Source organism: uncultured Porphyromonas sp., assembly GCF_900541275.1.
In the GTDB taxonomy this organism is placed as follows: Bacteria; Bacteroidota; Bacteroidia; order Bacteroidales; family Porphyromonadaceae; genus Porphyromonas_A.
The window spans coordinates 1-115,343 of sequence record NZ_UQJH01000001.1 but is presented as its reverse complement, the minus strand read 5'-3'; the positions used below and the strand labels follow the sequence as shown (position 1 = coordinate 115,343).

The window sequence follows — 115,343 nt, the reverse complement described above, 5'->3', positions numbered from 1 at the left end:
AGAGCGGCAACTCCACCGTGCTGAGAGGAGCCGCCATCCCGATGTCGACAGATATCGCCTTCTCCCTTGCTGCTCTCGGTCTACTCGGTAGCCGTGTCCCCACGACGCTGAAGGTATTCCTGATGGCTCTTGCCGTCGTGGACGATATCGGAGGGATCCTTGTCATTGCGATCTTCTACTCAGGGGGACTGGCTGTCTTCCCGCTGCTGATCGCTGCAGTACTGCTGATCTTCACCCGTTTCTGTGGTCAGAAAGGGGTGTATAGGCAGTGGTTTTACTACCTTATGTTCTTCCTCGTGTGGCTCTGCTTCCTCCATGGTGGGATACACACGACGATCGCCGGTGTCCTGCTTGCCTTCTGCGTGCCCTACGTCCCGATGGGTGTACCGAAGGATCTGATGGATCAGATCAATGTGGCAAGGCAACACTTCGACACCTACCCTGTGTCGCATAGCAAGAATAGGGTCTATATGTCTGCTCCTCAGCTCGACATACTCACTCAGATCCGCGACACCTCATCTAAGGTGGTGAGTCCGGTGCAGCGGATGAATGTCAATATCAGCCCCTTCGTGAATTATGTCGTGCTACCACTCTTCGCCTTCTCCAATGCCGGGATCGCCCTTGGCGATGTGCCTCTGAGCGACTTTGCAGGCGGTGTCCCCTTCGCAGTGATGCTGGGTCTCGTGGTCGGCAAGCCACTCGGTATTTTCCTCTTTACTTGGCTCTTCACAAAGCTTGGTGTGGTCAGCTTCCCTCCCGGTATGACTAAGCGAAACCTGCTGGGCGTGGGTATGTTTGCCGGGATCGGCTTTACCGTATCACTCTTTGTAGCGACTCTTGCATACCCCGCATCGCTCGGCGATATCGGTGTTGAGTACCTCAATGACGCCAAGCTCGGCATCCTGCTCGGTAGCTTGATCTCCGGGTTCATCGCTTACTACTACATGCGTACTATCCTGAATAGGGAGGTAAAGGAGGGACGTGGTGCCGCCAGCCCAGAGTATCAGGCTTACCTCAGGGGCCAATCCAGTCATACCCTAGAAGAGAAGTGACTTATAGATGAGTAGAGGAGACCATCAGATACTCAAGTCCGTACTTCTCCTCCTCGCAGCTTCCGGACTTGCCTTTGGGGTAACACTTACCCTCAGAGAGCTCTTTCCCTCCATTGGGGTCAAGGTGTTCAACCCTCTGAGCGACCTCTTCCCCACACCGGGAGGAGAGGTGGCTCAGGGGGCTGATACACCCCTAGAGGACCCACTGCTGGCAGAGGCGATGAGGCGTGACAGCCTCGAGCGTGAGGAGGCCGAGGTGACAGCCGACACTCTGCAAGTGGACAGCGTTATGGAGCCGATCTCTGCCGGACTGCTCCCCGCGGGACTGATCGACTACTCGGATGGATCAGCACTCACTCGACTGAGAGAGACCCTCACGCAAGCGGGAGATCACCAGGTCAATGTAGCTTTCCTCGGGGACTCCTTCATCGAGGGAGATATATTAGTCGAGCACTTCCGCGAGGCTCTACAGGCACGCTATGGCGGTGGAGGAGTCGGCTACGTGCCGCTCACATCCGTCACGGCACGCTTTAGACAGACGATCAAGCACCGCTTCTCAGGATCGTGGGAGGATGACAATGCCCTTAAGCACCCGCGTGGCAACCACTTCCTGATCACAGGATCTTACCAGCAGGCTGTCGGCGAGGCAGAGGTGATCTACGAGAATAGGCAACCGGTCGACCAAGCGACTCTCCTCTACACATCGGAGGATAGCCTGCTGATAAGCTCCACAGTGAATGGTGATGCACCCACGCAGATACTTCTTCCCTCAACGGGAGGCAGGCTGCATAGTGTGAAAGTGGGACGACAGGTATCGTCGCTTCGTCTCGACTTTTCCAAGGCTGAGAGCAGCAGACTCTATGGTATCTGTATGGACGGAGACAGAGGCGTACGAGTGGATAATATGAGCCTGAGAGGCTCCTCTGGTCTACAGCTGGGGGCAGTCTCCCTAAGTCTCTCAGAGGACCTCCATCGCATCCGACCTTACCACTTGATCGTCCTCTCCTATGGACTCAACGTGGTAAGTCCCAAGGACGTCCATAATGACTATGGTTATTACTACAAGGGGATGGATCGGGTGCTCTCATGTCTCCATGATATCTATCCTGAGGCGATCTTCCTGATTATCTCTATCTCCGACCGAGGTCAGAAGTATGACGGCGAAGTCTACACACTTCCCGGCGTGCCACGAATGGTAGAGATACAGGAGCGATTAGCAAAGAAGTACCACGCCCTTTTCTTCAATACCTATGGCACCATACGATCGATGGGCGGGATACGGAGCTTTGTGTCGAAGGGCTGGGCGGCAAAGGACTATACGCACCTCAGCTCTGCAGGTGGTCGAGAGATCTCCAAGCGACTGGTACAAGACCTGGTGGAGAGTCCCATTGGTCAAGTGACTCGTCAGGTAGCTGAGGCTCCCCTAGAGGAATCACTCCTCCCGACAAAAAGCAAGGGAGCAAAGTGCGCAGAAGCCAAGAGTGACACCCTGAAGCAGCAGAGTAGCTCTCCGACCACATTTCCTCAAGAAGGCACAGCAAAGAAGGACTCCATCTGAAGTTTATGCGGTCTCACTACTCTATCCGCCTTTTCCTACTACTCCAGGCAATCGTTCCGTTGTTGCTCGGCTCAGGGGCATTGCTGAAGGCTCAGCAGGAGTCTCAGCATGACCTCTACAGACAAGAGCGTGCAGTACGGGTGATAGCACCTCGTGGCTACCTTGATCCCATATGGCAGAGATGCTCGACACCTGGCGGAGATGATCATACCATCGTCCTGCACTTAGGCGACTCGCATGTACAGGCGGGTTTCTTCACGATGCCGATCAGGGAATACTTCGGCCGACAGTTTGGGCTCTCCGGACCGGGACTGATCGCCCCCTACCGGATACTGGGTACTAATGAGCCACGCCATATGAGGCTACAAGGACGACGGGGCACATATACCACCGATCAGATCACCCGCAGATCCTATGCAGGCGAAGGTCCCACAGGGATTGAGATGCGGTCTATCGTCTCCAGACCTCAGGAGGTGACTCTCTCCACGAGCGATGGGATCCGTTTTGACCGGGTAATCGTATTCCATAGTCCCAATGACAGAGCCTTCTCCCTCTCCGGAGACTGGTCCAACTCGCCTCGACGCCCATTCTCCCTCCTTACCGCAGGCTTCTGCGAGACGGATACCCTCGACCTTAAGCGCAGCGTCACATCTACTAAGCTGGTGATCCCGGCAGGAGCGACCTTTTATGGTGCGAGCCTAGAGAGTCGGGCTCCGGGCGTGACCGTGCATACTCTGGGACACAATGGGGCTACCTACCAGACCTACCTGAAGGATCACTTTACCAGCTCCTTGTCTAAGCTGAAGCCGGACCTGATCATCCTCTCCCTCGGTACCAACGATGCTATGGGGCGTGTCAACTCATCAGCGGTAAGGGCGTCTGTGAGAAGCCTTGTCGACCAATTGAGAAAAAGCTGTCCGGAGGCTAAAATCGTCCTATCCACTCCGGTCATGTGCTATGTCTCCCGCCGTCGAGGTCTGACCGCTTCTAATCCCAATGTCAAGCTGGTCTCACGCTCCATAGTAGAGGAGGCAAAGGCTCTGGGCGTTGGATACATCGATACATTCGAAATATTCGGCGGGGAGAGAGGAGCAGACAGATTAGTCTCCGAGGGGCTACTCCAGGGTGACCGGATCCACCTCACCACCGAGGGCTATAAATCCCTCGGAAACTCCATAGCCGATGCTCTCGCTAAGGACTATAAGCGCTACCTCGGCTCCCGCGTAATGATCAACTAACACATCCCATGTGGCAAAAAATCATAGGGTTACTGAGCTACGACCCGACCTCCCCACTTCTCTTCAATAGCGGTCTTTTCCTGGTCCTCTTCCTCCTTTTTGTCCCGGTATTCTATCTGCTCCGCAAGCGCCATCTCCCGAGGACGATCTGGGTGGTGCTCTTCTCCCTCTACTTCTACTATCTCTCCAGCGGAGTCTACTTTGTCCTCCTAATCCTCTTAGCGACGACAGACTTCATCATTGGTCGGCAGATAGCACGGAGCGAAAGCTGGTCGGGAAAGAAGTGCTGGCTGATCCTCAGCCTGCTCCTCGACCTCGGACTGCTCTGCTACTTCAAGTACACGAATTTCCTCTACGACTCCTTTGCTCCACTCTTCGGAGCGACACCGGAGGGGCGTCACTTTGACATCTTCCTGCCTGTGGGCATCTCTTTCTTTACCTTTCAGTCCCTAAGCTATGTGATCGACATATATCGGGGAAAGATAGAGCCGCTCAGGCGATGGATTGACTACCTATTCTACATATCCTTCTTCCCGCAGCTGGTAGCCGGCCCGATTGTCCGAGCGGTCGACTTCATCCCGCAGATCTACAGGATCCCTAGGGTGAGTCGGGATGACTTCGGTCGAGGACTGTTTCTGATCCTCTGTGGACTGCTTAAGAAAGGGGTGATCTCAGACTATATATCGCTAAACTTTGTCGACCGTGTCTTTGATCAGCCGTTGCTCTACAGCGGGTTTGAGAACTTAATGGGTGTCTACGGCTATGCGCTGCAGATCTACTGCGACTTCTCCGGCTACTCCGACATCGCCATCGGACTGGCACTCTGGATGGGGTACCACTTCAATACCAACTTTGACTTCCCCTACAAGTCGGCCACGATCACAGAGTTTTGGCGACGCTGGCACATCTCTCTCTCCTCTTGGCTGAGGGACTACGTCTACATCTCGCTGGGAGGGAATAGGAAAGGGAAGATCCGTACCTACATCAACCTCCTCATCACCATGCTCCTTGGAGGGCTGTGGCACGGAGCTAATATCCGCTTCGTCCTCTGGGGCGCTATGCACGGAGTGGCGCTGGCGGTACATAAGTTTTTCATAGGACTCTTCCCCAGACTGGGTCGCACAGGAGAGGAGATGAGCCCGGTATGGCGGATCGTCTCCGTGATCATCACCTTTCACTTCGTCTGCTTCACGTGGATCTTCTTCCGTATGGGGTCGATCAATGGTGTGTGGGATATGCTGACGATGATCACGCAGGAGTTCCACCCTGAGGTGATACCACAATTCTTTGCGGGATATCGGATGGTGACAGCTCTCATCGTCACTGGCTTCTTGCTTCACTTTTGCCCAGACAGGTGGCGGGCGTCGCTCCAGGGCAGCGTAGCTAGAGCTCCCCTCTGGGCTCAGACACTACTCTTTGCAGCAGTATTAGTGATCCTCACGCAGTTCAGGAGCGCTGGCGTACAGCCCTTTATCTACTTCCAGTTCTGACACTTCTGTAGCTGCAAAATTGCAGGTAAGAGCTAGCGGATTACATCAAGGGAAAAAGCTTCATACCTCACTCCTCGGGAAACGATCGCACAGGGATAAAACCCTTCTGTAATGAACAGAGAAGGCGAGTATGAAGAAAAATACCTACAAATCCGTGTTAACTTCAAAAATAATACATATCTTTGGACCATAAGAGTAACAAGAACAACATTCAATCACTTTTCAAAGCAACTTTACAATCGTCATGAAAAAGCACAATTTCACTGCAGGACCATGTATCCTGGATGAGGGTGTTATCAAGGAGGCCGCTCGTGCGGTACTCAATTACAACGGCACAGATCTCTCCCTGATCGAGATCTCCCACCGTAGCAAGACCTTCCAAGACACGCTCGCTGAGACCACAGCACTCTTCAAGGAGGTGCTTGAGATCCCTGATACACACACGGTCTTCTTCCTCGGCGGAGGTGCCAGCCTGCAGTTTTATGCTCACGCGGTCAATTTCCTGAAGAAAAAGGCTGCCTATGTCGATACCGGCAACTGGGCCCACAAGGCTATCGAGGAGGCTCAGGTAGTCGGCGATGCTGAGGTTGTCGCCAGCAGCCGTGATGCCAACTACACCTTCTACCCCGAGCTCCCTAAGCTCTCACCGGACGAGTACGACTACCTCCACTTCACCTCCAACAACACCATCTATGGTACGGAGCTGCGTGAGGATCCTGAGGTTGGTGTGCCACTGATCGCTGATATGTCCTCTGACATCTTCACCCGTCACATCGACTTCTCCAAGTACATCTGCATCTATGGTGGTGCACAGAAGAATATCGCCCCCGCCGGTGTCACCTTTGTGATCGTACGTAAGGACGCCCTCGGCAAGACCGGTCGCGCTATCCCGAAGATCCTCGACTACCAGACCCACGTTGATCACGCCGACTCCTACAACACGCCCCCTGTATTCCAGATCTACGTGATGCAGCAGACGCTCAAGTGGTTCAAGGAGATCGGTGGTCTCGATGAGCTTGAGAGAAGAGCTAAGGAGAGAGCAAAGGTGCTCTATGACGAGATCGACCGCTCTAAGGTCTTCCGTGGCGTAGCTAGGAAGGAGGATCGCTCTCTGATGAATGTAGACTTTGTCCTCGCCGACGAGTACAAGGACAAGGAGGCTGCATTCTTTGACTTCGCCAAGAAGAGAGGTATGGAGGGCATCAAGGGTCACCGCTCTATCGGTGGATGCCGCTGCTCTCTCTACAACGCACTACCCCTCTACAGCGTGGAGGCACTCGTTAAGTGCATGCAGGACTTTGAGAAGGAGATCCTCTAACTCACGATAGCCTGATATCACAATGACTAAGAAAGTATTAGTAGCTACAGAGAAGCCCTTCAACTCCGCTGCAGTACCACAAATCCGCAAGATCGTGGAGGATGCCGGCTACAAGCTCGAGGTGCTAGAGAAGTACCAAAGCCAAGACGAGCTGCTGAAGGCAGTCACTGACGCCAATGCCCTCATCGTCCGCAGTGACAAGATCACCAAGGAGGTGATCGACGCCGCCAAGGAGCTGGAGGTGATCGTCCGCGCCGGTGCTGGATACGACTCCATCGACACCCAGTATGCCAAGGAGAAGGGCGTGATCGTGGAGAACACTCCTGGACAGAACTCGAATGCTGTCGGAGAGCTCGTCTTCGGTCTGCTTGTATTCGCAGCACGCAATCGCTTCAATGGCAAGTCCGGGAGCGAGCTGATGGGCAAGAAGATCGGCTTCCACGCCTTTGGTCACACCGCCCGCTGCGCTGCTCGTATTGCACGCGGCTTCGGTATGGAGATATACTGCTTCGAGCCCTTCTTCGAGCAGGGCAAGGAGCGCTCCCCCAAAGAGTACGAGGATGTCACCAACTTCACCAACGTGAAGGATCTCTACAAGACCTGTGACATCGTCTCCCTGCACCTCCCCGCCACACCGGAGACCAAGGGATCCATCAACTATGATCTCGTGAAGAATATGCCCAAGGGCGGTGTCCTCCTCAACGCTGCGCGCAAGGAGATCATCGACGAGGCAGGACTTCTCGCGCTCCTGCAGGAGCGCGAGGACCTCAAGTATCTCACCGATATCATGCCCGACATGGATGCAGAGTATCGCGAGAAGCTGGGAGATCGATACTTCTCCACCCCCAAGAAGATGGGTGCTCAGACTGTCGAGGCCAATATCAATGCCGGCCTTGCTGCTGCCCATCAGATCGTTGCCCTCTTCAGCGAAGGTGAGGTAAAGTTCCAAGTCAATAAGTAACCACTACTATCCCCATAATAATGGCTACAGTAAAACCATTTAAGGGCTGGCGCCCTCCCAAGGACCTGGTCACCAAGGTCAGCTCACGTCCCTACGACGTCCTCGACACGGAGGAGGCTCGCAAGGAGTCTGAGGGCAATCCGATGTCCCTCTACCACATCATCCGCCCGGAGATCAATTTCCCCGCTGGTAAGGATGAGCACGACCCCGAGGTCTATACCGCGGCTCGTGAGCAGAAGGACAAGTTTGTCAAGGAAGGCTGGCTGGTACAGGATGAAAAGCCATGCTACTACCTCTACGCTCAGACTATGGGCGACCGTACCCAGTACGGCTTTGTGGTAGGTGCCTACGTACACGACTACTTCAATAACGTCATCCGCAAGCATGAGCTCACGCTCAGGGCCAAGGAGGATGATCGTATGAAGCACGTCAATGTCCTCAATGCGAATATGGAGCCTGTCTTCCTCGCATTCCCAGACAATGCAGACCTGCAAGCGATCATCGACAAGTACCGCAAGACTGAGCCGGAGTACGACTTCGTCGCTCCTCCGGAGGACTTCCGCCACACCTTCTGGGTCATCAGCGATGACAGAGACATTGAGACCATCACGAGAGAGTTTGGTAAAATGCCTGCGCTCTATATTGCTGATGGCCACCACCGCTCTGCCGCTGCTGCTCGTGTGGGTAAGGAGAGGTCTGAGGCTAACCCCAATCACACCGGCAAGGAGGAGTACAATTACTTCATGGCAGTTGTCTTCCCCGCCAGCCACCTGCACGTCATGGACTACAATCGTGTAGTCAAGGACCTGAATGGACTGACGAAGGAGCAATTCATCAAGAAGCTGGAGGAGAACTTCGATGTAGAGTGTAAGGGAAAGGAGATCTACCACCCCAATAAGCTCCACAACTTCAGTATGTACCTTGATGGTCAGTGGTACTCCCTCACCGCCAAGCCCGACACCTACGATGACAACGACCCTGTCGGCATCCTGGATGTGACGGTATCGAGTAACCTGATCCTCGAGGACATCCTCAAAATTGGTGACCTCCGGACCAGTAACCGCATCGACTTCGTCGGTGGGCTTCGCGGTCTCGAGGAGCTTCAGCGCCGTGTCGATAGTGGTGAGATGATCATGGCCCTGGCACTCTATCCTGTGACTATGGGACAGATCATGAAGATCGCTGACACCGGCAATATCATGCCCCCCAAGGCGACTTGGTTTGAGCCGAAGCTTCGCTCCGGTCTCATTGTCCACACCCTTGAGGACGAAAAGTAAGGGATGAGATAAGAGACCCTTATCTCTCCCTATAAAGAAGAAGAAGAGTGCCTGTGGTTGTATGACCGCAGGCACTCTTTTTTCTGTCCCATAGGGACCTCTAACCATAGGTCAAATGTCGCGCCAATCTAATACCGGTAAAAGAGACATCTAATACCGATATTAGTGGCGACTAATATCGGTATTAGAAATAACCATAGTCAAAGTCGACCATGGCAACCCTCGTCAGTAGCTTCTCTACCATCCTGCCCATTGAAAAAACGGATCATCACAGTGTCACTATAGTCAACAATAATCTGTACATTTGTAGCATAATCAAATCACAACTAATCAATCCATAACAGCACAACTATTATTATGGGAAATCCCAAGATGCGTACAGAGAAAGACTTACTCGGTAGTATGCAGATCCCTATGGATCACCTATATGGTATTCAGACTCAGAGAGCGGCAGACAACTTCCAGTTCTCTCCATACAAGCTCTCCACCTATCCTCGCTTCATCGAGGCTATGGCGATCACAAAGAAGGCAGCCGCGATGGCCAATCACGAGCTCAACGAGCTTCCTGAGGATGTCTTCAAGGCTATTTGTCGGGCATGTGATGAGATCCGCGAGGGCGAGCTGAGAGATCAGTTCTGCATCGATATGTTCCAGGGAGGAGCAGGGACCTCGGCTAATATGAATGCCAATGAGGTGATCGCCAATCGGGCACTTGAGATCCTTGGTTACGAGCACGGAGACTACAAGCACTGTGATCCCCACGACCACGTCAACCTCTCTCAGTCCACCAATGATGCTTACCCAACCTTCGCACACATCGGACTTTACCTCACATTCCTCGACCTTACACCCCACCTCGATGAGCTGATCAAGTCTCTGAGGAAGAAGGCAAAAGAATTCCGTGGGATGCTTAAGATCGGTCGTACCCAGCTCCAGGATGCCGTCCCGATGACCCATGAGCAGACCTTCAATGGCTTCGCCTCAATCCTTGAGGAAGAGATCCCCAATCTTGAGCACGCCGCCAAGCAATTCCTCGTACTCAATATGGGCTCCACAGCCATCGGCACCGGTATCTGCTCTCAGCCCGGCTATCGTGAGGCAGTGATCAAGGCCTTCCGCAAGATCACCGAGTGGGACATCAAGCCGACCAAGGATTACGTAGGCGCCACCTCCGACACCTCCCATATGGTAGGCTACTCCGCAGCCCTTAAGCGCCTAGCCGTCAAGCTCAGCAAGATCTCCAATGACCTGCGCCTCCTATCCAGTGGTCCCTTTGCCGGACTCGGGGATATCAGCCTTCCCGCTCGTCAGCCCGGCTCGTCCATCATGCCCGGTAAGGTCAATCCTGTCATCCCCGAGGTGATCACTCAGATCGCTATGAAGGTGATCGGAAACGACGTCTGCGTGACTATGGCAGGCGAGGCCGCACAGCTGGAGCTCAATGCTATGGAGCCTATTATGGTCCAGTGCTGCTTCGAGAGCTCTGATCTCCTGATGCGTGCTATGGACACCCTGCGGGAGCTCTGTATCGACGGCATCAAGGCCAATGCTGAGCACACCCGCAAGCAGGTATACGACAGCCTCTCCATCGTGACGGCTCTCAATCCCTACATCGGCTACGACAACTCGACCCTCCTCACACAGGAGGCTCAGGCATCCGGACGGAGTATTGTAGACCTCGTGCTCGAGAAGGGCATCCTCTCCAAGGAGCAGCTCGACGAGATCCTCGATCCTGACAATCTGACCCAGCCGGTAAGACTTGACATCAAGCCCCTCAAGAGTGTAGAGTAAGCCGCCCCTACTGCCTTTTTGGCACAAAACAAACTCAAGCGACGCATCAGAGCATTCTCTGCTCTGGTGCGTCGCTCTCGTCCCCCCCCCTCTCCTACCGATGCTTGGCGAGGCAGTGAAGAGTATTCGATCATCCGACAGGGAGCCAACCTACGACCGGAACCTTACTGAGAAAGGACACAAGGAACCCCTGAGGACTGACAACCCTCCACCTGCAGTCTCTGCGATGGGGAGACTTATGCTAAAATAGGTATATTTGGGAAGAAATAAATAGACCCATGTATAACCACTGGAAAATTAATGAGCTAACTGACGAAGAGAAAAAGATCGCTTCCCTGCTGGCTCAGGAATATAAACTCCTCACCTCCATCACCTCACTTATGGTGCAGCGGGGAGTGAGGAGTGACGATGAGGCGTCACACTTCCTTGAGCCAAGGATGAGCGAGCTGCATGACCCCTTCTTGATGAAGGATATGGATGCCGCTGTCCAGCGGATCAATCAGGCCATCGGCGATAAGGAGCGGATCCTTATCTATGGAGACTATGACGTCGATGGTACGACAGCTGTCGCCCTTGTCTATAAGTACCTGCGACAGATCACTCCATCGCTGGAGTTCTACATCCCGGATCGCTACTCCGAGGGGAGTGGCATCTCGGATATGGGGCTTGACTTTGCGAGGGAGAGGGGCTGTACGCTCCTCATCACGCTCGACTGCGGGACCAAGGAGGTGGAGATGATCGATAAGGCCGCTGAGCTCGGTATAGACGTGATCGTCTGCGATCACCACCTACCCGGTCCGGTGCGACCTAATTGCATCGCTATGCTTAATCCTAAAGCTCCCGACTCCGGCTACCCCTTCAAGGAGCTGTCCGGATGTGGCGTGGGCTTCAAGCTAATGCAGGCCTTTGCTATGAGCAATAGGTCCGACAAGCGAGGACTGCATGACTTGGTGGACCTCGTGGCAGTCAGCTGCGCTGCCGACCTGGTGGAGCTGAAGGATGAGAATCGCATACTCGCTTACTATGGGCTCAAGAAGCTCAATAGACATCCCACTGTGGGACTAAAAGGGCTCATCAACGTGAGTGGTATCAGCAATCAGACGCTCGACATCTCCGACATCATCTTCAAGATCGGTCCGCGCATCAATGCCTCAGGACGCATCCAAAATGGTCGTGAGGCGGTAGAGCTTTTGCTCTCAAAGAACCCCAAGGATGCCCTTAAGCGTAGCGTGAACTTAGATAAGTACAATACGCAGCGTCGCGAGATCGATCAGTCGATCACTCAGGAGGCAAATGAGATCGTGGAGGGTTTTAAGGACATGGATCAGCACAAGGTGATCGTGGTCTACGACCCCTCCTGGCACAGTGGCGTGATAGGCATCGTCGCGAGCCGTCTCAGCGAAAAGTACAATCGGCCCACCATCGTCCTCTCAGACTCGGACAGCCAGACCATCTCCGGATCGGCTCGGAGTGTACGAGGCTTCAATATCTACTCTCTCATCGAGCGGTGCGCTGATCTGCTGGACAACTTCGGGGGACACCCGTTTGCATCCGGCCTGACAATCAAGAAGAAAAATCTCCACCGCTTCATCAAGGAGGTGACCGAGATCGCTGACCGAGAGATCTCACTGGATGACCTGACACCCGTGCTAACCATCGAGGAGGAGCTGAAGCTAAGAGAGATTACTCCAAAATTTAGGCGTCAGCTGCTGAAGCTGGCCCCCTTTGGGCACGGCAATGAGCCACCTATCTTTGTCACCTATGGAGTGGTATGTGTCACCCCCCCCCGTATCACCGGCTACCAGGGATCGCACCTAAAGCTCGTCCTCAGTATGCCCGATCAAATGCCTATCATGCAAGCGATGGCATACAATCAGGCGGATAAGCTGACGATGCTGCAGCAGGACACCACCTTTGACGTCGCCTACACCATTGACGAATATACCAGGCAGGGTCATCACAATATCCAGCTCAATATTAAGGACATCCGTCTCCACGCTGCAGATCTGTAGTCACTCGGACGACATATGCGCAGAGATTACAGCCAAGCCACCCCTCTCGAAGTACTAAGGGAGATATGGGGGTACTCCTCCTTTCGCCCAATGCAGGAAGAGGTGATCCGGTCCGTCCTTAGGGGAGACGATACCCTCGCCCTTATGCCCACGGGGGGAGGTAAGTCGATTACCTTCCAGGTGCCTGCCCTGATACTCGAGGGGATCACACTTGTGATCACCCCTCTCGTGGCACTGATGCGAGATCAGGTCGAGAAGCTGAAGTCCCTTGGGATCAATGCCCAGGCACTCTACAGTGGGATGACTCGGGGAGAGACACTCGCCGTACTGGACAATATCGTCTACGCTGCTGACTACAAGATCCTCTATATTGCTCCCGAGCGATTGCAAAATGAGCTTTTCCTACGCCGGCTAGGAGCGATGGACATATCTCTGATGGTGGTGGATGAGTGCCACTGCATCAGTCAGTGGGGCTATGACTTTCGCCCGGACTATATGACTATCGCCTCAGCAAGGAGCATCATCGGAGAGGATGTCCCGATGCTAGCTCTCACGGCGACAGCGCCTCCACGTGTAGTCGAGGATGTGATCCGAAGCTTGGAGTTTAGGCAGGGGTATAAGGTCTTCAGGAGGAGCTTCTACCGGGACAATCTCTCCTACGTCGTCCGCAGGACCTATGATAAGCCCCGCGAGCTGATCCATATCCTCTCGAGCGTAGAGGGATGTAGTCTTGTCTACGTGCGGACGAGGCGACAGGCGGAGCGCTTTGCACAGCTGCTGCAGGATGCGGGATTTAGCGCTGACTTTTTCCATGCGGGACTGGACCCCTCGATCAAGCAACAGAGGCAGCAAGCGTGGCAGAGTGAGGAGCTGAGGATAATGGTCTGCACGACCGCTTTCGGGATGGGCATCGACAAGGAAAATGTGCGCCTGGTGATCCACCCCATTTCACCATTTAGTCCTGAGAGCTACTACCAGGAGGCCGGGCGCGCCGGCCGAGATGGGAAACGCTCCTATGCGGTACTCCTCTACACCCCACTGGAGGACGAGGAGTATCTCTCTAAGCTCATCAAGTCCCACTACCCACCTCCGGAGACAGTCGTGCAGATATACAATTGGCTGGGAGACTACTTCGGGGTGGCAGTCGAGTCGGGGACTGGATCCTACCATGAGCTACTGCCGTATGACTTTATCAAGAGGTACCACTGTCCACTATTTGTCCTCAGGGCGGCACTCAAGATCCTGACCCTCTCCGGCTACATTGAGCACCGGGAGGATTACCATATGGCAAGCCGTCTGATCTTCACGATCAATCGCAATGACCTCTACACATTCTTCTCCGATGATGAGGCGAAGTACGATGACCTGGTGGAGCTACTGCTGAGGAGTTACGAGGGGATCTTCACAGAGTATGCCTTCATCGATGAGTCAATGATCCAAACTAAGCTGGGACTGAGCCCGGAGCAACTCTACCGGATGCTGATCCAGATGCGGCGCTGGGGCGTGATCGAGTATATCCCCGGCAAGCGGTCTGACTATGTCGTCTACACGCAGCAGAGGCTTCCGTCGCGGGAAGTTAAGATACCAGCTTACATCTATGACCAGCAGCTGGGAGGGGAGGTAGATCGGCTCACCAAGATGATCGACTACATCAGGTGTGACGACTCCTGCAGGGTGAGGATATTGATGGAGTACTTCGGAGAGAAGGCTCCCCTACCCTGCGGCTACTGCGACTACTGCCTCTCTCACAAGACCAAGACCCTGACCTATCGCCTGATCCACGAGATCTCAGATACAATGCTGGATCACCCCGATGGCATCATGAGACAAGAGTTGCGTGAGAGCTTCCCCACAGTCACCGCCAAGCAGTGGGACTACACGCTCGACTTTCTCTCCTCTCAGGGCTACACGATCGATCAGACCGAGGGGAAAGTACGTCTCCACCTAACTACAGAATGACCACTCGCAATTACTTATATCATAACTAATGAAAGGACTAAAGAGTACCATCCTTGCATCACTGGCAGTGATGACATTGGCATGCAACCCAAGGCAGGAGATCAACGACCTCGACCTTGTCACATCTGGCAAGGGGGCAATTACCTTTGACCTCAGTCTCGCCTCCTACAACCATCCCCGGACCATATTCCGGGCTGACGAGGAGATACTGAAGGACAAGGCGAAGCTAAATACGATAAATGGTCTAAGAATAGTTCTCTATAAGGACAATGACAAAGGAGAGCCGGGGGAGGTAGCTTACGCTTTTGACAAAGACGTCAACGCCTTCCGGGGCGAGCGGAAGGGGGCCGACCTCCTTAATCCTGACGATACGGCGGGGATATTCTCCATCACCGGCATCGATGGGATCGAGCCGGCCAATTACACCCTCTACTTCTTTGCCACCCCATCTAGGGCCCTGATACAAGCAACCCAGCCTGGCAAAGACTTCGCTGAGATCAAGCGTCCTCTGAAGATTGACTTTACCGACAAATTCGTCAAAGGAGCGGATATGGGCTTCCACACGGCACTATACAGCTCCGCATCCAACATCGACAGTCCGGTCAAGGTATCGGAGGAGGAGTTATTCAAGAGTGTTGCCTCCAGCCCTATTAAGCTCGGTAGCATCACGCTGAGGGCATTGGATGGCATAGCCATCGCCAAGCTTGACATCAACCAAGCGAAGCAAGCCTCTTCAGGGATAATCATTGGAAAGGAACACTTCTTCTTTCCTGATGTACTCAATAAGTCCGTGATTCTCTTCCCCGAGCTCGACAAGGATGCGGAAAAGAATCTATCCATTCCGAAGGATGACAATTACGATGGGATGGAAGGCTGGACCGAGACACAGCTAGCAGAGGCTTTTCAGTACAATCCCATTAAAGGTGATGCACAAACAAGCACTTGGCTAAAAAATAAGGACGACATCACCGATCCGATCATCCTTCCGGAGAATACCACTGCACCAGACCAGCTTAGCAATCGTGTAGTGACCAGGCTTGTGGCGAGGCTCAACGTCATGCCCACAAGCCAGGAGGAGGGCTTTGCCATCGAAGACAATAACAGCTGGTTCTCATACAAGGGGAAGAATTATTCGTGGACGAAGTTCGCGGAAAAGTACGCAACTGCCGCAACGAAAAACAACAATGAGACAACGATCACTAAGGAGGAAAAGACCCTACTGGAGATAGGGCTGGCCATCAATAAGGCACTTAACAAGGGGAGCATAGAGCCCAAGTATGGCGATGAGCTACCTTCAGTACCTGCAAATGGCTACAACTCCAAGGATCTCAAGATCTACAAGTTTGGCTTTTCCTACTTCAGCATTCCGATCAGGCACTACAGCGATGAGGTCACCCAGTCACTAAAGACCATTGGCCGATATGGCGTAGTCAGGAATACCCTTTATCTCATCTCCTTCACCTCAATTACCCGCATTGGTGCACCTACTTATGATAGTCTTCCCAAGGAGACAAACTATACAGCGGCAGTCACCTCGGACCTCTCCATAGACTTTGAGGATCGCAAGCTGATAAAGAACGAGGTAGACCTGTAAGTACGAGAGACTTGCCTATGGACTAAGGTCAGAAACTGGCGAGCCGGACCGACCTTGATCCTGCCGTAAAATGGAAGAAAATGGCTATATTGCGGTATCAAGTTCAATCATTTGTTCAATCATAAGGATTTCTCAAAGCAACCTATGAAAAAACTATTGCAGTGGGGTATGACTCTGAGTGCGGTGATAGCATCAGCGCTCCTACTTCCTCAGAGCTCCCAAGCATGTACTAATCTCATCGTCGGCAAGAATGCCTCTGTCGATGGGAGCGTCATCGTCAGCTACGCAGCTGACAGCCACACCCTCTACGGCGAGCTCTATCACTGGGCTGCCCGTGACTGGGAGCCGGGGCATATGATGGATGTCTACGTGTGGGACTCTGGCGAGTACAAGGGACAGATCCCTCAGGTCGCTCATACGTACAACGTCGTGGGCAATATGAACGAGCACCAAGTCTGCATCACCGAGACTACTTGGGGCGGGCTGGAACAGCTCGAGGGTACCGAGGGTCTCATCGACTACGGGAGCCTGATCTACATTGCCCTCCAGCGCTCCAAGAGCGCCCGCGAGGCTATCGATGTGATGACCGGTCTCGTACGCGACCATGGGTACTGCAGTACCGGTGAGACCTTCACCATTGCAGACAAGAATGAGGTGTGGCTCATGGAGATGATCGGCAAGGGCAAGGGCGAGAAGGGCGCTGTATGGGTAGCCACCCGCATCCCTGATAACGCCATCACTGCGCATGCCAATCAGGCTAGGATCCAGAAGATCAACTTCAAGGACAAGGAGAATTGGCTTTACTCCAAGGACGTCATCTCCTTTGCCCGCCAGAAGGGGCTCTTCAAGGGTAAGGATGCAGACTTCTCCTTCCAGAAGGTCTACAATCCCTACACCTTTAGCGGACTTCGCGGCTGCGAGGCGAGAGTATGGTCATACTTCAATCGCTTCCACAAGGGGATGGAGCAGTACACCGACCTCGTGATGGGCTACAAGGCTGACGCTGAGCCTATGCCCCTCTACGTCGTGCCCGATCGCAAGCTCTCTGTCGCTGACGTGCAGAATATGATGCGCGATCACTACGAGGGTACGCCTATGGATATGACTAAGGATGCAGGCGCCACCTATGGCGTACCGTACCGCTGGAGACCGATGAACTTCAAGGTGGATGGTAAGGAGTACCTCAATGAGCGCGCCATCGCTACCCAGCAGACCGGCTTTGTCCTCGTGGCACAGCTGCGTAGCAACAAGCCTGATCTCGTTGGACCGGTTCTCTGGTTTGGCTGCGACGATGCCAATACCACCGTTTTCTCACCTATGTACGGCTGCATCACAGAGTCGCCTCTCGCTTTCCGCGTTGGCAATGGCAGCATGACTGAGTTCTCATGGACCAGTGCCTTCTGGATCAATAACTGGGTCGCCAACATGTGCTACGGCAAGTATGACTACATGATCCGCGACATCCGTCCTGTACAGCAGGAGCTGGAGAAGGGATTCCTCGACAACCAGTCTGCTGTGGAGGCTCGAGCTCTTGAGATCGAGAAGAGCCAAGGCCGTGAGGCTGCTGTCGCCTACCTGACTCAGTACTCAGCCAAGTGTGCCAATGGTGCCACAGATCGCTACCGCGAGCTAGCTCAGTACCTCATCGTTAAATATATCGATGGTAACGTCAAGAAGGAGAAGAATGGTCACTTCGAGACCGAGAATGGTATGATCGTCTTCCCCGACCAGCCCGGCTATAGCGAGAGCTACTACAAGGCTATCGCTGAGGATAATCCGAAGCAGCTGATAGTCCCTGAGGGCTGCAAGTAACCCTATATCGTATAAACTACGTAGGGAGCGGTACTATATACAGTACCGCTCCCTACTCTTTTTGCAAGGACCGATCTGCTTAGGTCTTTTCCTCAAGACTATAACAACTAAGGGGGCTGTACCGCGGATATGCGATACAGCCCCCTTTAGCTACGCGAAAGAGACTACTCCGACATACGGAGAATGCCTCCTACTGGACGAAGCAATTAGTCCTTATTCAGATTGACGCGCTTAAAGTCAACAACAGTGAGCTCCTTATTCTCAGACTTGAGGATCTGCTCCACAGTCTTCTTACTATCGAGGATAGACTCCTGCATAAGGAGGCAATTCTCCTTGAAGTACTTATTGAGAGAGCCCTCAGCGATACGATCGAGGAGGTTCTCGGGCTTGCCCTGCTCACGAGCCTTGTCACGAGCGATCTCGAGCTCACGCTGTCTGATCTCCTCGGTCACCCCCTCCGGCATGATAGCGACAGGATTCATCGAGGCGATCTGCATACAGATCTCATTCGCCATCTTCTCAGAGGGCTCAATGTTAAATCCTGCAATGGCAGCCAGCATGTTTCCGGGGTGGATATAGCCATAGGTGTGAGGAGCCTCGATGAACTCGTAGTGACCGAGCTCTACCTTCTCTCCCGTCACACCAGACTGCTGAGTCACCTCAGCCTCTACCGTATGACCATTATCCATCGTCAGAGTGAGGAGCTCCTCAAGAGACTTCGGCTTATTCTTCATAGCGACATCAAGGATACCCTCAGTAACGCCACGGAAGCCATCGGTCGCAGAGACGAAGTCAGTCTCACACTTCAGAGCTACGATGGCAGCAAAGCCATCCTCGTACTTGGCGAGCACACACCCCTGCTCTGCGGTGCGCTCAGAGCGCTTAGCAGCGATAGCCTGACCGCGCTTGCGGAGGATCTCGACAGCCTTGTCGTGATCACCCTCAGCCTCCTGGAGTGCCTTCTTGATATCAGCAAGACCTGCATTGGTAAGATCACGCAGTGCCTTGATGTCCTTCATCGATACAGCCATAGTTGTATATATAGTTTAGTTGTTATGATTATTAGCTTGTCTGAAACAAAAAAAGTAAGGTCCTCTTGCGTCCCCCTCTTATGTGATGGAAGCAAGAGGGCCTTAGTGTCATAAAGACCGATAGCAGTCTGCCATCGGTGGGCGTACCCTCACGGAGATTGGGTAGGTGATAGATGCTTTACTCCTCAGTCGAAGTCTCGCTCTCGTTATCACCCTCTATCTCATCGGGAGTAGCTTCAGTCTCCTGATCGCCACTCTCATCGCCCTCTTCCTTTGCACGGCGTACACCTGAGAAGCGACGACGACGACGGCCACGGCCCTCGCCATTCTCATCCTCAGAGTCTCCATCCCTATCGGCATTATCCGTATTCTGGATCTTGCGCTCCTGAGAGCCCTCCTTGATAGCCTCACAGGCGGCAGCCACGATCAGCTCGATGCCATCGTGAGAGTCGTCATTGGCGGGGATCAGGAAGTCGATATCACGCGGGTTCGCATTGGTATCAGCGATAGCAAAGACAGGGATACCGAGCAGGTGAGCCTCCTTCACAGCAATATGCTCGCGCACAGAGTCAATGACAAAGATAGCGCTCGGAAGAGTCTTCATGGAGGCGATAGAGCCAAAGTTCTTCTCCAGCTTCTCGCGCTGACGATCGATCTGTAGCTTCTCACGCTTGGAGAGGTTGTCAAAGACACCATCCCCCTTCATCCTGTCGATACGATCCATCTTGGAGACCGTCTTACGGATGGTGGGGAAGTTGGTCAGCATACCACCCAGCCAACGCTCGGTGACGTAGGGGACGCCTGCCTCTCCGCAAAGCCTCGCTACCGACTCCTGAGCCGATCTCTTGGTAGCGACAAAGAGGACAGTCTTACCCTCCTGGGCAAACTTCTTGAGTGCCTCGCATGCCTCGTCGATCTTTGCTACAGTCTTGTGCAGATCGATGATATGGATGCCATTCTGCTCCATAAAGATGTATGGAGCCATTGCAGGATTCCACTTACGGGTAAGGTGACCGAAGTGTGCGCCTGCATCGAGCAATTGGTCAAATGTTATTTGTGACATATATCGTTTACTTTCTTCTTGATTATCTTAAGAGATCAGCCTGCGCAGTAGGGGGCCATACAGCCCCATCCCACAGGCTTGGATGCTAAACGTAGTCTTACAGCGAACTGCTCGATTAGGTTAACGCTTAGAGAACTGGAACTTACGACGAGCTCCGGGCTGACCGGGCTTCTTACGCTCAACGACACGATCGTCGCGAGTCATAAAGCCTGCGGCACGCAGAGCAGCCTTATCATCAGGATTGACCTTGACGAGAGCACGGGCGATACCGAGACGCGAAGCCTCGCTCTGACCGGTCGTACCACCGCCATTGACATTGATATTGATGTCGTAGCGATCCTCCACACCTAGGAGAGCCAGAGGCTGTCTCACGATGCGGATGAGGAAGGGATTGGGGAAAAAGTCCTCAAGAGCCTTCTTATTGATCATAATTTTCCCGCTGCCCTCCTTGAGATAGACACGGGCGACAGATGCTTTTCTTCTGCCGAGTGCATTGATTACTTCCATGCTATGCTATTTCTCTTACTTAAGGTTGGGGAATTCGATCTTGCGGGGCTTCTGAGCAGCCTTGTCGTGCTCCTCACCTCCATAGATGTAGAGGTGATCGATCAGCGTCTTGCCGAGGCGGTTCTTAGGCAGCATACCTGCGACCATACGACGGACGAGACGATCAGCACCGCCCTTCTCAAACTCTCTCTTAGGAGTAGAGAAACGCTGTCCACCCGGATAGCGGGTGTAGCGTACATAGACGCGGTCAGTCCACTTTTTACCGGTCATAATGGCCTTGTCAGCATTGATGACAACGACATTATCACCGCAATCAACGTGCGGAGTGAAGGAAGGCTTATGCTTCCCTCTGAGCAACTTAGCGATCTCGCTGCAGAGACGTCCGATAGGCAGTCCCGTGGCGTCTACAAGGAGCCACTCAGCCTCGACAGTTGCCTTATTTGCAGAAATGGTCTTATAACTTAAAGTATCCATTTACCAGTAACTTATTAGTATTGAGTTATATCCAGCGGTAGATGTCTCACGAGTCCTCGCCTGTGAAAAATCATCTCTTTGCTAATCATGGTAGGCGTGCAGCCCCCCTCGAGGATAAGCAAGAGCTCTCGACATCCGTCCTCTTGATAATAATCGGCGTGCAAAGATAGCACTTTTCCACATCTCTTCCAATCAAAGTTGTATCTAATTATTAGGGATGAGAAAGGCCGAGCGGGGGTGGCAACAGTGGTATTACCTCCAAAGACAAAATTTCCTACCTTTGTCCAAAGAATAAAATCACTCAACAAATAACTACATTGTATGAAAAAAGGTATTGTACCGTCCGCTGTGGCGATGGCCCTTCTGGCTGTCAGCGCCATCGGCTGTGACGGAAACAAGAAGACCGAAGACACCGCGGCAGCCGACCAGGTGCCGGCTATCGACACGCTCGCCATGGACCGCACGGTCTCTCCGCGAGAGAATTTCTTCCTCTATGCCAATGGTGGCTGGATGAAGGCTCATCCGCTCACTCCCGAGTACTCTCGCTTTGGCGCTTTCGATGAGCTGTCTCTCAAGTCTGAGGTGGCTGCACACGAGATCATCGAGAGCCTGAAGGACGCCACAGAGGGCACGGATGAGGCCAAGGCGTACCTCCTCTACGCACTCAGCACCGACTCCGCTAAGCTGGAGTCCGATGGAGCCAAGCCGATCCTCGATGACCTCGCAGAGATCGATGCTCTTGCCGACAAGGATGCGCTCGTAGACTACATGGCGAAGTCTGACAACCAGGGCGGTGGATCCTTCTTCAACACCTTTGTCGCTGCGGACGAGAAGTGCAGCGACGTCAATATCCTCAATCTCTATCAGGCGGGACTCGTGATGGGCGTCCCGGACTACTACTCTGATGAGGCCGCCTATAAGGGCAATCAGGAGGCCTACCGCACCTACTTTACCCGCGTCTTTGACCTCGTGGGGATGAAGGAGGCTTCGACACAGGCTGATCGACTCTTTGGCTTAGAGAAAGGTCTCTCCAAGATCCTCTACACGATGGTGGAGCTGAGAGACAGCCAGCGGAATTACAATAAAATGTCTCTCGAGGACTTCTATGCTCAGCACACTTTCCCCTGGAAGCGCTACATCGATGGTCGCGAGGGTTACGAGTCGGTCAAGGAGCTGAATGTCGCACAGAAGGACTACTTCGACCGCTTCGACAAGTGGTTTGCTGCCACCTCACTGGAGGATCTGAAGCTTTTCCTCAAGGGACAGCTCATTGATGGTGCCAGCGATCTCCTCAGCAACGACTTCCGCGAGGCAGCCTTTGCGCTCCACGGCAAGTCGATCGCCGGTAAGGAGGAGATGAAGCCCCTCTGGAAGCTGGGCGTCAACCGCGTAGACAACTGCCTCGGCGATGTGATCGGCAAGCAGTATGTCGCCAAGTACTTCCCCCCGGAGGCGAAGGAGCGTATGACAGAGCTGGTAAATAATCTGGTCTCGGCTCTCAGCTCTCGCATCGACAACCTCTCTTGGATGACCGCCGCAACTAAGGAAAAGGCGCAGGAGAAGCTGGGTGCCTTCACCGTCAAGATCGGCTACCCCGACAAGTGGCTCACCTTTGAGAAACTGAATACCAACAATGAGTCGCTCTATGCCTACAGCAAGGAAGTAGGCACCTTCCTCACCCGTCGCAACACCGCCGACCTCGAGAAGCCTGTCGATCGCGATCGTTGGCTGATGAATGCTCATCAGGTGAATGCCTACTACAATCCGACAACCAACGAGATCTGCTTCCCCGCAGGGATCCTGCAGCCACCTTTCTTCAATCTCAATGCAGACGATGCGGTCAATTATGGCGCCATCGGCGTCGTGATCGGTCACGAGATGACCCACGGATTTGACGACCAAGGCTGCAACTACGACGCTAAGGGCAATATGGAGAATTGGTGGACGGAAGAGGATCGGAAGACCTTCGACGCTGCCACGCAGAAGCTCGCCGCTCAGTTTGATCGCGTAGAGGTAGCGCCCGGGCTGATGGCCAATGGTCAGATGACTCTCGGAGAGAACATTGCCGACCAGGGCGGACTCCTTGTCGCCTACGATGCTATGGTCAAGGCCACCGATGGCAAGGAGTACCCGGAGATCGATGGGCTCAGCCGTGACCAGAGATTCTACCTCGGCTATGCCCGCGTATGGGGACAGAATATCCGTCCTGAGGAGATCATCCGTCGCACGAAGACAGACGTCCACAGCCTCGGTAAATTCCGTGTCAATCAGACTCTGAAGAACATCGACACCTTCTACACCGCATTCGGTATCCAGGAGGGAGACTCTATGTACATTGCTCCAGAGGAGCGTGTGGAGATCTGGTAAGTCGTCCCCCTATATTAATCAAAAGGAGCGAGAGGGTGTCACGCCGATAAGCGTGGCACCCTCTCGCTCCTAATGCCTGACACCATCACCATCCCATGTACCCACATCCGGGCAAATGAGATCATGTGAATAAAGCAGATAGAACCTGCAAATGAAATATGAGTAAGAAAATCCTTGCACGCATCAAAAATAGTGGTAGATTTATCAAGTGACCTTTAATATGCTATAGATGGAAATACATTTAGCTCATATCCGGGAAGAGGGAAAAGGATGCTTTGTAGAGCAAAGCATTGAGGAGCATTGCCTTAACGTGGCAAGGCTGGCACGAGAGCTGATCTACGAGGATGAGGACTCTTGTGGGCTGAAAGACTTAGCTTACAACGCCGGTCTACTTCACGACTTCGGAAAGTACCGACCGGACTTCCAGAGATACATCCTCGCTGCCTCCGGAGCTAACCAATCCGGCAAGGTACCCCCCAAGGCACCGCACGCCATAGTGGGTGCCATTGAGGCAAGGCGACTATTTGACGACCCTATGATTGCAGAGACTCTTGCCTACTGCATCAGCGGGCATCATCGTGGACTCTACGATCATAATGAAATGGAGAGACGGCTGCGCCACGGAGAGCACAAGAGGTGGTGCGATGCGTGTGAGAAGCTAACAAGCGTTGAGGATCTCGAGACGGCCGATTGTGACGATGTGGACGAGCCCGACGATCTCCAGATGGCGATCCGCATACTCTTCTCCGCACTTGTGGACGCCGACCGACTGGACACCGAGCGATTTATGACTCCGGATCTCAGTGCGGAGAGATTACGGATAAAGGGCAACTACGCTTCACTAAGTACCCTCCGAGAGCGACTGAGAGCGAAGACAGAGAGCTTTAGGTCTGCCCCCAACACGCCTGTCAATCGTGCGCGAGCATACTTCTTAGAGAGCTGTCGGACCCATGGTGCAGAGAGTGATCCGGGCATCTACACCCTCTCGCTCCCCACCGGGGCGGGTAAGACCATCTCCTCCATGGCGTGGGCGCTTGAGATGGCGATCCGTAACCATCACGACCGGATCATCTACGTCATCCCATACACCTCTATCATCACTCAGACAGCAATGGTCTTCAGAGAAATCTTTGGCGAAGAGAATATCCTGGAGCACCACTCCGAGGTCGTGGTGGAGCAGCAGGGCGAGGATGATAAAAGCGATGAGCAGATGTCCCGTCTGAGTTTCCTCACGGAGAATTGGGATGCCCCGATCATCCTGACGACGAATGTCCAGTTCTTCGAGAGCCTCTTTGCCTCCAAGCCGGCCAAGTGTCGAAAGGTGCACAGCATCGCCAACTCAGTCATCGTTATGGATGAAGTGCAGGCTCTTCCGGAGGGCTTCCTGAGTCCCATACTCTCAGCCATAAGTACGCTCTCCGGGGCATTTCACTGCTCCATACTCTGCTGCAGTGCCACTCAGCCGGTATACGACGAGGACTTGTGTTCGCCCAATGATGGGGAAGACTACTACATCCCCCTTGACACCAAGGGCGATCTGGTGACAAGAGATGCGAGGTACTTCGCCCCATTTGACCGTGTCGACTACCACTTGGAGCCACAGATGTTGACCTCGCAGGAGCTGGCCGAGAGACTGGCTGCGGAGCACTCCGTCCTCTGCGTTGTCAATAGCCGAAAGGACGCCGGTCAAGTGTACCGCGCCCTTAGAGATATACCTAAGGTCAAGGCAGACGAGGTGATCCACCTCTCGCGATCGATGTGCTCTACACACCTACGAAGGGCGATCGAGACAATCAAGGAGCGTATGAGAGAGGGGGAGCCGACTAAGGTCATCTCTACGCAACTCATCGAGGCAGGGGTTGACCTCGACTTCCCCTGCGTCTGGAGAGCCCACTCCGGACTCGGCTCGATCATACAGGCGGGCGGCCGGTGCAATCGTGAGGGAAAAATGGAGCAGCGCGGACAGGTTTTTGTCTTTAGCCTCACTGATGGCAGTAAGTCCTTTGGCAATATCGCCCGAGGCTGCAATGCAACCAAGATGCTGCTTCACAAGCTATCCAATAAAATAGCCGACCCGACCGATCCTGAGGTGATCGCCAAGTATTACCGCCTGTACTTTAGGGATATCCCAGACTTCGACACAGAGGGGATTGGAAAAGATCTGACAGACGACCCTGAGGACATTAATTTTGAGTCAGCGGCTGAGCGCTTCAAGCTCATCGATGACAAGGGGACCTTCCCTGTCATCGTTCCCTATATGGAGGAGGGCAAGGCGCTCGTGAGGAAGATCCGCAACCATGAGATCCTCTCACGGGAGGACTACCACCGGATGCAGGAGTACAGCGTCTCCCTCCGACAGGGTGACTACACCACCCTACTCGGTCACGGCAATATTGAGCAGATCCCTTGGGGCGAAGACTTCATCTCGGTCTTGGTGGACGACAACTGCTACGATAGTGTAGCCGGAGTAGTCATCTCCAACCACTGGGTTGAGGAAACACAGACCGCGTAAGAGAATAACACTAATCACAACATTACTATCTATGACAGAAAAACCAATGTCCAAGGAGTATTGCCTCGAGCTGAGTGGGGACTTCGCCTGCTTCACCCGCCCGGAGCTGAAGGTGGAGCGCGTCAGCTATGACGTGATCACCCCCTCGGCAGCACGCAATATCTTCCAAGCCATCCTATGGAAGCCGGCCTTACGCTGGGAGGTGAGCCGCATCGAAGTGCGGAAGCCGATCAGACACATCTCCGTCAAGCGCAACGAAGTGGGAGCTCTGGCACGACCCGGTGGCAAGGAGATACTTATCGAGGAAGCCCGTCAGCAGAGGACCTCCTACATTCTCAGGGACGTAGAGTACAGGATCTTTGCGCGGCAGGTCTTCATCCCCGTCTCCGACCGCTCCGAGGAGGCGAGGCGAGACTTTGAGTCACGGAGCGAGGTCGAGAAGCAGTCCGAGTGCCCCGGCAAATACCAAGGGATGTTTGAGCGACGTGCCTCCAGAGGGCAGTGCTTCTCGATGCCCTACTTAGGGTGCCGGGAGTTCAGTTGCCACTTCAGTTACATACCCGATGCCCCTTACAGCGAGGGCATTGATGAGACTCGGGATCTCGGGCTGATGCTGTATGACATGGACTTTGAGAGCAATCCGAAGAGCCCCGAGGCGATGTTTTTCCGTGCCAGGATGGATCACGGTGTGATCGAGGTCCCGAAACCCGATAGCGAAGAGATACTGCGATGATACTACAGTCACTATACGAGAGGGACAAAGCGCTGGGGGAGAAGCTGCCGGACGGCTTTGTCAGGAAAGAGATCCCACTCATCATCGTAATCGACCCGGCTGGGAGCTTGGTGCTGGTAAAGGGACTTGAGGACGGGGCTAAGGAGCAAGGGGAGTCTCATACTATCCCCACTCCTGTGACTAGGACCTCCGGTGTGTCTCCCAATCTCTTCTGGGATCACTATGGCTACGTGCTGGGTCTCGCTAAGAAAGAGAGCGAGAAAGAGTGCGCAAAGTCAAGGAGACAGATGGATGCCTTTGTGGAGCAAGTCAGGCAGTTTGCCAAGAAGTTTCCATCCAACCCGGTCTTCCAAGCGGTGAAAGCCTTCTACGATAAGGAGGAGTACCTCAGGATCACACAGGACGAAGATAAGGTAGCTGCCATCACCAAGAAGCCGGGAGCAAACATGACCTTCCTCGTTTCCTTCCCCGGTGGCAGTGACCGACTCGTCACCGATGAGCAGGATCTCAGGGACTACCAGAGTGCTCACTACTACGCTGGTCAGACTGATGGTGAGGAGGCTATCTGCCTGATCACGGGACGCAAGGGTCCCATCTCCAGACTTCACCCGGGGATCAAGCTGAGCGGGATGCCACTCTCGCTCGTCAATTTTCAGGTCAATAGCGGATACGACTCCTACGGCAAGTCTCAGGCCTACAATGCTCCTGTCTCACCGCAAGCCGCTGAGGGGTACGCCAGTGCACTCAACGATCTGCTTGGTAAGGACAAGGACACCAATTACTTCCTTGCCGGCATCACCTATGTCTTCTGGACCAGCCATACAGACGAGGACAAGCTGGCAGGCGACTTCAGGTCGGCCACTTTTAGCCCGCCTTTAGCTCCTCTGGAGGGAGACGGCAAGAAGGGGAAGCCTACCAAGCGCAAGGGGAAAACTCCCTTACAGATTGACCGAGCGAAGTGCAAGAAGGTGCTGAGCACCCTTCGAGCCATTAGAGGGGATAAGAATGCACTACTACAGCGTGACTCTGAGGAGCGCTTTTACCTCCTCGCCCTGGAGCCGGGGAGAGGTCGGATATCGGTCAAGCTCTTCGTTGAGGGGACGATACGGGAGATCTTTGCCCATACCCTCCAGCACCTCGAGGACCTCAAGATCTACGGGAGAGAGGTGAAGAGGATGGACGATGACCCTGCCATACCCTCTCTCTACGCACTCGTAGGGGCACTCATGCCCGCTGCCCTCAAGGCAGATAAGTGGCCCAAGCGCCCCATCGAGGCACTCGTCAGGAGCATCACCACCGGAGCGCCCTACCCGACGGACCTCTACACCTCCTGCCTACAGCGCATCAAGGCTGAGCGAAACGTCTCCGAGCTACGTGCTGCCTACATCAAGGGCTACATCAATAGAGACTACCGGTACAAGCATCATACAGAAGAAAATATCATCACCATGTCACTCGACAAAAACCAAACCAACAAGGGATATCTCGCCGGACGGCTCTTCGCCGTACTCGAGTCTCTCCAGCAGATCGCCAATAGTAAGGCGACCATCACCGACAGCTACTTCGGCAACGCTATGACCTCGCCTGCAGCTGTCTTCCCTTACCTCATCAGGCTCTCCATACACCACCAGAAGAAGGCGAAGCGTGATAATCCCAAGCTCTACAATAGCTGTGCCAAGCAGCTGGACGAGATCACGGCGCTGCTGGGTGGAGATGAGTCCCCCTATCCCACCCACTTCACACTGGGGGAGCAGGGATTCTTCAGCCTCGGCTACTACCACCAGAAGCAGTACCACTACTCATCCAAGGAAGAAAAAGAAGCAATAGATAATAACTCATCAGAAGACTAATCATTATGTCAACGAAAGAACCAGTAAAAAACAGGTACGACTTCGTCTACCTCTTTGACGTCACGGACGGCAACCCCAATGGTGACCCCGACACCGGCAACCTCCCTCGAATCGACATCGAGACGGGTCACGGGCTGGTCACCGACGTCTGCCTAAAGCGCAAGGTCCGAAACTATGTCCTCCTTGCCTCCGAGGAGCGTGAGGAGCTGAGAGACGGCACACACGACATCTTTGTGATGGAAAATGCGATCCTCAATGACGCCATCGCAGATGCGGTAAAGCAGGTTACCGAGGACAAGCAGACCAAGAACGCACAAGACCGTCAGAAGTCCCAGGAGATTATGTGCCGGCGATACTACGACATCCGCACCTTCGGCGCCGTCCTCACCACCGGAGCCAATGCCGGGCAGGTCCGTGGAGCGGTACAGATGACCTTCTCTCGGTCCATTGACCCCATCACCTCCAGCGAGCATACCATCACGCGCATGGCAGCTACCGACGCCAAGGAGGCTAAGACAAACGAATCCGCAGATGATGGCGGTGGAAACCGGACTATGGGGCGCAAGGCGACAGTACCCTACGGACTTTATCTCTGCCACGGCTTCGTCACCCCCGCTTTTGCTCAGAAGACAGGATTTACTGAGAACGACTTGGCACTCTTCTGGGAGGCATTACACCGGATGTTTGATGTCGACCGCTCCTCCTCCCGCGGGCTTATGGGACCGAGAGGTCTCTACATCTTCCGTCACGAATCGAAGCTGGGCAATGCCTCGGCTCAGGAGCTCTTCGACAGGATCAGGGTGGAGAGACAGACTGACCTCCCCAGGTCCTTCACCGACTACAGAGTGACTATTGATGACAGCAATATGCCGGAGGGTGTCACTCTGATCCGTGAGATAGATGCTAAGTAAAGCCCACTTCACTAATTACTGACGACCAACTATGACACCCCCCGCACTCCCATCTCCACTCACTCGAGGAAGGATCGTGCAGGGGGTATCTAATTTTTTCCGTTGGCCGGTTCAGACTAATATCGGTATTAGTGAAGTCTAATATCGGTATTAGGAGATTCTTTTACCGGTATTAGTGAAGTCTAATATCGGTAAAAGAATTGCCCCTCAGCCACAGTCCATTACTCTTGGTTCCCAAATGCACTCACCAACCTTCCTCTACTCCGACGAGGACTGTCTGATGATCTCCGCCATCCAGCACTATGTCTTCTGCCCCCGGCAGTGGCAACTGATCCATATGGAGATGGAGTGGCAGGACAATGACCTCACAGCCCTCGGGCAGATCCTCCATCATCGCGTTGACGACCCCGATCTACCACAGCAGAGAGGGGAGACGATCACCCTGAGGAGTGTACCTCTGGTCTCACATAGGCTTGGGCTCTATGGAGTCTCCGACATCGTGGAGCTAACCCCGACCGAGGGGGAGACCTACCTTCGTCACCCTCGCTACCCTGGTCGATGGCAGGCGACACCTGTGGAGTACAAGAGAGGCCGACCCAAGCGACACAACGCAGACAAGCTGCAGCTCTGCGCTGAGGCTCTCTGCCTGGAGGAGATGTATGGCATCACCATACCGACCGGCCACCTCTACTATGGAGAGACCAAGCATCGACTCGAGGTGCCACTCACTGAGACCCTGAGGTCGGAGCTGGTGGAGACGGTGAGGGAGATGCATCGGCTCACAGAGGTGGGAGGCACCGCTCCGCCTATCTATGACCAGAGGTGCCGACGATGCTCGCTCCACGATCTCTGCCTGCCTGAGCTGTCACAGCGGACTGATGTACGCACCTACTACCACACCCACCATTTCCACCTCCCATGAGACCTCTCCTAAATACCCTTTACGTCCTCACACCTGACGTCTATATCCGTAAGGATGGGCTCAATGTGGTGATCCTTAGGGAAGACAAGGAAACCTTCCGGATCCCGATTATGAATCTGGAGAGCATTGTCTGCTTCAATTATATGGGCGCCTCACCAGGGGTGATGAAGCTCTGTGTAGACAACCATGTAGCCCTCTCTTTCTTGACCCCTCACGGTCAGTTCATCGCCTCCGTATCCGGACCGGTAAGGGGAAATGTGCTACTACGACGAGCTCAGTATCGCGTGGCGGACGATGAAGGGAGCGCTGCGCACGTAGCGTCTCGATTCATTGCCGGCAAGGTCTACAATAGTCGTGCGGCTCTGTCGCGCTTCTGCAGAGACCACAAGCCTGAGGGAGAGACGCTCGATGAGGTCCGTCGTGTCCTGCGCGAGCTGCGCAAGACTGTATCGGACCTTCCTCGACTGTCTTCCCGAGACTCGATCATGGGGGCGGAGGGCAATGCTGCACGACTATACTTTGGGGTCTTCCGTCATCTCATTCTAAATGACCGATTTACCTTTAGCGAGAGGAGCAAGCGACCGCCTAAGGATGAGGTGAATGCCCTGCTCTCCTTTTTCTACACCCTCCTCGCCTCCGACGTGAGGAGTGCCCTCGAGACAGTTGGTCTGGATCCTTATGTGGGATTTCTCCATAGTGACAGGCCCGGCAGACCTGCACTGGCGCTGGACCTGATGGAGGAGATGAGGGTCTACCTTGTGGACCGATTTGTCCTGTCCTTGATCAACAACCGACAGGTATCCCCTTGGGACTTTATCGTACAGGGGGAGAATGGGTATCTCCTCAAGGACGAGAAGCGGAAGGAACTGCTCACCGAGTGGCAGAAGCGTAAGCGCACAGAGATCACTCACCCCTACCTCGGAGAGAAGATGCCGATCGGCCTGCTGCCCTACATTCAGGCGACGCTCCTCGCCAGATATCTGCGAGGTGAGATCGATGATTACCCCGCCTTCCTCATGACTTAGACCTATGTATATCCTTATCACATACGATGTCAGCACCACAGATGCTGCGGGACGGAGGAGACTGCGCCAAGTGGCCAAAACTTGCCAAGACTATGGTCAGAGGGTGCAAAACTCGGTCTTTGAGTGTCTGGTAGACCCGGCTCAGAAGGTCGTCTTGATAGAGAGGTTAGTCAACATCATCGATGAGACACGGGATAGCCTGCGGATCTATCACCTCGGGAAGGACTACAAGGCCCACATAGAGAGCTATGGGAGGAAGACAAGTTACGAGGCGGAGGGAGAGTTGATCATCTGACCGGAGGGCTGATCGTAAGCTGCGAGGGTGAAGCGATCAACTATTAGCGAGGCACTCGCAAGCGCTCATAGACATACGATTATAAGATTTTAGGTGCCAGAAGCACCGGACAGAAGGGATAATTTGAGTACCTTCGCAAAAGCAGGTCTGTAGAGGCAGCTCCACAGCCACCTCCCCATCCCTGCAGTCGCACCCCTCGCGGGTGCGTGAATTGAAACTCCACTCTCAGCTTTGGCAAGAGAGGTGGAGTAGAGTCGCACCCCTCGCGGGTGCGTGAATTGAAACGTGTACTCGCTGGACGATGGTGACGAGTGGGAGGGTCGCACCCCTCGCGGGTGCGTGAATTGAAACATGATCTGTATAAGATCAGCCTCCATCTCCCTAAAGTCGCACCCCTCGCGGGTGCGTGAATTGAAACATAGCGTGAAATTGTTGTAAGTGATTGTATTATGTCGCACCCCTCGCGGGTGCGTGAATTGAAACGCCAGCGATGCCACGACAGACGCCACAGCAGCCAGTCGCACCCCTCGCGGGTGCGTGAATTGAAACTTGATAGGAAGTGTCTATATCTATCCCTTTGGTGGTCGCACCCCTCGCGGGTGCGTGAATTGAAACCGCCTACGTGAGTGGAGGGTGCCGGCGCACGTCTGGTCGCACCCCTCGCGGGTGCGTGAATTGAAACATTAAGTTGCCGGCAGAAATTGAGCGGGATAACCTGTCGCACCCCTCGCGGGTGCGTGAATTGAAACGCGGATAGATGATCCGACTCCTCCTTAGAGAAGCGAGTCGCACCCCTCGCGGGTGCGTGAATTGAAACCAGTCAATCACTTGGCGAGGTTTTTTTGACTCGCGGTCGTCGCACCCCTCGCGGGTGCGTGAATTGAAACTCCTCCGAGACGGTGATCACCTCCGAGACGGTGCCGTCGCACCCCTCGCGGGTGCGTGAATTGAAACATCTGCCAATTGAGGTGGAGGGGGGTGGAAAAAAAGTCGCACCCCTCGCGGGTGCGTGAATTGAAACGTCCTGCATTTAAATTCTTCTTTTCCTCGTTCAAGTCGCACCCCTCGCGGGTGCGTGAATTGAAACGCTGATCGAATACTATGATTTGGCTCAACGAAATGTCGCACCCCTCGCGGGTGCGTGAATTGAAACACGGACACCCCCATATTGGGATTACTCTTGATCCGTCGCACCCCTCGCGGGTGCGTGAATTGAAACCTCCACCCCTGAGAGAGTGGAGGAGCTGGTGGATGTCGCACCCCTCGCGGGTGCGTGAATTGAAACGAGCAGGTAAGCGGTACAGGTACCTCAAGGGCAAGTCGCACCCCTCGCGGGTGCGTGAATTGAAACCAGATCTTGAAAGCGGGGTGCTCCTGCCTGGTGCGTCGCACCCCTCGCGGGTGCGTGAATTGAAACGACGGCTCTATGGTGGCGGAGATGTCGGTGGATCGTCGCACCCCTCGCGGGTGCGTGAATTGAAACGTCAATTACGAGGCAATCAAATGGCCAATTCTTGGTCGCACCCCTCGCGGGTGCGTGAATTGAAACGCGCCAATGTCGTAGGTGTGGTAGTGGATGGATCGTCGCACCCCTCGCGGGTGCGTGAATTGAAACAGGAGCTTGCGAGACTGCTTGTTAAGCGTCGACCTGATGTCGCACCCCTCGCGGGTGCGTGAATTGAAACGGATATTATTAGCGAAGCATTAGGACAAAAGAAAGTCGCACCCCTCGCGGGTGCGTGAATTGAAACTTTCGCCCACGCCCTGACGTCAGCGCAGGGCTTACGTCGCACCCCTCGCGGGTGCGTGAATTGAAACATGACCTGTAGAGTGCGTCATCTCATGGAGAAGAGGTCGCACCCCTCGCGGGTGCGTGAATTGAAACGCGGATCTTGCCATTACCCTTGGAGTAGATGACGGTCGCACCCCTCGCGGGTGCGTGAATTGAAACCATTGTAGGCAAATCGGTAGTTTATTTGGTCATAGTCGCACCCCTCGCGGGTGCGTGAATTGAAACGACAAAGGGTTGTAGGGTACTACCGAGAGGTTTCGTCGCACCCCTCGCGGGTGCGTGAATTGAAACAGGTCCCCATCCTTGAGCACATCGGAGAGCGTGCAGTCGCACCCCTCGCGGGTGCGTGAATTGAAACTGCATCGCTCTGCCCGTCTTACTCTTGACTACCTGTCGAACCCCTCGCGGGTGCGAGGATTAGATTACACAGCAAGTCTTGATGTGCGGACAAAGGGGTAAAGAATTCGGTGGGGGTCTTGCCCCTTTTGGGAGGTAATTCGTGTGCCTTCTATGAGATGGGTAAGACCATTTTTCTTGTGACATACTCAGTAATTGTGCCAGCAAAACGGATACTTCAGAGAGCCTCTGGGGGTTTAACCCCTCTTTTTCTACCCCGCTCTATGCATCCGTCATAGGATGGAGAAGTGGAGGGTCTTGAGATCACCAATTGGTCCCGTGAGCACTCGAACGGTGGGTAGAATTCTGCTGACAATTGAGGGAGGGATTGGTTACCTTTGCTGCCACAATGCAATGATCACAATATCTCATGACGACTGACGAACTACTGGAGTGGGACCGAACCCATCTCTGGCACCCCTACACCTCCACCACTCATCCCCAGCAGACCTATCCTGTCGTCTCAGCCAAGGGCTGTGTCATCACCCTTGAGGACGGCAGGGAGCTGATCGATGGGATGAGCTCATGGTGGTGTGCGATTCACGGGTACAGCCACCCTGTCCTCACGAGCGCCATCACGGGGCAGGCAGAGCACTTAGCTCACATAATGTTTGGGGGCTTCACACATCGCCCTGCTGTGGATCTGGGGAAGTTGCTTGTCGAGAGGATCCTTCCCGAGGGCATGGACCGACTCTTCTACTCCGATAGTGGCTCCGTATCGGTCGAGGTGGCACTTAAGATGGCGATCCAGTACCAGCTGGCCCGAGGGCGGCGGGGGCACACCCACTTCGCCACCATAAGCAGAGGATACCATGGGGATACTTGGCATGCGATGTCTGTCTGCGACCCGGTCACCAGTATGCACAGTCTCTTTAGTGGCACCCTGCCGGCTCATTACTTTGCCCCTCAGCCGAGATGCGCCTTTGGGACCGAATGGGATCCGGACGACCTCAGGCCGATGAGGGAGCTGGTCGCGGTGCATAGGGATGAGCTAGCTGGGATCATCGTGGAGCCAATCGTGCAGGGCGCAGGCGGCATGTACTTTTACCACCCCAAGTACCTCGAGGGGCTGAGGGCACTCTGTGATGAGTACGACCTGCTGCTGATCTTCGACGAGATAGCAACCGGCTTCGGGAGGACGGGAGAGCTGCTGGCAACCTACTTCACCGATATCAAGCCCGATATCATTACGATTGGGAAGGCGATGACCGGAGGCTACATGACCCTCGCCTGCACGGTGACGACGCAAGAGATCGCAGACACCATTTGCAGTGGAGAGGCGGGCTGCTTCATGCACGGACCTACCTTTATGGCCAATCCTATGGCGTGCGCCGTGAGCAAGGCCTCCATCGAACTCCTCCTTAGCCAAGACTGGAGAGGGCGTGTGCGGTATATCGAGCAGAAGCTGAGAGAGGGGCTCACCCCACTTCAGGAGTTGAGTGGTGTACGCGAGGTGCGCTGCTTAGGGGCGATCGGAGTGGTGGAGATGAAGGAGCCTGTGGATATGGAGCGGCTGATCCCTGACTTCGTGAGGGAAGGCATATGGGTGAGACCTTTCGGAAGATTGGTTTACTTGGAGCCGCAGTTTATGGCGATCACAGACGACCAGCTTGATCGACTCATCGAGGGTCTCTCTCACGTACTCAGAGCGTATGACTGATGATCGAGTATAGAGAGAAACTACAGAGGCTCATCGCCGGTGGCACATACAGAACACTTCCACACTTTGAGAGAGACGGAAAATACCTCGTGCTGGACGGAGAGAGGCTGCTCAACTTAAGCAGCAACGACTACCTCGGACTTCAGCAGATCCCCGACCTAGTCGAGGAATACAGAGAGGCACCGGAGTACTCCCCACTGATGAGCAGCGCCTCCTCTCGTCTGCTGACAGGCAATGACCCATCCTACGATGATCTCGAGCAGTACCTCTCGTCAGCCTATCAGGTCCCCTCAGCACTCGTGTGGACGAGCGGCTACGATGCCAATAGCGGTATCATCCCCACACTCGTCGATGGGGAAACGCTCTTCCTCGCCGACCGACAGATCCATGCCAGCATGGTGGAGGGGCTGAGACTATCTGGTTGTAGATTTTCCCGCTTCGATCACAACGACTTGTCCCGGCTGAGAAATTTATTGGAGAGAAACGAGGGTGAGTACCGCCACATCTGGGTCTTGGTAGAGAGCGTCTACAGTATGGACGGAGACGAAGCTCCACTTGAGGAGATCGTAGCACTGAAGCGAGACTTTCCCTCTATGTGTCTTTACGTCGACGAGGCACACTCAGTGGGCGTCCGAGGAGGTGGTCTGGGGATCTGCCGGGAGAAGGGGCTCGTCAGCGGAGTCGATGTAATGCTTGGTACTCTGGGGAAGGCACTCGGCTCAGTGGGCGCTTTTTCTCTACAGTCTGAGAGCCTACGGGAGCTCCTCGTCTCACAGGCTCGACCTCTGATCTACACCACAGCCTTACCCCCCATAATGATCGGGTGGACCCTTTTTCTCCTAAGGAAAGTAAGAGAAATGGAGGATCGGCGTCAGCACCTGCAGGAGATGATCCGACGACTGGGAGGTCGGGTCGGACGTACACCTGAGAGTCAGATCATCAGCTTGATCGTCCCCGGAGAGGAGCGGGTGGCAGAGGCGGCCGAGGACTTTAGGCGGCAGGGACTCTACGTACGACCGATCAGGAAGCCCACAGTACCGGCCGGGACAGAGCGTCTCAGGCTATCGCTCACAAGCGCGATGAATGCCGAGGAGATCGATCACATAGCGGAGGTGATGAAGCGATGGATGTAGGGATTAGGCATCGGGGGACAGCATCGGGGACTGCCCTCCTCTACTTCAGTGGCTGGGGTGCTCCACTGTCACTCATTGATAGAATGGAGCTACCCGCTGAGTGGACGCTGGTATCGGTGTCGGACTATAGCGGAGACGCCGTACAGTGGCCGGACCTGACACACTACAGCAGGCTCTACGTCGTCGCATGGAGTATGGGCGTGTGGGCAGCAGAGTACTATCGAGACTGCTACCCGACCCCGGAGAGAGCCATTGCCGTCTGTGGCACTCCTGCCCTGATCTCCGACCGCTATGGCATCAGGGAAGCAGACTACCGGCAGATGGCTTCGTCATTGGATGAAGAGATGTATCACCACTTCGTCCGTCAGATGTGTCTCTCTAGCAAACAGACGTTAGACTTCCTCGCCCTGCCGGGTCACCGTGGGACACTCGCCTACCGGGAAGAATTACAACGAGTAGAGAAGCTCGGAGGGTCTATTATGAGCTGTCGAGTACCATGGACCAAGGCCCTCATCGGTGAGAGGGACCTAGTGATACCTCCTGCCGGACAGCGATTATTTTGGACGGAGAGGTGCATCGTGGTCACCACTTTACCATCAGCACCACACTTGGTCTTCGGAAACCACTTCAAGTCATGGAGAGACCTACTCAATTGCTAACCGCACAGAAGCAGAATATTGCCAACCACTTCTCCAGATGCATACCGACTTACGAGGCTGGTGGTGTGATACAGCGTAGCATAGCTGAGGAACTGGTGCAGCTGCTTGAGCCGATAGAGTGCGGGACTGTACTGGAGATAGGCTGCGGGACGGGGCTGCTCTCGGGGCTACTTCGAGCGAGACTACCGCACTGCCACCTGGTCTGCAACGATCTCTCACCCGATATGGAGACCCCTCTGAGAGAGAAGGTGGGGGACAACGCTCTCTTCTTCCCCGGTGACGCTGAGGTCATAGACTGGCCGGGAGAGTGCGATGTGGTCGCTTCCGCCTCCTGCATCCAGTGGTGGGAGGATCCGCTCGCTTTCTTCCCCAAGGCTTATAAGGCCTTAGCAGATGGTGGACAGCTAATATTCAGTACTTTCTTGCCCGGCAACCTACATGAGCTTACCGCAGTCAGCGGGGCTGGGCTTCGCTACCCGTCTCGTCGTGAGATCGGGCGAGCTATGGAGGAAACAGGCTTCGAGGAGATCCGGCTGGTCGAGCAGCGCCGGACGCTCCACTTTCCCACCCTTATCCGACTACTGCGCCACCTGCGCGACACTGGCACCAATAGCCTCTCCTCTGGTGGTCTTTGGACGCCCCGACGAATAGTAGAGCTGGAGCGCTCCTATCGAAATAACTTACACTTGTCTCCTGGAGCCCCCTTACCCCTCACCTACGTGGGATTGAGAGGCTCGGGATGGCGAAAGAGAAAATAAGAAATGAAAGAATTACTTCCCCTCCACACCTACTTCGTCTCAGGCGTCGATACCGACGCTGGTAAGACAGTAGCCACCGGTTTCATCTCCAAAGCACTCCTTGATGATGGTGTCAGCGTGATTACTCAGAAGCTTATCCAGACAGGCAATCACGGCATCTCAGAGGACATCACGGTTCACCGTCAGATCGAGGGGAGGACTCTCCTGCCTGAGGATCTCGACGGGACTACCTGCTGCCTCATTTACTCCTATCCCTGTTCACCGCATATGGCGCTGGCGATAGACGGCAGGGAGCCGGAGTACGAGAAGGCTACGGCCAATACCCATCGTCTGGAGAAAGAGTATGACAAGGTGCTAATAGAGGGCGCGGGGGGGCTGATGGTTCCCCTCACCGAGGACTTCCTCAATATCGACTATATCTCCCAAGAGGGACTCCCCTGTATCCTAGTCGGGACGGCTAAGTTGGGAAGCATCAATCACATACTCCTGAGTATGGAAGCGCTCGCCCATAGAGACATCCCTACCCCGCTGCTGGTATATAATAAGGGGATCTCGACCGATGAGCGTATCACTGCGGAGACAGAGCGGTACCTCAGGGGCTACCTCCAAAAGCAGTACCCCGAGACCACACTCGTGGTACTGCCACCTCTGGACCTGTAGTCCCGGCACTACCCGGTGATCTTACTGCATATACTTGCTCCTGAAGTCCTCATAGACCAGACACATCTCATCAGGCAAGTAGGTGAGTGCCTTCTCAACCAAATCGTCCGGCACGCCATAGTAGGCTTCCGCCATCCCGCCGACAATTGCTGCCAACGTGTCGCTGTCACCCCCGTAGTGTATAGCGGAGCGTATGGCATCCTCATAGTCAGTCGATCGAAGCAGTATCGTCAGTGCGAGAGGGACACACCCCTGGCACGTCTCATCGAAGACACCCGCTGCTGGCAGATTACTTTCATAGTCAGCTCCATACGAAGTGATTAGGAGCTCCTGGATCTTGTCCCACTCACCGCACCTCAGACGGAAGATCGCCTCGGCGATCACCTGAGCCCCCTTGATCCCCTCCGGATGATTGTGTGTAGGCTCAGCGCTACACTCAGCTTGGGCGCGGGTACTCTCTACGCTCTCAAATGCCCACCCCACCGGCGACACTCTCATCGCAGAGCCATTACCGTAGCTCCCATAGGGCTTGGGGGCATCCGAGAGGAGCCAGCCGAGGAAACGCCCTCCATATCCCCTCCCTGGGTATCGATGACACCACTCCAGTAGCGAGGTCTCATAGCTCTTTCCGTGCAGGATCGCATCCGCCACCGCAATTGTGCAGACCGTATCGTCGGTAAAGGTCGTCCCTTCGCGGAATAGGTCAAGGTCGTAGTGCTCCATATCGTTGTCAAACTCATAGGATGAGCCTGCAACATCTCCAATAATCGCTCCTATCATAATACAAGGTGTTCCTTTATCCAAAAATACAATAAAAATCCTAATTTAGAAAATCCCTAACTATACGATCTCAGCATTTTTCAGCAAAGGACAGATAGGCGAATGTGCCTGATCTTGTGGAGCCGAGCGGAAAGAGTTAGATTTGCTCTGTGAGCGACACAAGAGGTCGCCCCTTAGTCATAAGTTAACTAACAAACCCACCTATCATGAAGTCCGATCAGCACTGCACACTACGTGTCAGGGGACAAGTCCTTGATCTCACTGAGGAGCCTGTCGTTATGGGCATCCTCAATCATACGCCAGACTCCTTCTATGCCGGGAGCCGCATCCAAGGGGAGGAAGCTGTCGAGGAGCGTATTGACAAGATCATCGCTGAGGGTGCCAAGATCATCGACGTGGGAGGCTACTCCTCCCGCCCCGATGCAGACGATGTCTCCCCTGAGGAGGAGTGGCGCCGACTGCGTGAGGTACTCACCGCCATCCGCCGTCACTACCCCGACGTGATCGTGAGCGTAGATACGTTCCGCGGAGAGGTGGCTCGCAGGTGTATCGAGGAGGGCGATGCCGATATCATCAACGATATATCCGGCGGTCTGATCGATCCGGAGATGCTCCAGACAGCGGCACAGCTTGACGTTCCCTATATCCTGATGCACATGAGGGGGACGCCCAAGACTATGCAGAAGCTGCTTCACTACGATGGTCGTGTCGCTGACGGGGCTATAGAGGAGCTCCTCGGTCAGCTGCAAAAAGCTCGGGAGCTGGGTATGAGGGATGAGAATATCATCCTGGACCCGGGATTTGGCTTCTCAAAGAATACGGAGCAAAACTGGGAGATGATGGCTGATCTCGACAAGTGGATCGACCTTGGCTACCCGCTCCTTGTGGGCATCAGCCGGAAGAGTATGATCTATAAGCTCTTTGGTCACACCCCCTTCGAGGCACTCAATGGTACCACCTTCCTCAATACCTACTCCCTCCTCCATGGCGCACACATTCTGCGGGTACATGATGTGCGGGAGTGCGTAGAGTGCGTCCGTATGTATCAGGAACTCCGCCGGCTCACCACCGAGGATGCCAAGCCGGTCGACTAAGTAGCATCCTATATACTATTATGGAGTGGTTGTCCTTTAATATCGTCGACGTACTCGACATACTTCTCTTTAGCGTCCTACTCTACTACCTCTTCAGGGCGCTCCGCAAGGGGGGCAATAGCACGCTCCTCGTGGGTATCATCACTTTTGTGATGATGTGGGTGCTCTTTTCCCGCATCCTCAGCATGCGCCTCATGGGGCGGATCATGGACTACATGATGGGAATGGGGCTGCTGGTGCTGGTGATCCTCTTTCAGGACGACATACGGCGCTTCCTCACTCTGCTGGGATCGACGAATAAGTGGCTCTCCCCGGAGAAGATCTTCCGGCAGCGCAAGCGCGACCAGGCCAAGCAGCAAGAGGCCTCGTACATCGCGATGATGACCTTTGCCTGCCTCCGTATGGCAAAGAAAAAGGTGGGTGCGCTGATCGTCATCGAGAATAACGTCGACCTAACACCGATTGCACACACCGGTGAGCTGCTGAATGCGGACGTCAATTCGCGACTCCTTGAAAACATATTCTATGAGGGCTCTCCGCTCCACGATGGGGCAATGATCATCCGCGACCGGCGCATCCTTGCCGCAGCCTGCATCCTACCTGTCGCACACGGGAGCTCCCTACCAAAGGAGATGGGACTCCGCCACCGCTCCGGTCTAGGAGTAAGCCAGCAGTCTGATGCCCGGGTCATCATCGTCAGTGAGGAGCGCGGCGAGATCACCATAGCCTATCGCGGAGAGATCGTTCGCCAGGTAGACTCCGATGGGCTACGCCGCTTCCTCTCCTCAGACTTCTCCGATCTCTCCACCATCGGACCCATACTGGCCCCGACGGCGTGATAGTAGATTTGGTTAATAACGTCTTTGAAAAAAAAGAAATGAAAGGATTTATACAGAGCGAGGGGCCTATCCTCACCCGACACTCTCAGTACGACCTCAATAGCTCCCTCCCGGCCGGGATAGAAAAGGTCGAGGAGCTGCTGGGGAGCATTCTCCTCACCACACCCTCAGCCTTCAATTCCCAACCGGTCCGTATGGTCCTCCTCACCGGTCCGGCACACCACCGCCACTGGGACCTGATCAAGTCCCTCCTGATAGATAAGATAGGCGAGGAAAAGTATGCCGATGGCACTGCGGATAAGATCCAAGGGTTTCGTAATGCAGCGGGGACGGTGCTTTTCTTTGACGACGAACTGGTGACCAAATCGCTGCAGGAGCGCTTCCCCACCTATGCTCACAACTTTCCCCTCTGGGCGGAGCAGGTGCAGGGTTCACACCAGTATGCTGCTTGGCTCGGACTAGTCGGACTAGGCTTCGGTGCTAATCTCCAGCACTACACCGGCCTCGATGACGATCGAGTGCGAGAGGATGCGGGAGTGCCATCGGAGCACCGGTTCATCGCTGAGCTGGTCTTCGGTGGGATGAATAGCGACACCGGGGAGGAGAAAGAGAAAGAGCCCCTCTCGAAGACCCTTCGGGTGGTCTCCGAATAGACCGAGTCCGCCTGGTACATAGTCCATCATGCAAAGGGGGATAGTCATAGTCCTTGTGGTGATGCTTATCGCCACGCTTGTGCCACCACTCCTCTCTGCGGGGACAGTGGCGGCGCACGGGGACTACCCCGCTTCGAGAGACAGCCTCCCCATCACAAAGCAGGACTCAGTGCCACTCTCATACACCATACCCAACATCACCATCGAGACCCCCCGTGGGAAGTACAGCAAGGAGGATAATCCGGCGATCACCCTCGTGCTGGATGCAATGGAGAGTGAGCGTAATAGGCGGGACAGCATTGACTACAGCTATCACCTCCGAGGGGCCGATCGGCTGACTCTCTCGCTTGCCAATTTTGATCTAAAAGCAAAGTGGCTCAATACGCTCTTCCCCTTTTTCCCCAAGTACGTTACTCGCTCCCGGCTCGATGGAAAGTGGGTGCTCCCCCTCTCCATAAGAGATCGGATCTCCGACTACGGATACAATACGGAGGACAAAAAGTGGCGGGAGGTGATCCGATACTCACGTCACACCGGGCTGGACCAGACCCTCGATGATGGGACGATGACCGTGGCAATCGAGGATCTCTTCCCCGAGGTGGATCTCTATGGCAAGGACGTCCGACTACTGCAGACGCACTTTGCCAGCCCCCTTAGCTCCGATGGACTAAGCCAGTATAAGTACTACCTCACCGATACGCTCATTATGCGTGGGCAGGTGGCGCAGACGGTCACCTTCTTCCCCTTCGTGCCGAGCGACCCCACCTTCCGAGGGCATCTCTACTTCACCGTCACGGATCCACCACGCTTACTGAGGAGCGAACTCATCGTCCCTCAGTCCACCAACCTCAATTTCGTCGATGCACTATCGATTACTCAGGAGTACGATCCCGCTCAGCCGGACAAGAGACAGGTGAGTGAGGAGACCCTCAGCCTCTCCTTCCGGCTCTACTGGCGCCTGCTCTCCCTCTATGTGGAGCAGACGAGACACTACGGTAGTCGAGAGGTGGTCACCCCGGGGACGCCGATAGCTCGATCAGACACTCTCCTCTTCACAGCACCTCAGGCCATCACTGACCTCTCATCCGACACCACGGCAGTTCGATACCGACCTGAGACGGAGCGGATGCTCGCCTCAGACCAAGGGCTCAAGGACTTCCTTGCTGAGGTCAAGGCGATCCCTATCTACCGCTTCCTCTTAGATGCAGCGGATATGATATCACTCGGGTACATCAGGACGCGATACGACAGAGACAAACTCTTCGGAGGGAGCTACTTCGACATTGGTCCGATCACTAAGATGATAGGATTCAATGAGGTGGAGGGCAACCGCCTACGACTTGGGGGGAGGACAACGGGCTTTATCTCCTCACGCTTCTTCCTCGAGGGATACCTCGCCTATGGCTTAAGGGATCACGAGCTGAAGCACTCCCTATCCGTCATCTGGTCATTTCTCCCTAAGGGGTACTTTCGGGAGGAGTTTCCGAGGGACGAGCTGCAATTCTCTTATAGCCACGACCTCTTTACCCCTGGTCAGCTCTATGCGACCGACCCGCAGGATAATACCTACTACCACTTTGGCACCACCTATCTCACCAATCGGTCCTATCGGAATATCTGGCAGATACAGTACATCCACGACTACGGCTCCACGCTGTCGCTCCGTGTCTACCTGCAGCATGTGACCGATACTCCGGCGGAGCACGGCTTCCCGTACCTCAAGGTTCAGCGGGATGGAGACCTGCTACGCCAGTGGTCCATCACCGATGCCGCTGCCGGTGTGGAGGTTCGCTGGGCACCGGGAGAGCGCATCCGTCCCGGCTCGATGGAGCGCCACTCACCCTTCAGGGATCTGATCAAGCGGGAGTACCCGGTGCTCTTCCTCAAGCACGAGACTGCCGCGCGGGTCCTCGGGGGGGAGTACCTCAGGCACCGGACGGAGATCCGTCTGGAGCAGCGCCTGCCGATGGGCATCTGGGGTCGTATGGACTACCAAGTGACGGTGGGGAAGCTCTGGAATACAGTCCCCTTCCCCCTCCTCTACATACCACCGACCAATCGTGGCTTCACCCTGCACGACAATGCATTTAAGATCCTCTACCCGCTGGAGTATGTAGCAGACGAGTGGGCAACGCTCTTTGCGCAGTGGCATATGAGGGGGCTGATCCTGAATAGGATCCCCCTGCTGAATAAGCTAAGCCTAAGGGGTGTGTGGAGCATTAATTACCTCTACGGCAACACATCGAAGCTCAATCAGCAAGCCCATGCGACAGACATTTTCATCCTTCCCACGATAGCCACAGAGATGCGCCACCAGAGCTATGTGGAGCTCGGCTTCGGGCTGGAGAATATCCTGAAGCTGGGTCGCATCGATGTCTACCGCCGTCTGACCGCTCCGGGGGCCTACAGTCAGGGATCGCCCTGGGCGGTACGTGGCACACTCCGAGTCGACTTTTGACAAGACGTATACTTAGGGAAATGGAGCACGCTCTCTGCAGACTCATCGGCACTGTCCTCCTCTCTCTCGCACTTTCTCTAGCCCTTACGGCGCAGGAGGCGACTCGACTCAGTCTCTCCGCCACAGGAGGCATCATCGCCCCTCGGCTGCATCCTATGGGCGAGGTCAGCCTCCGGGGCAGTAACACCCTTTTTACCCCAAGGCTCCAAGTGGGCTACCACCTCACATACCAGGATGGTAAGCAGACCGATGACGAGATGAGAGCAACCTGGGTAACGGGGTTGCCGGGGCGCTATATCGGGAACTATCAGCTGAGGCAGACTGTCAGCCGCCGAATGGGACTTAGTGCCGGGAGTGATCTCCGCTGGGTCATCTCAGAGCGGGATCGGATCCACCTCAGTGGCACACTCAAGCTACAGGACACCTGGGATCAGCGATACCACCTCGGGATTAATAATATCGTCCCTCTGGAGGCTGAGGGTCATACCACTTACTCAGGAGAATTGGAGCGACTAACCCGAGCCGGAGGAGCTCTGTCGGGTCGATTCCCCAGCTGGGAGGGCGCGCGACTGAAGCAAAAAGTGACCGGTGCGCTGACTCTCTCCGGTGACCACCGACTGCCAAGCTCTACTGCGCATCTCTCTTGGTCGATCGACCATCAGCGCCATGAAGAGGACTGTCCCAATGAGCGGGTGGTTGCACATCACCTGCCGGATACTGAGATCAGGACGGAGATCGGAGAGGGGCACCTGCCACACCTATCGTATGATGAGGTAAGCGAGCGGTCGTATGGCTTCCGCAAGATCAGTGAGAAAAGCACACACCTCGGGGAGAGGAGCTATGGCGCTAAGGCAAAGCTTAATGCCGAAGTGTCAGGGGGGCAGCTCACCCTGCACCTCTCCGGTAGACGCCTGGAGGCCTCAGAGAGCGACGCGTCAGATAAGGTCTATCCGCTGCTCGGTGCTCACTTCCCCACCTTCGCCTCGATGCCCAAGCGAGATCTCACCGATGCCTCCTACCTCGGCGAAAGAGGGGTACTCTACAGCCTCGGTCCCCTAGTCGACCACCGATATGTACACGACTTAGACACGTGGGATGAGCAGAGCTTCTCTCGCACCCCCAATATCCCCAGCTACCTCCCAGCCAGCTTTGACGTAGTGACGGAGCAGGCTGATGGTCTGATCGAGTGGCGACGAGAGCTGCTCCCCGATCGGCTCTCCTTGACGCTCGGTAGTAGCATCAGGGGCTATCGACTTAGCTTTCTCTGTCACACGGTAGTAGAGAATAGAGCAGACGAGGATGTCTCCGGCTCCATTCACTACTTTGCTCTCCTGCCCTACCTCACCCTTGACTACAAGACCGAGAGCGGATGGCTCTCCTTTCTCTCCCTGTCCACCGAGCAGGTGTTGCCTTCCTACAGGGGGATGATCCCCTACAACAAGCACTCGAGTACCGATCACACCGTGGAGATGGGACGAAGGGGACTGCGACCCGAGTATCGGCTGTCAGCCAGCGCCGAGGTCCGCAGGGAGTGGGAGGGGAACCATCTCTCTGCCTCGCTTGACTGGATCGGATCACGGGACTACCTCTATAGATATGTGGACCCCGACTTCACTCAGGAAGACTTCAGTGAGGTGATCCCTCGGCAAAAGAGTGCTGTACCCACGGATGGGCACTGGTCGCTGGAGACAATGGGTAATGCGCCCTTTGCTCAGGCTCTCGGGCTGACCATTGAGGCGAGCTACAGACTCAGCTACCTCTCCTCGCCGCTGCTAAGGCCGATCGGCGTGAGGATGGAGTATCGACTGATCGGGTCGGACTCTTCGTCCGTGGAGACCCTGCAGCATGCCCATAGAGCGCGGATCCCCCTGTCCGGCATCGGGCACCATCGCCTCAGTAGTGCCATAGACTACTCCACCGAGCTATGGGGGGTGACGATCACTGGCGACTACGCCTCAGATAGGTGCGTCAGTGTGGGTGAGAGTGCCCTCGATGATCTCTATGAGAGCTCATCCCTACGCCTGTCCGCGGAGGCTCACGCCAAGCTGTCTGCTCACTTCTCGTTCATTTTCCGTGGAGACAACCTACTGAATACTCCTACAAAGCTCTACCAAGGGTCCGGAGACTTCCTCTATCAGCTCGCCTACGAGGGACCGAGACTGACGATAGGCTTTAGCTACACACTTCCCGACTGATCTTATGACTTACCATACACTTAGCCTGCTGATAGCAGTACTTATCCTCCTCGCCGGTTGCAAGATGGATCCGGACTACACTCTACCCCGGGGGGAGAGTGGCGAGACGATCCTCATCGGCGACATCACCGAGGACTTTGTATTAAGCACCGGGAGGTACCACCTTGAGGGGACAGTTCGAGTCCGAAGGAGCGCTACACTGACGATAGAGCGAGGGACGGTGATCGCCTCGATGCCGGGCTTCGATAAGTACATCCTCGTGGAGCAGGGGGCCAAGATACGGATCCTCGGTACGGCTGAGGAGCCGGTAGTCCTGTGTGCGGACAAGGGGCGCGAACTCCCCGGCTACTGGGGCGGACTGATCATCAATGGGAGAGCACCCATCTGCGGTGCTGCTCATCGGGTAGCGGAGGTCGATGAGGCGGAGCGCGACCAATACTATGGCGGAGACGACCCTCGCGATGACTCGGGCGAGATACACTACCTGATCATCGATAGCCCCGGTGCAAGCCTGACAGCTGACGTAGAGCACAATGGACTCACACTCAATGGTGTCGGCTCCGGCACCAAGATCGACCATGTGGCGATCCTCAGCTCAGGAGATGACGGACTGGAGTGCTTCGGTGGAATGGTATCCCCCCATACGATCCTTGTGAGAGGGGCTGAGGATGACTTAATCGATCTGACGGACGGCTACTGCGGCACCATCAGCCACCTCTATGGCATCTATAGCCCGGAGAGGAGGGAGAGAGGGGAGGAGAACCTCTGTCTCATAGAGGTGGACGGCAATCTGGATGGGCGCTATCCCAATGCCACTGGGAAGACCTCAGCCACGATTAAGGACTGCACGATGGAGGTGAGGGGTAAGGGACTGGACTATGGGGTCTTAGCTCGTCGCGGGGCGGCCATAGACCTGAGTAAGTGCGAGTTCCTCGGATCGGGCAGGGTGGGACAGCTTCTCCGCTGCGAGAGCGAGGAGGGTCGATCCACAATCAGCGGCTCCTACTCCAGCAGACTGACCGCCACCCGCCCCGACTCCAGGGAGGGCCTCACGGCTCAGGAGTCAGACCAGATCACCGGCTGCGACTTCAGCTTATTCGACTGGGTAGAGCGTTACTACCAGCGTGCTGCAGCGACGCATCAGAAGTAAGTGACCCCTGCCGGCACTGGGGTTTTTCTTTTACCGATATTAGTGTCGTCTAATACCGGTAAAAGACTCACCTAATATCGGTATTAGATTTATCCTACTTTTTCATCTGCTCGGGACGATGAAGCTGGCGCCCTGAAGAAAGAGCGTCTACTGAAAAATGGGTAACTTTAGCCCCGGAAATAAAGGTTTGACACATGACCTCAAAGCACCATATATATATCTACCTCGCCATCATCCTCGGTGTAGTCACTGCCCTACTCTCCGGCTGTCACCCGTTCGACACGATCGGGCCGCTGAAGAGCAATAGGACGGACTTCCAAAATGTTGCTGCAGAGGGCGATACGCTGAAGGTGATCATCTCCTCTGACCGAAAGTTTGTCCCCGTCACAGAGACTGACTGGCTCTCGGCCAATCTCCCCGCCGGCAAGAGCCGTAATAAGGTGACCATCAATGTACGCCCCAATCTCTCCGACAAGGAGCGAGTCGGTGAGATAGCCTTTGTCATAGCTGAGGACGAGGAGGGGGAGAAGGACAGAGTGAGCATCAAGGTCCATCAGCTGGGTCGCGATCAGAGCTTTGCCATCGACAGCGTGATGTACGAGATCCCTCTGGTCTTCCACGTCATCACCAACCCCGAGGACATTGCCAAGAAAGATGCTCAGAATAACGACAACGATCCGAATAACAACTATACTAAGGTAAACGGGGAGTCCCTCCAGCGACTGGTCGAGCAGGTCAATCAGCTCTACTCCGGCAATCCGCCAAACCCCAAGAGAGTAATGATGGGGAAGGGGTACAATAGGATCGGACTGACGAACTCCAGGATCCGTTTTGTCTTAGCCACAAAAGATCCGGATGGTCAGCGACTGTCCCCATCAGGCATCACCTCACACGACATGACGGAGCGGGCTCTCGATCCGACTGCTGTGATGCAGGATAAGAAGGGTGGCATCTACCACTCGATGAGCTACCCGATCAGCAGGTATATCAACGTCTATGTCTTCCCCTTTAAGCCCGGTAAGGATGTGGGGCAGATCACTCTGGGGATCTCCCATATGCCTTATCTCGTCACAGAGCATAAGCTGGAGGGTCTCGGCACCTTCGACAGAGCGATAAAGGGATTTGACAACTATAATCACTGCATTGTGCTGAATTATCAGCAGTTTGAAGACCGAGTCAAGAAGACTCAGTCGATCAGCAAGATCCACGAGACACTCACACCGGCAGCGGTGACGCTTGCTCACGAGCTGGGACACTACCTCGGGCTGGGACATGTCTTTGCGGAGAAAAAGGCTGAGGGAGAGACGAGTGCCCTGCAGCTCACTGAGGAGTGCATTGACAGCGACTATGTCGAGGACACGCCCTCCTACAATAGGATCGCTTACAATAAGGTGATGAGTGAGCAGATCGCTGCCCTCGAGTCGAGCCAGGGCTCCACGCTGCAGTCCGTCCTCTCCACCCTCCTGACGAGAGACCTCTGCGATGGGAGATATAATCAGATCTCCTACAACCTTATGGACTATGAGGTATCCTACAACGACCGCTTTACACCGGGTCAAATATCCCGGATGAGACAGGTGCTCTACTACAGCCTCACTGTGCCAGGGGATAAGCTGGTCAGCTCGATGAGATCGGCTCTCAGGTCGGAGGAGGAGAGTGCCATCGGTCGTCCGGTGGCGGTGGAGTGCAAGGTCCATATACATACTAAGCCGTAATGTCATGAGACGAAGACGATCACGTGTGGTAGCACTCCTCCACGGGAGGCGAGACCTACTGCTATACATCTTGGTGATGGTCCTACTTGGACTCTTCAGCCTCTACGGGCTGGGAAGCGCAACACCAAGGGAGGAGATAGTAGCCGGGCAGGTCGAGCAATTGTGTCGCTTGGACCGCGAGGGGGAGCTCACAGCTACCGATCTCCTGACACGGACTACCTCACCGATATATGAGGGCTCTGTACTTCTGATGCACCGGGTGATAGATGCTGGTGACGAGCCGATATCGACTGCAGTCCTTCGGATACCGACCCTACTGGCGGCGATGCTGCTTGGGGTCTTTTTCTTCATCTTTGTCTGCAGAGACCGAAGCCGACCCATTGCTCGCCTGACGCTCTTCTTCCTCATTGCCACTCCATTATTTCACTACTTCATCATCACTGGGGGACCAGCTATGTCGGGGGCTCTCTTTGGGACCCTTGCACTGATGGTATGCCACGATATGATGGCAAGTGGCAGGAAACATCCGGTAGGTCCCATACTGGTCTGTGGTGTACTCCTGGCTCTCACCGGTCTGTCGGTAGGGGTCGGAGGAGTAGTCATCCCATCACTCTCTATGCTCCTATGGGGTCTCCTCGGGAGCCGATCCGGGGTGAGGGGACGGCTGTGGATACCGATCGCATCAGTTGTCCTCGGCGTATTGCTCATAGCCCTTGCCGCGACTATTCCGGGTGAGTGCCACTGGTTGACGACTGAGTCAGGACGATGGTCCGGCCGTGGTCTATGGGGATGTCTCCTGACACTAATACCCTGGGGTGTGGTGGCTCTGATGGAGGAGAAAAAGTCCTCGGAGATGAGGTACAGCCTGGGGCACCTATCTGCTGAGGGTCTGGCTCTACTGACGATCGTCTCAGCCCTTGTCTACAACCTCGCCTCCGGCACAAGCGATCCTGCGTCATCCCTTGTAGTAGCCCCCTTCGTCTGTCTCATTGCCGGTGAGGCCTTCCGCTCACTGCTGCGGTGCAAGCCCGGGCGGATCACCACATTCGCATATGTGATCAACATCCTGGGGCTGGTGCTGCTCGGGATACTGGTCTTTGTCCTCGTGGGGCCAAGTGATCCGGTCAGCGCCCTCATCTCTACCCTCAGCGGATCCGATGGGGCTATCGCTGTCGCTGCTATGCGTGAGGCAGTCAGGACACATATGGCTCTCTGCCTGCTCCTGATGGTGGGACCGGTGATAGCCGCCCTGACGATGGTCTATCAGCGTGTCAGAGGGAGTGAGACGAAGCAGGCATACTGCAGCATCTTGATGGTGATCCTGATCACCCTGGCGACTGACCTGCCTCTCTTGGCTCTCGTGGGATCGCTTTAGGTCCATGATCAGATCCAGGGGTAAGTCACTCATCTCTTCTCTCCTCTTAGGTGCGGTACTCATCGCCACAGGAGGAGGCTGTCAGTCACACCGTCCTCCTCTTGGTGAGATAGTGATAGACACGGACCTGCCGGTGATCTCGGAGGAACCTCTTCGTATGGGGATCACTCTGGATGTCGGGTGTGGGGGGAAAGATCTCCTTACGACCAATCTCATACCAAACGCAGGATTTGAGTTGGCCCCACCTCTTCTGCACTGCAGCTACAACACATCCACCTCGACCCTCATCACCCCCAACGGGTACGAGACCTTCTACCCCACCCCCACTTCTCTTTACGGCTGGGGAGGTCGAAGCGGGGAGGTAACCCTTAGCGAGGGAAGGACCTACTACAAGGAGTCTTCTCACTACTTGACCTTTCGCCCCAAGGACACCGACTCTGTCCCATGCAGGATCATGAGCACACTCTTCCCGCTGGGGGTAAAGGAGGGTGAGCGGTATAGTCTCAGCTGCTTTGTCAGCAGTGACTTGGCGGAGGCAAGGGTCTCCATAGTGAGGGACACCATTTCTCCTGAGAAGGTCTCCTCAGAGGTCTCCATACGGGGGGATGTCTACTGGAGCCGTAGGGATGTAGCGCTACAGATCACCACCACGACGGACTCCGCCTACCTGATGATAGAGTCTCGACCCATTCACCGCACAGATGAGGGATCGGGCTATACTCAGCCGAGGGGCTATGTCTCCCTCGACGAACTATGGCTCACGAGGAAAGAGGCGCAGACCGATCCGGAGGTCCCGCTACCAAATGCGCTTATGAAGCTCCTGAGAGGGCTAGATCCCGACTTTGTGAGATTTCCCGGGGGCAGGACTGCGAATGGCTATTATCCCGGGAGCTACCCCACCCCCCACTATGGTCATCAGGATACTCTCTCGATCTGGACCTTGGGGGGAACAGAGTACACCGGGGACTTCGGGATCTCTAAGCTCATCAAGGTGTCAGAGCTACTCAATGCCCGCCCTATGGTCATTGCCAATGCGGGGATCACTGATCCCTCCGCCACACCGAGATACGAGGATGTCGCAGAGATAGACGTGAGGACGAAGTATCTCTCGCGCTTAGCGATGAATCCTAAACTCTTAGTCCAGATCGGCTATGGGCTCACTTCGGAGGAGTATAAGCGACGCTTCAAGCTCTTTGCAGCTAGCATCGGTCAGGATAACTTGGTCTCAGCCGGACCACTGGTCGACTCCACCACACACTTCAGCGACTACGCATTTGACTTGGCACTCACGGCAATCAAGGACCCGCACTTGATCAACCTCATCCCGGAGGCGAATAGGAAGCTACAGACCAAGCGGCAACAGATGATGATCGGTGAGGCCACCTTCGCCGATCCGGAGTCGCTTGCCGTCTTTCTGCCACCCCTTGCACAGCGAGCCGCTTTCCTAATAGAGTCGGAGAGGTACACCCCTCTTCTTGAGGGAGTCGGTATCGCGCCACTGCTATCAGCTGACCCCTCTGATCATCCTCTCATACTGGTCCGAGGGGCGCAATACTATGCGACCTCGCTGTACGACTTTGTGTCGCTATTTCAGCGAACCAGAGGGGATAAGGTACTCGAGATCACAGGGTACGATGACGTCTGCCTCTCCCTGACCTCTGACAAGGAGCGAAAGCACTACTACCTCCGTGGCGTCAATCTCACTCGCCACCCACTCACCTATAGGGTAAGGGTCACAGGGAAGCGGCAAAGCGTCAAGAGAGTCACCGGGGTGCGCTTCACGCCGGAGCCTCCGACAACTACGACTGACCTGACACGCTACTACAGCTATGTACGCACGGAGGAGGAGTTCAGTCTACCCTTAAAGAAGGCCTTCGACCTAACCCTAGAGCCTTATCAGGTCGTTCTACTTGACTTCTCAGAATAATAGCCAGATTGTAGACAGGGCTAAATATTCGGGTCAGAGGATTGGCTATGTCAAAACTACTTTCTATATTTGTCCGAGTGTATTACTACTAGTTATAATCACCTTATATGAAAACTATCATTGTTTACGGTTCCTCTACCGGAACCACCAAAGACATCGCTGACCGCATCGCCGAGAAGTTTGGCGTCGCTGCTGATGACGTTCGTGACGCTGCTGACTTCGATGCAGAGGACGTAGCCAACTACGACCTGCTGATCTTCGGAAGCAGCACCTGGGACGACGGCGAGCTACAGGACGACTGGTCCGACCTGATCGGGGACATCGCTGACCAGGACCTCTCCGGCAAGAAGGTTGCCCTCTTCGGATGTGGCGATAGCGAGGGCTACGGAGATACCTTCTGCGATGCTGTGGGTATCCTCAAGGAAGAGCTCAGCGACAGCGGCTGCACCTTCGTAGGTGCGATCAGCAAGGATGGCTACGAGTACGAGGCCAGCCGTGCCGAGGAGGGTGGCAAGCTGGTAGGCTGCTGCCTGGACGAGGACAACCAGGATGACCTCACCGATGAGCGTATCGACCGCTGGGTAGAGGCTGTCAAGAGTGCCCTCTGATAGCTGATCCGTAGATCATTCCTCTATATTTAGCAAAGAGGCTGCGTGCTATTAAGCACGCAGCCTCTTTGCATTAGTCTGAGCCGGTAGGAGATTACTTCTTCTTCAGCTCATCACGTATCTCGCGGAGCAGCTGGATATCCTCAGGCGTAGGTGCCGGCTCAGCAGGCTTCTCCTCCTCCTTCTTCTTGAAGCTATTGACAGCCTTGACGACTAAGAAGATCGCCCAAGCAATGATCAGGAAGTCTACCACTGTCTGGATGAATTGTCCATACATAATGGCCGACTCCGGCTTCAGGATCTCGCCATCAGTACCCATAGTGGCGGGGCTGAGGACAACCTTCAGGTCAGAGAAATTCACCTTCCCGAGGAGCATCCCAAGGGGAGGCATCAGCACGTCATTCACAAAGGAGGAGACAATCTTTCCGAAGGCTCCACCGATGATAATACCGACAGCCATGTCAAGGACGTTACCACGAATGGCAAACTCCTTGAATTCTTTCATCATACTCATATCGTGATCTATGTTTTCGATTAAAAATTCTTGAATATTAGTATTCTTACCCATTTCCAATCAGTCATTACATCGTAAACCCTCCTTGATCGTCAGAGAAACCACCTCCCGAGAGCGGGTCATCGACAGACGGACCGTTTATACTTGAGGAGAAGGTCGACTGGTAGTCGTCATTGATATTGCTATCCAGCGCAGAGGAGAAGCGGATGAGATCACCCTCGAAGCGAAGGTAGACATCCCCCACCCGACCATTACGGTGCTTGGCGATGATGATCTGCGCCAAGCCTCTCATATCGCGATTGTTCTCATCCGTAAGTATGCCGTAGTACTCAGGTCGGTGGATGAAGATGACCATATCCGCATCCTGCTCGATCGCACCCGACTCACGCAGATCTGAGAGCTGTGGGCGTCGTCCCTCCTTATTCCGCTTCTCCAGCTCACGATTAAGCTGCGAAAGGGCGATGATGGTGATGCCGAGCTCCTTGGCGAGTTGCTTCAGCGATCGGGAGATAGTACTCACTTCCTGCTCGCGATTGGCATTTGTCTTCAGTCCACTGGCTGTCATCAGCTGCAGGTAGTCGATAAAGACCACCCGCACTTGATGCTTGCGCACTAAGCGACGAACTCGTGACCGCAGGTCAAAGATCGAAATACTTGCCGTATCGTCGATAATGATAGGCGCCTCCTCCATCGGTCCCAGCCCGTAGAAGAGCGTATGCATCTGCTCGTCGGTGAGTGTTCCTCTCTTGATGTCTTCATTGGGGATAGAGGTGTGCATCGAGATAAGACGCTTCGTCAGCTGATCCTCTCCCATCTCAAGGGAGAAGAATGCGACGGGCACCTTGTAGTCCAAGGCCATATTGAGAGCCATGGAGAGGGCAAAAGCGGTCTTACCCATCGCCGGACGGGCAGCAAGGATCACAAGGTCCGTCGGCTGCCAGCCAAAGGTGATCTCATCCAAGTCCCGGAATCCGGTATTCACACCGCTCATACCATCCTTCCTCTCTGCAGCATTGCGGATCTCCTGCAGGGTATTAGGCAACAGCTCCTTGATGGTCTTCATCTCGTTGCTATTGATCCCCTGAGCAATATTGAAGAGCTCCTGCTCAGAGTCCTGCAAGAGATCCCCTACCCCGATCTCCTCATCGAAGGAGTTTTGGATCACCCGGTTACCAAAGGAGATAAGGTTGCGCTGCACCATCTTATCATAGAGGATGCGTGCATGGTATGGTAGGTCGGCGGTACTATTGACGATCGAGGCGAGCGTCGCGATATAGCCCATCCCCCCGACAGAGCGGAGCGTGCCATTGAGCTTCAGCTTCTCCACCACCGTCTGCGTGTCTACAGGGCTATCCTCCAGCGTCAGCTGCTGGATAGCCTCGAAGATCATCGCATTCTTGGGATCGTAAAAGCAGTCCTTCACCAAGACCTCATCGATCTGGGCAAAAGCCGACCGCTCAAGGATCAGAGCGCCAAGTACGGTACGCTCCAGCTCAAGGTTGTGTGGCGGCACACGACTGGCGAGGATGCGCGAGAGTCCCTCTCTCACAAAGGTCGAGTCCTGCGGTGTCGCCTCCCCTTGGGACGGGACAGGTGCCGATGGAGTGGCTGTTGTATCTTGATCAGACATAATTATATCTCCTGTTTCTCTCAGTCCTCGTCCAGCTTAAGCACCGTGAGGAAGGCCTTCTGAGGCACCTCCACCTTGCCGATGCGCTTCATCCGCTTCTTTCCCTCCTTCTGCTTCTCGAGGAGCTTACGCTTACGGCTCACGTCACCACCATAGCACTTCGCAGTCACATCCTTGCGTAGCGCCTTGATCGTCTCTCGGGCGACCACCTTGGCACCGATAGCAGCCTGCACAGCGATATCGAATTGCTGCCTTGGGATCAGCGTCTTGAGTTTCTCACAGAACTTCCGTCCCATCGTCTGCGCATTACCTCGAAAGGTCAGCATACTGAGGGCATCGACCGGCTCACCATTGAGGAGAATGTCCACCCGCACGAGGTCTGAGGTGCGAAGGTCGGTGACGTGGTAGTCAAAGGAGGCATACCCACTGGAGACGCTCTTGAGCCGGTCGTAGAAGTCGATCACGATCTCCCCGAGCGGCATATCGAAGAGCAACTCCATCCGGTTACCATAGAGGTAGTTTTGCTTGATGAGGATCCCCCGCTTAGCGAGGCAGAGCTCGATGATCGGGCCGATGTAGTCCATCGTCGTGATGATTGACGCCCGGATGTATGGCTCCTCGATATGGTCGATCTCTGCGGGATCGGGGAGACCGGAGGGGTTGTGTACCTCCATCACGTCCCCCTTACGGGTGTAGACCATATAGGAGACGTTGGGGACCGTGGTGATGACGGACATATTGTACTCTCGGTCGAGACGCTCCTGGACGATCTCCATATGGAGCAGACCGAGGAAGCCGCACCGGAAGCCAAATCCCAAGGCTGCAGAGCTCTCGGGGGAGAAGGTCAGCGAGGCGTCGTTGAGCCTCAGTTTATCAAGCGAGGTCCTGAGGTTCTCATAGTCCTCCGGGGCTATCGGATAGACGCCGGCGAAGACCATCGGCTTCACCTCCTCAAAGCCCTTGATCGGTGCCTGAGCAGGACTTTCCACAGAGGTGATGGTGTCGCCTACCTTTACCTCACCCGAGTCCTTGATTCCCGAGATGATGTAGCCCACGTCTCCACACTTCACCTCCTGCTTGGGGACCATATCCATCTCCAGAGTACCCACCTCATCGGCATCGTACTCGGTATTGGTCTGCATAAATTTTACCCGCTCTCCGGTGTGAACCGATCCATTCACGACCTTGTAGTAAGCGATGATCCCACGGTAGGCATTGAATACGGAGTCAAAGATGAGCGCCTGCAGCGGAGCGTCCGGATCACCCACAGGAGCGGGGACCTTCTCCACGATCGTATCGAGTATCTCCTTGATCCCGACACCGGAGCGGCCACTGGCGAGGAGGATATCCTCCCGGTCACAGCCCAGGAGATCGATCACCTCATCCCCGGCGAGGTCGACATTGGCACTCTCGAGGTCAATCTTATTGAGCACCGGGATGATCGTCAGGTCATGCTCGATCGCCATATAGAGATTGGAGATCGTCTGCGCCTGCACCCCCTGCGAGGCATCGACCACCAGCAGCGCCCCCTCGCAGGCAGCGATGGAGCGAGACACCTCGTACGAGAAGTCGACGTGTCCGGGGGTGTCGATGAGATTGAGTATATACTCCTCGCCCTGATACTCATACCGCATCTGTATCGCATGGCTCTTGATCGTGATGCCACGCTCACGCTCTAGATCCATATTGTCCAGCACTTGATCTTCAGAGCGATTGGAGACCGTATTGGTGTAGTCCAGCAGTCGGTCGGCAAGCGTACTCTTACCGTGATCAATGTGAGCAATGATGCAGAAGTTTCGTATATGTTTCATGTAAGGGTCTAATATATATCAGCTACAAAGTTACCTAATTTCCGACTGGCTACAGATCGAACGAGACCGGGCTGGGGTGTCATCCCTACGGGACTGGAGTCCCAGCCCTACGGGACTGCAGTTCCATCCCTACGGGACTGCAGTCTCCCCTACAAGAGACTGCCCCGGATGGCAGGGGGTGGAGAGGAAAAGTAACCATTAGAAACAATTTAGCGAACTTTGTCTCTGAGTAAAAACCCATCCACAAACCAAGAAACGATGAGAAAGAGAATAACCGCTCTCCTGGCAGGACTGCTGTCTCTCACGACCGCATATGGTCAGTATCCCGTGGAGAGCTATCAGGAGCTACCCAATCCCACACCGACAGACCGGTCTCTCTGGGAGTCGCTGAGCGCCCCGGTCATCGGCTGGGGAAGCATCGACATCCGATACCCCAAGGAGCGACCGGCCGACGGGCTGACGAGTAAAGAGATTCGGCTGAGCGGATGGCGAGGCGAGCGCGTCTACGCCCAAGCGGTAGTGAGTAGCGCCACCCCTCTCACCGCACTCAGCTACGAGATCTCAGAGCTGCGTAGCTGCGATGGCGCAGTCATACCCTCACCTCAGGGCGAGTCGGGCTCCGGCTTTGTCCGCTATGTGCTCACGGATGAGCTCAATAAGGATGGACTCGGAGGATGTGGTGAGCGACCGGATCACTCCCTCTTCGACTCCACACTGGTAGCAGACGGGATCGACCACCTTGCCCGCTCACTGGATCTCACCCCCTGCACGACGCGTCCTATCTGGTTCTCAATAGACATCCCGAGGGATGCAAGAGCGGGAAGCTATCGGGCAACGGTCACGGTACGTAATGGTGATCGGACGCTGGCGACCCTGCCCCTGTCGGTGGTGGTGGACGAGAGAGCACTGCCCGAGAAGAGTGACTTCTTCCTTGACCTGTGGCAAAATCCCTACTCCATAGCGAGATACTATGGGGTGACTCCTTGGTCCGAAGAGCACTTCAGCATTATGCGCCCCTATATGGAGATGTACCGGGACGCAGGGGGCAAGGTGATCACCGCATCAATCATATACAAGCCCTGGAATGGTCAGACGCACGATCCCTTTGACTCCATGATCGACTGGCGGCTCGGGAGGGACGGCAAGTGGCACTTCGACTACACCCACTTCGACGAGTGGGTCAGCTTCATGATGGGTCTCGGGATCGACAGGGCGATCACCTGCTTCTCTATGGTCCCATGGGAGCTCTCCTTCCGCTACTTTGATGAAGCGAGTGGCGAGTACAAATACCTCAAGGCTGAGCCGGGAAGTGAGCCCTACACGGAGCTCTGGTCTGCGATGCTTCGCTCCTTTGCGCAGCACCTGAGGACAAAGGGGTGGAACGACAGGACCTATATAGCTATGGATGAGCGATCTCCCGAGGTGATGGAGGAGTGCTTCCGCCTGATCCAGGAGGCGGACCCGGAGCTGAAGGTGCATATGGCCGGGGCGCTGCATGAGGAGCTGTCGGATCACCTCGACTACTACTGCGTGGGGCTGGCTGCCAAGTACTCCGAGGAGCTCAAGGCGAAGCGGCGTAGCGAGGGGAAGATCACCACATTCTACACCTGCTGTGCCGAGCCGCGACCCAATACCTTTACCTTCAGCGCTGCTGCTGACGGAGAGTGGTATGGATGGTATGCCGCACGCGAGGGGCTGGACGGCTACCTCCGCTGGGCGTACAATAGCTGGGTGGAGCAGCCTCTTCTCGACAGCCGATACAGCAACTGGGCTGCCGGTGACACCTACTTAGTCTACCCCGGTGTACGCTCTTCGATCCGCTTCGAGCGGCTGAGGAGGGGGATCCAGGCTTTTGACAAGATCAGAGCCCTGAGGCATCAGTACGCTGGTGACCGGCAGGCGCTCGCCAAGATCGATGAGGCGCTCTCGCTCTTTGATGAGAGTAAGCTCAGCCCCTCCTACACCTCCGACCGGATCATCAATGAGGCGAGAGAGATCATAGAGACGCTCTGAGCAGCTCCTTTCTGAGCATAAAAAAACCTCCGAACCGTAAGGCTCGGAGGTTTTTGCTTATCAGCGATTAGAAATTGGCATTCTTAGGGGTGCGGGGGAAGGGGATGACGTCCCTGATATTGGACATCCCTGTGACGAAGAGCACCAAGCGCTCAAAGCCCAAACCAAATCCACTGTGGGGGCAGGCTCCGAAGCGGCGCGTGTCAAGGTACCAATTCATCGCCTCCAGCGGGATCCCGACCTCCTCACAACGCTTGGTCAGCTTGGCGAGGTCTGCCTCACGCTCGGATCCGCCCATGATCTCGCCAATACGGGGGAAGAGCACATCCATACCACGGACGGTCTTGCCATCCTCATTTTGCTTCATATAGAAGGCCTTGATCTCCTTCGGGTAGTCGGTGACCATCACCGGCTTCTTGTAGTGCTTCTCTACGAGGTAGCGCTCATGCTCGGCCGCCAAGTCACAGCCCCAGTAGACGGGGAACTCAAACTTGACCCCATCCTTGATCGCCTGCTCCAGCACCTCCACACCCTCGGTGTAGGTGATGCGGGCAAAGCGCTGATTGTCGACAAACTGGAGCCGCTCGATGAGGGTGTCATCGTAAGTATCATTGAGGAACTGCACATCGTCTGCGCACTCCGTCAGAGCCCAGTGGATGAGGTACTTGACGAAGTCCTCAGCTAGGTCCATATTGTCGTTATTGTCGTAGAAGGCCATCTCCGGCTCGATCATCCAAAACTCTGCCAGGTGGCGAGGGGTATTCGAGTCCTCAGCGCGGAACGTCGGACCAAAGGTGTAGATCTCGCCCAGCCCCATGGCGGCAAGCTCGCCCTCCAGCTGACCGGAGACGGTGAGGTTGGTCTCCTGACCGAAGAAGTCCTGACTGTAGTCTACTTCACCCTCCTCGGTGCGGGGCGGATTGGCTACATCCAGAGTCGTCACCTGGAACATCTGTCCGGCTCCCTCAGCATCAGAGGCAGTGATCAGCGGGGTATGGAAGTAGACGAATCCCTTGTCATGGAAGTACTTGTGGATCGCATAAGCCATATTGTGGCGGATGCGAAAGACCGCACCAAAGGTATTGGTCCTCGGACGGAGGTGAGCCACCTCTCTCAAGAATTCAAAGGTGTGCTCCTTCTTCTGCAATGGGTATGTATCGGGGTCTGCCGTGCCGTAGATCTCGATGGCATCAGCCTGTACCTCTACGGTCTGCCCCTTACCCTGACTCTCTACCAGCTTGCCGTCTACAGAGAGACAGGCACCGGTAGTGATCTTCTTGAGCAGCTCCTCATTGATCTTGCTCTTGTCGGCAACGATCTGGAGGTTGTGCACAGAGGAGCCGTCATTCATAGCGATAAATGCGACATACTTACTGCCTCTCTTTGTGCGGACCCACCCCTTGACATTGACCTCCTGACCGATGTACTTAGGATCCTTGACGAGGTCGACTATCTTTACTCTTTTCATAAGGTTTTCTTATCTGCTTACTCAAATGCTCCCATCTTGAGGTTATCCACCTCTTCCTGTGTCAGGTAGCGCCACTTGCCGCGACCGAGATTCTTCTTAGTCAGACCGGCAAAGTAGACCCGATCCAGCTTGACCACCCGGTATCCCAGTGCCTCGAAGAGTCGACGCACGATGCGGTTACGACCGGAGTGGATCTCAATACCCACCTGAGTGTGATCCTCATCGGTGACGTAGCTGATCGCATCGGCGTGCATCTCACCGTCCTCAAGCTCTATCCCATCTGCCAGCTTCTGCATATCCTCGGGAGAGACCTCCTTATCGAGCCAAGCGTGGTAGATCTTCTTCTTCTCAAAGGATGGATGGACCAGCTTTGCAGCCAGCTCACCATCGTTGGTGAGGAGGAGTACACCGGTCGTATTTCGGTCAAGTCTCCCCACCGGGTAGATACGCTCCTTTGCAGCTGAACGCACAAGATTGACGACCGTCATCCGCTCCTGCGGATCATCTGATGTGGTGACGCAGTTGCGCGGCTTATTGAGCAGGACATAGACCTTGCTCTCCGGCTTCACCTCCTGACGATTGACCTCGACGCGGTCATTGATCGTCACCTTGGTACCAAGGGTGGTGACTGGAGTGCCATTGACTAACACGGCACCGGCAGCGATGAGATCATCCGCCTCACGGCGAGAGCAGACACCGGAGTTGGCGATAAACTTATTGAGCCGGATTGGCTCATCCGTACTTATCTCAGGCTGATCGTAAGTAGGGCGGGCCGGCTTACGCTTACCCATATTTCCTCCCTGACGACCACCATACTGACGGGGGGAGCTACCGCCTCGAGAGCGATTGTCCCGTGCACCATTCGGGCGACGCCCTCCACGATGCTCTCCATCCTGGTCATTATAAGATCGGCGAGGTCTCTGCCCATATGAGGGTCTATCCCCTTGGTCACGACGATAGGGACGACTGCCCTGGGGGCGTCGCTGTCCCTGATCATCACCATAGGACCGGTAGGAGGAGCGTCCTCTACTCGGGCGTCTCTCATCTTGGTCATCGGTAGAGATGTGGAAAGAGCCTTCGTCTGACTCACGATCATCGGCATAGGACTGACCATAGAGCCTGCGATTGCTCTCAAACCTCTGCTTGTACCTCGCTCTGTAGTCGGTATCCGGCTCACTATCCTGGCGATCCGTACGATCAGGCATCCTATCTTGACGAGAGAAGCTACTACGGTGCCTGTAGGAGTCGTAGCTCTCGGAGATACCACCTCTCTCCCTTCTGTAGTCGGTGGTGGTGGCAGGTCCCTCATCGGGACGCATATCACGGATGCGACGGCGGCGCCTTATGCCCACCGATTGGTCATCATCCGAGTCGGCTCGTCTGCTGCGGTACTGAGACCGTGGGCGACCGGTATAGTCGCTATCCGTTGCCGAGGAGCGTCTCTCAGGACGATCAGCAGGGTCATCATCGTAGAGAGGCCCCTTGTCCATGTAATCGTCTTTATTCATTTTAGACTTATCTGTATCTCCCTCACGGGAGGGTGACGCAGCCTCACGGCTGCATGTATTGTAAATAGCTAATATTTAACGGTGTAAAGGTACGAAGAATTGGTCACTTACTATACACGCCGGTGTAATTCCTCGGTGTGATCCTCTTCATCTCCTCCTTCACCTCCGGGCTCACGTCTAGGTGGTCAATGAAGTCCTCCAGATGCTCTCGGGTAAGTTTCTCATTGGTACGGGTAAGCTTCTTCAGCGCCTCGTAGGGCTTGGGATAGCCCTCTCTACGCAGGATCGTCTGCAGCGCCTCCGCCACGACCGGTAGGGCATCATCTAGGTCTCCAAGTATGGTCTCCTCGTGGAGGATCAGCTTATCAAGCCCCTTAAGGATGGAGGAGAAAGCAATCATCATATGAGCCACAGGCATACCGAGGTTACGCATCACCGTGGAGTCGGTGAGATCCCTCTGCAGGCGGGAGATCGGGAGCTTATGTGCCAGATGCTCCAAGTAGGCCACTGCGATACCGAGGTTGCCCTCAGCATTTTCAAAGTCAATGGGATTGACCTTGTGAGGCATAGCGGAGGAGCCCACCTCACCCTCCTTGATCTTCTGCTTGAAGTACTCCATAGAGACATACATCCATATGTCCCGGCAGAAGTCTATAAGGATCGTCGAGATCCGCTTGAGACCATCCAAGAGTGCCGCAAGGTTATCATAATTAGAGATCTGGGTCGTATATTCCTCCAGCCCCATACCCAAGTGGTGAGCAAAGCGATTGGCGAAGCTGCGCCAGTCTATCTCGGGGAAAGCGACATGATGAGCATTCATATTGCCCGTAGCGCCTCCAAACTTTATCGTCTGCGGGACGAGGTCAAGTAGCGCTAGCTGTCTCTCGAGACGATAACCATAGACCCTCATCTCCTTACCGAGCGTGGTAGGAGAGGCGGGCTGACCATGAGTGCGTGCCAGCATAGGTATGTCTGCCCATGCCTCTGCACGTTGATTGATCTCAGACAGCACCTTATCCAACCGAGGACGCCACTGTTCGCGGAGTGCCTCCTTGAGGGCCAGTGGCTGAGCGCTGTTATTGATGTCCTGCGAAGTGAGACCAAAGTGGACAAACTCGAGCACAGGACCAAACTCATCATCGCTTATTTGCTCTTTGATGAAATACTCTATGGCCTTCACGTCGTGGTTGGTCGTCCTCTCGATCTCCTTCACGCGCTCAGCGTCCCGGAGCGAAAAGTCTTCGTAGAGAGCTCTCAGTCGACGACGGTCCTCGTCATTGCGGATCTTCTCGAGCTGGGGAAGTACCTCAGAGAGACATATCAGATACTCTACCTCTATGCGGATGCGGTATCGGATGAGGGCGGCCTCAGAGAAGTAGTCACTCAGGTCCTCTACTTTGTTGCGATAGCGACCATCAATAGGTGAGATGGCTGTCAGTGGATTCAGCGTCATAAGATTGTAAATGATTTTGGTTCTCCAAATATACCCATTTTTGCCGTTTCTCAATCTTAATCCCGGTACTGAAGTAATAGGACCGGATAGGGACCAAAAGGATAAGCGAGTGATCTACCCCCGCCATAAGCATCTCGACTGACGTACTTAGCACCGAGCTCGATAGCCTCGGGACAGAAAGCCCCTGCTTCAGGAATAATTCTTTTACCGGTATTAGACTTCTCTAATATCGGTATTAGTCTTCCCTTTTACCGGTATTAGAGTGACGGCAGAGTATAGAATATTTATAGGTCTGTTACTGGTCCTTGGATTAAGACCTGAGGTAGTACACACCTCTGCGGAGCTAAGCCATCCGCGGTAGCACCATCGGTCGACCGGAGATAGGATGAGCCGTGATAGTAACCGGCATCCTATAGACCTCCCCTATTTGCTCCTCTGTCAGCACTTCCTCTGGGCTCCCCTGAGCGTAGAGCTGCCCTTCCCTCATCAGGACAAGGTAGTCGCAGTACTCTGAGGCCATGGTGAGGTCGTGGAGGACGGCGAGGATTGTCAGAGGACGAGCCTGGTCCTTTGCGAGCGAGCGGACCAGACTAAGCACCCGCACGGTATGTGTGATGTCAAGGTGTGCCGTGGCCTCATCGAGGAGCAGCAACTGAGGCTCCACGCAGAGCGCCTGCGCAATGGCTCCCATTTGCTGCTCACCGCCCGACAGCTCCGTCATATATCGGTGAGCCAGTGACTCCATGCCGACCATTCGGATAGACCGCTCCACCACCTCCTGATCGGCAGTGCTCTCAATGTAGTAGAGTGGCGGATGATGCGGGAGGCGCCCCATTGCCACGTAATCCCTTAGCGTGATCGCTATGGGATCAATCATCTGAGACACGACGGAGAGAGCGCAAGCACGCTCCCTTCGGCTCAGTAGCCTCAGGTCCTTATCGCCGAGGGAGATCCGGCCATTCATCGGGGAGAGATCGCCTATGACTGTCGAGAGGAGGGTTGACTTACCCGAGCCATTGGGGCCGATGATGCCAACCACAGCACCCCGCTCCACCTCGAGAGAGACATCTCGTATCGTGAAGCCTCCGGCGTATCCCGAGGACAGATGACGGATCGAGAGGAGACTCATAGCAGGGGCTTGCGACTGCGTGGGCGTGTCAAGAGGAGGATGAAAAGCAGCCCGCCGAGGATCCCGGTGATGACCCCAATGGGGAGCTCGTTAGGAGCGATGATCGTCCGCGCAACTAGGTCACAGAGCAGGAGGAAGAGTCCGCCTAAGAGAAAAGAGGCAGGGATTACGACCCTGTAGTCATTGCCTATCGTGAGTCGGACCACATGCGGGATCACAAGCCCGACAAAGCCTATCACTCCTGCTACAGCGATGGAGCACCCGGTGGCAAAGGAGGAGATGACAAAGAGCCATCGGACTGTGCGGCGGGTGTCCAAGCCCAAGTGTCCCGCACCCCTCATCCCCAGTCGCATGGCATTCATCGGGGTGGCAAAGAGGCAGGAGGTCACCAAGAGCAGGAGAGAGAGAGTCGCCATTCCGATTACCATACCGGTGTCAGACTGCGTCAGGGAGCCCATCGACCAGAGGATGATTTTCTGAAGATCCTCGGGATGTGCCACAGCCTCTATAAAGAGGACCGCCGAGGAGGTGACAAAGCTGATCATCACTCCGACCAAGAGCATCCGCTGCACCTCGACCGACCGCCGTCGCAGACTGAGAGTGTAGATCACGCCCATGACAGCAAGCGAACCGACAAACCCGCTGAGCGGAAGCCAGATATACTGCAGGGAAGAGACTCCGAAGACGATGCAGATAGCCACCCCCAGAGATGCCCCACCCGAGAGACCCATGGTATACGGCTCTACGAGTGGATTACGGAAGACCCCTTGCAAGAGACACCCTGCAAGACTAAGGGATCCTCCCACAGAGAGGGCAAGGACCATACGAGGGAGTCTTATGTAGCGGAGGACACGGTACTCGATGGAGTCCCCGCGCATGATGGTAGGCAGGTCACCGAGACGGATCGGCATCTCCCCCACGGTGAGGGAGAGGACAGCGGTGATGAGCGACAGGACCAGAAGTCCGAGGAGCAGAGCAGCCCACTTGGTCCACCTATTCATCGTCATCTACTCTTTCAGGCCCAAGTCGTGAGCCATCTTTCGCAGAGTAAGGACATAGGTAATCGGTGTAGGCTGCGAGGTCTCGTTGGCCTCCAGCTCATAGAGATGTCCCTGCCGAGCTGCCTTAAGATCCGGGAAGGACTGCCACCCCTTGATCATCGGCTGTCGTTCCTCCCCCATCCCTACGACGAAGATATAGTCGGGATCACTCCGTAACACATACTCCCTGCTGAGTGTCCCATGGCTGAGGTCCTCACATATATTGATGCACCCGAGCTGGGTGATCATCTCTCCCATATAGTTCCCCCCCGTCACGCCATAGAGGGGGTTATCCCCGAGCTGCATCAGCACTGTCCGTCCGGTGAGTCCCTGAGTGCTCATACGTTGCTTGAGATCCTGCGCCACTACGAGGGAGGCTTCAGCAAGCTTCTTCGCCTCAGCCCCCTTACCAATCCTCTTGCCCAGGTCGACAAATTGATCACAGATCTCAACCAATGTGGTCCCCGTGCGATAGGTGACCACCTCTAGACCCAGTTTCCGAAGTGTCTCAATGTCACTCTGTCGTGTAAGCGAGGTGGCGAGGATCAGGTCCGGCTTCAGCGCCACGATGGCCTCAGGACTTGTCTTGACCGCACTCGCGATCACGGTCACCCCCTTGCGCCCCGCTGCCATACAGTAGCTGGTGCACCCGACGATCCTGTCTGCAGCATCGAGGTAGTATAGGGACCGGGTGAGAGAGGGGGCAAGGGAAACAATTCGCCTCGGGGTAGATGCCATCAGAGTACAGCACCCGACTAAGAGGCAGACTAAGAGAGATAATAATCGTCTCATGGCTAAGAATTATCTGGATCAGAAACGATATAGGATGTACGTGCGCACATCGATCACCTGCTCAGAGGAGGTCCCGAAAAGCGAGGTCCGACTATTGTCAAAGAGTTCCCCCAGATTATAGATATAGCCACCCCTCAGTCCGATCACAAAGCGACGCATTTGGTACTCCGCACCGATGCCACCACCGACACCCCACCAGAAGTTGTGATCCAGCTCATGCCCGTGATGCTCCCGATAGACATGGCGCATCGTGGTGGGGTCAAAACCTTCCCCCACCTGCTCCTCCTCACTCTCTCCCAGCTTGTACCCGAAGTGGGAACCCGCATCAATGGTAAGCTTAAGGGGACTACTGGCTCCACCGATCATAAAGTGGGTCATGATCGGCACATGCACAAAGGAGAGGTTACGCTTATAGGTATACTGCGGATAGTCCTCCGGAGCCTCCGTCCAGCCACGCTGCCAGTAATTCAGCTCCACCAGCACACCGGCATAGCTCTCCACATCATACCTCAGTGCCACCCCACCACTGAAGCCGAGATAGGGTTTCTGCTGGATGATGGGACGAAAAGTGACGGTGGAGAAGCTGACCCCACCGGTCGGACCGATGAGCAGCCTTCCCCATCTCTCCGCCCCAAGCCTCAGAGGAGACAGGGTCAGGAGAGTCAGCAGCAGGGAGAGTGCTAGCTTTTTCATCATCAGAAGCGCGACACGCTATTGTCCTTATTATACCGGACGAGGAAGACCCCTTGATTACTCCTTGTCCCGCTCTTCATCGGTACACTCTTGCCAAAGTCAAGCAGCGACTGCACACCCTTGTAAGCAGTGTCCGATGACTCATTTTTCCTAAGGAAATAGCTCCCCGTATCGTAGCCGAGGGCCGAGTATCGAGGGAAGGTATTTCCGGTACCATGACCAAACCACTTCATATAGTCCGCCGAGAAACGCTGGTAGGCATGGTCTCTCGGATAGATGAAAAAGGTGGTAAAGAAGGTTGCCTCAGCTCGGTACATCTGTCTCCCAAGTGAGGAGGCATAGGTCTGCCACTCTGGATAGCCAAAGGCAGTGACCACAGAGCTATCCCCGAGGTCATCCTGTGCGGCATCGATGGCACTCAGCACCTGCCGTGCTGCAGAGAGAGACGAGGTGGTCGGCACCACGACCACCCTCAGGTGACCTAAGCTCTGTCGCGACACATCCTCACCGCTCATAAAGTCTGACGAGGCACACTCCGAGTAGGAGGAGCCGGCAAGGCGCAGTCTATTCTGGAGCGCTAGCACGAAAGGACTCTCCTCCTCGCCCGATACAGGACGGACAAAGAGCACATGGTACGAGCCATAGGTCTGCATAAAGCGCTCCGCAGCCTGATCATACAGCAGAGCCGCCGGGGTATTGACCTGGTAGATATGACCGGAGAGCGATGAGGCTACGTCCTTGGATGAGAAGGGGATCACATAAGTAGCCTGCTTGTAGTGAGCCAGCTCACTCAGCTGGCGGATCGAGGAGACCGAGACGCCACCGATGATCAGGTCGACGTCGGGGAGGTTGCTGATCGCCACCTTGGTGGACGGCAGCTCCACATCATCGCAACTGTAGACATACAGGTTGATGTCCCGTCCCTCCCGCTTGGCCTCCAGCACGCTCATAAGGAACCCTTCGTAGTAGTCCGCAAAGCGTCTCTCCCTATCAAGTCTGAAGGGGAGAGCCAGCACCACATCCATTGTCCCTGACCCGGTGGTCGGGCGAGTGGCAACGACACTCCTAGCAGCCAGATTATTCGGGATACTGCCATCCGGCAGGAATACCGACTCCCCGGCTCTCAGCCCACGCTCCAGCACCTGAGGATTATATTTGTAGAAGTCCTCCTCACTCCAGGCGGTACCCTTGACGAGCGAGTAAACGGTAGCCCCTCCGGAAACTGTCTCTAGTCGGATACCATTGAGGCTGTCCGCAGCGGCCGGCACGACACGTTTGGCATCAGGTGACGAAGGGGATGTCGTAGAGTAGGCAGGCAGCTTGATGATCATGCCTACTGCAATGTCGTCGGGAGACTTGAGGAACGTATTGAGAGCCATCAGTTCCCTCACCGTGGTGCCTGTACGGTGTGCTATGCTGTAGAGGGTGTCCCCTTTCTTGATCGCATAGAATTCCTCTTCCGACGAAGCAGCCGTGGATACGCCTGCAGGTAGCACCAACTGCTCTCCGACACGTATGCCCTGACGAGCAGAGGGATTGAGCCTATAGAGATCAGCCACGGAGACGCCATACTGCTTACCTATCCGATATAGGGTCTCGCCAGACCGGACCACGTGGACACGAGTCGTCGTCTGCGCCGACCCACTGACAGAGACGAGCAGTACCAGGCACATCCATAGGATGGTCTGTCGCACTCGGCTTCCCTCAATACTTCGCTTCATCTTGGATACAATACTATGAGATAGGTGTACGGCGCACAGGCGCCACTCTTCGGTGATGGCACAAAGGTAATGAATTGCCCCCTTTCCGCCACAATTCTATTCCCGGTATTAGTCCGAAGCGAGAGGACACAGGCGAATAATGGTACCTTTGTATATAGATCCCGCAGGGGTTCTTTTACTTCGATACCAAATTCAATAGCTAAACCATGAGACGTTCTTCACGACTGATTTTAGCTTCACTCGCTCTTATCCTGAGCCTTACCTCTCTGGCCCAGAAGGTCACACGATGCGAGCCGACAGGCCCATCAGTGATCACTATTACGATGGATAATGGGCAGGCGAGGGTGCTGGACTTCTACAGCGATCATATCGTCAGGATCTATCAGGACCCCAAGGGCAGATTGCTTCAGGAGCCTCTCTCGGAACCACCGGCAGCGATAATGGTCAGTCACCCGAGGAGTGCCACTCCCTTCCGGATCTCCATTGGCACAGACCGATCGGGCAATCCGGTGGTCTCCACCGATGCGGTCTCTATCACCACGGGGCTGAAGACCGGTCTTATGAGCGTGACCGATCTGCGAAGTGGCAAAAGTGTTGTCAGGGAGTCGAGAGCTCCGATTTTCAAGGACGCGTCAAGCACACTCTTCCTCTCCATGGGGGAGAGCGAGTACTTCTATGGGGGAGGTGTGCAGAATGGTCGCTTCTCTCATCGTGGACAGTCTATTGCCATTGAGAACACCAATAACTGGGTTGATGGAGGAGTAGCTTCCCCTACCCCTTTCTACTGGAGTACAGCCGGCTACGGGATCCTGGCGTACACCTTCCGCCCCGGGAGGTACGACTTTGGTGAGGAGACCAAGGATCAGGTTGCCCTACAGCACAGCCAGGACTACATAGACTTCTTCTTGATGGTGAGCGACACGCCTAATAAGCTTATCTCAGACTACTACACCCTGACAGGGAGACCGGCACTAGTGCCAAAGTTTGGCTACCTCGAGGGTCACCTTAATGCCTACAACCGCGACTACTGGCTGGAGACCACAGAGCCGGGTAAGGGGATCCTCATGGAGGATGGGAAGCACTACGTAGAGAGCCAGAAAGATAATGGCGGTATCAAGGAGTCGCTCAATGGGGAGAGGGACAACTACCTCTTCTCCGCCCGTGCGGTGATCGACCGCTACGTCCGGCACGATATGCCGCTCGGCTGGGTGCTGCCCAATGATGGCTACGGAGCCGGCTATGGGCAGGAGGACTCACTGGACGGAAACATTGAGAACCTCAGACAGTATGGTGCATATGCTCACAAGCATGGTGTGGAGATCGGACTCTGGACTCAGAGCGACCTCCATCCGGTCGAGGACATAGAGCCACTACTGCAGAGGGACCTCAATAAAGAGGTAGGGACTGCAGGTGTAAGGGTACTCAAGACTGACGTGGCATGGGTAGGAGCAGGCTACTCCTTTGGTCTCAATGGGATTGCCGATGCCGCCGAGATTATGATCCGTGAGGGCAGAGGAGCTCGCCCATTTATCATCACCCTGGACGGATGGGCAGGAACTCAGCGCTACGGCACGGTCTGGTCGGGCGATCAGACCGGTGGTGACTGGGAGTACATACGCTTCCACATACCGACCTACATCGGCAGCGGTCTCTCGGGCATGCCCTTCATCAGCTCCGATATGGACGGGATCTTTGGCGGAGGCAATCTCCCGGTGAACGTCCGAGACTTTCAGTGGAAGGCTTTCACGCCCATTCAGCTCAATATGGACGGCTGGGGAGCCAACCCTAAGTACCCCATGGCACTGGGGGAGCCGGCCACCTCGATCAACCGATCTTACCTGAAGCTCAAGTCTGCCCTCCTGCCGTATATGTATAGCTGTGCGTATGAGACGCTGGATGGGTCTCCGCTGATGCGTCCGATGTTTTACGAGGAAGCATCACCCTACACCCTTGGAAGTGCAACGAAGTACCAGTTCCTCCTGGGGCCGAGCCTACTCATCGCACCCATATATAAGGAGACGGCTCCTGACAAGGAGGGAAATGATCTCAGGCACGGCATCTATCTGCCGATCGGTCTCTGGTATGACCTCTTCACAGGCGAGCCGTACGAGGGCGGACGGGTGATCAATTGCTTCGACGCTCCGCTCTGGAAGCTCCCAGTCTTCGTCAAGGCCGGTGCCATACTCCCATACACCCGCCCATTCAATCAGATAAGCGAGATACCTAAGGACTTCCGGGGCTATGCGCTCTATGGAGGAGCGGACGGTTCTTTCTCTGAATACGATGACGATGGGCGCACGGTAGCCTATACGGAGGGAGCCTCCGTCCGCACGCCACTGACTCTCAAGATGAGCGGGGATCGGCTCACCTTTGAGATAGGCTGTACGAAGGGAGGTTACAAGGGTTTCGAGCCCCTCAAGACGACAGAGATCAGGCTGAGCGTCTCTCAGAAGCCCTCTGCTATATCTGTCTCCGTGAGCGGTCGACCGGTACTCCTGCGAGAGGTGACAGATCGAGAGGGTTACGAGAAAGCCAAGGGAGGGGTATTCCTCTACGATGAGTCTCCGGAGCTCAATCGCTATAGTACCAAGGGGTCCGAATCATCTCAGCAAAGCATCAAGGGAAATCCTGTGGTGCTGATCAAGCTGGATAAGGTCAATACCACCTCGGAGCCGATTCGGATAGCCGTCGAGGGCTATACGATCAACCAGCCAAACCACTTTTACCGCCATACGGGTCGGCTCCAGGCTCCCAAGATGTCACCCAAGGAGAGCTTGGTAGATGCCTATACTCTAACTCCTCACTGGAGTGCAGTGAAGGGGGCAGACTTCTATGAGATAGAGCTCGGGTCGGTGCTTTACTCGACGATCCTTGGCGAGCACTTCACCCTTGAGGAGCTGGAGCCGGAGACAGACTATACCCTGCGACTGAGAGCAGTTAATAGCGACGGCGCGTCGGACTGGTCTCTGCTCACCCTCCGGACAGCCAAGGACCCGTACGAGAATGCGATTAAGGAGATCGTCGCCACCACCTCCGTCCCCAATCAGTCCGGTCAGAGCGTATCCAAGCTCTTCGACAGAGACAAGTCCACCACTTGGCATACCGAGTGGAGCAAGGAGGCGACCCCCTTTGACCTCATCCTTGATCTCAGAGGGGTCGCCCGGCTTGACTCCATAGAGTACTTCCCACGACCCGATGCCGGCAATGGCACACTCCTCAAGGGGACCATCGCCTACTCTGAGGATCGGAAGAGCTGGTCTGACGAGCAGCCCTTCGACTGGAGTCGGGATGGGTCGATGAAGACCTTTACTTTCGCTGAAAAGCCGGAGGCGCGCTACCTCCGCCTCCACATCACTGAGGGAGTCGGTAAATATGGCTCAGGACAGGAGCTGTACGTCTACAAAGTGCCGGGAAGTACCCTGAGACTACAGGGCGACATCAATCGCGATGGAAGGATCGACGAGAACGACTTCACCTCCTATACGAACTATGTAGGTCTGAGGACAAAGGATGCCGACTTTGGCTACATCTCGATCGGGGACATTAATAAGAATGGGCTGATCGACGCCTACGACATATCCACCGTGGGGACGGTCCTCGATGGCGGGGTCTACCCGTCAAGCAAGGTGGTGAGCGGACGAGTGACCCTCTCAACAGACCGGACCACTTTTACCGAGGGTGAGGAGATCAAGATCCTTGTCACCGGAAGCGATCTGAAGCAGGTCAATGCCCTTAGCCTTGCCCTGCCCTACGATGCGACCCTTGTCCGGTATGTCGGCATGCGCCTCATCGGTATGAAGGATCTGGTCAATCTCTCTTACGACCGACTTCACAGTGATGGATCTAAGGAGCTCCTTCCCACCTTCGTCAATAGGGGAAACAACTTCCTCCTCGAGGACGGCGAGCTCTTTGAGATCACCTTCCGCGCACTGAAGTCCGACAGCTGGACGCCAGAGGCCGTGGACGGACTGCTGGTGGACCGAAACCTCAATACCATCGATCCACTCACAAAATAAATAGGAGTGACTGAGGATATACTGCAATACTGCTGGAGCAACCGGCTCTTCGATGACCTCACCGTGCGGGGTCAGCAGGTCGAGGTGGAGAGTGTCGGTGTGCAAAACAGCTCCGATGGGCCCGACTTCACCATGGCACGTATTCGCTTAGGGAAGATCCTGTGGGTAGGAAGCGTAGAGCTGCACCTGCGCGCCTCCGACTGGTACGCCCACGGGCACGACACCGACCCACGCTACTCCGACCTCATACTCCACATCGTCCTAGAGGACGACAAAGAGGTATACGACCAGAGAGGCGAGAGAGTGCCCTGTGGAGTGCTGCGACTCAGCAAGGAGGCGGTAGACCGGATGACCAAGCTACAGGTGAGTGGGCGATCCCTCCGCTGCACACCTGAGATCACCGAGATCAGCATTGATGAGATCAGGAGCTGCTTCCGCCCACTCATCCATGAGCGGATGCACAATAGAGTGGAGCGAATGGCAGCAGGTCCAGTCCATGAGGGCGGGGTCAATGCCTTCCTCTTCCGCTCTATTATGCGCTACCTCGGCTGTCACCGCAACAATGACCCTATGGAGGAGACCGCCCGAAGCATCCCCTACAGAGCCCTTAAGCGCCACGCCTCCGACCCTACAGCCCTGGAGGCGATACTGCTCGGACAGGCGGGACTTCTCCAGACCACAGCTCCCCGAGATGAGTACGAGGCACAGCTGACCGAGGAGTATCTCTTCTACCGCTCTGCCTTTGACCTCACACCGATCGGGGAAGGAAAGTTTCGCAAGCTAAGGCTACGCCCTGCCGCCTACCCCGCACGGATGCTATCCGTAGCGGCTCAGATCTTCCACCACGAGGATGAGCTGATGGGGGCTGTCACCACGAGAGACTGGGAGAGGCTGGATCACCTGCTACGAGTGGAGCCCTCACCCTACTGGCAGTCTCACCTCGACTTCGGTCAGCCGTCATCTCGCCGGATAGGAGCAATAGGCGACAGTCTGATCCGGATCTTGATGATCAACGCCATCATCCCCACCGTCTATTACTATGCGGAGTGGAGCGGCTCACACGCGGGCAAGGAGGCCGCACTCGACCGGCTGCGGGAGCTCCCTCCCGAGCGAAATAGCTACATCGATCTCTTCAGCCGGTATGGCATCACGGCGACCAACGCCCTCGATACCCAGTGTATGCTGGAGCTCTACACCAACCACTGCATCCCCTACCACTGCCTCAGCTGCCCGATGGCGGTCCGGCTCTTCGAGCTGCTCCGCACACTGCCACAGAGCGGTCGATCTACATAGGTCTGACAAGCAAAGCGACCCCACCGCATCTGCAGTAGGGTCGCTTCGTCAGTTGTCCTATAAGGACTCGAACCTTAAATTCAAGAGCCAGAATCTTGCGTGTTGCCAATTACACCATAGGACATTGTGTCTCTTTGACGTTGCAAAGGTAAGACTATTTACCGACTTAGCCAATAGCTGTAAGCAAATATTTTCATAATGGTTAGCCACAAGCCTCTCCGCATCGATCGTTATGAACGGGAGGTGAGGATGTGGGTAGCTCTATGCACAGAGCAGCGATGCCTCAGCCCCTGGGATTGGAGGAGGTCAGAGTTAGCGAAAAGTGGTAAATTTGGCGCATTAATAGGTCTTCGTAGTAAGAGCCTATGAATTAGAATGGACTTATCCGCCTCAAGCACGAATACTTGATATACTCATCGTCATGTCACAAGGCTTCAAAAAGTTTATCACCTGGCTCTGGATCATTTTCGCTGCCGGAGTCGTAGCCGTGATTCTCCTCTTTTTCCTGATCTCTAAGGGGGTCATCGGTTATATGCCCCCGATTGAGGACCTGCAAAATCCGATCGACCGCTACGCCTCACAGGTGATCAGTCAGGATGGTCAGGTGCTGGGGACCTATGCCCTGCAGGATAATAATCGAATCCATACGGACTACAACGACCTCGCACCCTCGCTCGTCCATGCGCTGATCGCCACTGAGGACAAGCGATTTACCGACCATAGCGGCATCGACATGATGGGCGTACTGAGGGCCTTCTTCCGCACCATCATCATGGGCGACAAAGACTCCGGCGGTGGTAGTACGATCACCCAGCAGCTCGCTAAGCAGCTCTACTCCCCTCAGGCGGACAATATCATAGAGAGAGCGCTTCAGAAGCCGATCGAGTGGGTCATAGCGGTGGAGCTGGAGCGGCGCTACTCCAAGGAGGAGATCATCAGCCTGTACCTCAATCAATTTGACTTCCTCTACAATGCCATTGGGATCGAGCAGGCCTCTCTCACCTATTTCAGCAAGCTACCCAAGGATCTGGAGGTGGAGGAGTCGGCTCTCCTCGTGGGTATGGTCAAGAATCCCTCCTTCTACAACCCCCGTCGCCATGAGGAGCGCGCTCTCACCCGGCGCAACCTAGTGATGGACCGAATGGTCGAGAAGGGCTTCCTCACTAAGGAGGAGGCTGCCGAGCACAAGGAGATCCCGATCAAGCTGGTCTTCAATCGCCGCACCCACAATAACGGAGCTGCACCTTACTTCAGGGAGTATATCCGTCAGATCATGACAGCTAAGGAGCCCCGCCGGAGCGACTATCCGGACTGGCAGAGAGACCAGTACAGCCGAGACTCTGTCGCCTGGATCAATAATCCGCTCTATGGCTGGTGTGCAAAGAATAAGAAGGAGGATGGCTCCAACTACGACATCTATACGGACGGGCTCAAGATCTACACCGGGATCAATACCCGGATGCAGGAGCACGCCGAGGCGGCTATGATCGAGCACCTGGCCTCCACCCTTCAGCCCGCCTTTGATCGAGAGAAATCGGGTCGTGCCAATGCGCCCTTCTCCAATAGCATCACGTCCCAAGAGCGAGATAAGATCATTGACCGATCAGTCCGTCAGAGTGGACGTTACTTCACTATGCGAGCCGCCGGGGTACCCGAGGAGGAGATCATCGCCTCCTTTGACAAGCCCACCGAGATGCAGGTATTTGCCTATGAGCGCAGCGGAGACAGTTACATCACCACCCTGCGCGATACGGTGATGACTCCGAGGGACTCAATCATATATGCCAAGACCTTCCTCCGATCCGGCTTTATGGCTATGGATAGCGAGACGGGAGAGGTACGCGCCTACGTCGGAGGACCGGACTTCCTCACCTTTAAGTACGACATGGTAACGCAGGGACGCCGTCAGGTGGGGTCGACGATCAAGCCTTATCTCTACTCCATGGCGATGAACGAGGGCTTCACACCATGCGACCAATTGCTTCACGTACAGCCGGCACTCCGCAATCCTGACGGCTCCATCTGGACACCGCGAAACGCCGGCTCCTCCATGATCGGCGAGATGGTCTCCATCGGATGGGGACTGAAGCACTCGGATAACTGGGTCACCGCCTGGCTTATGGGTCAGCTGTCAAGTGACGGCTACTCCACTAGCTTCGTCAATTACCTCCACAGTATGGGCGTCACCGGCACGATAGAGCCGACCCTCGCCCTCTGTCTCGGCTCTTGTGACATATCGGTCGAGGAAATGGTGGGAGCCTTCACCACTTTTAGCCAAAAAGGAATGCGACAAGAGCCCCTCTACGTCACCAAGATTGTGGATAAGTATGGAAATGTGGTGGCCAACTTCACCTCCAAGGTCCACGAGGTCCTCCCTGAGGATGCCGCCTACAAGACGCTCTATATGATGCGTGAAGTAATGAATGGCGGTACCGGCAGCAGGATGCGCTTCCGTTACGGCATCGATGCCGATATGGGAGGGAAGACCGGTACGACACAGAATCATTCGGACGGATGGTTTATGTGCTTTACCCCTAAGCTCAGCACCGGCTGCTGGGTAGGTGGTGAGGACCGATCGATCCACTTCGATGGCATGCGCATGGGTCAGGGCGCGAGCTTGGCACTGCCGGTGGTGGCGAGGTTCTTCCAGAAGATCTACGGAGACAAGGAGCTACAGAAGGACACCTCCCTCGGCATTGATCCTGGGCTAAAATTTACCTTCCCCGAGGGCTTTGAGCCATGTCGCCGAGACGATGCTGCAGGTGTTGCGTACGACAGAGAGGATGTCACAGAGCCACACCAACAGCAAGCCCCCAAGGAGATCGACGACCTCTTCTCCTAATCGGTAGAGGACAGTACCAAAAAGTCGGATCCCGCACCTGATCAAGTGCGAGATCCGACTTTTTTCGGATCAGCAGGGTCCCCTATTACTTAAGGCTTCCCACCATATCCTCCGGGCGGACCCACTCGTCAAACTCCTCGGCAGTGAGGAAGCCGGACTTTACAGCCTCCTCGCGGAGTGTGGTCCCATTGTGGAATGCAGCCTTGGAGATCTTAGCCGCCTTCTCATACCCGATGTGGGTGTTGAGTGCCGTGACCAGCATCAGAGAGTTATTGAGCAGGGTATTGATGCGCTCCCTATTTGGCTCAATGCCGGCAACGCAGTGCTCCTCCAGCGAGAGACAGGCATCGCCGAGCAGCTGAGCGGACTGGAGGAAGTTGGCTGCCATGACCGGCTTGAAGACATTCAGCTCGTAGTTACCAGTTGCACCGGCCATCGTGATCGTGGTCTGATTGCCAAAGACCTGTACGCAGACCATAGTCATTGCCTCACACTGGGTAGGATTGACCTTACCGGGCATGATCGAGGAGCCCGGCTCATTCTCCGGCAGGTGGATCTCACCGATGCCGCAGCGAGGACCGGAGCCGAGGAGACGGATGTCATTGGCGATCTTAAAGAGAGAGGCCGCAAGACCATTGAGTGCCCCATGAGCCGCCACCACGGCGTCATGAGCGGCAAGTGACTCAAACTTATTGGGCGCCGTCACGAAGGGCTCCCCGGTAAAGTCTGCGATGTACTTGGCCACCAGCTCGGCGTAGCCCTTGGGCGTATTGAGTCCGGTGCCGACGGCAGTCCCGCCTAGCGCCAGCTCAGCGAGGTGCGGCAGGGTCGCCTCGATCGCCCTGATCGCATAGCCCAGCTGTGCTGCGTAGCCGGAGAACTCCTGTCCGAGCGTCAGAGGGGTAGCGTCCTGCAGGTGGGTCCGCCCGATCTTGACGATGTCCTTGAAGTCCTCAGCCTTCTTCTCGAGGCTCTTCTGGAGCTTCTTCACCGCTGGGAGAGTATGCTGTACTACCTTGGTGTAGGCGGCGATGCTCATCGCGGTGGGGAAGGTGTCGTTGCTGGACTGAGACTTATTGACATCGTCATTGGGATGTATCAGGCTCGGCTCGCCCAGCTTGCCACCATTGAGGACGTGGCAGCGATTGGCAACCACCTCATTGACATTCATATTGGACTGCGTGCCGCTACCGGTCTGCCAGATGACGAGAGGGAACTGATCATCCAGCTTGCCCTCGATGATCTCGTCGCACGCCTGAGCGATGAGATCACGCTTCTCCTGAGGGAGGACCCCCAGCTCGCAATTGGCATAAGCGGCCGCCTTCTTCAGATACCCGAAGGCAGTGATGATCTCGTGCGGCATAGAGGCTGCGGGACCGATCCGGAAGTTATTGCGACTGCGCTCTGTCTGGGCAGCCCAGTACTTATCAGCGGGGACCTTCACCTCGCCCATGGTATCATGCTCGATACGATACTCCATAATTGGCTTGACTATTTACTATTAGCGTTGTACTTACCTAACTTTCTTCCAAAGTTACCCAAAATAGAGTCTTTCGCAAAGCAGTCCCACCATCCTTGCTCCACCGGTCAGACTGCACTCTTAATTGTGAGCGGAAAGTGGCTCGCTATGTGGGGCATTTCTTTTACCGATATTAGGCGCAACTAATATCGGTATTAGTGACATCTAATATCGGTAAAAGAAATCAGCCGGTCCAATGGGCGAAATGGGGGTGACAATGAAGAGAAAAAATGTACCTTTGCGGTGACGGTGATCCGATGGACACTCGCTCATCGGAGTAAGAGGGAAACAGGTGCAAGTCCTGTGCAGACCCGCTGCTGTAAGTCTCCAACCGATCGGCTCGAAGTGATGCCACTGTGGTCCTCCTCGGAGGAGTATGGGAAGGCGACGAGCCGAGAGACAAGCCAGAAAACCTGCCGTCACGTGCATTTTGTATCGCTCCCGAGGACTGGAGCGGTGCCACTGAAAGGATGTAGTCCATCTGTATTTTCCAATTTTTGACTCGCTATCAGCGACTATTATCCCAAGTGTGGTCAGGTAATTCATACTGAGTGATGACGACCCTCTGTGAAGCGGATCGAGTCTATGCACTTTTAGGAGAGACGGTCACCGACATCCGACGGTGGCGGTCTCTCCTTTTTTTGTACCTTTCAGTCGATTAGTTTTACTGACTCACTTTATTCATAGCGATGAGAAACCACATTATCCTTGCGCTCTCCATCCTTGCGCTCACCTGCCAGGCTCAGATCGCCGACACTTGGCATGGGATCTTGCAGGTCACACCAACCTACAGCCTGCCGCTTGTGCTCCACATCACGGAGGGGACCGACGGCTACTCCGCCACCTTAGACAGCCCGGAGCAGGGGGCCCGAGGGATCCCGGTGGAGCAGATCAGCTTCAGCCCCGATAGCCGGACGCTCAGCTGGCAGAGCCGCACCATCGGTGCCAGCTATAGCGGTCAGCTCGAGGGTGATACGATCCGGGGAGACTTCTCTCAGCAAGGGTTTACCACTCGACTGGATCTGATACGAGGTGAGTACCGGAAGAGCAAGCCCAAGGGCGACCTCCCCTACCACGCCACCGAGCTCTCCATCCCCTCGGGAGAGGTGACCCTCGCTGCCACACTGACGGAGCCTAGTGAGCGGAGGAGTTCTACCGCAGTGGTCCTAGTGGCGGGTAGTGGACCCAATGATAGGGACGAGAAGCTGGGGCCACACAAGCCTCTCCGCGACATAGCCGACTACCTCACCCGGCAGGGCATCACCGTGCTGAGGTATGACAAGCGAGGAGTGGGCGAGTCTACGGGGGCATTCGGAGCCTCTATGCTGAGTGACTTCGTGGCAGATGCCAAGTCGGCACTTGAGCACCTCAGAGGGACGGGACGCTACTCGAGGGTGGGTCTCATAGGTCACAGCGAGGGAGGACTGATCGCCGAGAGGATCGCAGCAGAGAGTCCGGCAGAGGTCGACTTCATCGTGCTGCTTGCCGCCCCGGGGACCTCAGGTGTGGAGATCATCACATACCAGAATGTAGTAATGATGTCAAGCCTGATCTCCCCCGAGGCAAAGGAGGACTTCGCCAAGATTACCAGTGAGACATTCAAGGATCTCGCCTACCACTCCACGACCCGAGCGGAGGACTCTACGCTGATGCGGGGCTACTTCGAGAGGGTGCTACCGCTGGTCCGCGAGGAGCAGCGAGCCGGCACGAGAGCGATGGTGCTCAGCGACAGGGACTTCCGATCGATGCTTGATGCGACCTCCACACCATACTATAAGGAGTTCCTCAGGAGCGATCCCTCCGCCCTCCTTCCGCGGATCACCTGCCCGATACTGGCTCTTAATGGGAGTAAGGATATGCAGGTGGAGGCGTCAGACAATCTCGGCGCAATCAAGCGCCTTGCGACAGCATCCTCCGGTGTGACGACAGAAGAGATTGCAGGGCTCAATCACCTTTTTCTACCCTGCAGCACCGGTCTCCCGGGCGAGTACGTCCAGCTCAAGCCCGGCTTCTCGAGCGAGGCTCTGGAGATGATGACGGAGTGGATCAAGGAGGGGGAATTGGGCAGGTAATGCCTTTTGGGTAAATTTGCACTATCAGTGATAGTTATCAGTAAGTAATCCTCTATATGTTTTCCGGAATAGTCGAGACAACGGCAAAGGTGCTCCGCGTGGATCACCCTCACAATAGTACCAATGTGGACCTTACCCTGACCGTCCCCTTTTGGGACGAGTTGGCGATAGACCAAAGCGTGGCGCACAATGGAGTCTGCCTGACAGTTGTCTCAATCCATCCTGAGGAGAAGAGCTACACAGTCACCGCGGTGCAGGAGACCCTTGAGCGCTCCAACCTCGGCGACCTCAAGCCCGGTGATCGGGTCAATGTGGAGCGGAGCATGAGGAGTGATGGTCGCCTCGATGGGCATATCGTCCAGGGGCATGTCGATACCACTGCCGAGTGCATCGGGCTGGAGGATGTGGGTGGAAGTACCTACTACACCTTCCGCTACAGTGTCACTGACGAGATGGCAGCTCGTGGCTACACCACTGTGGAGAAGGGCTCTGTCTGCATCAATGGCGTCAGCCTCACAGTGGTGGACTCCGAGAGAGACACCTTCAAGGTCGCCATCATTCCCTACACCAAGGAGATCACCAACTTTGGTGACCTGTCGGAGGGGAAGCGGGTCAATCTCGAGTTTGACATCATCGGCAAGTACCTCGCCAAGCTTATCACCTTCCGTCAGTAACTCTCTCCCATGGACCCCGACAGCAACCCTCTCAGCGAGCTGATCCAGTCGCGCCAGAGTACTCGCAAGTATCTCGATAAGCCGGTACCACGTGAGGCAATCGAGCGCATACTTGATCTGACACACTTGGCACCATCTGCCACCAATTCGCAACCCTGGCGCTTCATCGTCGTTGATGATCCGGAGCTCAAGGTCGCTGTCGCGAAGTGTCTCACCTCCCCCCTACTCCCATCAATGAACACCTTCGCCAAGGAGGCGCCTGCGCTCATCGTCGTAGTCGAGGAGGCAGCCAATGTGGCGGCAAAAGTAGGAAACCTCCTCAAGAAACAGCACTTCTCCCGGATCGACATCGGTATCGCCGTGGGCTATCTCACGCTGGCAGCACGCAGCGAGGGGCTTGACACCTGCGTCATAGGCTGGGTGGATAATAAGAAGATCCAGGACATCCTCCGGATACCTCGGGAGAAGACGGTCCAGCTGGTGGTGTCGCTCGGCTACTCCGACGACCCTATGCGACCCAAGACCAGGAAGAAGATGGACAAGATCCGCTCCTATAATACGTACTAACCTCATCCCTCTGTAGCAACATCATTTATGGCTCAGAAACCAAGCATACCCAAGGGCACTCGTGACTTCTCCCCCGAGGAGATGGCGAAGCGCAATTACATACTCAATACGATCATCAGCACCTACCGGCTCTATGGCTATCGCGAGATACAGACGCCGGCGATGGAGAACCTCTCCACCCTACTCGGGAAGTATGGCGACGAGGGGGATCGGCTGATCTTCCGCATCCTCAACTCGGGCGACAGCCTCAAGGACTTCGACCGGCAGGAGCTGCTGACGATCGATCCGGCTGACTTTGCCTCCCGAGCCTGCGATCGTGGGTTGCGGTATGACCTAACGGTCCCCTTTGCTCGGTATGTGGTGCAGCACCGTAATGAGATCACCCTCCCCTTCAAGCGGTACCAGATACAGCCGGTATGGCGTGCGGATCGCCCCCAGAAGGGTCGGTACCGCGAGTTTTACCAGTGCGATGCCGACGTGATCGGCTCCGACTCCCTCCTGCATGAGGTGGAGCTGACACAGATCATCGATACCGTCTTCGCCAAGCTGGGCGTGCGGGTCGTGATCCTCCTCAATAATCGGAAGTTGCTCACTGCCATCAGCGAGCAGCTGGGGATCGAGAACATCATCGACCTGACCGTCTCCATCGACAAGCTGGAGAAGATCGGCTGGGAGGGTGTCGAGGAGGAACTGCGTGGCAAGGGCATCGGCGAGGAGGCGATCAGTCGCTTAAAGCCGATCCTCGGTATCTCGGGAAGCAATGAGGAGAAGCTGGAGAAGCTCGCCGACCTCTTCCGCGAGAGCGAGGTGGGTCGCAAGGGGGTGGAGGAGCTGACCTACATCCTCGACAAGCTACACCACTGTCGCATGCAAAATGAGGTTCGGCTGGACCTCTCATTGGCACGCGGCTTGGACTACTACACAGGGACTATCTTCGAGGTGAAAGCGCTCGACACCCCTATGGGGAGCATCACCGGTGGAGGTCGGTATGACAATCTCACAGGAGTATTTGGGCAGAGTGGTATGAGCGGTGTGGGGATTTCCTTTGGTGCGGAGCGGATCTTCGACGTACTGGAGGCGCTGGATCTCTATCCCGAATCGACCCACTCGGGGACGCAGCTGCTCTTCATCAACTTTGGGGAGAAAGCCTTGGACTACATCCTTCCCCTACTCGGCGTGCTCCGCAGTGAGGGGATCACGGCGGAGGTCTACCCGGACGATGCGAAGATGAAGAAGCAGATGTCCTACGCCAATGCACTCTCGATCCCTTACGTTGCTTTCATCGGCGATGACGAGATCGAGCAACATACCATTAGCGTCAAGGATATGGAGTCGGGTGAGCAGCAGAGCTATACCACCGAGGAGCTGATAGCTCTCCTCCGGTCGTGAGTCATGGGTGACAGCGATACATACTGCAGGGTAGAGCTGCAGGGAAACGTGGGGCATGACCCGCTGATCCGCTACCTGGATGAGAGGACCTGCATGGCATCATTCAGCGTGGCGACAGACAGTCTCCTCCCCGACACCCCGGGTGGAGCGGTGACAGACTGGCATGACGTCGTCTGCTACCGGGAGCCCGCTCACTATGTGGAGGCCCACGTCCGTAAGGGGTATAAGGTTCGGGTGGTCGGCAGACTGACTTATAAGAGGTACCGCAGTGGAGAGGATAGATACAATCGCAAGGCGATGATCATTGCTGAGCAGGTGGCTCTCATCTCTAAGCCTCAGCCCAAGACAGTGACCCCTCAGGAGGCGTCGATCACTTCGCCTTACGCAGACTATAGAGAGACGCTCAGTAAGGATGCGGAGTCTGGTCTGCCTTTTTGACCCCCCCGATGATAGACAGTATAGCAATTTTTATCCTTGGAAGGCATCGAATACATCAGTAGCGGGCTACTAAAGGGCGTGGGCGTGATCCCACTGGGACCGGAGGGCATCGTGACGCTGGTCATTACTCTGGTACTTATCGCAGTCTGTCTCTACTACAGTGGCTTTTGCTCCTCATCGGAAGTGGCCTACTTCGCCCTCACCCCATCGCAACTGGAGGAGCTGAAATCCTCTAAGGAGGAGCGGGACAAGAAGGTGATCTATCTGCTGGAGCATGGAGAGTATATGCTCAGCACGATATTGATCTCCAATAACTTCGTCAATACGGCGATCGTGATGCTGAGTGACTCGGTCGTCAATCAGACGCTGGACTTCTCCCATGCGCGTACGCTCGGCTTCATACTGCAGGTGGTGGTCATCACCTTTGCGATCCTGCTGGTGGGCGAGATTATCCCGAAGGTCTCCACACAGATGGATCCGCTCAGGGTGGCACGTCGTAATGTCACCACTCTCTTCACCTTCTATGGCGCCCTCAAAGGGATTAATAAGGCTCTCGTCCGTATGGGCGAAGTGATTGGCAAGTCCCTGACAAAGAATAAGTCTGAGCTCGACCGAGAGGACCTCAGCAAGGCAATCGAACTGACAACGGAGGACAGCGAGGAGCAGGGGGTGCTGAATGAGATACTGCTCTTCCAGCGCAAGACTGTCTCCGAGGTGATGACACCGAGGATCGATATGGCGGCGCTGGAGCTCTCAACACCCTATGCGGAGGTGCTCTCCTTCGTCGAGGAGTGCGGCTACTCGCGCATACCGGTCTACTACAAGCGGATCGACTCGATCAAGGGGATCCTGTACGCCAAGGACCTCCTACAGCATCTCAGCGAGGCACCCGACTTCCGATGGGAGGGATTGCTGAGAGAGGTACTATACACACCAGAGGACGTGAAGGTAAGCCATATGCTGGAGGTCTTCCGTAAGGAGCGTCGCCATATGGCGATCGTGGTGGATGAGTATGGTGGTACGAGCGGTCTGGTGACGATGGAGGATCTATTAGAGGAGATCGTCGGAGACATCGAGGACGAGTACGATGAGGACGAGCAGCTCTACAAGGAGCTTCCAGACGGGTCCTTTGTCTTTGATGGCAAGATCAGCATCCTTGACTTCCTCCGCATCGTCAAGGTGGAGGACTACGATGCCATCTTAAGGGTATCGGACGAGGCGGAGACGCTGGCGGGACTGCTGCTGGAGGTGAAGGGGGACTTTCCCCAGGTCAATGAGGTGATCACTATCGACGGGCATCAATTCAAGGTGCTCTCCATCACAAACAGGCGCATCAGCAAGATCCTCTTCATCCCCGACCCGGAGAAGACTCAGGACGACGAGGTGAGGAAGCAAGAGACTGAGGAGAGACCATGACTAACCGGTCCTCAGTGGTGGTGATCCCCCGCATTGACTCAAGAGAGGATACCCACCTGACGCTGAAGCGTGGACTCCGGCGGCTCTTTGCCGACGAGGAGCTGCCGCATGTGGCTCATTACACAGACGGAGCGCCCTACTTCCCCAACCGACCCGACCTCCTCTACTCCTCCTCCGACTGCCACTGCAGCGTTGCCCTCCAGGTGGCTCCTGCGGGACTACTACCGGTGGGCATCGATGTGGAGGATAAGGCGGATCAGGCCGCGAGGATCCTCCCACGTTACACCACGGAGGCAGATCGCCGGGCAATGGCGAACTACCCACAGATAAGCCCACTTGAGCTATGGAGTGCCAAGGAGGCGATCTTCAAGGCCTTCAGTCGCTACGTGCGGGACTTCCAGACGGACATCACCCTCCTCGCACCGGGACACTTCGCTGTCAGTCGCCTCGGTGAGGTATCGGTATCCTACAGGTCGGGCAGCGAACTAAGTACTCTCTCCGAGAGCCACCACACCTATCCGGACCCGCTCGTCCTCGCCTTTATCACCGCCCCCGAGGTGGAGGAGCGTCTGATCGTCCTCTGAGGATATGTAAAAAGTGGTACCTTTGTTACCCAAACATACTTTCAATAAAATTGCCAAAGAATATGGCTAAGAAAATCAAGGCAATCACGCCCCGGTCAGAGAATTACTCCCAGTGGTACAACGACATCGTACTGAAGGCTGACCTAGCGGAGAATGCTGCCGTCCGCGGCTGTATGGTCATCAAGCCATACGGCTTCGCTATCTGGGAGCGGATGAAGGAGCTTCTCGATAAGTCATTCAAGGAGACCGGCGTAAGCAACGCCTACTTTCCCCTCCTGATCCCTAAGTCCTTCCTCAGCCGGGAGGCGGAGCATGTCAAGGGCTTTGCCAAGGAGTGCGCCGTGGTGACCCACTACCGGCTCAAGGCGACAGAAGACGAGTCTGCTGTCATCGTCGACCCCGAGGCCAAGCTCGATGAGGAGCTGATCATCCGCCCCACCTCAGAGACGGTGATCTGGAATACGTACAAGAATTGGATCCACTCCTGGCGCGACCTTCCCCTGCTCTGCAATCAGTGGTGCAACGTCATGCGCTGGGAGATGCGTACCCGTCTCTTCCTCCGCACGAGCGAGTTCCTCTGGCAGGAGGGTCACACCGCCCATGCCACCGAGGAGGAGGCTCAGGAGCGTGCTCGTCAGATGCTCCGGGTGTATGCTGACTTTGCTGAGAAAAAGATGGCTATGCCGGTCATCCGCGGCGTAAAGACGCCCACAGAGCGCTTTGCCGGTGCCATCGACACCTACACCATTGAGGCGATGATGCAGGATGGGAAAGCGTTGCAGAGCGGTACGTCACACTTCTTGGGGCAAAACTTTGCCAAGGCCTTTGACGTCACCTTTGCCGACAAGGATGGCGAGGAGAAACTGGTCTGGGCCACCTCGTGGGGCGTATCGACCCGCCTGATGGGCGCACTGATCATGACCCACTCTGACGACAACGGACTGGTGCTGCCGCCTGCGCTGGCTCCTATCGATGTTGTGATCATCCCGATCTACAAGAGTGATGAGGAGCGTGCTCAGATCACCGAGCTGGTGGAGCCGCTCATCAAGGAACTTCGCGATCACGACATTAAGGTAAAGTACGACGATGCGGACAACAAGAAGCCGGGGTGGAAGTTCTCCGAGTACGAGATGAAGGGCGTACCGGTTCGCCTCGCCCTCGGACCTCGCGACGTCGAGGAGGGGACGATAGAGGTGATGCGCCGAGACACGCTGGAGAAGGAGACCGTCCCCTACGAGGGCATCGGCAAGCGGGTCGAGGATCTGCTGGATCAGATCCAGGAGAATCTCTACAAGCGCGCCCTTGACTTCCGTACCGCACACACCTACAGCTGCGACGACTGGGACGACTTCTGCGAGAAGGTCGAGGCCGGTGGCTTCGTAATGGCGCACTGGGACGGCACCGCCGAGACCGAGGAGCGCATCAAGGACCTGACCAAGGCGACGATCCGATGCATCCCACTCGGTCAGCCGGACGAGCCGGGTAAGGACATCCTGACCGGCAAGCCCTCCGAGCGCCGAGTACTCTTTGCCTGCTCCTACTGATAAGGCTCGATGAGCCAAGCAGGACTACTTATCCTTATCGCCGTGGTGCTGGTCTACCTGCTCCTCGGCGATACTCTTTTGAGGCGTGCCGGCTACCGCAATCACACCGTCAAGAGGAAGCCTAATGTACCTATGTCATCACCCTCTATCCCCTACGCAGAGCTACTGAAGCAGCTCCAGCCACCTATGGTGCCTACCGAGGAGCTGGAGAGGCTGACAGCTGAGAGGCAAGGGATCTACCCACGCTACTTTATCCTCGACCTGCAGACCACCGGGCTCTCGATCCGGCAGGGCGAGGAAGACCGCATCGTGCAGGCAGCTTGGCTGGGCTTAGACGATCAATACCGTGAGCTCTGTCACGGCGTGGTGCTGGTGGAGCAGAGCAATGCCGGCAGCGACGAAGCGAGGAGGGTACACCACTTGGACACCCACACACTCCAGATCATGGGGAAGAGCGAGGAAGAGCTCCTCGAGCTGCTCCTTCCGCTCATCAAGAGATCCTCCGTCCTCGTCTGCCACAACGTCCGCTTTGACTTAAGCATCCTCCTCGGAGCGATACGGCGGCTACACCCGACGGCAGAGTATTGGCTCAAGCATAAGGAGGCGATCTGCACCATGGTGCTTAGCGCTGCCCTCGACCCTCACTGGCGACACCACTACCGCTCCCTCACGTCCCTCACCAACGAGTACACCGGGATCAGTCCAGCAGACATGGACGCCATCGACATCACCGGCTGGCGAAATGTCTGCCTGACTCGGATCTGTCTCGCACAGCTCCGCCTCCGCTACCCTGATGAGACGGAGCCGGGGGACCTGCCCAATGTCGAGGACTACCTTGACCGACGAGTGGGACCTTAGGTCGCGATGGTATTTTTGCAATAAAGGATAGCAGAATTGTCTGTGTATTAGAAAAAAGGTATATTTGTACAGAAGATAGGGGAGGTAATCCCCCTATCGCCGAACACTAACCGTAGACACTAATTACACAAGGAAGAGTTATGAGTAACAATAATTCCGGAATAAAGTTTATGCTGGGTCTCTTCGTAGGCTCAGCCATCGGAGCGGCCATCGCATACCTCTCTGACGAGAGCCGTCGCAACCAGCTCATTGATGATATGTCTGACACCGCAGACAAGGTGAAGAGCAACGTGAAGGACGCTTATTATGAGGGTCGTATCCGCGCGCGCAAGGCCGGTCGCGACCTCTCTCACTACGTTGAGGACATCAAGGGCGACGCAGAGGACATCTACTCTACAGTGAAGGACTCCGCTTCCCAGCTGGGAAATAAGGCTAAGGACACCGCTCAGAAGGTTGCTGACCTGACTGAGGAGGAGCTCGAGGACCTCAAGGCTGAGGCCAAGGAGCAGAAGGACAAGCTCGCTGAGGAGGCCAAGAAGAAGGTCAGCAAGGACTAAGCCCCCTTGGCGCACTCAGAGCCACTTATCTACAGATGGGATTGCCGAAGTATCCTCACAAGGATCCTTCGCGGTCCCATCTGTCTTTATCCTACGAGAGTATCACCTTACTTATAGGGCACAGACATGGCTAAGACAATCAAGCAAATCATCGATGAAGTAAAGACAGAGGCTCTCTCCTTCGTGGGTGCCAAGCGCGAACTCGCAAAGCTCGAGGCAATCGAGAAGGGAGTCCCTGCTGGCATCAAAGGGGTGTACTACCTTATTATGGCTGTCGTCGGGCTGACGGCACTCCTATTTCTTCAAGTGGTCATCGCACTGCTTTTTGCCATGATCTTTGCTTCCGACCTACTGAGCGCCTACGACACAGTCTCCGCTCTGGCAGCTGGATTCGGGTGCTTAGTGGGGCTACTGCTACTCATCGAACTCATCCTCCTTCTTCTCAAGAAGCCGATCACCAGCTCGCTCGAGGAGAAGATCATCTCCGCTCAGCTGGATAAGCTGGAGGATATGGAGGAGAAAGAGGCCGGAGAGGCTCGGCGTGAGACCGCCACAGTGACCATGGTCGCCGACGTGACTGATGTCCATGGCGAGTCAGTGATCCCCGGTACAGAGTCACCGGACCACCCGGTTGTGGAGGTTCACCAGTTTACTGACGAGGACGTCCTGCAGGGCAACTAACCATCATTTCCTCTGAGAGAGTACACTACTATGAGTACAAAAGCATATAAGCCAGACTATAAGAGCCGGCTGGAGGCGCAGAAGCACCGCTTAGAGAGCCGATCGGAGGAGAGCAAGATGCGGATCCTCAATAATGTCGACTACCTCCGCACCGATGGTGCCGAGGTGGTCAAGACAGAGGCGCTGAGAGCCCTCTCAGACAAGAGTCCGGTAGCGGCAAAGCTGGTAGGAAACGTGCTGGGGATCAAGGCCCCCTCTGACAGGCCCCACACCCATTTCGTCCGTATGGATCGCGATCAGGATGGCACGATGAGTGAGCATACACGTGTCTCCCGTCTCCTCCGGGACACCCAGCCGGGAGAGGGCACCGGTAAGCCCTCCATAGTAAGCAGGCTTCAGGACTCCTCCTGGAGCACACTTCTCCAGGACGTGGTGATACCTGCAGGATTAGCCGTCGGTAGCAGCCTCCTACTCGCCGGGACCCTTCGGGGAGCCGGCAGTGGTCTCCGTGGCTTGACTAAAGGACTTATCAAAGGAATCGGAAAAGGGGTTTTCAAACTGTAAAAACGGACGAAAAACCGATTTTTTTAATTATATTTGTCCATCGAAAGATTGATGATTGCGGATCATACCGCGGTCTCTATAACACTGACACCAGTAACTGATTTTACATAACAGACAATCACTATGATCAAAGTAGCTATCAACGGCTTTGGCCGTATCGGTCGCTGTGCATTCCGCGCAGCTCAGAAGCACGACAACATCCAGATCGTTGCCATCAATGACCTCTTGGACGTCGACTACCTCGCTTATATGCTGAAGTACGACACCATGCACGGTAAGTTTGAGGGCGAGGTGGACTGCGATAAGGAGAAGAACCTCCTGATCGTCAATGGAAATAAGATCCGCTGCACCCAGGAGACCGATGCTGCTAATTGCAAGTGGGACGAGGTCGGCGCCGAGTATGTACTCGAGTGCACCGGCTTCTACCTCACCAAGGAGAAGAGCGAGGCTCACCTCAGAGGTGGTGCCAAGTATGTCATTATGAGCGCCCCCTCCAAGGACGACACCCCTATGTTCGTCATGGGTGTTAATAACACCACCTACAAGAAGGGCACCCAGATCGTCTCCAACGCCAGCTGCACCACCAACTGTCTCGCACCCCTCGCTAAGGTGCTGCACGACAACTTTGGCATCAAGGATGGTCTTATGACCACCGTACACTCCACCACCGCTACCCAAAAGACCGTCGATGGTCCCTCCAAGAAGGACTGGCGTGGTGGCCGTGCTGCTGCCGGCAACATCATCCCCTCCTCTACCGGTGCCGCTAAGGCTGTAGGTAAGGTGATCCCCTCTCTCAATGGCAAGCTAACCGGTATGTCTCTCCGCGTGCCTACTCTGGACGTCTCTGTCGTTGACCTGACCGTCAACCTCGAGAAGCCCGCCACCTATGAGGAGATCTGCAAGGCAATGAAGAAGGCCAGCGAGGGCGAGATGAAGGGCATCCTCGCCTACACTGATGAGGCTGTCGTTTCTTCCGACTTCCTCGGTGACACCCACACCTCTATCTTTGACGCCACCGCAGGTATTGCTCTCACCGACACCTTCGTAAAGGTACTCTCTTGGTACGACAACGAGATCGGCTACTCTAATAAGCTGATCGAGCTCTGCGAGTACATCGCTAAGGTAAATGCGTAAGTAATCGCATCCCACAGACTACTCCCCACTCTGGGAGTAGAGCTCAAAAGGGGCTGTGCTGACCAGTGTCAGCACAGCCCTTTTTTCTTTTTCCAAAACCGGTAAAGAGGGTCCTGCTATGGAATAGTCTCAAGGAGAGAGCGTATCGAAGCACTAAGGTTAGCCCGAGCCACTTCGGGTCTCATCGCCACATCCAGCAGGGTCCCGGGTGGATTGATGCAGACGACGCGATCGAAGCCGGCAGCGAGCAACTTATCCCTCGACCCGACCCGACCGGCCACGAGCCAGGTAGGCACACCGGCGGATCTCGCACGCCTCATGATGCCGTAGGGCAACTTCCCCATCAGGGTCTGATCATCGGCACTCCCTTCACCGGTGATCACACAGTCGGCACCACGAACGAGGTCATCAAAGTGCAGGTACTCCAGGAGCAGGTCGATCCCGGACCGGCACTCCGCCCCCAGAAATTGCATAAAGGCGTAGCCCAGTCCGCCTGCTGCACCCGCACCCCGCTCACCACTGCGATCGTAGCCAAGGTGATCCGCTGCTCGAGCTGCCAGCTCTCGCATCCTACCCTCGATCACCGAGACCATCACCGGAGTCGCGCCCTTCTGTGGAGCAAAGACGCAAGCCGCACCACGAGGGCCATAGAGCGGATTAGTCACATCACTCGCCAAGGTGAAGTGACAGTTGCAGAGCGCATCACCGAGTGCCTCTCGCGCCACCCCGAGAGCGTCAGTCAGCGCCTGCAGCATACCCACTCCACCATCGCAGGTGGCGGTGCCGCCCAGCCCTATTATGAACCGCCGGTAACCGCGACGATAGGCATCAGTTACCAACTGACCCACCCCATACGAGGAGGCCACGAGCGGATTACGCCGATCCGGAGGCACAAGGTGGAGTCCCACGGCTTGGGCTGACTCGATGAGCACCACCTGTCCCCTCGTGATGCCGTAGTCAGCAGTGACCGGGCTCCCCAGTGGATCCCTCACTCGTAGAGATACACGCTCTCCCCCCATCACTGCCAAGAAAGCGTCCAGCATCCCCTCCCCTCCATCTGAGACTGGGACGGAGATCACCTCCGCTAGAGGATCAGCACGGCGGATCGTCTCCGAGACAACCGCCTCCGCCTCCAGCGAACTCAGGCACCCCTTGAAGGAGTCTATGACCAAGACGTACGATCGCATTGCAGCCACAATATACACAGAATGATCCAGAAGCCTCGTACCATAGTCTACGAAACGAGGGAGTATCAAAATGGAGACCCATAGAGGCTCATAAGTAGATGATTCTCAGGAGCCATAAAGGGCGCTCTCTCCTTCGGCATCAGGCAGTCTCTGGGGCTACCACAGGAGAGACTGTTTCCCAACACTTTGCACCGATAGGCTCTAAGAAAAATCTAATACCGATATTAGTGACGCCTAATATCGGTATTAGAGAATTCTTTTACCGGTATTAGATCGACCCTCCCACTTGGGGGTCTCCACATAGACCTTGGACTATGATGATGAAGTTTTTCAGAAGAGAGGAGACACTAAAGTGATTCGCGACCGCCATCCCTGCTAAACCTGACGACCCTCATACGGGATTGGATTTTTGTGTAGCGGAGGATTTTCATTGGTGTTAAGAAAATTCTATATTTGTAAGAGCGAATGAAGAAACTGCGAACCATAGTGGGCGGTCTGGTGGGGATCCTTGCGGTCCTCTCCCTCTCGGTGGCTTGCCATCGGTCTGAGGGTGTTGATCGGGTCGCTATCGCTGCGCTCGACAGCCTTGACCGAGTGATCGACCACCGGTCTCACTATATGGAGCTCAAGGAAGAGCGTCTCGGTGAGCTGAGGGCAAGATTAGAGACCACTGAGCAGGAGGGGGCACCCTTGGAGCAGCGCTATCGCAGAACGTTGGAGCTCGCACAGGAGTACAGACCATTCCGCTTTGACTCCGCACTATACTTCTCTCGGGAGGCACTGGAGCTGGGGCATCGGCTCGAGGACTTGAGTGCCACTCACCGCGCCGGCATAGAGGTCGCCTATTGCTACCTCTCAGCGGGACTCTTCCTCGAGGCACGCGAGACCATTGATGCGATAGCTCCCGACGGCACACCAGACGCTGGGGAGGCTATCGCCGTCCATCTCCTCCGGATGAAGTACTTCCTCGACCTCGCGGACTACAACGACCACAATGATGAGATGGCGCACAGGTACCGCTCGGCAGGTCTCAGGGAGGCAGATGAGGTGATCGCCCTCACACCAGAGGGCTCTCACGACCACTACTATGCGCTGATCCATAAGCGGCTACACCTACACCAGTACCGTGAGGCACTCTCGACGATCGATGAGCTACTCCGGCAGGAGTCGATCACCGACCGCGATCGAGCGATACTCCTGTCACTGAAGGGGACAGCTGCCACTCTTATGGATGATGATCTGACAGCGGTGGAGGCTCTGGCTCAGTCTGCTGGGTATGACCTGATCACCGGCACGCACGAGACCACGTCGCTTGCACGCCTTGCAGGCGAGCTGTATCGTATGGGCGACATTGACCGAGCAGCAAGGTACATCGACCTCGCCATGGAGGACGCCAATTACTATGACGCAAAGCACCGAAAGGTAGCCGTAGGTGACATTCGCCCACTGATCGAGCAGAGCAGGATGCATCAGATTGACCTACGACGACGTCAGATGACCAGCTACACCATAGTCGCCTCACTGCTCTGTCTTCTGCTGGTCACAGCAATCGTGGTGATCATCCTCCAGATGCGCCACCTACGCCGCGCAACGAAACAGATAGAGGAGGCCAATGGCGCCCTACGACTCTCCAATGAGCGGCTCGAGGAGGCCAATGCGATCAAGGACGAGTACATCGGATCCTCCTTCTACAGGCAGGGTGCCTACTTCCACGAGCAGGAGGAGCTCTACCGCTTCCTCAGGCAGCGATTAGAGAGCAAGCAGTACGATGCGATCCGTAAGCGGATCCGCCAGAGTGAGGTGACGAGAGAGCGAAAAGATATGTACGCGGACTTCGATCAGACCTTTACTAATCTCTTCCCCACCTTTGTCACTGAGTACAATGCCCTCTTCCCCCCTGAGGAGCAGCAGTCGCTCCTCCCGGGCGACCCGCTAACCCCCGAGATGAGGATCTTTGCCCTGATCCGTGTCGGGGTGTCTAAGACGGAGCAAGTGGCACACTTCCTCAATTACTCCGTCAATACGATCAACACCTACAAGACACGGGTGAAAAATAAGTCCCTCGTGGAGAATAAAGACTTTGAGGGCGAGATCATGAAGATCGGGAGATCGAGGTAGACTCCTCGACTCAAAAAAAAGACAGAGGGGGCAAAAATAGGGTCTCAAACCTCCCAAAAAAAGACCATATTGAGGTTATATTTATGAGTTAAGAAAATTAATTAGTTACCTCATAACCTGCACACTACGACCTCAATCAACTAATATACCCTTATATACTTTTGTGGTTACTTGGCAGACTGTCCCGAAGGGATGACTTTTGTATCAGAAATTAATGGAGCCCACTCCGTCCTAACCCTTCGGAGTGACCCATTACCCTCGATCACATTTTACGAAACCCTATAATATAAGCAGTCATGAAACCACGTACGCTTATCCTCTCCCTGCTCCTTGCGCTGACGATATCGATCGGATCCGCCGGGGCACAAGAGGTCCTCAAGTCCCCTGATGGCAAGCTCACCCTCACCTTCCACCTCGGGAGCAAGGGCGAGCCGATGTATCGCCTCGACTATGGCGACAAGCCGGTCGTGCGGGACAGCCACTTAGGCTTTTTCCTCAAGGATCACGAGGATGGTGACCTCGTCTCTGCCTTTGAGCAGCAGGGCGATGCCGTCCGCTCCACCTTCGACGAGACCTGGACGCCGGTCTGGGGCGAGGTGAGTACGATCCGTAACCATTACAATGAGATGCTCATCCGCCTCTGCCAGAGGGACAATGGTCGCGAGATGGATCTTCGCTTCCGTCTCTTTGATGACGGCATGGGGCTGAGGTACGAGTTTCCCGACCAGGATCGCCTGATCTACTTCACGGTGAAGGAGGAGGCAACAGAGTTTGCCATGGCAGGCGATCACATCGCCTTCTGGATCCCCGGCGACTACGACACACAGGAGTACAACGTCACCGAGTGCCGTCTCAGCGAGATCCGGAGCCGGTACGATGAGGCGCACATCCACAACGCCTCCCAGCAGGACTTCTCCAAGACCGGCGTGCAGACGCCGCTGCAGCTCAAGGCTGACAACGGGCTCTACATCAACATCCACGAGGCAGCACTGATCGACTTCCCGGCACTCAATCTGGAGCTGGACGACAAGGCCATGATCTTCCGGGCACACCTCACGCCGGATGCTCAGGGGAGCAAGGGGCATGTGCAGACTGCATTCAACACCCCTTGGCGTACTGTCATCGTCAGCGATGATGCGCGGGACATCCTCGCAAGCAAGCTGATCTATAACCTCAATGAGCCGTGCAAGATCGAGAACACCTCCTGGATCAAGCCGATGAAGTACATGGGCGTCTGGTGGGAGATGATCACCGGCAAGAGCACCTGGGCCTACACCGACGACCTCCACAGCGTCCATCTCGACCGGACCGACTACTCCAGGGTAAAGCCCAACGGTCGCCACGGAGCCACGACCGCCAACGTGAAGCGCTTCATCGACTTTGCCTCCGCCCACGGGATGGATGGGCTGCTGGTCGAGGGGTGGAACGTTGGCTGGGAGGACTGGTTTGGCCACAAGAAGGACTACGTCTTTGACTTCGTCACCCCCTACCCCGACTTCGACATCGAGGAGATCCACCGCTACGCTAAGGAGAAGGGGATCAAGATGCTGATGCACCACGAGACCTCCAGCTCGATCCGCAACTACGAGCGTCACCTGGATGCCGCCTTTGACCTTATGAAGAAGTACGACTACCCGGGTGTCAAGACCGGCTACGTCGGCGACATCGTCCCACACGGAGAGTACCACTACGGTCAGTGGCTGGTCAATCACTACCTCTATGTGGTGAAGAAGGCTGCCGAGCGACAGATCATGATCAATGCTCACGAGTCGGTCCACATGACCGGGCTGAGCCGCACGTACCCCAACCTTCTCTCTCAGGAGTCGGCCAAGGGGCAGGAGTTCCAGACCGGTGGCAATCCCGCCAACCACCTTACCCTACTTCCCTTTACCCGCCTCATCGGTGGTCCGATGGACTACACTCCCGGTATCCTGATGATGGACCTCAGCCGACTCAATCCGGACAACCACAACGTCGTCCGCACCACCGTCTGCAATCAGCTCGGCAGCTACCTGACGATGTACACGCCACTCCAGATGGCGGCCGACCTTCCCGAGCACTACGAGGAGCGGATGGATGCCTTTGAGTTTATCGAGAGGGTGCCGGTGGACTGGAGCGACAGCAAGTACCTCGAGGCGGAGCCGGGACGCTACGTCACCGTAGCACGTAAGGACAAGTCGAGCGAGGACTGGTACATCGGCAGCGTCAGCGGAGTAGACCGAACGACGAAGATCAGCCTCGACTTCCTCACCCCGGGTAAGAAGTATCTCGCCAAGGTGTGGCATGACGGCAAGAAGGCTCACTACCTGACCAACCAGTACGACTATACCATCACGGAGCAGAAAGTGACCTCCAAGAGCACCCTCACCCTGCACGAGGTGGAGGGCGGAGGCTTCGCCGTGATCCTCTCTGAGATCAAGTAAATCCCTTAACCCCATATCTTAGTATGAATAAGAATAGCAGTATACTCAAGCAGGCTCTGCGACTACTCGCCCTACTGGTGGTGGTCAGCGGGAGTGCGCTCTCTGCTCTCGCCCAGTCGGTACGCGCCCACGGTGTGGTAGTCGACGTGGAGGGCTCTCCCCTACCCGGTGTCACCGTGCGGGTGACTGACAAGGTAGGACAAGGGACGATCACCGATATGGACGGAAACTTCTCCATCCAGGTCGAGAAGTCTGATCGCCTCACCTTTACCTACGTCGGCTTCGTCGATCAGACGATTGCCGTAGCAGACCAGACCTTCCCCCTTCGCCTTGTCCTCCACGAGGACTCCGAGCTCCTTGACGAGGTAGTGGTGATCGGCTATGGGTCGGTGCAGAAGAAAGACCTCACCGGCTCTATCACCACGATCTCCAGCAAGGACTTCCAGAAGGGCGCCATTGCCACTCCGGATCAGCTCATCACCGGTAAGATCGCCGGTGTGCAGATTGTCCCCGGTGGCGGAAGTCCCGGCGCCGGCTCCACGATACGCATCCGAGGCGGTGCCTCGCTCAATGCCTCCAATGACCCGCTGATCGTCATCGACGGCGTGCCTATGGAGGGCGGCTCTCTCCCCGGAGCACCGAGCGCACTTAGCTCGATCAACCCCGCTGACATCGAGTCGATGAATGTCCTCAAGGATGCCTCCGCCACAGCGATCTATGGCTCCAGAGCCTCCAATGGCGTGATCATCATCACGACGAAGAAGGGAAGTCTCGGCCAGCCACTCCGTGTACAGGCCACCACCCGATTCTCCGTCTCCACCCCTCGTAAGTATGTCGATGTCTACACCGGCGACGAGATCCGCGAGATCGTAAAGAAGAGCGGCAATGCGAAGTACATCGCTATGCTCGGAAAGGAGAATACCGACTGGCAGAGCGCCATCTACCAGACCGCCTTTGGTGCGGATAATAACGTCAGCATCAGTGGTGCCACCTCCTGGCTCCCCTACCGCGTGTCTGTAGGATACTACAACGAGAAGGGTATCCTCAAGACGGACCACATGCAGCGCGTCACCGGGGACCTCAGTCTGTCGCCCCATTTCCTCAATGACGACCTCACAGTGACGCTGAATGTCAAGGGCTCCCACACCCGAAATCGCTTCCCCAATAGGGACGCCATTGATGGGGCAGTGAGGATGGATCCGACCCAGCCGATCATGTCTGATGATGCGGTCTTCAAGCCCTTCGGCGGCTACTGGTTCCTCACCGGTGAGGGTACCGAGGGTCAGGTGATCCCCCGCTCACAGGCACCTCGTAATCCCCTTGCCCTCTTGATGGAGAAGGAGGACCGAGGCACCACCAATCGCATCATCGCCAACTCGATGATCACCTACAAGCTTCCCTTCGTCAAGGGGCTGAGTATGAACCTCAATCTTGCCTACGACTACGGCGTGGGGCAAGGCACCATCTACATCCCCACCACAGCACCGCTCAATGAGTACACCAATCAGGTGATCGGCAAGGGCGGTCTGGACAATCAGTATCGCCAGGAGAAGACAAATAAGCTGCTCGACTTTTACCTCAATTATAAGGTGGAGTCAAAGGCTCTCCTCGGTGCTCTCGATGTGATGGCGGGCTACTCCTACCAGGACTGGCTCACCAAGGATTACAAGTACGCCGACAAGACCGCCGGAGGGATCGAGTACAATAAGCCGGTCTTCCCCTACGATATGCCGAGGAATACGCTTGTATCCTTCTACGGTCGTGTCAATTACTCTCTCCTCGACCGCTACCTCATCACAGCTACAGTGCGTACCGATGGCTCCTCCCGCTTTGCACCCAAGTACCGCTGGGGTATCTTCCCCTCCGTCGCTTTGGCATGGAAGATCAAGGAAGAGTCCTTCTTCAAGGACGTAGATGCCGTCAGCGACCTGAAGCTCCGTCTCGGCTACGGTCTGACCGGACAGCAGGATGGTATCGCCAACTACAGCTATCAGCCGGTATACTACCTCAGTGGCAATCAGTCAAAGTACCTCCTCGGTGACAAGTGGTACAATATGTACAAGCCTGCCGCTTACGATGCCGAGATCAAGTGGGAGCAGACCGCTACCTCCAATATCGGTCTCGACTACGGATTCCTCAAGGGGCGCCTCTACGGCTCGATCGATCTCTACGTCAAGCACACCAAGGACCTCCTGAATACGATCCCGATCCCTGCCGGAGCCAATTTCTCCAATAAGCTCCTCACCAACATCGGCTCTATGACCAACAGGGGTGCAGAGTTGTCAGTGAACTATATCCCGATCGAGACGAAGGACTGGAACTGGGTGCTGAACTTCAACGCCACCTACAACCAGACCGAGATCACCAAGCTGACGCAGGTCGAGGACCCCACCTATCTCGGTGCTGAGGTGGGCGGTATCAATGGTGCCACCGGCAACAATGCCCAGATCCACTCCGTAGGCTATGCGCCTTACTCCTTCTTTGTCCACAAGCAGGTTTATGATGAGCAGGGTAAGCCCATTGAGGGTGTCTTTGCGGACCTTAATGGTGACGGAAAAATAGACAACTACGACAAGTACCACTGTGGCAAGCCGGCACCGGACTTCCTCTTCGGTCTCAGCACCTCACTTCGGTACAAGGGGCTCACCCTATCCACCTCCCTGCGTGCTAATACCGGCAGTAAGATCTACGACAACGTCTCCAGCAACAATGCCACCCTCGACTCGGTCATCGACCCTCTGGGATGGATCAGCAATGCGACACACGACTATAGTGAGTCCGGTTTTATCAATAAGCACTACCTCTCCGACTACTACGTCCGAGATGCCTCCTTCCTCAAGATGGACAATCTGACCCTGAGCTACGACTTCGGTCGCCTCTTCCACGACAGCGTAGGGATCAACCTCGGTGCGACGGTGCAGAATGTCTTCACCCTCTCCTCCTACAAGGGCATTGACCCGGAGGTCTCCGGTGGGATCGACCACCAGTTCTACCCCATACCCCGCACCTACTCTCTTAGTCTGGGTCTCACCTTTTAAGTCATGCAAAAGATTATGAAGACTACTACCATACTCATCTCTACCCTACTCACTGGGCTACTCCTCGCCTCCTGCGTCCGCGATCTCGATCGAATGCCGACGAATGACGTGACCGGCCCCAAGGTCTTCTCTACCGAGGAGGGTACGCGTCAGGCCTTTGCCAAGGTCTATGGCGCCTGGGCGCTCGCGGAGGGCGATGTCGCCGGTATTGACGATGGTACCTCGGGATTTACCAGAGCGTTCTTCAACCTCCAGGAGCTCCCCACAGACGAGGTCAAGTGTGCCTGGAACGACGAGGCAGTCAAGGGGCTGAGCGACGGTACCTGGGACGCCACCACCGGCATTGTCGCCGGAGCCTACTACCGCTCGATCATCCAGATCAAGTATGCCAACGAGTTTCTCGCCAACGTGGACAGCTCACCCCTCAAGCCTGAGGAGAAAGAGCTGATGAAGGCGGAGGCTCGCTTCGTCCGCGCCTTCCAGTATTGGGTGCTGATGGATCTCTACGGCGATGTCCCCTTCATCACCGAGCAGGACCCAACAGGCAAGACCGCTCCTAAGAGGATCGCCCGCAAGGAGCTCTTCGACTACGTCGTCTCGGAGCTAAAGGCGGTGGAGCCACTCCTCAAGCCTGCCGGTCAGCAGGTCTATGGTCGCGCCGGTCAGGCTGCCGCCCAGGCGTTGCTTGCCCGTGTCTACCTCAATGCCGAGGTCTACACCGGCACCGGTCACTACGCTGAGGCAGCGGAGTATGCAGAGAAAGTCATTACCGGCGGCCATAAGCTCCATCCGATATACAAGGATCTCTTCGGGGCGGACAACCACAAGTTTACCGATGAGATCATCCTCGCCGTCCCGACGGATGGGCAAAATGCCCAAAGCTGGTCAGGTGCCACCTTCTTCGTCTGCGCCTCCTACAATCAAAAGATGCTCACTGAGCTACAGGACAAGGGTCTGCTGCCCAGTGTCGGCACCAATGGCAAGTGGGGCGGCAATAGAGCCACACCGACCTTTGCCAAGCTCTTCACCCCGGAGGACAGCCGCAACCTGCTCCTCAAGTCGACCGACACGATCGAGAAGCTGACTGACTTCGACCAGGGCGTATATGTCTATAAGTACACCAATGTGACCAGCGACAATAAGCCGGGCAGCCATCTGGACTTCTGCGATATGGACTTCCCCCTCTTCCGTCTCGCCGAGATGTACCTTATCTATGCCGAGTGCGCCGCACGGGGAGCTGCCGACAAGGGCAAGGGACTGGACTATCTTAATAAGATCCGCAGCCGCGCCGGCATCGCACCGACAAGCAACCTTGACCTCTCGCAGATCATCGACGAGCGCGGGCGCGAGCTCTACTGGGAGGGTCACCGCCGCACCGACCTGATACGCTTCGGACTCTTCACCTCCGGCAGCTACCTATGGGAGTGGAAGGGTGGAAAGGCCTCCGGTGCAGCGATGACCGCCGACAGGGCACTCTACCCCATCCCCGCTTCTGATGCACTCGCCAATCCTAACCTTCGTCCCAAAAGCAAATGACTCAGACCATGAATAGAATACATCACCTGGCATCTGCGACTCTCGCCGCCCTCATCCTCTCCCTCGTGGCAGGATGCAGCACCGAGGATCCGATGGAGAGCTTTGATGCCGTCCTCTCATCCAAGTCTCCCGCTGTGCTCGATCAGCCCGTCTCCACGGCAATGACGATCACCCCTGAGAGCACCGGCACGCTCGACCTAAGCTGGAGCGCTGCCAAGTATGGTGACAAGATCCCTGTCACCTACACCCTCGTCATCTCTCGGGGAGGAAGTGAGAAGCGGATCGAGTTTCCGGTACTAACCGGTGCACGTCAGATCTCTATCCCACTCCAGCAGCTCAATAAGCGACTCGTCACAGAACTGGAGATGGAGGGTGACACTCCGGACAAGGTCTCCGTGATGGTGGAGGCACTTCCTCTGGCCGACAAGGGCAACGACCACGCCCTCGAGACCTACAGGACCACCTCGGCACCACTGGAGCTGACGATCACCCCGTTCCTCGCCACTGTCCGACCTGATCTCTACTTCCTCGTAGGGGACCTCAGCGGCAGAGACGGCGCACCTGGGTGGAATGAGAAAAACAACGAACACCTCTTCTTCGCCGATGATAATAGTGCCCTCACCTACCACTACTATGGGTACCTCAAGGCCGGTGCCGCCTTCAAGATCTTCCCGGAAGCCAGCATTGGCGCGTGGAAAAATATCCTGGGCCTAAAGGATGGCAAGCTCGATATGAGCGGAGATAATATTGAGCTCCCTGCGGGATCACCTGCCGGGTACTACCGAATCACGCTAACCGTCAATAGGGGCAAGCTCGATCCCGCTCAGGCGACCATCAGCTTTACGCCCATCGATGTCTTGTCCAAGCCGACCTTCGACAAGATCGGTATCATCGGCACCGCCGGCATTGACTGGGATCACGACCTCCTCCTCGAGCAGTCCAAGACCGAGCCTCACCTCTGGATCGGCAGAGGGATCGTGCTGAAGGAGGGCGAATTTAAGCTTCGCGCCAATGCTGCCTGGAGCACCAATTGGGGCGGTCAGGAGAAGGAGAAATTCCCCACAGACTTCGGCATCGCTGAAGGGGGAGAGAATTGGAAGGTCACCGCCAAGGAAGCAGGCACCTACGATGTCTACTTCAACGACCTCACCGGCAACTACTTCATCAATAAGCTCGATAAGTAATCCCTCTTCATAGGAAGAGTGGATAGATATGCTCCCACCGGTGTCGCCTCACCGGTGGGAGCTTTTTTTCATACACTTCCCACGCAGCGATCACGCCATTGGGTAAGCAGAAATTGGTATCTTTACGGAAACATAAAAAAACCAATAACTACCACTGAACTATCATGAGCGATAAAGTCATCGATCAGCAACCGAAGGAGGTCTTCCACTACTTCGACCAAATCACCCGTATCCCCCGCCCCTCCAAGAAGGAGGAGAAGATGATCGCCTACCTGCAGGACTTTGCCAAGGAGCATGGGCTGGAGTGTGAGGTAGATCATGCGGGCAACATCCTGATCCGTAAGGGCGCTACCCCGGGCTATGAGGATCGGAAGAGCATTGCCCTCCAGTGCCATATGGATATGGTGTGCGAGAAGGATAAGGACGTGGACTTCGACTTCGAGACCGATCCCATCCAGACCTACGTCGAGGATGGCTGGGTGCACGCTCGCGGTACGACGCTGGGCGCTGACGACGGGATCGGTGACGCAGTCTGCCTCGCGATCCTCGCCTCCGAGTCCATCGAGCATGGTCCCATCGAGTGCCTCTTCACCCGCGATGAGGAGACCGGTCTTACTGGAGCTATGGAGATGGCTCCCGACTTCATCGAGAGTAAGATCCTGATCAATCTCGACAGCGAGGAGGAGGGCGAGATCTGCATCGGCTGCTCCGGCGGTAAAGATACTGTAGCCGAGCTGGAGTATGAGCGCACCTACGCCTACCCGGAGCTACACTACACCCGGATAGAGGTCCGCGGTCTCCACGGCGGACACTCAGGGAGCGAGATCGACAAGGGGTATGCCAATGCGGTGAAGCTGTTGGCCCGACTTCTCTTCCGTCTCGGTAACGAGGTGGAGTATGTCCTCGCCTCCATCGAGGGGGGCAACCTTGACAACGCCATTCCTCGCGAGGCACATGCCGTCATCGGTGTGGCACCTGAGGATAGGGATGCTCTAGCTGCTTTTGTCAACGTCTTCCGCTCCCACCTGCAGGATGAGTATAAGGTGATGGAGCCGGGGCTGAGGGTCGAGCTAGATACGGTGGAGACGCCGGACTACTGCATTGACACCGACACGGCTAATGACCTGATCTTTGCTCTCGTTGCCTGCCCTCACGGCGTGATCGAGATGAGTCGCGAGATCGATGGACTGGTACAGACATCGACCAATCTCGCCTCCGTAAAGATGCAGAATGAGGACGAGGAGGACGCACTGATGGTAGTCACCAGCCAGCGCAGCTCGATCGACTCACAGATCGATATGGTAGGCGATATGGTGCGTGCCACCTTTGAGGCTATCGGAGCTGATGTGTATGAGCACAGTCCCTACCCAGGCTGGGAGCCCAATACCGACTCTCAGATCCTCCAGATCGCCTGCGAGAGCTACCGCGCCCTCTACGACACGGATCCCAAGGTGTACGCCATCCACGCCGGGCTGGAGTGTGGTCTCTTCCGCCAGAAGCGGCCTGAGCTGGATATGATCTCCGTGGGACCGACGATGCTCTATGTCCACTCGCCGGCCGAGCGTCTGGAGGTGGCATCGGTAGGAAAGTTCTGGGACTACATCCTCGACATCCTTAAGCGCTCCCCCAAGGCAGGCAAGTAAGCAGGTGATGCCATGCCACGGCGTCTCGCACTCCTTTTTTTCCTCACCCTCATTGTCGCACTGACCAGTATGGGACAGGAGAGCGAGCAGGTGATCCGGCGGAGGGTGGTCTCGTATAATGTAGAGAACCTCTTCGACACTATAGATGACCCCGAGACAGACGATCGGGACTTCCTCCCCGGTGGAGCATACCACTGGACGAAGGGGCGGTACCAGAGTAAGGTGCAGAGTATCTCCCGCACCCTCTCTCGTATAGGAGAGTGGGACTACCCTGCTCTCATCGGTCTCGTCGAGATCGAGAACGTCCAGGTGATACGAGACCTGACCGATGCCAAGCCTCTCCGGCGGATGGACTACAGGATGTCTGTCAGCCGTGGGGCGGATCCGAGAGGGATCGACGTGGCGCTCCTGTGGGACCCTAAGGTCTTCCGCCGCGTAGACGCCCACGAGATCCCTCACTACGGGGATCTGCTCAGCTACCCCCTCAGGCGCGACCCGAGGACAAAGCGCGAGCGCTCGGGCAGCGGACGTAATACGCTCTGGGTGACGCTCGAGCAGAGGCATAGCGGGGCACTCCTTGACGTATTCGTCGTCCACCTGCCGAGCCGACGGGGCGGGGTGCGCTCCACCTCACCGGACAGAGAGCGAGTCTGTGCTAAGCTCTACCGAGTGGTGCAGGACCTCTTTGACAAGCGACCGAATGCCAAAGTGCTGATCATGGGCGACTTCAATGACGCCCCTCACAATACCGCTCTCACGATGGGGCTCCGAGCGGTCCCTCCGGGAGACGAGTCGTCAGAGATCCGTCCGCATCAGCTCTACAACCTCGCCTCCCCGCAAGAGGGGAGAGCAAGAGGGTCGCACTACTTCGGGCACAACTACTGGCTACCGGATCAGATCATCGTCTCCGGTACGCTCCTCGACGAGGCGGGTGTCGTCCGGGTGGGAGGTCGGTCGATAGAGATCTACGCACCGGACTACCTCCAGGACCGACATCACCGACCGAGACGAAGCTTCAAAGGGACCCACTATACCGGTGGCTTCAGCGACCACTACCCGGTCTATGTCGACCTGATCATCGATCAGACCGAGGGAAACCCGTCAGAGCCATCCGCCACACCCCCCCCAAGACACCTGAATCTATAGGTCACAAAACGATCAGCGCAATAGACTGACTATCAGCACGGGGAAAGCCCTTGGCTCTTTTACCGATATTAGAGTCATCTATTACCGATATTAGTGTCACTAATATCGGTAATAGATTTGACTAATATTGGTATTAGTTAGTCCGAGGGGATCCCTAAACTCCACAGATAGCTCTTGCTTTACATTGAGGGTCAAAGGTCAAAATGTCTCTCATTGTTAGTCTCAGCTCCGCATACTTGTCGTTCAGCAGGGAAGGGACAAGAAAAATAGGATTTTAATCAACTGATGATAAGCGTAGTAGATACATTGTGGTCAAATTAGCTCACACAGCACCTTGCCTTTCTGCAAAATTATTGTACCTTTGCAGAGCAATCCACAAGAGAGCCCCCTACCAACAGGGGAAATAAAGTATGACTCGGTAGCTCAGTTGGTAGAGCAATTGACTCTTAATCAATGGGTCGAGGGTTCGAGCCCCTCCCGGGTCACTTCTCCAGCCGAGGTGCTGCCTACTCCACTCGTGGAGAGACAGCATCTCGTTTTTTGTACCTACACTACACGATTGCAATTCATCCATTATGGCAATAGAGCAGCTAATCTTCTACATCTCTCTCCTTGCTATTGTGGGCCTGGTGCTCAGCAAGGCAGGCTTTAGGTTTGGCATCCCCTCTCTACTCCTCTTCCTCGGCGTGGGTATGTTTGCCGGCTATTCGGGCTATCTCGAGTTCAACTCCGCCTCTGAGGCACAGACCATCGGTATCATTGCCCTGACGATGATCCTCTTTACAGGCGGTATGGACACCGACTACAAGGAGATCAAGCCGGTGATGGTCCGAGGGACGCTTCTCGCGACAGTGGGTGTACTGCTGACGATGCTGGTGACGGGGACCTTCATCTACTTCCTCTTCCGTCAGCCATGGGTGCCGGGCGAGGTGCAGGCGCTCTCCTTCCCTATGGCGCTGCTCTGTGCCGCGGTGATGTCCTCGACCGACTCAGCTTCGGTCTTCTCGATCCTGCGGTCCAAGGAGATGCACCTCAAGCACAACGTCAAGCCGCTGCTGGAATTTGAGTCCGGAAGTAACGACCCGATGGCCTACATGCTGACACTGATCCTGCTGCAGATGATCCACACTGGCGATTCCTCGATCGGCAATGCCCTCTGGATGTTTGTCCTCCAATTCAGCATCGGAGGGGTACTGGGCTACGGTTTCGGCAAGGGAGCGGTCTGGTTTGTCAATAAAGTGAAGCTCGCCTCCCCGGCGCTCCACTCGCTCCTCCTGCTCTTCGTCGCCTTTGTCATCTACTCAGCGACGGCGCGGCTGGGAGGGAATGGCTACCTCGCCGTCTACATATCGGGATTGGTGGTAGGCAACTCGGAGGTGCTGTATAAGAAGAGTACGATGCGGCTCTTCGACGGCTTTCAGTGGCTCTGCCAGCTAGTGATGTTCCTCGCACTGGGACTGCTGGTCAATGTCGATGAGCTGGCCGGCGTAGCTCTCCCGGCAATCATCGTCGGTCTCTTCCTGATGCTGGTAGGTCGCCCCCTCTCGGTGGCACTGACGCTCCTGCCCTTCATCAAGAAGATGCCGCTCAATGCGATGCTCTACACCTGCTGGGTAGGGCTGCGCGGGGCCGTGCCGATCATCTTTGCCACCTATCCCCTCGTGGAGGGGCTACCGGAAGCTCGGATGATCTTCAATGTCGTCTTCTTCATCACCCTTATCTCGCTGACGATACAGGGCGGCAGCGTGACGATCGTAGCGAAGTGGCTCGGTCTGGTGGATGAGGAGGTGAGGTCACCGGTCTTCAAGGATGTGGATCTACCGGAAAACTTCACCAGCACGCTCTCTGAGATGATTGTCAGCCCGGCGATGATCGAGAGGAGCAACTTGCTAAAGGATATGAGCATCCCCAATCACACCCTCGCCATCCTCGTGAAGCGGGGCGAGAGCTACTTCATCCCCAAGGGGGAGACTCCCCTCGAGGTGGGTGACCACGTCCTGATCCTGAGCGACGACGAGACCGCACTCGTAGAGGCATACGAGCAACTTGGCATCCATCACTACCACTTGGACGTCTGAGGGCAATACTTTGCCATTAGCGGAAAATTGTCTATCATTGCACCCGCCTAATAATAGGTAAGAAAAACGAAGTAGAAACCATCAATCAGAAGTAATATATGTACTGGACTTTAGAGCTGGCATCTAAGCTGGATGATGCTCCCTGGCCTGCCACCAAGGATGAGCTGATAGACTATGCTCAGCGCACCTGCGCCCCTATGGCAGTGATCGAGAACCTCCAGGAGATCGAGGACGATGGCGAGAGCTACGAGTCCATCGAGGACATCTGGCCCGACTATCCGAGCAAGGAGGACTTCTTCTTCAACGAAGAGGAGTACTGATCCGAAGGAGAAGCACGCACTATGCCAGTAGAGACCGAGCCCACTCCTGAGATCTCCATATCCCGAGGGACACCTGAGATGGTGCCCATAATCGCCAAGTGCGCCATGGCAGCAATTGAGCGGTACAACTTCGTGGACGATATGGACGAGGAGCAGAGCACTCTCTACGAGTGGTTGCTGGACATCTGCGCTAGGACGGACACCCTCTACTCCTATCGCAATACCTTAGTAGCGAAGGTTGACGATGAGGTAGTGGGCTGTCTCATCTCCTACCCGGGTGACGACTACGAGGCTAAGCGAGCCTTCACCTTTGCCGCTCTGGATGGGGCGGGACCAAGTGACACTGAGACCGGCCCGGGAGAGTACTACCTCGATACGCTGGCCCTCCTCCCTGCCGCCCGCGGGCACCGCATAGGGCTGAGGCTCATGGAGAGCGTCATTGACTATGCGATAAGAGAGCTGGGGTACGATCGCTTCACTCTGCTCGTAGATGAGGATAAGCCTCGACTGGAAGCCTACTATACCATGCTTGACTTTCAGCGAGACGAGAGAGTGTACTTCATGGGACACCCCTACTATAGGATGGTCCGATCTCAGAAGTGATGCAATAGGTACAATGAGAGTGGGACGTAGCTTGAGCTCCGCCCCACTCTTTTTGTCTATAATATACTTTAGTATCTGTAGGAGAGGGATAGAAGGAGAGACCTACCTCGGAGAGGCACTTCGGAGGCAAAGTCATTGATCCCCTCGTAATACACCTGCCGGAAAAGCGTAGTATTCAGTAGATTCTTCCCCTCCAGCCGTAGTCTCACCTTATCGGAGAGATCATACTGCAGCACAGCATCCAGAAATCGGTAACGAGATCTCTGCCCCTCAGCAATCTCCATCACTCCTCCTTCATAGCTCAGGGTAGCCTCCCAAGTCTCCATCGGGAAGAGATATAGGGTAGTCCCATAGCTGAGCCGGTGGAGAGGCGCGCTACTCTTCTCTCCCCCACGCTTCGAAGTAGATAGACCGACGTTAGCGAGGAGATTTCCCCACTTGGACAACCTCTGCTCTAGGCTGAGTGAGAGATCGGAGAAGGTCATCGGGACCTTATAGACCACCTGATTTTGCAGGAAAGGGCGAGAGGAGTGCGTTACGTCTACCTTTCCCTTGAGTACAGTGCCCGTCGAGACAAAGCTCTTGCTTAGAGAGAAGCCGGCATAGAGTCGATCAGCCTGATAATCCATAGGCTTCACACCATAGACAAGTCGTCCATCGACTGCCCGGAGAGTGGCGAGCTGGTCACCACCTGAGCGCTGTGCCATCAGCGTCCCATTCATAAATATCATATGGAGTAGGTTGCGGTACGCCCCCGTCAGAGTGACGTGCATAGTGTGATATCGCTCTGGAGTATCAGCATAGGTAAAGTAGCTCCTATACCCTCTACGCAAAAGTTGACCAGGCAAATAAGCTGGCGCACGAAGACCTCTATTGCCCTCTCCTGATAGGCGGATGGTCGTCCGATCACTGGGTGAGTAACTGATAGAGAAGTGCGGGAGTAGAGACCCAGTCCTCTTATCCGTCTCTTGGGAGCCATAGGCAGTGAGACCGACAGGTAAAGTGAGTCTCATCACCACCTGATCCCCCGGCAGACGATACAATAGCTCCGGGGACAGCTCGAGAGTCCCCAGCCGGTACCGACCCTCCTCATCTCCGACCGCAAAGCGATGGCTCTCCATATTACCTGTGAGTGTCAGGTAGAGCATAAGGTCACCGACAGACTTCGTGGTAGACATCACACTATGCAGAAGCGTCCTGTGATGAAGAAACAGCTCTGAGGGATCATCTGCCACGTCAAGCCCCTCCTCTATGCGCTGATAGTCGGCATAGAGAGAGCCACGGATCATCAGATCCCCGAGGGGGAAGATCGACCTTAGATCGTTCTTCACCGCCAGGTCGCTCAGGCTTCGACTCTCTCGTAAGTCTGCTGTAGTCCCTTTCTCCTCCGTATGGATGTCGCTATGCATCCCCACCTTAGCTATATCCGCTGAGAGCTTATCCGACAGATAGACGTTGTCGCTATTATGCTCATAATAGATAGAGGGAGAGAGACGGAAGTAGCGACGCTTACCACCGGACTGCTCACGATACTCCCAAGGATCCTCTCCGCCATATCTATTGTCCTCCATACGTCTCCTATGCTGCCGATCGGCGACCCCGGTCGCACTTACTCGCAAGTTCCGGACAGGACTGAGGATAAAGAGGTGATTAAGGCTCGCTGCACCACTCTCATTGAAGCGATAGCGATCCTCCGGCAGAGGAACATCGGTCGGGAAGTCTGTAGTCAGAAAGGGGGAGGCTGGAGTGGGCCGGTAGAGGAGATCGTAGACGGTGGGGACGCCACCGAAGAGTTGCTCCACATCCCGTCCGGTGTTATTCCCTCCACCGATCAGCATACTCTGTGATCTCCGGTGCACTAAGGTAGTGCTGATCTTAGACTCCAGCAGCAGGGGGGAAAGTCCTGCCCCTATAGAGACCTCGCCGAAGGGTCGCGCCTTATAGTCCTTACTGAGACGAAAATTCATAGCCACTGACTCACTATCCGTCCTTTTCTTGAGGATCCGCTCGTGAGTATGACGCTCCATGACATCCACTCCGGTGATCGCATCGGCAGGGAGGTTTTGAGTAGCTAGGTTGTACCGATTCTCCAGTAAGTCCTGCCCCTCTATATAGAGATGACTGATGGCACGTCCTTGGTACTTGATGTCTCCGCTGTTACCCACCTCCACTCCGGGAAGCTTCCTGAGCACATCCCCTATAGAGCGATCACTCTTCACCCGGAAGGAGGAGACATCATAGCTTACAGTATCCTTATATGCGACTACGGGGGGAGCTTTTGCAAAGATCTCGGGGAGCTTGGTTGCGGTGGGCTCAAGCCGCAGCACCAGCTCACTCCCGCACCTCAGCCTGTCCCGGCTCACCTCTGCCGACTTGTAGCTCATCAGGACTACACTCAATCTGGTGACTGACTCACTGAGTGCCAGATCCGCCTTTCCCCGGTCGTCCGTGAGAGCATAGCTTATGAGGGCATCTCCCTCGCCATAGAGACGACAGAGGACACCGGACAGGGGGACATCATCCTCAGCCGAGAGGATCGTCAGACGTACGGTACAGGGATCAGCCTTAGCCAGGAGCGGTAGAGCGAGTAGCAGGAGGATAAGGAAAAGCCTATTCCTTACGAGGTGCCACATAATCACTCCAGCTCTATGGGATTGAAGGGAAGGGGCTTAATGCTCTTGAGTGTCTCCTCAGGGATCGTGACGCCCTGCATGCTCATCAGTCCGCGAGCGGGATCGGCACAGTAATTCCTATGCATCTGCATAATGTGTCCCCGTGACTCCTCAGGATAGTCCGTTCGGCGGTAGATGGGGACCGGATCCTCCTCCGGGACCGCAGAGAGCGATCCGAGAGTAAAAGAGTACTGACCTGCCGTGTCATAGAGGCAGAAGATCAGACCCGGCAGACCCGTAAACTTATAGGGACCATCCGGAATCGGGACCTCCGGAGCATACCAGGCCACATAATCCCTCCCGCGGAAGTGCATCAGAGCCTTCTTACACTTCACCCCGGCTACTATCGTGTCTCCGGGGGTCATAGACCACTCCATCTGGGGAAGGGGTTCCTCGTAAGCATACTCTTTCAGCCCGGTCGATGACACCACGAAGCAACTATCAGCACCGCGTAAGACTCTGTCCATAAAAGCCTCCTGATGAATCACCGACATCAGGGGCACCAGCAGGTCGCTCTCCTTGCGCTTGGCTCGGGCATAGCTGTCATTGATCGAGTCGGACTGATAGGCGAAGTAGTCCATAAACATACTATACCTCTCACCCACAAAGAGGACGGTCCAGCCGACCTCATGCTTATAGGGATTACCGGGATCCTTCTGGTGCTGATACTCGTACAGTGCCCGGTATTGTGCCTGGTCGTAGATCTGCTTTGGTTCCTCAGCAGCTAATTTATCCCCAAAGGCTCCGGCGGCATCCTTAGGGTCTATCACCTGAGCCGACAGGGTTCCTGCGATGCTGAGCGATGCCACCGCCATCACACATAAATTTCGAAATAACCTATGCATTGCTTTTTCACTACATAAAAATTAGATGTAAAAAGAGGTCACGATACAAAGAAGTAGTCTAAAACTTTTTCACCTCAAATCGTGCCTACAAGGGTAAGCTTAGTTTAGTAAGATAGACCCTTATTGCAATTATAGTCAAAAAAAATCTCTACATCAGGGGATTAGCATTTAAGCGTTACAGCCATCTATCCATGTATGCTCTTAGCTGTATTTCAATAGCGCTCTGAAGCATCAACTCGACTAATACCGCATCCCATACGCTAATACAAAGCAGAGGAAAGGGGCGAGACCTGACAACTGTCAGGCCTCGCCCCTACTCTGTGAGGATATTATCTCAGGACCCGGCGGGAGACTATCAGTCCACCTTGGCACTACTCTTGAGAATCACGTCGTGCGCCCCACCCTCGGTGATCGAGGTCTGAGAGACGACCGTGACCTTAGAGTGCTTGCGGAGATGCTCCAGGGTGGTCGAGCCACAGCTGCACATCGTCGCCTTGATCTTATTGATGGTGGACTCAAGACTATCCTTCATCTCTCCGGCGTAGGGGACGTAGCTGTCGACCCCCTCCTCAAACTTCATCTGACCCAGCACCGGCGCCTTGTCGCCATCGTCGTACCGCTGCCAGTTCTTGGCACGATTGGAGCCCTCACCCCAGTACTCCTTGACGTAATTGCCATTGATCTTAAGGAGACGACCTGGACTCTCATCGAAGCGAGCGAAGTAGCGGCCCATCATTAGGAAGTCAGCACCCATGGCGAGGGCGAGGACCATATGGTAGTCGTGCACGAGACCGCCATCGGAGCAGATCGGGATGTACTCTCCCTTCTCCTCCAGCCACCTGTCTCGGGCCGCAGCCACATCGATGACCGAGGTAGCCTGTCCTCGTCCGATACCCTTCTGCTCACGTGTGATGCAGATCGAGCCACCTCCGATGCCGACCTTGATGAAGTCGGCACCTGCAGCAGCGAGGTAGTTGAAGCCATCCGCATCGACCACATTACCGGCTCCGACGGGGAGGTCGGGGTAATTGCTCTTCACCCACCTCAGCGCATCCGCCTGCCACTCGGAGAAGCCGTCAGAGGAGTCAAGGCAGACAACGTCCACACCCGCCTTCACCAGAGCCGGTACCCGCTCCTGGTAGTCGCGGGTATTGATGCCTGCACCGACGAGGAGGGTCTTTGTCTCCTCGTCCGAGAGTTCATTGGGATTGGCGTGGTGGCTGTCGTAGTCCTTGCGGAAGACAAGGGAGCAGAGGTGGTCCGACTTATTGATGATCGGGAGGGTATTCAGCTTCGCATCCCAGATCACATCGTTAGCCTCGGATAGCGTGATCCCCTCGTACCCGGTGGTGAGCTTGTCAAATGGGGTCATCATGTCCCTCACCTTAGTATCAAAGGGCGTCACCCCGATGCGGTAGTCCCGTGTAGTGAGCATACCGAGGAGCTTGCCATTGGGCTTGCCGTCATCGGTCACTGCGATGGTGGAGTGCCCGGTCCGCTTGATCAGGTCAAGCGCATCCTGCAGCGTATGGTCAGGAGTCAGGTTGGAGTCGCTCTGGACAAATCCGGCCTTAAATTTCTTCACCCTCCGCACCATCTCCGCCTCATCCTCGATGGGCTGAGAGCCGTAGATGAAGGAGAGCCCTCCATTTTGCGCCAGCGCAATCGCCAGCCGGTCATCCGAGACCGCCTGCATGATCGCCGAGACGAAGGGGATATTGAGGTGAAGTGAGGGCTCCTCGCCCTTCTTATGCTTCACGAGAGGAGTCCGGAGACAGATGTTATCCGGGGTGCAGTCGCGTGTAGTAAGTCCGGGGATAAGGAGATACTCACCGAAGGTATGGGAGATTTCGCTGGTAATGATGGCCATGATAGTCTGTGCTATGTATTCTTTGTCGTCCAACGGATGTAGATCCTGCACAAAGGTACCCCTTTTCCATTTATTATCTCACCTCTGGCTCCTGCCGTAGATCCAGCCGTAGAGCGCACCGACGAAGAGGGCACCGCCGACGATGTTGCCGAGGGTGACCGGGAGGAGGTTGTCGAGCAGGAGCTGAGAGAGGCTCACCTCAGCGCCATACATCATGCCGGTGGGTATGTAGTACATATTGGCGATAGAGTGCTCGAAGCCCATCACCACAAAGGCCATCACCGGACACCAGAGCCCCATCATCTTACCGGACATCGTATCCGCCGCCGTCGCCAGCCAGATGGCAAGGCAGACAAACCAATTTGCCCCCACGCCACGCACAAAGGCTTCACCCCAGGAGAGCGAGGCCTTCGTCTCCGCAGTGGTGCGGATAAAGGAGCCAAAAGCCTCGGGCTCCATCAGCCCTGTGAGGTAGACGAGGAAGTAGTCCCAGAAGAGCGCCCCGAGGAAGTTGGCACACCAGACCACTCCCCAGCCGAGCAATACACGTCCCCACCGCACTTTACCCTGCATCGCCGCCGGCACCAGCACGGCACAGTTGCCGGTAAAGAGCTCCGCCCCCGCAATAACGACGAGGATGATCCCGAGGGGGAAGAAAAAGCCACTCAGCAGCTTAGGCAGGATCGGATTGCCTGCTGCAGCAGCTCCGAAGCCACCGCCTGCCAGCGTCGCCAGAGTCCCTCCCATGGCGATATAGACTCCGGCGAGGAAGCCCAGGAGAACCATATTAATAAGAGAGAGAGAGCTCTTTGCCTCTGCCGTCGCGTAGGTCGAGGCGACGATCTCTGCGGGTGATTTCATTTTCGGGAATGCTATTGTTGGTGATACGTCGACAAACTTAGCTCTTTCGTCCGAAACTAGGGGCAGGCCGAAAAAAGGTGGGTAAAAACCAGTCGCGATCTCGCTGTAAACTAACACCGATATTAGACAACTCTAATATCGGTGTTAGTGGATTCTTTTACCGGTAAAAGAATTGCCTCTCCTCAAGTGGGGGTCACTCCTACAATAATATGCGATTCCTGGAAAAAGTACACAGTTGACTGAATATTACTAGGACTGTATACCGGTCATTGGATTAAGACCTGAGAGTGTACAC

Annotated in this window: 84 protein-coding genes, 2 tRNA genes, 1 CRISPR repeat array and 1 riboswitch (1 of these 88 running past the window's edge); of the genes, 63 read left to right on the top strand and 23 right to left on the bottom strand. The window is 55.5% G+C overall.

Annotated features, from left to right (window positions below; translation table 11 throughout):
* The 12 genes from nhaA to QZR17_RS00375 all read left to right on the top strand — a co-directional run.
* Positions 1–1,052, top strand: the 3' portion of a protein-coding gene (nhaA, locus tag QZR17_RS00430) for a Na+/H+ antiporter NhaA (protein WP_297126305.1). The gene continues 391 nt to the left of window position 1, outside the view; 1,052 of the gene's 1,443 nt are visible here — the last part of the coding sequence; its start codon lies off the left edge, out of view; it ends in the stop codon at positions 1,050–1,052.
* A gap of 7 nt (positions 1,053–1,059) precedes the next feature.
* The gene (locus QZR17_RS00425) at positions 1,060–2,610 is read left to right on the top strand and encodes a hypothetical protein (protein WP_297126302.1); all 1,551 of its coding nucleotides are present in this window, start codon (positions 1,060–1,062) and stop codon (positions 2,608–2,610) included.
* Between the two features lie 5 nt (positions 2,611–2,615).
* Positions 2,616–3,848, top strand: a complete 1,233-nt coding sequence (locus QZR17_RS00420; protein WP_297126300.1) for a GDSL-type esterase/lipase family protein — start codon at positions 2,616–2,618, stop codon at positions 3,846–3,848.
* An 8-nt stretch (positions 3,849–3,856) separates the two neighbouring features.
* Positions 3,857–5,338, top strand: a complete 1,482-nt coding sequence (locus tag QZR17_RS00415; RefSeq protein WP_297126297.1) for an MBOAT family O-acyltransferase — start codon at positions 3,857–3,859, stop codon at positions 5,336–5,338.
* Positions 5,339–5,582: 244 nt separating this feature from the next.
* Positions 5,583–6,656, top strand: coding sequence for a 3-phosphoserine/phosphohydroxythreonine transaminase (gene serC / locus QZR17_RS00410; protein WP_296159825.1), 1,074 nt, complete (start codon positions 5,583–5,585; stop codon positions 6,654–6,656).
* 22 nt (positions 6,657–6,678) lie between these two features.
* On the top strand, positions 6,679–7,617 hold the full coding sequence (locus QZR17_RS00405) for an NAD(P)-dependent oxidoreductase (RefSeq protein ID WP_297126294.1): 939 nt from the start codon (positions 6,679–6,681) through the stop codon (positions 7,615–7,617).
* 20 nt (positions 7,618–7,637) lie between these two features.
* Positions 7,638–8,894 (top strand): DUF1015 domain-containing protein, encoded by a 1,257-nt coding sequence (locus QZR17_RS00400; RefSeq protein ID WP_297126291.1) that lies wholly within the window; start codon positions 7,638–7,640, stop codon positions 8,892–8,894.
* 357 nt (positions 8,895–9,251) lie between these two features.
* Entirely contained in the window at positions 9,252–10,685 is a 1,434-nt protein-coding gene (locus QZR17_RS00395) for an aspartate ammonia-lyase (RefSeq protein ID WP_297126288.1), read from the top strand.
* 278 nt (positions 10,686–10,963) lie between these two features.
* Positions 10,964–12,697 carry a single-stranded-DNA-specific exonuclease RecJ gene (recJ, locus tag QZR17_RS00390; protein ID WP_297126286.1) on the top strand — a complete coding sequence of 578 codons (1,734 nt, stop codon included), beginning with the start codon at positions 10,964–10,966 and terminating at the stop codon, positions 12,695–12,697.
* 15 nt (positions 12,698–12,712) lie between these two features.
* Positions 12,713–14,656: an ATP-dependent DNA helicase RecQ gene (locus tag QZR17_RS00385; protein WP_297126283.1), complete on the top strand. Its 1,944-nt coding sequence runs from the start codon at positions 12,713–12,715 to the stop codon at positions 14,654–14,656.
* A gap of 28 nt (positions 14,657–14,684) precedes the next feature.
* Positions 14,685–16,250 (top strand): Mfa1 fimbrilin C-terminal domain-containing protein, encoded by a 1,566-nt coding sequence (locus tag QZR17_RS00380; RefSeq protein WP_297126281.1) that lies wholly within the window; start codon positions 14,685–14,687, stop codon positions 16,248–16,250.
* Between the two features lie 168 nt (positions 16,251–16,418).
* The gene (locus QZR17_RS00375; protein ID WP_297127128.1) at positions 16,419–18,062 is read left to right on the top strand and encodes a C69 family dipeptidase; all 1,644 of its coding nucleotides are present in this window, start codon (positions 16,419–16,421) and stop codon (positions 18,060–18,062) included.
* A 206-nt stretch (positions 18,063–18,268) separates the two neighbouring features.
* Here the strand turns inward: QZR17_RS00375 and tsf are convergent, their stop codons facing one another.
* The 4 genes from tsf to rplM all read right to left on the bottom strand — a co-directional run bounded on the left by tsf (position 18,269) and on the right by rplM (position 21,137).
* A complete protein-coding gene (gene tsf / locus QZR17_RS00370; protein WP_070464690.1) occupies positions 18,269–19,093 on the bottom strand; it encodes a translation elongation factor Ts in 825 nt (274 codons plus the stop codon).
* Between the two features lie 178 nt (positions 19,094–19,271).
* Positions 19,272–20,156 carry a 30S ribosomal protein S2 gene (rpsB, locus tag QZR17_RS00365; protein WP_297126279.1) on the bottom strand — a complete coding sequence of 295 codons (885 nt, stop codon included), beginning with the start codon at positions 20,154–20,156 and terminating at the stop codon, positions 19,272–19,274.
* A 120-nt stretch (positions 20,157–20,276) separates the two neighbouring features.
* Positions 20,277–20,663 carry a 30S ribosomal protein S9 gene (rpsI, locus tag QZR17_RS00360; protein ID WP_070464696.1) on the bottom strand — a complete coding sequence of 129 codons (387 nt, stop codon included), beginning with the start codon at positions 20,661–20,663 and terminating at the stop codon, positions 20,277–20,279.
* A 15-nt stretch (positions 20,664–20,678) separates the two neighbouring features.
* A complete protein-coding gene (gene rplM / locus QZR17_RS00355; protein WP_070464699.1) occupies positions 20,679–21,137 on the bottom strand; it encodes a 50S ribosomal protein L13 in 459 nt (152 codons plus the stop codon).
* A 321-nt stretch (positions 21,138–21,458) separates the two neighbouring features.
* Here rplM and QZR17_RS00350 point away from each other — a divergent pair, with 321 nt between their 5' ends.
* From QZR17_RS00350 to bioD, 13 genes are all read left to right on the top strand, one after another.
* Positions 21,459–23,504 (top strand): M13 family metallopeptidase, encoded by a 2,046-nt coding sequence (locus QZR17_RS00350; protein ID WP_297126276.1) that lies wholly within the window; start codon positions 21,459–21,461, stop codon positions 23,502–23,504.
* A gap of 229 nt (positions 23,505–23,733) precedes the next feature.
* A complete protein-coding gene (cas3, locus tag QZR17_RS00345; RefSeq protein WP_297126273.1) occupies positions 23,734–26,016 on the top strand; it encodes a CRISPR-associated helicase Cas3' in 2,283 nt (760 codons plus the stop codon).
* Between the two features lie 31 nt (positions 26,017–26,047).
* Positions 26,048–26,749: a type I-C CRISPR-associated protein Cas5c gene (gene cas5c / locus QZR17_RS00340; protein WP_296158933.1), complete on the top strand. Its 702-nt coding sequence runs from the start codon at positions 26,048–26,050 to the stop codon at positions 26,747–26,749.
* Positions 26,746–28,599 carry a type I-C CRISPR-associated protein Cas8c/Csd1 gene (gene cas8c, locus QZR17_RS00335; RefSeq protein WP_297126270.1) on the top strand — a complete coding sequence of 618 codons (1,854 nt, stop codon included), beginning with the start codon at positions 26,746–26,748 and terminating at the stop codon, positions 28,597–28,599. The genes cas5c and cas8c overlap by 4 nt, the downstream gene beginning before the upstream one ends.
* Positions 28,600–28,604: 5 nt before the next feature.
* Entirely contained in the window at positions 28,605–29,510 is a 906-nt protein-coding gene (gene cas7c, locus QZR17_RS00330) for a type I-C CRISPR-associated protein Cas7/Csd2 (RefSeq protein ID WP_297126267.1), read from the top strand.
* Between the two features lie 238 nt (positions 29,511–29,748).
* A complete protein-coding gene (cas4, locus tag QZR17_RS00325; protein WP_297126265.1) occupies positions 29,749–30,432 on the top strand; it encodes a CRISPR-associated protein Cas4 in 684 nt (227 codons plus the stop codon).
* Positions 30,429–31,457 (top strand): type I-C CRISPR-associated endonuclease Cas1c, encoded by a 1,029-nt coding sequence (gene cas1c / locus QZR17_RS00320; RefSeq protein ID WP_297126262.1) that lies wholly within the window; start codon positions 30,429–30,431, stop codon positions 31,455–31,457. The genes cas4 and cas1c overlap by 4 nt, the downstream gene beginning before the upstream one ends.
* Before the next feature lie 4 nt (positions 31,458–31,461).
* The gene (gene cas2, locus QZR17_RS00315) at positions 31,462–31,752 is read left to right on the top strand and encodes a CRISPR-associated endonuclease Cas2 (RefSeq protein WP_297126259.1); all 291 of its coding nucleotides are present in this window, start codon (positions 31,462–31,464) and stop codon (positions 31,750–31,752) included.
* Between the two features lie 186 nt (positions 31,753–31,938).
* Positions 31,939–33,968: direct repeats of the CRISPR family, unit length 32 nt; unit sequence GTCGCACCCCTCGCGGGTGCGTGAATTGAAAC.
* Between the two features lie 342 nt (positions 33,969–34,310).
* Complete coding sequence (gene bioA / locus QZR17_RS00310; protein ID WP_297126256.1) at positions 34,311–35,600, top strand: adenosylmethionine--8-amino-7-oxononanoate transaminase; 1,290 nt, start codon at positions 34,311–34,313, stop codon at positions 35,598–35,600.
* Positions 35,600–36,733, top strand: a complete 1,134-nt coding sequence (locus QZR17_RS00305) for an 8-amino-7-oxononanoate synthase (protein WP_297126253.1) — start codon at positions 35,600–35,602, stop codon at positions 36,731–36,733. The genes bioA and QZR17_RS00305 overlap by 1 nt, the downstream gene beginning before the upstream one ends.
* Positions 36,724–37,392: a pimeloyl-ACP methyl esterase BioG family protein gene (locus QZR17_RS00300; RefSeq protein ID WP_297126249.1), complete on the top strand. Its 669-nt coding sequence runs from the start codon at positions 36,724–36,726 to the stop codon at positions 37,390–37,392. Before QZR17_RS00305 ends, QZR17_RS00300 begins: the two co-directional genes overlap by 10 nt.
* On the top strand, positions 37,368–38,150 hold the full coding sequence (locus QZR17_RS00295; RefSeq protein ID WP_297126246.1) for a methyltransferase domain-containing protein: 783 nt from the start codon (positions 37,368–37,370) through the stop codon (positions 38,148–38,150). Before QZR17_RS00300 ends, QZR17_RS00295 begins: the two co-directional genes overlap by 25 nt.
* A gap of 3 nt (positions 38,151–38,153) precedes the next feature.
* A complete protein-coding gene (bioD, locus tag QZR17_RS00290) occupies positions 38,154–38,810 on the top strand; it encodes a dethiobiotin synthase (RefSeq protein ID WP_297126243.1) in 657 nt (218 codons plus the stop codon).
* A gap of 21 nt (positions 38,811–38,831) precedes the next feature.
* Here the strand turns inward: bioD and QZR17_RS00285 are convergent, their stop codons facing one another.
* Positions 38,832–39,590 carry an ADP-ribosylglycohydrolase family protein gene (locus QZR17_RS00285; RefSeq protein ID WP_297126240.1) on the bottom strand — a complete coding sequence of 253 codons (759 nt, stop codon included), beginning with the start codon at positions 39,588–39,590 and terminating at the stop codon, positions 38,832–38,834.
* 206 nt (positions 39,591–39,796) lie between these two features.
* Here QZR17_RS00285 and folP point away from each other — a divergent pair, with 206 nt between their 5' ends.
* From folP to QZR17_RS00235, 10 genes are all read left to right on the top strand, one after another.
* Entirely contained in the window at positions 39,797–40,684 is an 888-nt protein-coding gene (gene folP / locus QZR17_RS00280) for a dihydropteroate synthase (protein WP_297126237.1), read from the top strand.
* Between the two features lie 20 nt (positions 40,685–40,704).
* Positions 40,705–41,523: a diadenylate cyclase CdaA gene (cdaA, locus tag QZR17_RS00275; protein ID WP_296158653.1), complete on the top strand. Its 819-nt coding sequence runs from the start codon at positions 40,705–40,707 to the stop codon at positions 41,521–41,523.
* Between the two features lie 38 nt (positions 41,524–41,561).
* Positions 41,562–42,176 (top strand): nitroreductase family protein, encoded by a 615-nt coding sequence (locus tag QZR17_RS00270; RefSeq protein ID WP_297126234.1) that lies wholly within the window; start codon positions 41,562–41,564, stop codon positions 42,174–42,176.
* Between the two features lie 28 nt (positions 42,177–42,204).
* On the top strand, positions 42,205–44,634 hold the full coding sequence (locus tag QZR17_RS00265) for a DUF5686 family protein (protein WP_297126231.1): 2,430 nt from the start codon (positions 42,205–42,207) through the stop codon (positions 44,632–44,634).
* Positions 44,631–46,829, top strand: coding sequence for a TonB-dependent receptor (locus QZR17_RS00260; protein ID WP_297126228.1), 2,199 nt, complete (start codon positions 44,631–44,633; stop codon positions 46,827–46,829). The genes QZR17_RS00265 and QZR17_RS00260 overlap by 4 nt, the downstream gene beginning before the upstream one ends.
* Before the next feature lie 4 nt (positions 46,830–46,833).
* On the top strand, positions 46,834–47,979 hold the full coding sequence (locus QZR17_RS00255; RefSeq protein ID WP_297126226.1) for a hypothetical protein: 1,146 nt from the start codon (positions 46,834–46,836) through the stop codon (positions 47,977–47,979).
* Positions 47,980–48,173: 194 nt separating this feature from the next.
* A complete protein-coding gene (locus QZR17_RS00250; RefSeq protein WP_297126223.1) occupies positions 48,174–49,694 on the top strand; it encodes a zinc-dependent metalloproteinase lipoprotein in 1,521 nt (506 codons plus the stop codon).
* 4 nt (positions 49,695–49,698) lie between these two features.
* The gene (locus QZR17_RS00245; protein ID WP_297126220.1) at positions 49,699–51,069 is read left to right on the top strand and encodes a hypothetical protein; all 1,371 of its coding nucleotides are present in this window, start codon (positions 49,699–49,701) and stop codon (positions 51,067–51,069) included.
* A gap of 4 nt (positions 51,070–51,073) precedes the next feature.
* Positions 51,074–52,996 (top strand): hypothetical protein, encoded by a 1,923-nt coding sequence (locus tag QZR17_RS00240; RefSeq protein ID WP_297126218.1) that lies wholly within the window; start codon positions 51,074–51,076, stop codon positions 52,994–52,996.
* Between the two features lie 107 nt (positions 52,997–53,103).
* Positions 53,104–53,604, top strand: a complete 501-nt coding sequence (locus QZR17_RS00235) for a flavodoxin (RefSeq protein ID WP_296164377.1) — start codon at positions 53,104–53,106, stop codon at positions 53,602–53,604.
* 94 nt (positions 53,605–53,698) lie between these two features.
* On the opposite strand, the gene mscL is transcribed toward QZR17_RS00235, so the two are convergent.
* The 3 genes from mscL to lepA all read right to left on the bottom strand — a co-directional run bounded on the left by mscL (position 53,699) and on the right by lepA (position 57,559).
* The gene (gene mscL / locus QZR17_RS00230; protein WP_297126214.1) at positions 53,699–54,118 is read right to left on the bottom strand and encodes a large-conductance mechanosensitive channel protein MscL; all 420 of its coding nucleotides are present in this window, start codon (positions 54,116–54,118) and stop codon (positions 53,699–53,701) included.
* A 67-nt stretch (positions 54,119–54,185) separates the two neighbouring features.
* The gene (gene dnaB / locus QZR17_RS00225; RefSeq protein WP_297126210.1) at positions 54,186–55,748 is read right to left on the bottom strand and encodes a replicative DNA helicase; all 1,563 of its coding nucleotides are present in this window, start codon (positions 55,746–55,748) and stop codon (positions 54,186–54,188) included.
* 20 nt (positions 55,749–55,768) lie between these two features.
* The gene (lepA, locus tag QZR17_RS00220; protein ID WP_297126208.1) at positions 55,769–57,559 is read right to left on the bottom strand and encodes a translation elongation factor 4; all 1,791 of its coding nucleotides are present in this window, start codon (positions 57,557–57,559) and stop codon (positions 55,769–55,771) included.
* Positions 57,560–57,817: 258 nt separating this feature from the next.
* Between lepA and QZR17_RS00215 the strand changes: the two genes are divergently transcribed.
* Entirely contained in the window at positions 57,818–59,572 is a 1,755-nt protein-coding gene (locus QZR17_RS00215) for a glycoside hydrolase domain-containing protein (RefSeq protein ID WP_297126204.1), read from the top strand.
* 67 nt (positions 59,573–59,639) lie between these two features.
* On the opposite strand, the gene asnS is transcribed toward QZR17_RS00215, so the two are convergent.
* The 8 genes from asnS to QZR17_RS00175 all read right to left on the bottom strand — a co-directional run bounded on the left by asnS (position 59,640) and on the right by QZR17_RS00175 (position 69,376).
* Positions 59,640–61,040, bottom strand: coding sequence for an asparagine--tRNA ligase (asnS, locus tag QZR17_RS00210; RefSeq protein WP_297126199.1), 1,401 nt, complete (start codon positions 61,038–61,040; stop codon positions 59,640–59,642).
* 17 nt (positions 61,041–61,057) lie between these two features.
* On the bottom strand, positions 61,058–62,548 hold the full coding sequence (locus QZR17_RS00205; RefSeq protein ID WP_297126197.1) for a pseudouridine synthase: 1,491 nt from the start codon (positions 62,546–62,548) through the stop codon (positions 61,058–61,060).
* A 103-nt stretch (positions 62,549–62,651) separates the two neighbouring features.
* Positions 62,652–64,001 (bottom strand): adenylosuccinate lyase, encoded by a 1,350-nt coding sequence (gene purB / locus QZR17_RS00200; RefSeq protein WP_297126194.1) that lies wholly within the window; start codon positions 63,999–64,001, stop codon positions 62,652–62,654.
* Positions 64,002–64,344: 343 nt separating this feature from the next.
* Positions 64,345–65,130, bottom strand: coding sequence for an ABC transporter ATP-binding protein (locus tag QZR17_RS00195; RefSeq protein WP_297126189.1), 786 nt, complete (start codon positions 65,128–65,130; stop codon positions 64,345–64,347).
* Positions 65,127–66,137, bottom strand: a complete 1,011-nt coding sequence (locus tag QZR17_RS00190) for an iron ABC transporter permease (RefSeq protein ID WP_297126186.1) — start codon at positions 66,135–66,137, stop codon at positions 65,127–65,129. Before QZR17_RS00190 ends, QZR17_RS00195 begins: the two co-directional genes overlap by 4 nt.
* The gene (locus tag QZR17_RS00185; RefSeq protein WP_297126184.1) at positions 66,138–66,962 is read right to left on the bottom strand and encodes a helical backbone metal receptor; all 825 of its coding nucleotides are present in this window, start codon (positions 66,960–66,962) and stop codon (positions 66,138–66,140) included.
* An 18-nt stretch (positions 66,963–66,980) separates the two neighbouring features.
* On the bottom strand, positions 66,981–67,658 hold the full coding sequence (locus QZR17_RS00180) for a porin family protein (protein WP_297126181.1): 678 nt from the start codon (positions 67,656–67,658) through the stop codon (positions 66,981–66,983).
* Positions 67,658–69,376, bottom strand: a complete 1,719-nt coding sequence (locus QZR17_RS00175) for a LysM peptidoglycan-binding domain-containing protein (protein ID WP_297126178.1) — start codon at positions 69,374–69,376, stop codon at positions 67,658–67,660. Before QZR17_RS00175 ends, QZR17_RS00180 begins: the two co-directional genes overlap by 1 nt.
* A gap of 308 nt (positions 69,377–69,684) precedes the next feature.
* Between QZR17_RS00175 and QZR17_RS00170 the strand changes: the two genes are divergently transcribed.
* Both QZR17_RS00170 and QZR17_RS00165 read left to right on the top strand, forming a co-directional pair.
* Complete coding sequence (locus QZR17_RS00170) at positions 69,685–73,392, top strand: TIM-barrel domain-containing protein (RefSeq protein ID WP_297126175.1); 3,708 nt, start codon at positions 69,685–69,687, stop codon at positions 73,390–73,392.
* Positions 73,393–73,398: 6 nt separating this feature from the next.
* Positions 73,399–74,685: a DUF2851 family protein gene (locus QZR17_RS00165; RefSeq protein WP_297126172.1), complete on the top strand. Its 1,287-nt coding sequence runs from the start codon at positions 73,399–73,401 to the stop codon at positions 74,683–74,685.
* Positions 74,686–74,737: 52 nt separating this feature from the next.
* On the opposite strand, the gene QZR17_RS00160 is transcribed toward QZR17_RS00165, so the two are convergent.
* Positions 74,738–74,809 (bottom strand) — tRNA-Gln (locus QZR17_RS00160).
* A 297-nt stretch (positions 74,810–75,106) separates the two neighbouring features.
* On the opposite strand from QZR17_RS00160, the gene QZR17_RS00155 reads away from it, so the two are divergent.
* A complete protein-coding gene (locus QZR17_RS00155) occupies positions 75,107–77,527 on the top strand; it encodes a transglycosylase domain-containing protein (RefSeq protein ID WP_297126169.1) in 2,421 nt (806 codons plus the stop codon).
* 85 nt (positions 77,528–77,612) lie between these two features.
* Here the strand turns inward: QZR17_RS00155 and fumC are convergent, their stop codons facing one another.
* Complete coding sequence (gene fumC, locus QZR17_RS00150) at positions 77,613–79,007, bottom strand: class II fumarate hydratase (protein ID WP_297126166.1); 1,395 nt, start codon at positions 79,005–79,007, stop codon at positions 77,613–77,615.
* Between the two features lie 269 nt (positions 79,008–79,276).
* Positions 79,277–79,482, top strand: a riboswitch (cobalamin riboswitch).
* Positions 79,483–79,735: 253 nt separating this feature from the next.
* Between fumC and QZR17_RS00145 the strand changes: the two genes are divergently transcribed.
* From QZR17_RS00145 to gap, 13 genes are all read left to right on the top strand, one after another.
* Positions 79,736–81,118 carry an alpha/beta fold hydrolase gene (locus QZR17_RS00145; RefSeq protein WP_297126164.1) on the top strand — a complete coding sequence of 461 codons (1,383 nt, stop codon included), beginning with the start codon at positions 79,736–79,738 and terminating at the stop codon, positions 81,116–81,118.
* Positions 81,119–81,174: 56 nt separating this feature from the next.
* Positions 81,175–81,792, top strand: coding sequence for a riboflavin synthase (locus tag QZR17_RS00140; protein ID WP_297126160.1), 618 nt, complete (start codon positions 81,175–81,177; stop codon positions 81,790–81,792).
* A gap of 9 nt (positions 81,793–81,801) precedes the next feature.
* A complete protein-coding gene (locus QZR17_RS00135; protein ID WP_297126157.1) occupies positions 81,802–82,359 on the top strand; it encodes a nitroreductase family protein in 558 nt (185 codons plus the stop codon).
* Between the two features lie 27 nt (positions 82,360–82,386).
* A complete protein-coding gene (gene hisS, locus QZR17_RS00130) occupies positions 82,387–83,748 on the top strand; it encodes a histidine--tRNA ligase (protein ID WP_297126154.1) in 1,362 nt (453 codons plus the stop codon).
* Between the two features lie 3 nt (positions 83,749–83,751).
* A complete protein-coding gene (locus QZR17_RS00125) occupies positions 83,752–84,186 on the top strand; it encodes a single-stranded DNA-binding protein (protein WP_297126150.1) in 435 nt (144 codons plus the stop codon).
* A 36-nt stretch (positions 84,187–84,222) separates the two neighbouring features.
* Positions 84,223–85,602, top strand: a complete 1,380-nt coding sequence (gldE, locus tag QZR17_RS00120) for a gliding motility-associated protein GldE (RefSeq protein ID WP_297126149.1) — start codon at positions 84,223–84,225, stop codon at positions 85,600–85,602.
* Positions 85,599–86,186: a 4'-phosphopantetheinyl transferase family protein gene (locus tag QZR17_RS00115; protein WP_297126146.1), complete on the top strand. Its 588-nt coding sequence runs from the start codon at positions 85,599–85,601 to the stop codon at positions 86,184–86,186. The genes gldE and QZR17_RS00115 overlap by 4 nt, the downstream gene beginning before the upstream one ends.
* Before the next feature lie 62 nt (positions 86,187–86,248).
* On the top strand, positions 86,249–87,730 hold the full coding sequence (gene proS, locus QZR17_RS00110; protein WP_297126143.1) for a proline--tRNA ligase: 1,482 nt from the start codon (positions 86,249–86,251) through the stop codon (positions 87,728–87,730).
* A gap of 9 nt (positions 87,731–87,739) precedes the next feature.
* Positions 87,740–88,588, top strand: coding sequence for a 3'-5' exonuclease (locus tag QZR17_RS00105; RefSeq protein WP_297126141.1), 849 nt, complete (start codon positions 87,740–87,742; stop codon positions 88,586–88,588).
* Between the two features lie 140 nt (positions 88,589–88,728).
* The gene (locus QZR17_RS00100; protein WP_296161163.1) at positions 88,729–89,145 is read left to right on the top strand and encodes a YtxH domain-containing protein; all 417 of its coding nucleotides are present in this window, start codon (positions 88,729–88,731) and stop codon (positions 89,143–89,145) included.
* A gap of 126 nt (positions 89,146–89,271) precedes the next feature.
* Positions 89,272–89,826 (top strand): hypothetical protein, encoded by a 555-nt coding sequence (locus QZR17_RS00095; RefSeq protein WP_296161160.1) that lies wholly within the window; start codon positions 89,272–89,274, stop codon positions 89,824–89,826.
* A 30-nt stretch (positions 89,827–89,856) separates the two neighbouring features.
* Positions 89,857–90,390: a hypothetical protein gene (locus QZR17_RS00090; RefSeq protein WP_297126137.1), complete on the top strand. Its 534-nt coding sequence runs from the start codon at positions 89,857–89,859 to the stop codon at positions 90,388–90,390.
* A gap of 123 nt (positions 90,391–90,513) precedes the next feature.
* Positions 90,514–91,524 (top strand): type I glyceraldehyde-3-phosphate dehydrogenase, encoded by a 1,011-nt coding sequence (gap, locus tag QZR17_RS00085; protein WP_297126135.1) that lies wholly within the window; start codon positions 90,514–90,516, stop codon positions 91,522–91,524.
* A 116-nt stretch (positions 91,525–91,640) separates the two neighbouring features.
* On the opposite strand, the gene QZR17_RS00080 is transcribed toward gap, so the two are convergent.
* The gene (locus tag QZR17_RS00080) at positions 91,641–92,711 is read right to left on the bottom strand and encodes a glycerate kinase (RefSeq protein WP_297126132.1); all 1,071 of its coding nucleotides are present in this window, start codon (positions 92,709–92,711) and stop codon (positions 91,641–91,643) included.
* A 465-nt stretch (positions 92,712–93,176) separates the two neighbouring features.
* Between QZR17_RS00080 and QZR17_RS00075 the strand changes: the two genes are divergently transcribed.
* From QZR17_RS00075 to QZR17_RS00025, 11 genes are all read left to right on the top strand, one after another.
* Positions 93,177–94,829, top strand: a complete 1,653-nt coding sequence (locus QZR17_RS00075; protein WP_297126129.1) for a DUF6377 domain-containing protein — start codon at positions 93,177–93,179, stop codon at positions 94,827–94,829.
* Between the two features lie 296 nt (positions 94,830–95,125).
* Positions 95,126–97,252: a glycoside hydrolase family 97 protein gene (locus tag QZR17_RS00070; RefSeq protein WP_297126127.1), complete on the top strand. Its 2,127-nt coding sequence runs from the start codon at positions 95,126–95,128 to the stop codon at positions 97,250–97,252.
* A gap of 23 nt (positions 97,253–97,275) precedes the next feature.
* The gene (locus QZR17_RS00065; protein ID WP_297126124.1) at positions 97,276–100,290 is read left to right on the top strand and encodes a TonB-dependent receptor; all 3,015 of its coding nucleotides are present in this window, start codon (positions 97,276–97,278) and stop codon (positions 100,288–100,290) included.
* A 15-nt stretch (positions 100,291–100,305) separates the two neighbouring features.
* Positions 100,306–101,826, top strand: a complete 1,521-nt coding sequence (locus QZR17_RS00060; RefSeq protein WP_297126122.1) for a RagB/SusD family nutrient uptake outer membrane protein — start codon at positions 100,306–100,308, stop codon at positions 101,824–101,826.
* An 8-nt stretch (positions 101,827–101,834) separates the two neighbouring features.
* Entirely contained in the window at positions 101,835–103,010 is a 1,176-nt protein-coding gene (locus QZR17_RS00055; protein WP_297126119.1) for a SusE domain-containing protein, read from the top strand.
* Positions 103,011–103,174: 164 nt separating this feature from the next.
* A complete protein-coding gene (locus QZR17_RS00050) occupies positions 103,175–104,653 on the top strand; it encodes an aminoacyl-histidine dipeptidase (protein ID WP_297126116.1) in 1,479 nt (492 codons plus the stop codon).
* 12 nt (positions 104,654–104,665) lie between these two features.
* Positions 104,666–105,799, top strand: coding sequence for a hypothetical protein (locus QZR17_RS00045; RefSeq protein WP_297126113.1), 1,134 nt, complete (start codon positions 104,666–104,668; stop codon positions 105,797–105,799).
* A gap of 412 nt (positions 105,800–106,211) precedes the next feature.
* A tRNA-Lys gene (locus QZR17_RS00040) sits at positions 106,212–106,284 on the top strand.
* Positions 106,285–106,374: 90 nt separating this feature from the next.
* Complete coding sequence (locus tag QZR17_RS00035; protein ID WP_297126110.1) at positions 106,375–107,877, top strand: potassium/proton antiporter; 1,503 nt, start codon at positions 106,375–106,377, stop codon at positions 107,875–107,877.
* 98 nt (positions 107,878–107,975) lie between these two features.
* Positions 107,976–108,197 carry a DUF2795 domain-containing protein gene (locus tag QZR17_RS00030; protein ID WP_018106532.1) on the top strand — a complete coding sequence of 74 codons (222 nt, stop codon included), beginning with the start codon at positions 107,976–107,978 and terminating at the stop codon, positions 108,195–108,197.
* 21 nt (positions 108,198–108,218) lie between these two features.
* The gene (locus tag QZR17_RS00025; RefSeq protein WP_296164937.1) at positions 108,219–108,800 is read left to right on the top strand and encodes a GNAT family N-acetyltransferase; all 582 of its coding nucleotides are present in this window, start codon (positions 108,219–108,221) and stop codon (positions 108,798–108,800) included.
* A 68-nt stretch (positions 108,801–108,868) separates the two neighbouring features.
* On the opposite strand, the gene QZR17_RS00020 is transcribed toward QZR17_RS00025, so the two are convergent.
* The 4 genes from QZR17_RS00020 to QZR17_RS00005 all read right to left on the bottom strand — a co-directional run bounded on the left by QZR17_RS00020 (position 108,869) and on the right by QZR17_RS00005 (position 115,048).
* Positions 108,869–111,433, bottom strand: coding sequence for a TonB-dependent receptor (locus QZR17_RS00020; protein WP_297126106.1), 2,565 nt, complete (start codon positions 111,431–111,433; stop codon positions 108,869–108,871).
* A 2-nt stretch (positions 111,434–111,435) separates the two neighbouring features.
* Entirely contained in the window at positions 111,436–112,317 is an 882-nt protein-coding gene (locus tag QZR17_RS00015) for a GLPGLI family protein (RefSeq protein ID WP_297126101.1), read from the bottom strand.
* A gap of 355 nt (positions 112,318–112,672) precedes the next feature.
* Positions 112,673–114,187 carry an IMP dehydrogenase gene (locus tag QZR17_RS00010; protein ID WP_297126098.1) on the bottom strand — a complete coding sequence of 505 codons (1,515 nt, stop codon included), beginning with the start codon at positions 114,185–114,187 and terminating at the stop codon, positions 112,673–112,675.
* A 78-nt stretch (positions 114,188–114,265) separates the two neighbouring features.
* Positions 114,266–115,048, bottom strand: a complete 783-nt coding sequence (locus QZR17_RS00005) for a formate/nitrite transporter family protein (protein WP_297126095.1) — start codon at positions 115,046–115,048, stop codon at positions 114,266–114,268.
* Positions 115,049–115,343 lie beyond the last annotated feature (295 nt).

Coding starts and splice junctions, on each gene's coding strand:
- QZR17_RS00425 (WP_297126302.1), top strand. CDS start 1,060: ATGAGTAGAGGAGACCATCAGATACTCAAGTCCGTACTTCTCCTCCTC.
- QZR17_RS00420 (WP_297126300.1), top strand. CDS start 2,616: ATGCGGTCTCACTACTCTATCCGCCTTTTCCTACTACTCCAGGCAATC.
- QZR17_RS00415 (WP_297126297.1), top strand. CDS start 3,857: ATGTGGCAAAAAATCATAGGGTTACTGAGCTACGACCCGACCTCCCCA.
- serC (WP_296159825.1), top strand. CDS start 5,583: ATGAAAAAGCACAATTTCACTGCAGGACCATGTATCCTGGATGAGGGT.
- QZR17_RS00405 (WP_297126294.1), top strand. CDS start 6,679: ATGACTAAGAAAGTATTAGTAGCTACAGAGAAGCCCTTCAACTCCGCT.
- QZR17_RS00400 (WP_297126291.1), top strand. CDS start 7,638: ATGGCTACAGTAAAACCATTTAAGGGCTGGCGCCCTCCCAAGGACCTG.
- QZR17_RS00395 (WP_297126288.1), top strand. CDS start 9,252: ATGGGAAATCCCAAGATGCGTACAGAGAAAGACTTACTCGGTAGTATG.
- recJ (WP_297126286.1), top strand. CDS start 10,964: ATGTATAACCACTGGAAAATTAATGAGCTAACTGACGAAGAGAAAAAG.
- QZR17_RS00385 (WP_297126283.1), top strand. CDS start 12,713: ATGCGCAGAGATTACAGCCAAGCCACCCCTCTCGAAGTACTAAGGGAG.
- QZR17_RS00380 (WP_297126281.1), top strand. CDS start 14,685: ATGAAAGGACTAAAGAGTACCATCCTTGCATCACTGGCAGTGATGACA.
- QZR17_RS00375 (WP_297127128.1), top strand. CDS start 16,419: ATGACTCTGAGTGCGGTGATAGCATCAGCGCTCCTACTTCCTCAGAGC.
- tsf (WP_070464690.1), bottom strand. CDS start 19,093: ATGGCTGTATCGATGAAGGACATCAAGGCACTGCGTGATCTTACCAAT.
- rpsB (WP_297126279.1), bottom strand. CDS start 20,156: ATGTCACAAATAACATTTGACCAATTGCTCGATGCAGGCGCACACTTC.
- rpsI (WP_070464696.1), bottom strand. CDS start 20,663: ATGGAAGTAATCAATGCACTCGGCAGAAGAAAAGCATCTGTCGCCCGT.
- rplM (WP_070464699.1), bottom strand. CDS start 21,137: ATGGATACTTTAAGTTATAAGACCATTTCTGCAAATAAGGCAACTGTC.
- QZR17_RS00350 (WP_297126276.1), top strand. CDS start 21,459: ATGAAAAAAGGTATTGTACCGTCCGCTGTGGCGATGGCCCTTCTGGCT.
- cas3 (WP_297126273.1), top strand. CDS start 23,734: ATGGAAATACATTTAGCTCATATCCGGGAAGAGGGAAAAGGATGCTTT.
- cas5c (WP_296158933.1), top strand. CDS start 26,048: ATGACAGAAAAACCAATGTCCAAGGAGTATTGCCTCGAGCTGAGTGGG.
- cas8c (WP_297126270.1), top strand. CDS start 26,746: ATGATACTACAGTCACTATACGAGAGGGACAAAGCGCTGGGGGAGAAG.
- cas7c (WP_297126267.1), top strand. CDS start 28,605: ATGTCAACGAAAGAACCAGTAAAAAACAGGTACGACTTCGTCTACCTC.
- cas4 (WP_297126265.1), top strand. CDS start 29,749: ATGCACTCACCAACCTTCCTCTACTCCGACGAGGACTGTCTGATGATC.
- cas1c (WP_297126262.1), top strand. CDS start 30,429: ATGAGACCTCTCCTAAATACCCTTTACGTCCTCACACCTGACGTCTAT.
- cas2 (WP_297126259.1), top strand. CDS start 31,462: ATGTATATCCTTATCACATACGATGTCAGCACCACAGATGCTGCGGGA.
- bioA (WP_297126256.1), top strand. CDS start 34,311: ATGACGACTGACGAACTACTGGAGTGGGACCGAACCCATCTCTGGCAC.
- QZR17_RS00305 (WP_297126253.1), top strand. CDS start 35,600: ATGATCGAGTATAGAGAGAAACTACAGAGGCTCATCGCCGGTGGCACA.
- QZR17_RS00300 (WP_297126249.1), top strand. CDS start 36,724: ATGGATGTAGGGATTAGGCATCGGGGGACAGCATCGGGGACTGCCCTC.
- QZR17_RS00295 (WP_297126246.1), top strand. CDS start 37,368: ATGGAGAGACCTACTCAATTGCTAACCGCACAGAAGCAGAATATTGCC.
- bioD (WP_297126243.1), top strand. CDS start 38,154: ATGAAAGAATTACTTCCCCTCCACACCTACTTCGTCTCAGGCGTCGAT.
- QZR17_RS00285 (WP_297126240.1), bottom strand. CDS start 39,590: ATGATAGGAGCGATTATTGGAGATGTTGCAGGCTCATCCTATGAGTTT.
- folP (WP_297126237.1), top strand. CDS start 39,797: ATGAAGTCCGATCAGCACTGCACACTACGTGTCAGGGGACAAGTCCTT.
- cdaA (WP_296158653.1), top strand. CDS start 40,705: ATGGAGTGGTTGTCCTTTAATATCGTCGACGTACTCGACATACTTCTC.
- QZR17_RS00270 (WP_297126234.1), top strand. CDS start 41,562: ATGAAAGGATTTATACAGAGCGAGGGGCCTATCCTCACCCGACACTCT.
- QZR17_RS00265 (WP_297126231.1), top strand. CDS start 42,205: ATGCAAAGGGGGATAGTCATAGTCCTTGTGGTGATGCTTATCGCCACG.
- QZR17_RS00255 (WP_297126226.1), top strand. CDS start 46,834: ATGACTTACCATACACTTAGCCTGCTGATAGCAGTACTTATCCTCCTC.
- QZR17_RS00250 (WP_297126223.1), top strand. CDS start 48,174: ATGACCTCAAAGCACCATATATATATCTACCTCGCCATCATCCTCGGT.
- QZR17_RS00245 (WP_297126220.1), top strand. CDS start 49,699: ATGAGACGAAGACGATCACGTGTGGTAGCACTCCTCCACGGGAGGCGA.
- QZR17_RS00240 (WP_297126218.1), top strand. CDS start 51,074: ATGATCAGATCCAGGGGTAAGTCACTCATCTCTTCTCTCCTCTTAGGT.
- QZR17_RS00235 (WP_296164377.1), top strand. CDS start 53,104: ATGAAAACTATCATTGTTTACGGTTCCTCTACCGGAACCACCAAAGAC.
- mscL (WP_297126214.1), bottom strand. CDS start 54,118: ATGAGTATGATGAAAGAATTCAAGGAGTTTGCCATTCGTGGTAACGTC.
- dnaB (WP_297126210.1), bottom strand. CDS start 55,748: ATGTCTGATCAAGATACAACAGCCACTCCATCGGCACCTGTCCCGTCC.
- lepA (WP_297126208.1), bottom strand. CDS start 57,559: ATGAAACATATACGAAACTTCTGCATCATTGCTCACATTGATCACGGT.
- QZR17_RS00215 (WP_297126204.1), top strand. CDS start 57,818: ATGAGAAAGAGAATAACCGCTCTCCTGGCAGGACTGCTGTCTCTCACG.
- asnS (WP_297126199.1), bottom strand. CDS start 61,040: ATGAAAAGAGTAAAGATAGTCGACCTCGTCAAGGATCCTAAGTACATC.
- QZR17_RS00205 (WP_297126197.1), bottom strand. CDS start 62,548: ATGAATAAAGACGATTACATGGACAAGGGGCCTCTCTACGATGATGAC.
- purB (WP_297126194.1), bottom strand. CDS start 64,001: ATGACGCTGAATCCACTGACAGCCATCTCACCTATTGATGGTCGCTAT.
- QZR17_RS00195 (WP_297126189.1), bottom strand. CDS start 65,130: ATGAGTCTCCTCTCGATCCGTCATCTGTCCTCGGGATACGCCGGAGGC.
- QZR17_RS00190 (WP_297126186.1), bottom strand. CDS start 66,137: ATGACGATGAATAGGTGGACCAAGTGGGCTGCTCTGCTCCTCGGACTT.
- QZR17_RS00185 (WP_297126184.1), bottom strand. CDS start 66,962: ATGAGACGATTATTATCTCTCTTAGTCTGCCTCTTAGTCGGGTGCTGT.
- QZR17_RS00180 (WP_297126181.1), bottom strand. CDS start 67,658: ATGATGAAAAAGCTAGCACTCTCCCTGCTGCTGACTCTCCTGACCCTG.
- QZR17_RS00175 (WP_297126178.1), bottom strand. CDS start 69,376: ATGAAGCGAAGTATTGAGGGAAGCCGAGTGCGACAGACCATCCTATGG.
- QZR17_RS00155 (WP_297126169.1), top strand. CDS start 75,107: ATGTCACAAGGCTTCAAAAAGTTTATCACCTGGCTCTGGATCATTTTC.
- fumC (WP_297126166.1), bottom strand. CDS start 79,007: ATGGAGTATCGTATCGAGCATGATACCATGGGCGAGGTGAAGGTCCCC.
- QZR17_RS00145 (WP_297126164.1), top strand. CDS start 79,736: ATGAGAAACCACATTATCCTTGCGCTCTCCATCCTTGCGCTCACCTGC.
- QZR17_RS00140 (WP_297126160.1), top strand. CDS start 81,175: ATGTTTTCCGGAATAGTCGAGACAACGGCAAAGGTGCTCCGCGTGGAT.
- QZR17_RS00135 (WP_297126157.1), top strand. CDS start 81,802: ATGGACCCCGACAGCAACCCTCTCAGCGAGCTGATCCAGTCGCGCCAG.
- hisS (WP_297126154.1), top strand. CDS start 82,387: ATGGCTCAGAAACCAAGCATACCCAAGGGCACTCGTGACTTCTCCCCC.
- QZR17_RS00125 (WP_297126150.1), top strand. CDS start 83,752: ATGGGTGACAGCGATACATACTGCAGGGTAGAGCTGCAGGGAAACGTG.
- QZR17_RS00115 (WP_297126146.1), top strand. CDS start 85,599: ATGACTAACCGGTCCTCAGTGGTGGTGATCCCCCGCATTGACTCAAGA.
- proS (WP_297126143.1), top strand. CDS start 86,249: ATGGCTAAGAAAATCAAGGCAATCACGCCCCGGTCAGAGAATTACTCC.
- QZR17_RS00105 (WP_297126141.1), top strand. CDS start 87,740: ATGAGCCAAGCAGGACTACTTATCCTTATCGCCGTGGTGCTGGTCTAC.
- QZR17_RS00100 (WP_296161163.1), top strand. CDS start 88,729: ATGAGTAACAATAATTCCGGAATAAAGTTTATGCTGGGTCTCTTCGTA.
- QZR17_RS00095 (WP_296161160.1), top strand. CDS start 89,272: ATGGCTAAGACAATCAAGCAAATCATCGATGAAGTAAAGACAGAGGCT.
- QZR17_RS00090 (WP_297126137.1), top strand. CDS start 89,857: ATGAGTACAAAAGCATATAAGCCAGACTATAAGAGCCGGCTGGAGGCG.
- gap (WP_297126135.1), top strand. CDS start 90,514: ATGATCAAAGTAGCTATCAACGGCTTTGGCCGTATCGGTCGCTGTGCA.
- QZR17_RS00080 (WP_297126132.1), bottom strand. CDS start 92,711: ATGCGATCGTACGTCTTGGTCATAGACTCCTTCAAGGGGTGCCTGAGT.
- QZR17_RS00075 (WP_297126129.1), top strand. CDS start 93,177: ATGAAGAAACTGCGAACCATAGTGGGCGGTCTGGTGGGGATCCTTGCG.
- QZR17_RS00070 (WP_297126127.1), top strand. CDS start 95,126: ATGAAACCACGTACGCTTATCCTCTCCCTGCTCCTTGCGCTGACGATA.
- QZR17_RS00065 (WP_297126124.1), top strand. CDS start 97,276: ATGAATAAGAATAGCAGTATACTCAAGCAGGCTCTGCGACTACTCGCC.
- QZR17_RS00060 (WP_297126122.1), top strand. CDS start 100,306: ATGAAGACTACTACCATACTCATCTCTACCCTACTCACTGGGCTACTC.
- QZR17_RS00055 (WP_297126119.1), top strand. CDS start 101,835: ATGAATAGAATACATCACCTGGCATCTGCGACTCTCGCCGCCCTCATC.
- QZR17_RS00050 (WP_297126116.1), top strand. CDS start 103,175: ATGAGCGATAAAGTCATCGATCAGCAACCGAAGGAGGTCTTCCACTAC.
- QZR17_RS00045 (WP_297126113.1), top strand. CDS start 104,666: ATGCCACGGCGTCTCGCACTCCTTTTTTTCCTCACCCTCATTGTCGCA.
- QZR17_RS00035 (WP_297126110.1), top strand. CDS start 106,375: ATGGCAATAGAGCAGCTAATCTTCTACATCTCTCTCCTTGCTATTGTG.
- QZR17_RS00030 (WP_018106532.1), top strand. CDS start 107,976: ATGTACTGGACTTTAGAGCTGGCATCTAAGCTGGATGATGCTCCCTGG.
- QZR17_RS00025 (WP_296164937.1), top strand. CDS start 108,219: ATGCCAGTAGAGACCGAGCCCACTCCTGAGATCTCCATATCCCGAGGG.
- QZR17_RS00020 (WP_297126106.1), bottom strand. CDS start 111,433: ATGTGGCACCTCGTAAGGAATAGGCTTTTCCTTATCCTCCTGCTACTC.
- QZR17_RS00015 (WP_297126101.1), bottom strand. CDS start 112,317: ATGCATAGGTTATTTCGAAATTTATGTGTGATGGCGGTGGCATCGCTC.
- QZR17_RS00010 (WP_297126098.1), bottom strand. CDS start 114,187: ATGGCCATCATTACCAGCGAAATCTCCCATACCTTCGGTGAGTATCTC.
- QZR17_RS00005 (WP_297126095.1), bottom strand. CDS start 115,048: ATGAAATCACCCGCAGAGATCGTCGCCTCGACCTACGCGACGGCAGAG.